This window comes from Actinoallomurus oryzae (assembly GCF_039541955.1).
GTDB lineage: Bacteria > Actinomycetota > Actinomycetes > Streptosporangiales > Streptosporangiaceae > Actinoallomurus > Actinoallomurus oryzae.
The window spans coordinates 1-112,584 of the sequence record NZ_BAABHF010000009.1 but is presented as its reverse complement, the minus strand read 5'-3'; the positions used below and the strand labels follow the sequence as shown (position 1 = coordinate 112,584).

110 protein-coding genes and 1 pseudogene (1 of these 111 only partly in view) are annotated in these 112,584 nt (G+C 71.0%); 68 read left to right on the top strand and 43 right to left on the bottom strand.

The features are described from left to right. The 5 genes from rpsK to truA all read left to right on the top strand — a co-directional run. A protein-coding gene (gene rpsK / locus ABEA10_RS02175) for a 30S ribosomal protein S11 (RefSeq protein ID WP_285582658.1) crosses the window boundary here: on the top strand, positions 1 to 375 show its 3' portion. 27 nt of this gene lie to the left of the window's left edge; only the last 375 of its 402 coding nucleotides appear in the window; its start codon lies beyond the left edge, outside the window; the stop codon is at positions 373 to 375. A gap of 15 nt (positions 376 to 390) precedes the next feature. Further along, complete coding sequence (gene rpsD, locus ABEA10_RS02170; protein WP_329250687.1) at positions 391 to 1,020, top strand: 30S ribosomal protein S4; 630 nt, start codon at positions 391 to 393, stop codon at positions 1,018 to 1,020. Positions 1,021 to 1,118: 98 nt separating this feature from the next. Next, on the top strand, positions 1,119 to 2,132 hold the full coding sequence (locus ABEA10_RS02165) for a DNA-directed RNA polymerase subunit alpha (protein ID WP_329250690.1): 1,014 nt from the start codon (positions 1,119 to 1,121) through the stop codon (positions 2,130 to 2,132). Between the two features lie 213 nt (positions 2,133 to 2,345). Then, positions 2,346 to 2,885, top strand: coding sequence for a 50S ribosomal protein L17 (gene rplQ, locus ABEA10_RS02160; RefSeq protein WP_345456626.1), 540 nt, complete (start codon positions 2,346 to 2,348; stop codon positions 2,883 to 2,885). A 172-nt stretch (positions 2,886 to 3,057) separates the two neighbouring features. After that, entirely contained in the window at positions 3,058 to 3,909 is an 852-nt protein-coding gene (gene truA / locus ABEA10_RS02155) for a tRNA pseudouridine(38-40) synthase TruA (RefSeq protein ID WP_329250696.1), read from the top strand. 78 nt (positions 3,910 to 3,987) lie between these two features. On the opposite strand, the gene ABEA10_RS02150 is transcribed toward truA, so the two are convergent. The 3 genes from ABEA10_RS02150 to ABEA10_RS02140 all read right to left on the bottom strand — a co-directional run bounded on the left by ABEA10_RS02150 (position 3,988) and on the right by ABEA10_RS02140 (position 7,585). Then, complete coding sequence (locus ABEA10_RS02150; RefSeq protein ID WP_345456619.1) at positions 3,988 to 5,517, bottom strand: hypothetical protein; 1,530 nt, start codon at positions 5,515 to 5,517, stop codon at positions 3,988 to 3,990. A 208-nt stretch (positions 5,518 to 5,725) separates the two neighbouring features. After that, positions 5,726 to 6,793, bottom strand: coding sequence for a flagellar basal body-associated FliL family protein (locus tag ABEA10_RS02145; protein WP_345456617.1), 1,068 nt, complete (start codon positions 6,791 to 6,793; stop codon positions 5,726 to 5,728). A 39-nt stretch (positions 6,794 to 6,832) separates the two neighbouring features. Then, positions 6,833 to 7,585 (bottom strand): CAP domain-containing protein, encoded by a 753-nt coding sequence (locus ABEA10_RS02140; protein WP_345456614.1) that lies wholly within the window; start codon positions 7,583 to 7,585, stop codon positions 6,833 to 6,835. Between the two features lie 255 nt (positions 7,586 to 7,840). On the opposite strand from ABEA10_RS02140, the gene rplM reads away from it, so the two are divergent. From rplM to ABEA10_RS02120, 4 genes are all read left to right on the top strand, one after another. Beyond that, positions 7,841 to 8,284: a 50S ribosomal protein L13 gene (gene rplM, locus ABEA10_RS02135; RefSeq protein ID WP_345456611.1), complete on the top strand. Its 444-nt coding sequence runs from the start codon at positions 7,841 to 7,843 to the stop codon at positions 8,282 to 8,284. A 35-nt stretch (positions 8,285 to 8,319) separates the two neighbouring features. Then, entirely contained in the window at positions 8,320 to 8,826 is a 507-nt protein-coding gene (rpsI, locus tag ABEA10_RS02130) for a 30S ribosomal protein S9 (RefSeq protein ID WP_329250713.1), read from the top strand. Positions 8,827 to 8,977: 151 nt separating this feature from the next. After that, complete coding sequence (glmM, locus tag ABEA10_RS02125) at positions 8,978 to 10,318, top strand: phosphoglucosamine mutase (RefSeq protein ID WP_345456603.1); 1,341 nt, start codon at positions 8,978 to 8,980, stop codon at positions 10,316 to 10,318. A gap of 5 nt (positions 10,319 to 10,323) precedes the next feature. Continuing rightward, positions 10,324 to 10,848: a hypothetical protein gene (locus ABEA10_RS02120; RefSeq protein ID WP_345456600.1), complete on the top strand. Its 525-nt coding sequence runs from the start codon at positions 10,324 to 10,326 to the stop codon at positions 10,846 to 10,848. Between the two features lie 26 nt (positions 10,849 to 10,874). Here the strand turns inward: ABEA10_RS02120 and ABEA10_RS02115 are convergent, their stop codons facing one another. Further along, a complete protein-coding gene (locus ABEA10_RS02115; protein ID WP_345456597.1) occupies positions 10,875 to 11,177 on the bottom strand; it encodes a hypothetical protein in 303 nt (100 codons plus the stop codon). A gap of 39 nt (positions 11,178 to 11,216) precedes the next feature. Further along, on the bottom strand, positions 11,217 to 11,930 hold the full coding sequence (locus tag ABEA10_RS02110; protein ID WP_345456594.1) for an ABC transporter permease: 714 nt from the start codon (positions 11,928 to 11,930) through the stop codon (positions 11,217 to 11,219). Between the two features lie 104 nt (positions 11,931 to 12,034). Between ABEA10_RS02110 and ABEA10_RS02105 the strand changes: the two genes are divergently transcribed. Beyond that, a complete protein-coding gene (locus ABEA10_RS02105) occupies positions 12,035 to 12,682 on the top strand; it encodes an RNA-guided endonuclease InsQ/TnpB family protein (protein WP_345456591.1) in 648 nt (215 codons plus the stop codon). 43 nt (positions 12,683 to 12,725) lie between these two features. On the opposite strand, the gene ABEA10_RS02100 is transcribed toward ABEA10_RS02105, so the two are convergent. From ABEA10_RS02100 to ABEA10_RS02090, 3 genes are read right to left on the bottom strand one after another with little or no spacing between them, the layout of a single operon-like run. Next, a complete protein-coding gene (locus ABEA10_RS02100) occupies positions 12,726 to 13,637 on the bottom strand; it encodes an ABC transporter ATP-binding protein (RefSeq protein WP_345456588.1) in 912 nt (303 codons plus the stop codon). Between the two features lie 31 nt (positions 13,638 to 13,668). Beyond that, positions 13,669 to 14,559 carry an ABC transporter permease gene (locus ABEA10_RS02095; protein WP_345456585.1) on the bottom strand — a complete coding sequence of 297 codons (891 nt, stop codon included), beginning with the start codon at positions 14,557 to 14,559 and terminating at the stop codon, positions 13,669 to 13,671. Then, a complete protein-coding gene (locus tag ABEA10_RS02090; protein ID WP_345456582.1) occupies positions 14,556 to 15,458 on the bottom strand; it encodes an ABC transporter ATP-binding protein in 903 nt (300 codons plus the stop codon). Before ABEA10_RS02090 ends, ABEA10_RS02095 begins: the two co-directional genes overlap by 4 nt. A 252-nt stretch (positions 15,459 to 15,710) precedes the next feature. On the opposite strand from ABEA10_RS02090, the gene ABEA10_RS02085 reads away from it, so the two are divergent. Continuing rightward, positions 15,711 to 16,400, top strand: coding sequence for an HNH endonuclease family protein (locus tag ABEA10_RS02085; protein ID WP_345456579.1), 690 nt, complete (start codon positions 15,711 to 15,713; stop codon positions 16,398 to 16,400). 42 nt (positions 16,401 to 16,442) lie between these two features. Beyond that, positions 16,443 to 17,264: a beta propeller repeat protein gene (locus ABEA10_RS02080; protein ID WP_345456576.1), complete on the top strand. Its 822-nt coding sequence runs from the start codon at positions 16,443 to 16,445 to the stop codon at positions 17,262 to 17,264. Positions 17,265 to 17,271: 7 nt separating this feature from the next. Here ABEA10_RS02080 and ABEA10_RS02075 read toward each other — a convergent pair whose 3' ends face one another. Continuing rightward, positions 17,272 to 17,799, bottom strand: coding sequence for a DUF1697 domain-containing protein (locus ABEA10_RS02075; RefSeq protein WP_345456573.1), 528 nt, complete (start codon positions 17,797 to 17,799; stop codon positions 17,272 to 17,274). 176 nt (positions 17,800 to 17,975) lie between these two features. Between ABEA10_RS02075 and ABEA10_RS02070 the strand changes: the two genes are divergently transcribed. Together ABEA10_RS02070 and ABEA10_RS02065 are read left to right on the top strand one after the other, a co-directional pair. Beyond that, positions 17,976 to 18,428 (top strand): AAA family ATPase, encoded by a 453-nt coding sequence (locus ABEA10_RS02070; protein ID WP_345456570.1) that lies wholly within the window; start codon positions 17,976 to 17,978, stop codon positions 18,426 to 18,428. After that, the gene (locus ABEA10_RS02065; protein ID WP_345456567.1) at positions 18,425 to 19,171 is read left to right on the top strand and encodes a tRNA(His) guanylyltransferase Thg1 family protein; all 747 of its coding nucleotides are present in this window, start codon (positions 18,425 to 18,427) and stop codon (positions 19,169 to 19,171) included. The genes ABEA10_RS02070 and ABEA10_RS02065 overlap by 4 nt, the downstream gene beginning before the upstream one ends. A gap of 113 nt (positions 19,172 to 19,284) precedes the next feature. Here ABEA10_RS02065 and glmS read toward each other — a convergent pair whose 3' ends face one another. Beyond that, a complete protein-coding gene (gene glmS, locus ABEA10_RS02060) occupies positions 19,285 to 21,192 on the bottom strand; it encodes a glutamine--fructose-6-phosphate transaminase (isomerizing) (protein WP_345456565.1) in 1,908 nt (635 codons plus the stop codon). A gap of 165 nt (positions 21,193 to 21,357) precedes the next feature. On the opposite strand from glmS, the gene coaA reads away from it, so the two are divergent. Next, positions 21,358 to 22,296 (top strand): type I pantothenate kinase, encoded by a 939-nt coding sequence (gene coaA, locus ABEA10_RS02055; RefSeq protein ID WP_345456563.1) that lies wholly within the window; start codon positions 21,358 to 21,360, stop codon positions 22,294 to 22,296. Positions 22,297 to 22,302: 6 nt separating this feature from the next. Here the strand turns inward: coaA and ABEA10_RS02050 are convergent, their stop codons facing one another. After that, a complete protein-coding gene (locus ABEA10_RS02050) occupies positions 22,303 to 23,685 on the bottom strand; it encodes an MFS transporter (RefSeq protein ID WP_345456560.1) in 1,383 nt (460 codons plus the stop codon). A 53-nt stretch (positions 23,686 to 23,738) separates the two neighbouring features. Here ABEA10_RS02050 and ABEA10_RS02045 point away from each other — a divergent pair, with 53 nt between their 5' ends. From ABEA10_RS02045 to tsaE, 6 genes are all read left to right on the top strand, one after another. Continuing rightward, positions 23,739 to 24,485: an MmyB family transcriptional regulator gene (locus ABEA10_RS02045; RefSeq protein ID WP_345456558.1), complete on the top strand. Its 747-nt coding sequence runs from the start codon at positions 23,739 to 23,741 to the stop codon at positions 24,483 to 24,485. A gap of 41 nt (positions 24,486 to 24,526) precedes the next feature. Next, a complete protein-coding gene (locus tag ABEA10_RS02040) occupies positions 24,527 to 24,898 on the top strand; it encodes a holo-ACP synthase (protein WP_345456555.1) in 372 nt (123 codons plus the stop codon). A 2-nt stretch (positions 24,899 to 24,900) separates the two neighbouring features. Beyond that, a complete protein-coding gene (locus ABEA10_RS02035; RefSeq protein ID WP_345458036.1) occupies positions 24,901 to 26,418 on the top strand; it encodes an NAD(P)H-hydrate dehydratase in 1,518 nt (505 codons plus the stop codon). Positions 26,419 to 26,481: 63 nt separating this feature from the next. Continuing rightward, on the top strand, positions 26,482 to 27,612 hold the full coding sequence (gene alr / locus ABEA10_RS02030; RefSeq protein WP_345456552.1) for an alanine racemase: 1,131 nt from the start codon (positions 26,482 to 26,484) through the stop codon (positions 27,610 to 27,612). After that, entirely contained in the window at positions 27,609 to 28,682 is a 1,074-nt protein-coding gene (locus ABEA10_RS02025) for an alpha/beta fold hydrolase (protein ID WP_345456549.1), read from the top strand. The genes alr and ABEA10_RS02025 overlap by 4 nt, the downstream gene beginning before the upstream one ends. Positions 28,683 to 28,725: 43 nt before the next feature. Next, positions 28,726 to 29,184, top strand: coding sequence for a tRNA (adenosine(37)-N6)-threonylcarbamoyltransferase complex ATPase subunit type 1 TsaE (gene tsaE / locus ABEA10_RS02020; protein ID WP_345456546.1), 459 nt, complete (start codon positions 28,726 to 28,728; stop codon positions 29,182 to 29,184). Positions 29,185 to 29,200: 16 nt separating this feature from the next. Here the strand turns inward: tsaE and ABEA10_RS02015 are convergent, their stop codons facing one another. After that, complete coding sequence (locus ABEA10_RS02015) at positions 29,201 to 29,809, bottom strand: nucleotidyltransferase domain-containing protein (protein WP_345456543.1); 609 nt, start codon at positions 29,807 to 29,809, stop codon at positions 29,201 to 29,203. Between the two features lie 186 nt (positions 29,810 to 29,995). On the opposite strand from ABEA10_RS02015, the gene ABEA10_RS02010 reads away from it, so the two are divergent. From ABEA10_RS02010 to tsaD, 4 genes are read left to right on the top strand one after another with little or no spacing between them, the layout of a single operon-like run. Further along, positions 29,996 to 30,715, top strand: a complete 720-nt coding sequence (locus tag ABEA10_RS02010) for a hypothetical protein (protein WP_345456540.1) — start codon at positions 29,996 to 29,998, stop codon at positions 30,713 to 30,715. A 35-nt stretch (positions 30,716 to 30,750) separates the two neighbouring features. Continuing rightward, the gene (tsaB, locus tag ABEA10_RS02005) at positions 30,751 to 31,416 is read left to right on the top strand and encodes a tRNA (adenosine(37)-N6)-threonylcarbamoyltransferase complex dimerization subunit type 1 TsaB (RefSeq protein ID WP_345456537.1); all 666 of its coding nucleotides are present in this window, start codon (positions 30,751 to 30,753) and stop codon (positions 31,414 to 31,416) included. Further along, complete coding sequence (gene rimI / locus ABEA10_RS02000; protein ID WP_345456534.1) at positions 31,413 to 31,895, top strand: ribosomal protein S18-alanine N-acetyltransferase; 483 nt, start codon at positions 31,413 to 31,415, stop codon at positions 31,893 to 31,895. The genes tsaB and rimI overlap by 4 nt, the downstream gene beginning before the upstream one ends. Beyond that, complete coding sequence (gene tsaD / locus ABEA10_RS01995) at positions 31,892 to 32,923, top strand: tRNA (adenosine(37)-N6)-threonylcarbamoyltransferase complex transferase subunit TsaD (protein ID WP_345456532.1); 1,032 nt, start codon at positions 31,892 to 31,894, stop codon at positions 32,921 to 32,923. The genes rimI and tsaD overlap by 4 nt, the downstream gene beginning before the upstream one ends. Before the next feature lie 16 nt (positions 32,924 to 32,939). On the opposite strand, the gene ABEA10_RS01990 is transcribed toward tsaD, so the two are convergent. The 4 genes from ABEA10_RS01990 to ABEA10_RS01975 form a co-directional block, all read right to left on the bottom strand. Next, positions 32,940 to 33,863, bottom strand: coding sequence for a phosphotransferase family protein (locus tag ABEA10_RS01990; protein ID WP_345456530.1), 924 nt, complete (start codon positions 33,861 to 33,863; stop codon positions 32,940 to 32,942). 204 nt (positions 33,864 to 34,067) lie between these two features. Then, positions 34,068 to 35,258 carry a hypothetical protein gene (locus ABEA10_RS01985; protein ID WP_425550861.1) on the bottom strand — a complete coding sequence of 397 codons (1,191 nt, stop codon included), beginning with the start codon at positions 35,256 to 35,258 and terminating at the stop codon, positions 34,068 to 34,070. A 215-nt stretch (positions 35,259 to 35,473) separates the two neighbouring features. Beyond that, positions 35,474 to 35,689: a TFIIB-type zinc ribbon-containing protein gene (locus ABEA10_RS01980; protein WP_345456526.1), complete on the bottom strand. Its 216-nt coding sequence runs from the start codon at positions 35,687 to 35,689 to the stop codon at positions 35,474 to 35,476. A gap of 122 nt (positions 35,690 to 35,811) precedes the next feature. Then, positions 35,812 to 37,050 carry a class I SAM-dependent methyltransferase gene (locus ABEA10_RS01975; RefSeq protein WP_345456523.1) on the bottom strand — a complete coding sequence of 413 codons (1,239 nt, stop codon included), beginning with the start codon at positions 37,048 to 37,050 and terminating at the stop codon, positions 35,812 to 35,814. A gap of 304 nt (positions 37,051 to 37,354) precedes the next feature. Between ABEA10_RS01975 and groES the strand changes: the two genes are divergently transcribed. From groES to glpD, 9 genes are all read left to right on the top strand, one after another. Then, a complete protein-coding gene (groES, locus tag ABEA10_RS01970) occupies positions 37,355 to 37,666 on the top strand; it encodes a co-chaperone GroES (RefSeq protein WP_425550860.1) in 312 nt (103 codons plus the stop codon). Between the two features lie 103 nt (positions 37,667 to 37,769). Then, positions 37,770 to 39,392, top strand: coding sequence for a chaperonin GroEL (groL, locus tag ABEA10_RS01965; RefSeq protein WP_329250796.1), 1,623 nt, complete (start codon positions 37,770 to 37,772; stop codon positions 39,390 to 39,392). 275 nt (positions 39,393 to 39,667) lie between these two features. Continuing rightward, the gene (locus ABEA10_RS01960) at positions 39,668 to 40,306 is read left to right on the top strand and encodes a sigma-70 family RNA polymerase sigma factor (RefSeq protein WP_425550851.1); all 639 of its coding nucleotides are present in this window, start codon (positions 39,668 to 39,670) and stop codon (positions 40,304 to 40,306) included. Beyond that, positions 40,303 to 40,986 (top strand): hypothetical protein, encoded by a 684-nt coding sequence (locus ABEA10_RS01955; protein ID WP_345456516.1) that lies wholly within the window; start codon positions 40,303 to 40,305, stop codon positions 40,984 to 40,986. Before ABEA10_RS01960 ends, ABEA10_RS01955 begins: the two co-directional genes overlap by 4 nt. 301 nt (positions 40,987 to 41,287) lie before the next feature. Then, positions 41,288 to 41,575, top strand: a complete 288-nt coding sequence (locus ABEA10_RS01950) for a hypothetical protein (protein ID WP_345456513.1) — start codon at positions 41,288 to 41,290, stop codon at positions 41,573 to 41,575. Positions 41,576 to 41,666: 91 nt separating this feature from the next. Next, the gene (locus ABEA10_RS01945; RefSeq protein ID WP_329250804.1) at positions 41,667 to 42,053 is read left to right on the top strand and encodes a DUF5319 domain-containing protein; all 387 of its coding nucleotides are present in this window, start codon (positions 41,667 to 41,669) and stop codon (positions 42,051 to 42,053) included. Positions 42,054 to 42,187: 134 nt separating this feature from the next. Then, positions 42,188 to 43,684 (top strand): IMP dehydrogenase, encoded by a 1,497-nt coding sequence (guaB, locus tag ABEA10_RS01940; protein ID WP_329250807.1) that lies wholly within the window; start codon positions 42,188 to 42,190, stop codon positions 43,682 to 43,684. A gap of 139 nt (positions 43,685 to 43,823) precedes the next feature. Continuing rightward, complete coding sequence (locus tag ABEA10_RS01935) at positions 43,824 to 44,936, top strand: GuaB3 family IMP dehydrogenase-related protein (protein ID WP_345456507.1); 1,113 nt, start codon at positions 43,824 to 43,826, stop codon at positions 44,934 to 44,936. Between the two features lie 69 nt (positions 44,937 to 45,005). Then, on the top strand, positions 45,006 to 46,748 hold the full coding sequence (glpD, locus tag ABEA10_RS01930) for a glycerol-3-phosphate dehydrogenase (protein ID WP_345456504.1): 1,743 nt from the start codon (positions 45,006 to 45,008) through the stop codon (positions 46,746 to 46,748). A gap of 81 nt (positions 46,749 to 46,829) precedes the next feature. Here the strand turns inward: glpD and ABEA10_RS01925 are convergent, their stop codons facing one another. Continuing rightward, positions 46,830 to 47,612, bottom strand: coding sequence for an SDR family NAD(P)-dependent oxidoreductase (locus tag ABEA10_RS01925; protein WP_345456501.1), 783 nt, complete (start codon positions 47,610 to 47,612; stop codon positions 46,830 to 46,832). Between the two features lie 86 nt (positions 47,613 to 47,698). Between ABEA10_RS01925 and ABEA10_RS01920 the strand changes: the two genes are divergently transcribed. Beyond that, positions 47,699 to 48,556: a helix-turn-helix transcriptional regulator gene (locus tag ABEA10_RS01920; protein WP_345456498.1), complete on the top strand. Its 858-nt coding sequence runs from the start codon at positions 47,699 to 47,701 to the stop codon at positions 48,554 to 48,556. A gap of 64 nt (positions 48,557 to 48,620) precedes the next feature. On the opposite strand, the gene ABEA10_RS01915 is transcribed toward ABEA10_RS01920, so the two are convergent. Further along, on the bottom strand, positions 48,621 to 49,460 hold the full coding sequence (locus ABEA10_RS01915; protein ID WP_345456496.1) for a serine hydrolase domain-containing protein: 840 nt from the start codon (positions 49,458 to 49,460) through the stop codon (positions 48,621 to 48,623). 278 nt (positions 49,461 to 49,738) lie between these two features. On the opposite strand from ABEA10_RS01915, the gene ABEA10_RS01910 reads away from it, so the two are divergent. After that, a complete protein-coding gene (locus ABEA10_RS01910) occupies positions 49,739 to 51,070 on the top strand; it encodes a phospholipase D-like domain-containing protein (protein ID WP_345456493.1) in 1,332 nt (443 codons plus the stop codon). A 12-nt stretch (positions 51,071 to 51,082) separates the two neighbouring features. Here the strand turns inward: ABEA10_RS01910 and ABEA10_RS01905 are convergent, their stop codons facing one another. Then, positions 51,083 to 51,679, bottom strand: a complete 597-nt coding sequence (locus ABEA10_RS01905; RefSeq protein ID WP_345456490.1) for a TetR/AcrR family transcriptional regulator — start codon at positions 51,677 to 51,679, stop codon at positions 51,083 to 51,085. A 246-nt stretch (positions 51,680 to 51,925) separates the two neighbouring features. On the opposite strand from ABEA10_RS01905, the gene ABEA10_RS01900 reads away from it, so the two are divergent. From ABEA10_RS01900 to ABEA10_RS01890, 3 genes and pseudogenes are all read left to right on the top strand, one after another. Beyond that, positions 51,926 to 53,527, top strand: a complete 1,602-nt coding sequence (locus ABEA10_RS01900) for a succinic semialdehyde dehydrogenase (RefSeq protein WP_345456487.1) — start codon at positions 51,926 to 51,928, stop codon at positions 53,525 to 53,527. Between the two features lie 8 nt (positions 53,528 to 53,535). After that, a complete protein-coding gene (locus ABEA10_RS01895; protein ID WP_345456484.1) occupies positions 53,536 to 55,257 on the top strand; it encodes a GMC oxidoreductase in 1,722 nt (573 codons plus the stop codon). Positions 55,258 to 55,351: 94 nt separating this feature from the next. After that, a pseudogene (locus tag ABEA10_RS01890) lies at positions 55,352 to 55,564 on the top strand (alkyl/aryl-sulfatase); the annotation flags it as partial. On the opposite strand, the gene ABEA10_RS01885 reads toward ABEA10_RS01890, so the two are convergent. After that, positions 55,478 to 56,014, bottom strand: a complete 537-nt coding sequence (locus tag ABEA10_RS01885; RefSeq protein WP_345456481.1) for a hypothetical protein — start codon at positions 56,012 to 56,014, stop codon at positions 55,478 to 55,480. The pseudogene ABEA10_RS01890 and the gene ABEA10_RS01885 sit on opposite strands and share 87 nt — an antisense overlap. 170 nt (positions 56,015 to 56,184) lie before the next feature. Between ABEA10_RS01885 and ABEA10_RS01880 the strand changes: the two genes are divergently transcribed. The 3 genes from ABEA10_RS01880 to ABEA10_RS01870 are packed head-to-tail and all read left to right on the top strand — an operon-like array spanning position 56,185 to position 58,909. Beyond that, entirely contained in the window at positions 56,185 to 57,450 is a 1,266-nt protein-coding gene (locus ABEA10_RS01880; protein ID WP_345456478.1) for a sensor histidine kinase, read from the top strand. Continuing rightward, positions 57,438 to 58,085: a response regulator transcription factor gene (locus tag ABEA10_RS01875; protein WP_329250842.1), complete on the top strand. Its 648-nt coding sequence runs from the start codon at positions 57,438 to 57,440 to the stop codon at positions 58,083 to 58,085. Before ABEA10_RS01880 ends, ABEA10_RS01875 begins: the two co-directional genes overlap by 13 nt. Continuing rightward, positions 58,082 to 58,909: a DUF4097 family beta strand repeat-containing protein gene (locus ABEA10_RS01870; protein ID WP_345456471.1), complete on the top strand. Its 828-nt coding sequence runs from the start codon at positions 58,082 to 58,084 to the stop codon at positions 58,907 to 58,909. Before ABEA10_RS01875 ends, ABEA10_RS01870 begins: the two co-directional genes overlap by 4 nt. 49 nt (positions 58,910 to 58,958) lie before the next feature. On the opposite strand, the gene ABEA10_RS01865 is transcribed toward ABEA10_RS01870, so the two are convergent. Next, positions 58,959 to 59,678, bottom strand: coding sequence for a DNA alkylation repair protein (locus ABEA10_RS01865; protein WP_345456469.1), 720 nt, complete (start codon positions 59,676 to 59,678; stop codon positions 58,959 to 58,961). An 87-nt stretch (positions 59,679 to 59,765) separates the two neighbouring features. Between ABEA10_RS01865 and guaA the strand changes: the two genes are divergently transcribed. The 4 genes from guaA (at position 59,766) to ABEA10_RS01845 (ending at position 66,388) form a co-directional block, all read left to right on the top strand. After that, complete coding sequence (guaA, locus tag ABEA10_RS01860) at positions 59,766 to 61,337, top strand: glutamine-hydrolyzing GMP synthase (protein ID WP_345456466.1); 1,572 nt, start codon at positions 59,766 to 59,768, stop codon at positions 61,335 to 61,337. A 450-nt stretch (positions 61,338 to 61,787) separates the two neighbouring features. Next, positions 61,788 to 63,959: a S53 family peptidase gene (locus tag ABEA10_RS01855; protein ID WP_345456463.1), complete on the top strand. Its 2,172-nt coding sequence runs from the start codon at positions 61,788 to 61,790 to the stop codon at positions 63,957 to 63,959. A 363-nt stretch (positions 63,960 to 64,322) separates the two neighbouring features. Further along, positions 64,323 to 65,051 (top strand): ABC transporter ATP-binding protein, encoded by a 729-nt coding sequence (locus ABEA10_RS01850; RefSeq protein ID WP_345456461.1) that lies wholly within the window; start codon positions 64,323 to 64,325, stop codon positions 65,049 to 65,051. Then, positions 65,048 to 66,388 carry an ABC transporter permease gene (locus ABEA10_RS01845; protein ID WP_345456459.1) on the top strand — a complete coding sequence of 447 codons (1,341 nt, stop codon included), beginning with the start codon at positions 65,048 to 65,050 and terminating at the stop codon, positions 66,386 to 66,388. Before ABEA10_RS01850 ends, ABEA10_RS01845 begins: the two co-directional genes overlap by 4 nt. 253 nt (positions 66,389 to 66,641) lie before the next feature. Here the strand turns inward: ABEA10_RS01845 and kynU are convergent, their stop codons facing one another. From kynU to ABEA10_RS01830, 3 genes are all read right to left on the bottom strand, one after another. Continuing rightward, positions 66,642 to 67,889 carry a kynureninase gene (kynU, locus tag ABEA10_RS01840; RefSeq protein ID WP_345456457.1) on the bottom strand — a complete coding sequence of 416 codons (1,248 nt, stop codon included), beginning with the start codon at positions 67,887 to 67,889 and terminating at the stop codon, positions 66,642 to 66,644. 122 nt (positions 67,890 to 68,011) lie between these two features. Then, on the bottom strand, positions 68,012 to 68,860 hold the full coding sequence (locus ABEA10_RS01835) for a haloalkane dehalogenase (RefSeq protein WP_345456454.1): 849 nt from the start codon (positions 68,858 to 68,860) through the stop codon (positions 68,012 to 68,014). Between the two features lie 77 nt (positions 68,861 to 68,937). Continuing rightward, complete coding sequence (locus tag ABEA10_RS01830) at positions 68,938 to 69,753, bottom strand: SDR family oxidoreductase (protein WP_345456451.1); 816 nt, start codon at positions 69,751 to 69,753, stop codon at positions 68,938 to 68,940. Between the two features lie 73 nt (positions 69,754 to 69,826). Between ABEA10_RS01830 and ABEA10_RS01825 the strand changes: the two genes are divergently transcribed. Both ABEA10_RS01825 and ABEA10_RS01820 read left to right on the top strand, forming a co-directional pair. Next, on the top strand, positions 69,827 to 70,402 hold the full coding sequence (locus ABEA10_RS01825; RefSeq protein ID WP_345456448.1) for a TetR/AcrR family transcriptional regulator: 576 nt from the start codon (positions 69,827 to 69,829) through the stop codon (positions 70,400 to 70,402). Between the two features lie 140 nt (positions 70,403 to 70,542). Beyond that, complete coding sequence (locus ABEA10_RS01820) at positions 70,543 to 71,286, top strand: SDR family NAD(P)-dependent oxidoreductase (protein ID WP_345456446.1); 744 nt, start codon at positions 70,543 to 70,545, stop codon at positions 71,284 to 71,286. A gap of 82 nt (positions 71,287 to 71,368) precedes the next feature. Here the strand turns inward: ABEA10_RS01820 and ABEA10_RS01815 are convergent, their stop codons facing one another. From ABEA10_RS01815 to ABEA10_RS01795, 5 genes are all read right to left on the bottom strand, one after another. Continuing rightward, positions 71,369 to 72,265 carry a LysR family transcriptional regulator gene (locus ABEA10_RS01815; protein ID WP_345456444.1) on the bottom strand — a complete coding sequence of 299 codons (897 nt, stop codon included), beginning with the start codon at positions 72,263 to 72,265 and terminating at the stop codon, positions 71,369 to 71,371. A 208-nt stretch (positions 72,266 to 72,473) separates the two neighbouring features. Then, positions 72,474 to 73,238, bottom strand: coding sequence for an SRPBCC family protein (locus ABEA10_RS01810; protein WP_345456441.1), 765 nt, complete (start codon positions 73,236 to 73,238; stop codon positions 72,474 to 72,476). 112 nt (positions 73,239 to 73,350) lie between these two features. Beyond that, a complete protein-coding gene (locus ABEA10_RS01805) occupies positions 73,351 to 74,196 on the bottom strand; it encodes an FAD binding domain-containing protein (RefSeq protein ID WP_345456438.1) in 846 nt (281 codons plus the stop codon). Beyond that, positions 74,193 to 76,595 carry a xanthine dehydrogenase family protein molybdopterin-binding subunit gene (locus tag ABEA10_RS01800; protein ID WP_345456435.1) on the bottom strand — a complete coding sequence of 801 codons (2,403 nt, stop codon included), beginning with the start codon at positions 76,593 to 76,595 and terminating at the stop codon, positions 74,193 to 74,195. The genes ABEA10_RS01805 and ABEA10_RS01800 overlap by 4 nt, the downstream gene beginning before the upstream one ends. Next, entirely contained in the window at positions 76,592 to 77,080 is a 489-nt protein-coding gene (locus ABEA10_RS01795; protein WP_345456432.1) for a (2Fe-2S)-binding protein, read from the bottom strand. Before ABEA10_RS01795 ends, ABEA10_RS01800 begins: the two co-directional genes overlap by 4 nt. A 544-nt stretch (positions 77,081 to 77,624) precedes the next feature. Here ABEA10_RS01795 and ABEA10_RS01790 point away from each other — a divergent pair. Further along, entirely contained in the window at positions 77,625 to 78,629 is a 1,005-nt protein-coding gene (locus ABEA10_RS01790) for a TetR family transcriptional regulator (protein WP_345456429.1), read from the top strand. Between the two features lie 20 nt (positions 78,630 to 78,649). Here the strand turns inward: ABEA10_RS01790 and ABEA10_RS01785 are convergent, their stop codons facing one another. Continuing rightward, positions 78,650 to 79,042 carry a cupin domain-containing protein gene (locus tag ABEA10_RS01785; RefSeq protein ID WP_345456426.1) on the bottom strand — a complete coding sequence of 131 codons (393 nt, stop codon included), beginning with the start codon at positions 79,040 to 79,042 and terminating at the stop codon, positions 78,650 to 78,652. Between the two features lie 251 nt (positions 79,043 to 79,293). Here ABEA10_RS01785 and ABEA10_RS01780 point away from each other — a divergent pair, with 251 nt between their 5' ends. Both ABEA10_RS01780 and ABEA10_RS01775 read left to right on the top strand, forming a co-directional pair. Beyond that, positions 79,294 to 79,842, top strand: coding sequence for a hypothetical protein (locus ABEA10_RS01780; protein WP_329250892.1), 549 nt, complete (start codon positions 79,294 to 79,296; stop codon positions 79,840 to 79,842). A 73-nt stretch (positions 79,843 to 79,915) separates the two neighbouring features. After that, the gene (locus ABEA10_RS01775; RefSeq protein WP_345456419.1) at positions 79,916 to 81,463 is read left to right on the top strand and encodes an alkaline phosphatase D family protein; all 1,548 of its coding nucleotides are present in this window, start codon (positions 79,916 to 79,918) and stop codon (positions 81,461 to 81,463) included. 46 nt (positions 81,464 to 81,509) lie between these two features. On the opposite strand, the gene ABEA10_RS01770 is transcribed toward ABEA10_RS01775, so the two are convergent. From ABEA10_RS01770 to ABEA10_RS01760, 3 genes are all read right to left on the bottom strand, one after another. After that, positions 81,510 to 82,565, bottom strand: coding sequence for an LLM class flavin-dependent oxidoreductase (locus tag ABEA10_RS01770; RefSeq protein ID WP_345456416.1), 1,056 nt, complete (start codon positions 82,563 to 82,565; stop codon positions 81,510 to 81,512). A 219-nt stretch (positions 82,566 to 82,784) separates the two neighbouring features. Next, a complete protein-coding gene (locus ABEA10_RS01765; RefSeq protein WP_345456413.1) occupies positions 82,785 to 82,979 on the bottom strand; it encodes a hypothetical protein in 195 nt (64 codons plus the stop codon). Then, a complete protein-coding gene (locus ABEA10_RS01760) occupies positions 82,966 to 84,267 on the bottom strand; it encodes a PspC domain-containing protein (protein WP_345456410.1) in 1,302 nt (433 codons plus the stop codon). The genes ABEA10_RS01765 and ABEA10_RS01760 overlap by 14 nt, the downstream gene beginning before the upstream one ends. A gap of 129 nt (positions 84,268 to 84,396) precedes the next feature. On the opposite strand from ABEA10_RS01760, the gene ABEA10_RS01755 reads away from it, so the two are divergent. Together ABEA10_RS01755 and ABEA10_RS01750 are read left to right on the top strand one after the other, a co-directional pair. After that, on the top strand, positions 84,397 to 85,590 hold the full coding sequence (locus ABEA10_RS01755; protein WP_345456407.1) for a PspC domain-containing protein: 1,194 nt from the start codon (positions 84,397 to 84,399) through the stop codon (positions 85,588 to 85,590). Between the two features lie 13 nt (positions 85,591 to 85,603). Next, a complete protein-coding gene (locus ABEA10_RS01750) occupies positions 85,604 to 86,230 on the top strand; it encodes a LuxR C-terminal-related transcriptional regulator (protein WP_345456404.1) in 627 nt (208 codons plus the stop codon). 6 nt (positions 86,231 to 86,236) lie between these two features. Here the strand turns inward: ABEA10_RS01750 and ABEA10_RS01745 are convergent, their stop codons facing one another. Then, positions 86,237 to 86,629 carry a hypothetical protein gene (locus ABEA10_RS01745; RefSeq protein ID WP_345456401.1) on the bottom strand — a complete coding sequence of 131 codons (393 nt, stop codon included), beginning with the start codon at positions 86,627 to 86,629 and terminating at the stop codon, positions 86,237 to 86,239. On the opposite strand from ABEA10_RS01745, the gene ABEA10_RS01740 reads away from it, so the two are divergent. Continuing rightward, positions 86,623 to 88,152: a serine/threonine-protein kinase gene (locus tag ABEA10_RS01740; protein ID WP_345456399.1), complete on the top strand. Its 1,530-nt coding sequence runs from the start codon at positions 86,623 to 86,625 to the stop codon at positions 88,150 to 88,152. The genes ABEA10_RS01745 and ABEA10_RS01740 overlap by 7 nt on opposite strands. A gap of 19 nt (positions 88,153 to 88,171) precedes the next feature. On the opposite strand, the gene ABEA10_RS01735 is transcribed toward ABEA10_RS01740, so the two are convergent. The 3 genes from ABEA10_RS01735 to ABEA10_RS01725 all read right to left on the bottom strand — a co-directional run bounded on the left by ABEA10_RS01735 (position 88,172) and on the right by ABEA10_RS01725 (position 93,387). Further along, a complete protein-coding gene (locus ABEA10_RS01735) occupies positions 88,172 to 91,363 on the bottom strand; it encodes an efflux RND transporter permease subunit (protein ID WP_345456397.1) in 3,192 nt (1,063 codons plus the stop codon). A gap of 171 nt (positions 91,364 to 91,534) precedes the next feature. Beyond that, positions 91,535 to 92,200, bottom strand: a complete 666-nt coding sequence (locus ABEA10_RS01730) for a response regulator transcription factor (protein WP_345456394.1) — start codon at positions 92,198 to 92,200, stop codon at positions 91,535 to 91,537. Continuing rightward, complete coding sequence (locus ABEA10_RS01725) at positions 92,197 to 93,387, bottom strand: sensor histidine kinase (protein ID WP_345456391.1); 1,191 nt, start codon at positions 93,385 to 93,387, stop codon at positions 92,197 to 92,199. Before ABEA10_RS01725 ends, ABEA10_RS01730 begins: the two co-directional genes overlap by 4 nt. Positions 93,388 to 93,659: 272 nt before the next feature. Here ABEA10_RS01725 and ABEA10_RS01720 point away from each other — a divergent pair, with 272 nt between their 5' ends. Next, on the top strand, positions 93,660 to 94,895 hold the full coding sequence (locus tag ABEA10_RS01720) for a sensor histidine kinase (protein WP_345456388.1): 1,236 nt from the start codon (positions 93,660 to 93,662) through the stop codon (positions 94,893 to 94,895). Between the two features lie 99 nt (positions 94,896 to 94,994). On the opposite strand, the gene ABEA10_RS01715 is transcribed toward ABEA10_RS01720, so the two are convergent. Next, positions 94,995 to 96,461 carry a right-handed parallel beta-helix repeat-containing protein gene (locus ABEA10_RS01715; protein WP_345456385.1) on the bottom strand — a complete coding sequence of 489 codons (1,467 nt, stop codon included), beginning with the start codon at positions 96,459 to 96,461 and terminating at the stop codon, positions 94,995 to 94,997. A gap of 101 nt (positions 96,462 to 96,562) precedes the next feature. After that, positions 96,563 to 98,854 carry a DNA helicase PcrA gene (gene pcrA, locus ABEA10_RS01710; RefSeq protein WP_345456383.1) on the bottom strand — a complete coding sequence of 764 codons (2,292 nt, stop codon included), beginning with the start codon at positions 98,852 to 98,854 and terminating at the stop codon, positions 96,563 to 96,565. Between the two features lie 133 nt (positions 98,855 to 98,987). Here pcrA and ABEA10_RS01705 point away from each other — a divergent pair, with 133 nt between their 5' ends. From ABEA10_RS01705 to ABEA10_RS01695, 3 genes are read left to right on the top strand one after another with little or no spacing between them, the layout of a single operon-like run. Further along, the gene (locus ABEA10_RS01705) at positions 98,988 to 99,506 is read left to right on the top strand and encodes a hypothetical protein (protein WP_345456380.1); all 519 of its coding nucleotides are present in this window, start codon (positions 98,988 to 98,990) and stop codon (positions 99,504 to 99,506) included. Between the two features lie 17 nt (positions 99,507 to 99,523). Beyond that, positions 99,524 to 99,985 carry a hypothetical protein gene (locus tag ABEA10_RS01700; RefSeq protein ID WP_345456377.1) on the top strand — a complete coding sequence of 154 codons (462 nt, stop codon included), beginning with the start codon at positions 99,524 to 99,526 and terminating at the stop codon, positions 99,983 to 99,985. Further along, on the top strand, positions 99,982 to 100,509 hold the full coding sequence (locus ABEA10_RS01695; RefSeq protein ID WP_345456374.1) for an SUKH-4 family immunity protein: 528 nt from the start codon (positions 99,982 to 99,984) through the stop codon (positions 100,507 to 100,509). The genes ABEA10_RS01700 and ABEA10_RS01695 overlap by 4 nt, the downstream gene beginning before the upstream one ends. Positions 100,510 to 100,535: 26 nt before the next feature. On the opposite strand, the gene dhaM is transcribed toward ABEA10_RS01695, so the two are convergent. Beyond that, entirely contained in the window at positions 100,536 to 100,931 is a 396-nt protein-coding gene (gene dhaM / locus ABEA10_RS01690) for a dihydroxyacetone kinase phosphoryl donor subunit DhaM (RefSeq protein ID WP_345456371.1), read from the bottom strand. Between the two features lie 303 nt (positions 100,932 to 101,234). Between dhaM and ABEA10_RS01685 the strand changes: the two genes are divergently transcribed. The 4 genes from ABEA10_RS01685 to ABEA10_RS01670 all read left to right on the top strand — a co-directional run bounded on the left by ABEA10_RS01685 (position 101,235) and on the right by ABEA10_RS01670 (position 105,294). Continuing rightward, complete coding sequence (locus ABEA10_RS01685; RefSeq protein ID WP_345456368.1) at positions 101,235 to 102,233, top strand: 2-keto-3-deoxygluconate permease; 999 nt, start codon at positions 101,235 to 101,237, stop codon at positions 102,231 to 102,233. A gap of 64 nt (positions 102,234 to 102,297) precedes the next feature. Then, the gene (locus tag ABEA10_RS01680; RefSeq protein WP_345456365.1) at positions 102,298 to 103,494 is read left to right on the top strand and encodes a four-carbon acid sugar kinase family protein; all 1,197 of its coding nucleotides are present in this window, start codon (positions 102,298 to 102,300) and stop codon (positions 103,492 to 103,494) included. Positions 103,495 to 103,513: 19 nt separating this feature from the next. Next, positions 103,514 to 104,527, top strand: a complete 1,014-nt coding sequence (pdxA, locus tag ABEA10_RS01675) for a 4-hydroxythreonine-4-phosphate dehydrogenase PdxA (protein ID WP_345456362.1) — start codon at positions 103,514 to 103,516, stop codon at positions 104,525 to 104,527. Next, a complete protein-coding gene (locus tag ABEA10_RS01670) occupies positions 104,524 to 105,294 on the top strand; it encodes a DeoR/GlpR family DNA-binding transcription regulator (protein ID WP_345456359.1) in 771 nt (256 codons plus the stop codon). Before pdxA ends, ABEA10_RS01670 begins: the two co-directional genes overlap by 4 nt. A 150-nt stretch (positions 105,295 to 105,444) precedes the next feature. On the opposite strand, the gene dhaL is transcribed toward ABEA10_RS01670, so the two are convergent. Together dhaL and dhaK are read right to left on the bottom strand one after the other, a co-directional pair. Continuing rightward, positions 105,445 to 106,032, bottom strand: coding sequence for a dihydroxyacetone kinase subunit DhaL (gene dhaL, locus ABEA10_RS01665; protein ID WP_345456356.1), 588 nt, complete (start codon positions 106,030 to 106,032; stop codon positions 105,445 to 105,447). Between the two features lie 17 nt (positions 106,033 to 106,049). Next, complete coding sequence (gene dhaK, locus ABEA10_RS01660) at positions 106,050 to 107,045, bottom strand: dihydroxyacetone kinase subunit DhaK (protein WP_329250973.1); 996 nt, start codon at positions 107,043 to 107,045, stop codon at positions 106,050 to 106,052. Positions 107,046 to 107,173: 128 nt separating this feature from the next. On the opposite strand from dhaK, the gene ABEA10_RS01655 reads away from it, so the two are divergent. From ABEA10_RS01655 to icmB, 5 genes are all read left to right on the top strand, one after another. Beyond that, positions 107,174 to 107,854 (top strand): PIG-L deacetylase family protein, encoded by a 681-nt coding sequence (locus ABEA10_RS01655; protein ID WP_345458027.1) that lies wholly within the window; start codon positions 107,174 to 107,176, stop codon positions 107,852 to 107,854. A 16-nt stretch (positions 107,855 to 107,870) separates the two neighbouring features. Continuing rightward, positions 107,871 to 108,812, top strand: a complete 942-nt coding sequence (locus ABEA10_RS01650) for a nucleoside hydrolase (RefSeq protein WP_345456345.1) — start codon at positions 107,871 to 107,873, stop codon at positions 108,810 to 108,812. A gap of 42 nt (positions 108,813 to 108,854) precedes the next feature. Next, a complete protein-coding gene (locus ABEA10_RS01645; RefSeq protein ID WP_345456343.1) occupies positions 108,855 to 109,316 on the top strand; it encodes a hypothetical protein in 462 nt (153 codons plus the stop codon). After that, positions 109,313 to 109,669, top strand: coding sequence for a hypothetical protein (locus tag ABEA10_RS01640; protein ID WP_345456341.1), 357 nt, complete (start codon positions 109,313 to 109,315; stop codon positions 109,667 to 109,669). Before ABEA10_RS01645 ends, ABEA10_RS01640 begins: the two co-directional genes overlap by 4 nt. Positions 109,670 to 109,776: 107 nt before the next feature. After that, entirely contained in the window at positions 109,777 to 110,199 is a 423-nt protein-coding gene (icmB, locus tag ABEA10_RS01635) for a coenzyme B12-dependent isobutyryl CoA mutase small subunit (RefSeq protein ID WP_345456338.1), read from the top strand. An 84-nt stretch (positions 110,200 to 110,283) separates the two neighbouring features. Here icmB and ABEA10_RS01630 read toward each other — a convergent pair whose 3' ends face one another. Further along, positions 110,284 to 111,675 (bottom strand): glycoside hydrolase family 15 protein, encoded by a 1,392-nt coding sequence (locus ABEA10_RS01630; protein ID WP_345456335.1) that lies wholly within the window; start codon positions 111,673 to 111,675, stop codon positions 110,284 to 110,286. A 274-nt stretch (positions 111,676 to 111,949) separates the two neighbouring features. Between ABEA10_RS01630 and ABEA10_RS01625 the strand changes: the two genes are divergently transcribed. Next, on the top strand, positions 111,950 to 112,584 hold a 635-nt coding region (locus ABEA10_RS01625), incomplete at its 3' end, for an ATP-grasp domain-containing protein (protein WP_345456331.1).

Sequence of the window (112,584 nt, the reverse complement as noted above, 5' to 3'; positions counted from 1 at the left end):
AAGAAGGTGCGCCGCAAGGAAAAGAAGAACGTCGCTCACGGGCACGCCCACATCAAGAGCACGTTCAACAACACCATCGTCACGATCACGGACCCGATGGGCGCCGTGATCTCCTGGGCCAGCGCCGGCCACGTGGGCTTCAAGGGCTCGCGTAAGTCGACGCCGTTCGCCGCTCAGATGGCCGCTGAGGCCGCCGCGCGCCGCGCCATGGAGCACGGCATGCGCAAGGTCGACGTCTTCGTGAAGGGCCCGGGCTCGGGCCGCGAGACCGCGATCCGGTCGCTGCAGGCGACCGGCCTCGAGGTCGGTTCCATCCAGGACGTCACCCCGGTCCCGCACAACGGCTGCCGGCCGCCCAAGCGCCGCCGCGTCTGAGTTAGGAAGAGAGAGATGGCTCGATACACCGGCGCGGACTGCAAGCTGTGCCGCCGCGAGAAGATGAAGCTGTTCCTCAAGGGCAGCAAGTGCGACGGGCCGAAGTGCCCGATCGAGATCCGGCCCTACCCGCCGGGTGAGCACGGCCGTGGCCGTCCCAAGGAGAGCGAGCACATGCTCCAGCTCCGGGAGAAGCAGAAGGCCCGTCGCATCTACGGGGTCCTCGAGGCCCAGTTCGTCAACTACTACAAAGAGGCGAACCGCCGCCAGGGCAAGACGGGTGAGAACCTCCTGTCCCTGCTCGAGCGCCGCCTCGACAACGTGATCTACCGTGCCGGCTACGCCAAGAGCCGTGACATGGCCCGCCAGCTGGTGCGCCACGGTCACTTCCTGGTCAACGGCAAGAAGGTCGACATCCCGTCGTACCGCGTCAGCGAGCGGGACATCATCGAGGTGAAGCAGAAGAGCCTCGAGCAGACCCCGTTCGTGGTCGCGCGCGCCGAGGCCGGCGAGCGTCCGGTCCCGGCATGGATCGAGGTCGCGCCCGAGAAGATGCGCATCCTCGTGCACTCGCTCCCGGTCCGCCAGCACATCGACGCGCCGGTCCAGGAGCAGCTCATCGTCGAGTGGTACGCCAAGCGCTGACGTACGGCTCGGGCGGGCGTGCGCCGCTGTGGCGTACGCCCGCCGAACGCAAGGTCGCGGCAGTCAAATAGCGGGCGCCGCGGAAAGGATGTTCTGAAATGCTCATCGCACAGCGACCGACCCTCACCGAGGAGCAGGTCGACGAGTTCCGGTCGCGGTTCACCATCGAGCCGCTGGAGCCGGGCTTCGGCTACACCATCGGCAACTCGCTCCGCCGTACGCTCCTGTCCTCGATCCCGGGTGCCGCGGTCACCAGCATCCGCATCGAGGGCGTGCTGCACGAGTTCTCCACGATCCCGGGGGTCAAGGAGGATGTCACCGACATCATCCTGAACCTCAAGGAGCTCGTCGTCTCCTCCGAGCACGACGAGCCGGTCGTGATGTACCTCCGCAAGCAGGGCCCCGGTGACGTCACCGCCGCCGACATCGCGCCGCCGGCCGGTGTCGAGGTGCACAACCCCGAGCTGCACATCGCCACGCTGAACAACAAGGCGAAGCTGGAGATGGAGCTCACCGTCGAGCGTGGCCGAGGCTACGTCTCCGCGGCGCAGAACAAGCAGCCGGGCCAGGAGATCGGCCGGGTGCCGATCGACTCGATCTACTCGCCGGTCCTGAAGGTCACCTACAAGGTCGAGGCGACGCGTGTCGAGCAGCGCACCGACTTCGACCGGCTGATCGTCGACGTCGAGACCAAGCCCGCGATGCTGCCGCGTGACGCGGTGGCGAGCGCCGGCAAGACGCTCGTCGAGCTGTTCGGGCTGGCGCGCGAGCTCAACGTCGAGGCCGAGGGCATCGACATGGGCCCGTCCCCGACGGACGCCGCGCTCGCCGCGGACCTGGCGCTGCCGATCGAGGAGCTCAACCTCACGGTCCGGTCCTACAACTGCCTCAAGCGCGAGGGCATCCACACCGTGGGTGAGCTCGTGGCGCGCAGCGAGCAGGACCTGCTCGATATAAGGAATTTCGGCGCCAAGTCGATCGAAGAGGTCAAGCAGAAGCTCAACGACATGGGCCTCACGCTGAAGGACTCCCCGCCCGGGTTCGACCCGACCGCGGCGGCCGACTCCTACGGCGACGAGGACCAGAGCTACGCCGAGACCGAGCAGTACTGAGCGTGAGGCGACGAGCGAGCGGAGTGGCCGGTGAGGTACGAGCCGGCCGCGAAGTGAGTGAGGAGCCGAGCGCGACCGAGCAGGACTGACATAGAGATGTGGGCGGTCCGTTCCGGGCCGCCCACACCGCGATACACAGCGGGAAGAACTCCCGCTGGACCGACGCCGGTACCTCGTACGGCCGGCGCGGGTTGAACAAGGAGAGAAGCACTCATGCCCCAGCCCACCAAGGGCCCTCGTCTCGGCGGCAGCCCCGCGCACCAGCGGCTGATCCTGGCGAACCTCGCCACCGCCCTGTTCGAGCACGGCCGTATCACGACGACCGAGGCCAAGGCCCGGCGGCTGCGGCCGCTGGCGGAGAAGCTCATCACCAAGGCCAAGCGCGGTGACCTCGCCGCGCGGCGCCAGGTCCTCACCGTCGTGCGGGACAAGAGCGTCGTCCACACGCTGTTCACCGAGATCGGCCCGCGCTTCGAGAACCGCCCCGGCGGTTACACGCGGATCACCAAGCTCGGCCCGCGTAAGGGCGACAGCGCTCCGATGGCCCTGATCGAGCTGGTCGACGAGCCGATGGCGGCCGTGACCACCGGGCGTCCGGCGCAGGCCGCCGCGCCCGCCGAGACCGAGGAGCCGGCCGCCGAGGCCGAGACCGCGGCCGAGGAGCCGGCCGAGGAGCCGGCCGCCGCCGAGGCCGAGGAAGCGCAGGACAGCGCTTCGGCCGAGGAAGCAGACGAGGCCGAGGACAAGAAGTAACTCACGCTTGGTCACGAGCCCGCCGTGCCCTACGGGACGGCGGGCTCGATCTTTGGGAGAGTTGTGGAATGGCCAGGACACGGAGAGCATGGACACGGGGTCGCCGCCGAACGGCGGGGCCCGGAGGGCAACCGACATGGACGAACGGCCGCCTGAGCCATCTCCCGATGCCATGACCGCTCTCGTACGACTCCGGCTCGACATCGGTTACGACGGGTCGGACTTCGCGGGCTGGGCCCGCCAGCCCAACCAGCGGACGGTTCAGGGTGTCATCGAAGAGGCTCTGGGACGCGTGCTCCGCCTGGACCCGCCGCCGGTGCTGACCGTGGCGGGCCGTACGGACGCCGGGGTGCACGCCCGCGGTCAGGTGGCGCACGTCGTCGTCCCGGTCGCGGCCTACTATCCGGTCACCGGGACCCTGCCGCGCCGCCTCGCGGGCGTGCTGCCCGCCGACATCCGGATCTGGCGCATCGGCCAGGCGCCGGAGGGCTTCGACGCGCGGTTCTCGGCGCTGTCGCGGCGCTACGCCTACCGGGTGTGCGACAACCCGATCGGCGTCGACCCGATGCGCCGGCACGAGGTGCTGTGGCACCCGCGGCCGCTCGACCTCGACCGGATGAACGCCGCGGCGGCGCTGCTGCTCGGCGAGAACGACTTCGCGGCGTACTGCCGTCGCCGTGAGGGCGCCACGACCATCCGGCGGCTGTTGCGCTGCGACTGGGCCCGCGAGGCCGGGAACATCGCCGTCGCGACCATCGAGGCGGACGCCTTCTGCCACTCGATGGTGCGGGCGCTGGTCGGCGCGCTGATCTCGGTCGGCGACAGCCGCCGTCCCATCGAGTGGCCGGCCGAGGTGCTCGCCGGCGGACGGCGCGACTCCGCCGTGCAGGTGCTCCCGCCGTACGGTCTGTCGCTGGAAGAGGTGACCTACCCGGACGCCGCGCACCTGGCCGACCGTGCCCAGGAGACGCGTCGCATCCGGGTCCTCGGCGGGAGCGCCCCCGAGGAACGCCACGCCAGCTGACCTGTCTCAGGACTCGCCGCCCGGTCGGGCGGCCGGTGGTTCCCAGGCCCGCAGCCGAGCCTGGGAGCACCCCGGCGGTCAGTGCTTGTCGTCGCGCCGTTCGATGGGACGGGCGGTCGAGTCGCGGAACGCGGTGCCGACCTTCTTCAGCGTGTCGTCGTCGGCGGCCGGCTTGTGACCGTCGGCGTACGTCGCGTACGCGTAGCTGATGTAGCGCCCGCGCACCGTGCTCGCGGCGAAGCCGCCGGCGTGGTCGATCTTCGGGGCGCCGGTGGCCTTCATGCCGCGGAACCACTCGTAGTGCGCCGGGTCCTGGACCTTCAGGACGGCCTTGGCGGCGGCGTCGGTCGGCATCACCGCGATGCCGGTCGTCACGGCCACCTTCTTGTCAGCCGAGACGAACGTCGCGCGGACGACCCGGCGGCAGTGCTGGCGGGTCAGCTCGGTGGCGAACGGCCCGTTGGCGGCCAGGGAGCAATGGTCGTTGATGACCGCCTTGGCCCGGGTGAACTTCTGTTTCGCCAGGGTCAGCGTCTTGGCCGGGAAGACCTCGTGGACGGTCAGCGGCTTGGGATCGGTCTTCTCGTCGCGGATGTCGACCGGCACGTGCTTGGGCTTGTGCTTGGCCTTGGTCTTCGACGGGGTCGGCGTGGGCGTCGGCCGCACCTGCGTCGGGGTCGGCGGCTGCGGGTCGGCGACCTTGTGCTCCTTCGCCGTACCGCCGGAGAGCTGCGTGACGGCCAGCGCACCGCCGCCCCCGAGTACGAGGGCGGCCACGAGTCCACCGGCCACGAGCAGCGCTCTACGGGCCCCTGAGACCCCTCCGGTGCCGCCGCCCTGGGGCGGGGGCCCGCCGGGACCGCCGGGGAACGAACCCCCGGGGCCGAGCCTGGGGATCGGACCGGTCGTGGTGGCGTGCGGGTCGTGCGGCGGCGGGTCGGGCGGCGCCTGCGGCGGCGTGCCGGGCGGCAGGATCGCGTCGGGTTCGAGCTCGGGACCCGGGGCGCTGGTCGTCGCCCCGTTCGTGGGGATCTTCAGGATGGCCACTGTTCGCTGTCCGGTCGCACCGGTAGCGGCCTCTGCCGAGGCCCCGGACGGCGGGACGTCGTCGGCCACGGTCCGTTCCGCCTCGGGGAGGTCGCCCGGAGCGGCCTCCTGCGCGGCGTTCGGCTCGTCGGTGACGGTGCGCTCGGCCTCCGGGACGGGTGGCTGCTGCGGAGGCGTCCGGCCGGTCTCGCCCGCGCCGCCGGCGAACCCCGGCGGCGGAGTGGTGTCGTACGGAGCGCCGCCGGTGTCGCCCGGGAAACCGGGCGGCGGCGTGGCGCCGTACGGGGTGCCTGATCCGGCGGGGCCGCTCGCGTCGCCTGGGACGCCGGGCGGCGGTGTGGTGCCGTACGGGCCGCTCGTGGGCGCCGAGCCGGGGAAGCCGTTCGGCGGTGGTGTGGAGGGGGTGGTGTGCCCGTCGTTCGATGCGGCGCCGTTCGTGGTGTTCTGCGGGGATGAGTCCTGCGCCGGGTGCGAGGTCGGGGTGGGCTGGTGGGCGTCCGGCGTGGGGGCGCCGGGGCGCGGGAAGGGCGGGGTCATGGTCTCCTCGGCGTCGGATGCCACCGACGATCCGGAGAAGCCCGGCATGCCCGGTCGTGTGTCGGCGGTCTGGAAAACGACTGACGGCCTCTTGGCGGCCGAGCCCTGTCCGAAGTGTGGCGGAGCGTCTGTCGGCGGTTGCGGCGGAAGCTTCGCTTCCTCCTCGTCGGGAGGAAGGAAAGTCTCGTCATGGCCAGACATGAGTCACCAGAGTATTAGGTGAGGGCAAACCTTATGCCGGTTTGCCCTCCATTGACCGATAGTTCAGGGCCGTGCGCAGATTGCTGCCGTACGTCGTGTACTTCACGAACGACTTCACGGCCGAGTAGTCGCTCGTGGCGATCTTCTTGCCGCTCGGGTACTGCACCCAGCTCATGATCAGGTAGTGGCCGTTCACCTCGGTGGTGGTCAGGGACAGGCCCTGGCCGATCTTCTTGGTGGTGCCGGTGCCCGGCAGCGCGAGGACGAACGCGTCCTTCGACTTCGACGCGGTCTGAGCCGACGTGGCCGCGGCCTGGGTCCTGAGGTTGATCACACCGATCGTGCCGATCAGCTTGCCGTTGCTGAAGGTCGCCCGCAGCACCTGGTTGCAGCCGCCCCTGGCGAGCGCCTTGCGGAACTTCGTGCCGTGCGTCGGCGGTGAGCACTTGCGCTCCGAGCGCCGTGCCGTCATGAGGTAGCGGCGGCCTCCGGCCTTGAACGACCGGTCCTTGAAGATCTCGTTCAGCGTGAGGAGCTTGGGGTCGGTCGCGCGGCTCTGGAGGCGGTCGCCGCGCCCGGTCTCGGTCGGAGACGGCGTGGGGGTCGGCGTCGGCGTGGCGGGAGGCGCCGAGGACGGAGCCGCCTCCGTCTTGGGCTTGTCGTCGCCTCCGGACGTGATCGCGAAGGCCGCGCCGCCGGCGACCACGATGACGCCCACCGCGATCGCCGCGCCGATGAGCAGCCGCTTGCGGCCGGAGCCCGAACCCGAGCCGAAGTCATCGCCCGGACCGTAGTCGCCCGGACCGCCGCCGTAGGGTTCGGCGCCCTTGTCGTAGGAGTCGTAGGAGGGGTTCGGCTCGAAGGCGTTGCCGTACGACGGGGGACGCTCGTCGCCGAACGAGGGGTCGTCGCCGAACGAGCCGCTGTAGCCACCCGCGCCACCGGCGCCGCCGCCCGGCCCGAAGCCTCCGTCTCGTGGGCCGCCGAAGGAGGGCGGACCGCCGTGTCCTGCCTGGTCGTCGCCCGGGCCGTACGGCGACGACGGCGGCTGGGAGGGGCCCCAGCCGCCGGGTTGCTGCTGATCACCCGGATAAGACATGAATGCGACCCTACCTGCTCGTATCAGGTGATCAGGGGTTTACCGGAAGCCGAAGTCCTGCGTCCACCACGGCCCTCCGGAGCCGTACTCGACGCCGATTCCGACCGCCTTCAGGCTGCAGTTCAGGATGTTCGCCCGGTGTCCGGGGCTCTTCATCCAGCCCGCCACGACCGCCTGGGCTGTGGCGTATCCCATGGCGATGTTCTCGGCGCCGGGCCGGCTGTAGCCGGCCGCCTTGATCCGGTCCCACGGGGTCCTGCCGTCCGGTGAGTTGTGCTCGAAGTAGCGCCGTACGCGCATGTCCTTCGAGTGGGCCCGCGCCGCGGTGCGCAGGTGCGCGTCGACGTGGAGCGCGGAGCAGCCGTGCTTGGCCCGCTGCCGGTTCGTCAGCTGTACGGCGAGGTTCTCGGCCGCGACGTTCTTGGCCGGGGCGCCCGCGGAGCCGGCGTTCACCGTGGCCGAGGGCTTCTTCTTCGGCTTGACGACCTTGGCGGCGGGACGGTGGCTGGGCGTGTGCTTACGGGAGGGGGTGTGCGAGGGGGCCGGGGTGGTCGGCCGGACGGCCGAGCCCTCCGGGCTGGGGACCACGGCCGCGTCCTGCGCGGGCTGGTCGCCGGTTACGGAGTGCGCCGTCATGTAGCGGTTCGCCGCGAAGCCTGTCGCGACGAAGAACGCGATCGCCAGGATCACGAACGCCTGGACCTTGCGCTTGATGGGGATCGAACGCTTGGCGGACAGGGGGTCCTCCAGGGGGCTGCGGAGGTGCAGCACTATAGAGGTGCTAACCACCATCGAGCGCGCCGTTCTGGAGTAATTCCTGCAGTATGCTGTAAAAAGGACGAACGCATGATCGTCCGAAGCGATGGCAGGAGGCGGCGGAAGCCGCCCGCTTTGACCCGCACGTCAGTGGGCCGGTATCCTGCCAGTTCGTTGTGTGCGTCAGCGTGCCCGTTCTTCGGGTCGCTTGACCATGCGGGCCAGTGACGGACGTCGCCCGTCCCGCCGGCCCGGTCTCTGTTGTCAGACACGAAACGAAGGCTTACGACCGTGCGCACCTACACCCCTAAGCCCGCTGACGTCGAACGTCAGTGGCACGTCATCGACGCGACCGATGTCGTGCTGGGTCGGCTGGCCAGCCAGGTCGCGACGTTGCTTCGGGGTAAGCACAAGCCGATCTACGCGCCACACCTCGACACCGGCGACTTCGTGATCATCGTCAACGCCGACAAGGTGGCGCTGTCGGGTAAGAAGCTGGAGCAGAAGAAGGCCTACCGCCACTCGGGCTACCCCGGTGGTCTCCGCTCCGTGACCTACTCCGACCTGATGGCGAAGCACCCCGAGCGCGCCGTCGAAAAGGCGATCAAGGGCATGCTGCCCAAGAACTCGCTCGGCCGGAAGATGTTCGGGAAGCTCAAGGTCTACGCCGGTCCCGAGCACCCGCACCAGGCGCAGCAGCCGGTGCCCTACGACATCAAGCAGATCGCGCAGTAGACGCGCGCCGTCGAGATCGAAATCTGAGGAGTCCCGTGGCTGAGTCCACCGGTATCGAGACGCCCCTCGAGGGCGCCGACTATGAAGAGTACGTGGGGGACTACACCTCCGAGTCCGCTGAGGTCCTCGTCGAGGAGACCCCCCGTCCGGTGCTGACCGGCCCGGCCGCGGGCACCGGCCGTCGCAAGGAGGCGATCGCGCGCGTGCGCATCGTCCCCGGCAGTGGAAAGTGGACGATCAACGGTCGTCCCCTCGACGCCTACTTCCCCAACAAGGTCCACCAGCAGGTCGTGAACGAGCCCTTCGTCACGCTCGGCCTCGAGGACCAGTTCGACGTGATCGCGCGGGTCAACGGCGGCGGCGTGACCGGCCAGGCCGGCGCCCTGCGCCTGGGAATCGCCCGCGCGCTGCAGCTCGTCGACCCCGACAACCGCCCGCCCCTCAAGAAGGCCGGCTTCCTCACCCGTGACGCGCGGGCCAAGGAGCGGAAGAAGTACGGCCTCAAGAAGGCGCGCAAGGCTCCGCAGTACAGCAAGCGTTGATCGACCCTGTGCGGCGACCCGCCGGCCCGGTACGCCCGGGTGGAGGGCGCCGCACAGGACTTCGGCGGTTCCGTGGGTTCGCGGGACCGCCGATCGCTTTGTTCGAGGGCCGGCGGGCCGGTCCGCCACGCGCGACCTTGGGGTGTTAGCAGTGTCACGTCTGTTCGGAACCGATGGCGTCCGGGGGGTCGCGAACCGTGACCTGACCGCCCGGCTCGCGCTGGACCTGTCGGTGGCCGCCGCCCGCGTCCTCGGCGAGGCCGGTGCGTTCGAGGGCCATCGGCCCGTCGCGGTCGTGGGCCGCGACCCGCGCGCCTCGGGCGAGTTCCTCGAGGCCGCCGTCGTGGCCGGGCTCGCCTCCGCCGGCGTCGACGTCCTCCGCCTGGGCGTGCTGCCGACGCCCGCCGTCGCGTACCTCACCCAGTCGCTCGGCGCCGACCTCGGCGTCATGCTGTCGGCCTCCCACAACCCCGCGCCCGACAACGGCATCAAGTTCTTCGGCCGCGGCGGGCACAAACTCGCCGACCAGATCGAGGACCAGATCGAGGCGCACCTCGGCGAGGAGTGGTGCGGCCCGACCGGCCCCGGCGTGGGCCGCGTACGCGACGCGCAGGGTGAGGTCGAGAGCTACATCGCGCACCTGCTGTCGACGCTGCCCCGCTCGCTGGACGGCCTCCGCGTCGTGGTCGACTGTGCGCACGGCGCCGCGTCCGGGGTCTCCCCCGAGGCGATGCGCCGCGCCGGCGCCAATGTGGTCGCCATCGGCGCCTCCCCGGACGGCCTGAACATCAACGACGGCTACGGCTCCACCCACCTGGACGCGCTGTGCCGCGCCGTGGTCGAGCACGGCGCCGACGTCGGCATCGCCCACGACGGCGACGCCGACCGCTGCCTCGCGGTCACCGCCACGGGCGAGCCGATCGACGGCGACCAGATCATGGCCATCCTCGCGGTCGAACTGCGGGAGGCCGGCCGGCTGCCCGGCGACACCGTCGTCGCGACGGTCATGTCCAACCTCGGCTTCAAGATTGCCATGCGCGACGAGGGCCTCAACGTCGTCGAGACGACGGTCGGCGACCGCTACGTCCTGGAGGCCATGAAGTCCGGGGGCTACGCCTTCGGCGGCGAGCAGTCCGGCCACGTGATCATGCTGGACCACGCGACCACGGGAGACGGCCTGCTGACCGGCCTGCACCTGCTCGCCACCGTCGCGGGCCGCGGCCGCCCGCTCGACGAACTCGCCAAGGTGATGACCCGCCTCCCGCAGGTGCTCATCAACGTCAAGAACGTCGACAAGTCCCGCGCCAAGACCTCGCCGGAGCTGAGGGCGGCGGTCGAGACCGCCGAGGCGGAACTCGGCGACACGGGACGCGTCCTGATCCGCCCGAGCGGCACCGAGCCGATGGTCCGCGTCATGGTCGAGGCCACCCGCGAAGATCAGGCCCGCACCCTGGCCGAACGCCTCGCCGAGGTCGTCCGCACCGCCCTGTAGCCCGGATGGGCGGCGCACTTTCCGCCGGGTGGCTCTCCCGGTGGCGATCGCAGGTCGATGCCGCGCTCAGCACGATGCTGAGCACGTTCGAGGAGAAGTACGGCTATCCGCCGGGCACCAACGAGGTCAGATCCCCGGACACCGGCGACCGGAGTGCGGCCGCGGAGCTCGCCCGCGAGCAGCTGACCCCCGCCGATCTGGTCACCTTCTACCGATCCATCGGCGAGGTCGTCCTGGCGGACGTCGGTAACGCGTGCTTCTTCCACCCGGCCGGCCTCGTACTCGATCACCTGCGCGCCGACGGCCCCGTACCGCACGGCGGTGCGGACGACGCGCGGGGCACGGTGATCGCCTCGGACGGCGGAGGCATCATGTTCGCCGTCGACGCCGAAGGAGCCGTCCACCGCTCCCGTGCGGCGTCCACCGAGAGCGGGTTCGACGAGGTGACGGACGGTGTCCAGGAGTTCCTCGACCTGATCCGTCGTTCCGTGGTGCGTTTCGCCGACACCGGTAAGCCCGGCTATCTCTAGAGCGCACCGGAGTCCGGGTGCCGTGCTCAGGGCGCGCCATCGCGGGTCGAGCGGATCCACTCCGCGATGCTCGGTGCCTCGCTCGGGTACTTCACCGCGAACTCGCTGTCGACGATCAGGCCGTCCCACCTGTCGCCCGTTATCCGGCCCTCCTCCCGCATCTCGGTGATGCGGGCGACGGCACCCTCGACGGCCGGGGCATCGGGTTCGGCGGCGTACAGCCGGTCGGTGAGACGGCCGAGGTCGGTGGACCACAACCGGTCCAGGAGCTCGGAGGCGAGCGGCTTGCGGAAGACGCTCCTCGCGACAGCGGCATCGACCGAGGTCACAGGTGCTTGTCCGCCTCCGTGCCGAGTCGGCGATGCATGCTAGTCGGCGCCGGTGATCGAGAGGGTGCGGAGCTTCCAGCCGGCGACGGTGACGCCGAGGACGGTCAGCACGATCAGCAGGGGTACGGCGGTGGAGGTGTGCACCTCGGAGGTGACCGAGGTCGCGTTCGTCGCCAGGTCGGTGATCGTGACCGACCACTGCCGGATGGACAGCGTGCGGACGCCCGAGGCGTACCGGCCAATGAGGTTCTCCCAGACCAGGGCGTAGATCAGGCCGATCGTCACGGCGAACCGGCTCATCACCGCGAGCGCCACGAACAGCGCGCAGTACGCGATGCCGCCCACCAGCGCGCCCAGGGCGAAGCCGCTCGCCAGGCCCGCCGTCAGGCCGTTCATGATGAGGCCGGAGACGAAGATCGGCACGACGCCGAAGCCGACGACCAGGATCACCGCGACCAGGTACTTGGTGGTCGAGATGACCGGCCGGGCGATCGGCTTGGTCATGATGTACATGATCTGGCCGTCGTCGATCTCCGGGCCGATCACGCCCGTGCCGGCGAGCAGTGCCAGCAGCGGCAGCAGCGCGCCCAGCCCGAACTGCGTCAGCAGGGCCGCCGCGGTGTCGAGGTCGGCGTTGCCGGTGATCCGCAGGCCGATGCTGAGCAGCAGCAGGACGGCCGGGAGAATGAACAGGAGAAGCGCGCGGCGCCGCCCGAGCATGCCGCGAAAAGTGATGTACGCGATGGTGTTCATGCATCCTCGTTCATCGGCTGGCCGGCGTGAAACCCTGGCCTTGCAGCTGGGTGGGAACGCCGCTCCCTCCTCGGAATGTCGGTGGTGGTGTTTAGCGTCGTGGCATGCGATTTCGGCTTCAGCCCACGCCCGTTCAGGAGGTGGCGTTGCTGGAGCATTGCGCGCATGCCCGGTTTGTATGGAATCTGGCGGTGAAGCAGCATCTGCATTGGCGGCCGGGGCGGGCAAGTGCGCCGGGGTATGGCGAACAGGCCCGTCAGTTGACCGAGGCCAGGAGAGAGTTCGTGTGGCTGGCGGCGGGGTCTCAGACGGTGCAGCAGCAGGCGTTGCGGGATTTCGCTCAGGCCATGGCGAATTTCTTCGCTGGGACGCATCGGCGTCCGAGGTGGCGTAAGGCGGGCGTGCCTGCGCCGGGTGTGAACGTGCGGGCCAAAGCGGGACTCAACCGTTCCATTCACGCGGCCGGATGGGGCTTTCTGGCGAGGCGTCTGGAACAGAAGGCCGCCGGTCGGGTCGAGAAGATCGATCCCGCGTTTACGTCTCAGACCTGTCATGTTTGTGGGCATCGCGCAGCGGCGAACCGTGAGAGCCAAGCGGTCTTTCGCTGTCGGGCCTGCAAGCATATCGATCACGCGGATGTGAACGCGGCCAAGAACATCGCGGCAGGACGTGCCGTGACAGCGCGGGGAGCCCTCCAGCCATGGGGCGGGGCCGTGAACCGCGAACCTCAACCTGTTCTCTCCTCTGTGTAGGGGGATCGGGTTGGAATCCCCCGCCTTCAGGCGGGGGAGGGCGTCAAGAGGAGACCAGGTAGGAGAAGACGCTTTCGAGGGACTCGTCGGCCGGGGAGACCTCCCACAGCCGGATGCCGGCGCCACGGGCCACCTGCGGCAGCAGCAGGGTGAACCGCCGGAAGTCGACGGCCTCCACCTCCAGGCCGGCCGAGGTGAGCTCGACGCCGCGGGTCGAATCGTCGGCGATCAGCGCGGCCGCCAGGCGGCGGTCGTCGCTGGAGCGGATGGCGAACATGTGCGGCCGGTCGGTCATCAGCCGCCGGATCGCGCGGAAGTCGCCGGAGGCGGCGTGCCGTCCCGCGACGATGACCTCGATGTGGTTCGCGAGCCGCTCGACCTCCTCCAGGATGTGCGAGCTGAACAGCACCGTACGGCCCTCGGCGGCCATCTTGCGGATGAGGTCCATGAGCTGGAGCCGCTGGCGCGGGTCCATGCCGTTGAACGGCTCGTCGAGCAGCAGGACCGCCGGGTCGTGTACGAGCGCCGACGCCATCTTGACGCGCTGGCGCATCCCCTTGGAGTAGGTGCCGATGGCCCGGTCGGCCGGCGGCAGCATCTCCACCATCGCGAGGGCACGGTCGGCGGCGGCGACCGGGTCGGGCAGCTTGTGCAGCTTGGCCATCGAACGGACGAACTGCCTGCCGGTGAGGAAGTCGTAGGCGGACTCGCGTTCGGGCACCAGCCCGATGTGGCGGTAGACCGAGGGGTTCTTCCAGATCCGCTGCCCGTCGATGCCGACCTGGCCGTTGGAGGGCGCGAGGAACCCGCCCATCATGTGGATGAGCGTCGACTTGCCCGCGCCGTTCGGGCCGAGCAGGCCGGTCACCCCCGGGCCGATGGTCATCGACACGCCGTTGACCGCGACCACGTTGCCGTACCACCGGGAGACGTCCCGGAGCTCCAGGACACTCACGATGCCTTCCTCTCGTCGGTGGGCCGGCCGGTCATTGCGCACCCGCCCTGCGGAACCGCTGGTACAGGATCGCGAGTCCGCCCACGACGACGGCCACGCACACGAGCGCGAACACCGGGCCGCCGAGGCCGGACGGCGGCGGCTCCGGGGAGGACGACTTGGCCCCCAGCGCCCAGACCTGCACGTCGTCCACGAGGTTGAAGGGCGTGAACATGCCCGCCCAGCGGGCGACTCCGAACTTGGTCTGGGTTTCGGCGATGCCCTGGATCGAGCCGACCGCGGCGGTGCTGATGAGGTACACCGCCATCACCGCGGTCACTCCGAAGCCGCGGCGCGGCGTGAAGGCGGCCACGACCAGGCCGATCGCGGCGAGCACCAGAGCGAACATCAGGCAGCCCACCACGGCGCCGGCCCAGTCGAGCGTGTGGGTGCCCAGGTGCTTCTGCTTGGTGGCGAGCGCGCCGATGAACAGGATCGTGACCGGCGTGCCCAGCAGGATGAACAGCGCCGTGGTCAGCGCGCCGTACTTGGCCAGCACGTAGTCCAGGCGCGACAGCGGGCGGGAGAAGTACAGCGGCGTGACATGGAACCGCAGGTCGCGCGAGGCGAGTACCGGCGCCTGCGCCGCCAGGAAGATCGCGATCAGCGGCTGGAGGTAGACGGCGTAGGCCGAGTAGCGGATCAGGTTGACGGGCTGGCCGTTGCCGAGCGAGGAGGCCAGTGCCGTGATCGCGACACTGATGGCCGCGGGCAGCAACATGATCGTGAACAGCAGGAACGGCATGATCTTGGCCTTGGCCGGCCGCCCCAGCCCGTACGCCGCGCGCAGGTTGTGCGTGAACAGGGAGCGGACGGCGTACGCGCGGCCGAGCCGCGGGCCGTCGTAGTGCCGGTAGCCGATGTCGTGGATGACGCTCGTCATGAGGAGAACACCTCTTCGATGCGGTGACGGCGGTTCTCCATGCGTACGAGGGCCAGGCCGAGGTCGGCGACGCAGTCGCGCACGAGGTCGTACGTCGTCTCGTCGGCGATGTCGATGAGCAGGCCCCGTCCGTCGGGGTGGACGCGCAGCCCGGCCTGGGCCAGGCGGTGGCCGAGCCGGTCGCGGCCGGCGGCCTCATCGTCGAGCTCGACCGCGAGAACGCCGCTGGCCTGGGTGAACGCGGTGACCGCCTGCGACCGCAGCAGCCGGCCGCCGTCGATGATGACCAGGTGCTGGGCGACGCGTTCGAGCTCGCCGAGGAGGTGGGAGGTGACCAGGACGCTGATGCCGAACTGGGTGCCGATGCGCCGGATGAGCGCGAGCATCTCGTCCCGTCCGGCCGGGTCGAGGCCGTTGGTGGGTTCGTCGAGGAAGACGAGCTTCGGGTCGTGCACGAGGGCCTGGGCGAGCTTGACCCGCTGGCGCATGCCGGTGGAGTAACCACCGATCGGCCGGTAGCGCTCCTCGTACAGGCCGACGTGGCGGAGGGTATCGGCGGCGCGTTCGCGCGCGGCGGTGGCCGGCAGCCCGGACACGCGCGCGACGTGCACGATGAACTCGGTGGCGGAGACGTCGGGCGGGAGGCAGTCGTTCTCGGGCATGTAGCCGACCAGCTCACGGATCTTCAGCGACTCGCGGACCGTGTCGAGTCCGAGCACGCTCGCCTGCCCGCGGGTCGGGGGGATGAGCCCGAGCAGGATCTTGATGAGGGTCGACTTGCCCGCGCCGTTGGCCCCGACCAGCCCGACGACGCCGGGCTCGATGTCGATGGTCAGCTCGTCCAGGGCGAGCACGCCGGGGAACTGCTTGCCGAGCCCCCGGGTGGCGATGATGGACATGCGCCGAACTTAGTGGACCGTCGTGGTCGCGTCGTCACCCTTGGGCGGTACTCGCCACCAGCCGAAGGGATGAGAACTCCCCCCTACCGAAGCCGGATGCCCGCTGAGAACGCGCTGCACGCGGGCCGGGTCATCACCGGCCCGCCCTTCCATTCCGCGGTGCTCGCGGCAGGGGACCGGCCGTCGGCGATTGGAGAATAAAGCCGTATATTCCGGGCATAGCTTCGCCAAAAAATCCTGGACGGTGGGGATATGTCAGTACGGCGACGGGTGGGCGTGCAGGTCACCTCAATGGTCGTCTCCGTGTTCGTCGCGGCCGGATGCGCCAGCAATGTCAGGCTGTCCGGGGACGGCCCGTCGAGTTCGGCCTCGGGTAAGTCATCCAAAAAGGGCGGCAAGGGCAAGGAGGGGACGGCGCGGAAGGAGCTCGCCGGGCTCAAGGAGGGCAAACCGGACTCCATGAGCGGGTACAGCCGGGATGAGTTCGGCCCCGCCTGGAAGGACGTCGACCACAACGGCTGCGACACCCGCAACGACATCCTCTCCCGCGACCTGGACGACGTGAAGAAACGCAACGAGTGCGTCGTCATCGCCGGGACGCTGGACGACCCGTACACGGGCAAGCAGATCACCTTCGCCAAGGCGCACGCCACGATGGTGCAGATCGACCACATCTTCCCGCTGGGGCTCGCCTGGCGGATGGGTGCGGACCACTGGACCGAGGAAAAGCGGACCGAACTGGCCAACGACCGCGACAACCTCCTGGCGGTCTGGGGACGGCCCAACGAGCAGAAGAGCGACAAGGGCCCGTCGGAATGGCAGCCGCAGAAGTCCTTCCAGTGCACGTACGCGGAGAAGTTCGTCGCCGTGGCCGATGAGTATCACCTGACGGTGACGCAGGCGGACCACGACGAACTGAGCGACATGCTCGACACCTGCTGAGTTCGCCCGGAAAGGCCCTGCTCGGTGCCAGTACGGTGAGACATGGCCGTGCTGAGGGTAGCGATCCTCGGCGTTTCCTTAACCCTTCTGTGCTCCTGCGCCGCCTCGCCCGACCGGCGGCGAGAAGGCGCCGCCGCCTCACCGCCGGCGGAGAAGACCGGGCCCGCCCCGGTCTCGACCGCATGGACGCCCGTCCCCGCTCCCGGAGCGCCCGCCGACGAGGCGCTGGTCGGGATCTCCGCGACCGGCGCCGAGGACGCGTGGGCCGTCGGCCACGAGAAGGCGGCCGAGGGCGACGTCGGTGAGACGGTCCTGCTGCACTGGGACGGCGGCCGATGGCGCGAGGCGCCGGGAGCCGCCGACGACCGCCTCGCCACAGCGATCGCCGCCGTGGCGCCCAAGGACGTGTGGGTGGTCGGCGCGGACGGCCCGGGCCCTGCGTTCGCCTCGCACTGGGACGGGACGCGCTGGACCGTCCGGCGTCCTTTCGGCACACGGGAGCACGCCCTCCCGACGGACGTGAGCGCGACGGGAGGCAAGGCCTGGTTCGCCGGATCCGGGCCGATTCGTGCTCCGAAACGACGATGCCTGACCGGCCTGGTCATTCCGGAGAAACGGAGAGCGCCCCCGCCAGGCGCTCTCCGTTTCTTCTCCGTGATGGGCTCTTATGCGGCCTGCCCGTGCGTCCGCCGCGCCGTCCTCGACCGTCCCTTGCTCGAAACGCCCAGCAGACGGGCGAGGACCCGGAAGGGCAGCAGAAGTACGTTGGCCACCGTCGCGAGGACGGTACGGAGTGCTGCGATGATGCGGCTCGCCATCGGTCCCTCCCTTCACTGTCCGTTGGGGGAGGTGTATACCCGGTGAACGCGTTTTATTCGGCGAGCGACAAAAGGCTGGTGACCGTGTTCCAGTTGCGCATCGTGGCGGTGACCTTCAGGCGCCGCCCGAGCGCGACCGGCAGTTTCGCGCGGCCGATGCCGTTCGGCAGCCGGAGGTAGATCTCGCGCTCGCCGGCGCGCATCTCTTCGGGGGCGAATCGCCCCAGGTCGAAGCCGGAAAGCCAATCCTGGCGCGGTGGTTCGGCCAGAAACCAGACGGTGGACTTCGCCGGGTCGTCGACCTCCAGCGGGTTGCGCTCGACCACGTCGCGCAGCTCCTCCGCGGTCCGCAGGATCACCTCGGTCGTCAGCCCCAGCTCGGCGGCGAGCCGCTCCTCGACCGACGCCGCCACCCGCTCCGGCCGCGTCTCGGCAGCGGTGAAGACCGCGTTGCCGCTCTGCAGGTACGTCCGCACGTCGGCGTACCCGAGGCCGACCAGCAGACCGCGCAGGTCGGCCATGGAGACCTTCTTGTGGCTGCCAAGGTTCACCGCGCGCAGCAGCGCCACGTATCGCGTCACAACGTCGCTTACTACTCCATCGCGGCGGAATTCGCCAGACCGCCCCCCTGGTCAACCCCGGCTCCGGCGCTGGCGAACTCGCCGGGAAGGCCCGTACGGTGAGCAGGTGTCGGGGTCTCGACCGGCCGCGATCCGGCTGACTCTGGCGGTGACTTGAGATGCCTACGCTGGCGATCTTGATCGGGTTGCAGGCGTCGGGGAAGACGACGTTCTACCGGCAGGTGCTGTCGGCCGCGTACGTGCACGTCTCCAAGGACGATTTCCCCAATGCGCGGCGGCGGCAGGCGCGGCAGATGCGCCTGGTGGAAGAGGCGCTGACGGCGGGCCGGGACGTCGCCGTCGACAACACCAACCCTTCGCCCGAGGAGTGGGCGCCGCTGATCGGCGCCGCGCGGAGACACGGCGCCACGGTCGTGGGGTACTGGTTCGGCCCTGACCTCGCCGGTTCGCTGGAGCGCAACGCGGTGCGCGCCGGGAAAACCCGGGTGCCCGAGGTCGGCATCTATGCGACCCTCAAACGCCTGCGCCACCCGCGGCGTGCGGACGGGTTCGACGAGTTGTACGCGGTCCGGTTCGACGGCGCGGGAGGTTTCGACGTCCGGCCGTTGGCCGAGGAGGCGGAGACATGAAGGGCAAGGACCTGGAGACCCGCATGCGGTCGTTGGAGTGGTTCCACTCCCTCGCGGTGCTGCCAGGTGCCTGGATCATCATTCGGGTGGACGGGCGCAGCTTCTCCCGGTTCACCGAGAGCCGCTTCGACAAGCCGTTCGACGAGAGATTCTCCGCATTCATGATCGAGACGGCGCGGACCCTGCTGACCGAGTTCGGTGGCTGCTACGCGTACACCGAGAGCGATGAGATCTCCGTGCTGCTGAAGCCGTCGTTCGACCTGTTCGACCGTGAGGTCGAGAAGCTGGTGTCGATCTCCGCGAGCGTTGCCACCGCTGCCTTCACGCACGCCGTAGGGCAACCCGCCCACTTCGACAGTCGCGTGTGGATGGGCTCCGCCGTGCAGGACGTCGTCGACTACTTCTCCTGGCGGCAGACCGACGCGGCGCGCTGCGCGCTCAACGGCTGGTGCTATTGGACGCTGCGCCGCGAGGGCCGGTCCAGGCGGGAGGCCACCCGGATGCTGAAGAACTCCGATGTCGCCGCCAAGAACGAACTTCTTTTCGCCCGCGGGGTGAACTTCAACGACGTGCCGACGTGGCAGCGCCGTGGAGTCGGGCTGTGGTGGGAGACCTTCGAGCGGCCGGGACACGACCCGGTCCGGGGCGTCGACGTGACCGCCACCCGGCGGCGGGTCCACGTCGAAAAAGATCTCCCGATGAAGGACGACTACCGGACACTCGTTCAGCGACTGACCGCCTGACTCGGCTCCAGCCGTGACGGTTCGGCCTATCTCAATGGGCTCGGAGCACGGCGGCCATCTCTTCGAGAGAGACCGAACCCGACGATGACCTCCTGCTCGTCGCATCGGAGCTGCTACTCCACGGTCACGGACTTGGCGAGGTTGCGGGGCTGGTCGACGTCGTGGCCGCGGGCGGTGGCGAGTTCGCAGGCGAACACCTGGAGCGGCACGGTCGCCACCAGCGGCTGCAGCAGGGTCGGGACGGCCGGTACGCGGATGAGCGTGTCGGCGTACGGCACGACCGCGTCGTCCCCGTCCTCGGCGATCACGATCGTACGGGCGCCGCGAGCGCGGATCTCCTGGATGTTGGAGACGATCTTGTCGTGCAGGATCGGGCGGGCGCGCGACGGCACGATGACCACGACCGGCAGGTTCTGTTCGATCAGGGCGATCGGGCCGTGCTTCAGCTCGCCTGCGGCGAAGCCCTCCGCGTGCATGTAGGCGAGCTCCTTGAGCTTGAGCGCGCCCTCCAGCGCCACCGGGAAGCCCACGTGCCGGCCCAGGAACAGCACGCAGCGCTCACCGGCCAGCGACCGGGCCAGCTCGCGTACCGGCTCGACGGTCTCCAGGACCTGCTCCACCTTCTGCGGCATCGTGCCCAGCAGCTGGATCATCGCGAACACCTCGTCGCCCCACTTGGTCCCGCGCACCTGCGCCAGGTAGAGGGCGATCAGGTAGACGGCGACGAGCTGGGTGAGGAACGCCTTGGTCGAGGCGACGGCGATCTCCGGCCCGGCGTGTGTGTACAGCACGCCGTCGCACTCGCGCGGGATGGTCGAGCCGTTGACGTTGCAGATGCCGAGGACGCTGGCGCGCTGCTCGCGGGCGTGGCGGACCGCCATGAGCGTGTCCATCGTCTCGCCGGACTGGGAGATCGCGATGACCAGCGTCGAGCGCGTCAGGATCGGGTCGCGGTAGCGGAACTCGCTGGCCAGCTCGACCTCGCACGGGAGCTGGGTCCAGTGCTCGATGGCGTACTTGGCGATCAGCCCGGCGTGGTACGCCGTGCCGCACGCGACGATGATGATCTTGTCGATGTCGCGCAGCTCGTCGTCGGTGAGGCGCATCTCGTCGAGGCTGAGCCGGCCGTCGGTGCCGATGCGGCCGAGCAGCGTTTCGGCGACCGCGCGCGGCTGCTCGGCGATCTCCTTGAGCATGAAGTAGTCGTGGCCGCCCTTCTCCGCGGCGGACACGTCCCAGTCGACGTGGTACTCCTTCACCTCGGCCGGCCTGCCGTCGAAGCCGGTGACCGTGACGCCCGACGGCCGCAGCTCGACGACCTGGTCCTGGCCCAGCTCGATCGCGTCGCGGGTGTGCGCGATGAAGGCCGCGACGTCGCTGGCCAGGAAGTTCTCTCCGGCGCCGACGCCGACGACCAGGGGAGAGTTGCGACGGGCGCCGACCACCAGGTCCGGCTCGCCGGAGTACACGGCGACGAGCGTGAACGCGCCTTCGAGGCGCAGGCAGACCCGGCGCATCGCGTCGGCCAGGCTCGCGCCCTTGGCGACCTCCTCCTCGAGCAGGTGGGCGACGGCCTCGGTGTCGGTGTCGGAGGACAACTCGTGGCCGCGGCGTTCGAGTTCGAGGCGGAGCGCGGCGAAGTTCTCGATGATGCCGTTGTGCACGACGGCGACGGCGCCGGTGCAGTCGGTGTGCGGATGGGCGTTGCGGTCGTTCGGCGGCCCGTGGGTGGCCCAGCGGGTGTGCCCGATACCCGAAACGCCGGTCTCCGTACGCTCACCTGAACCGCCCGCGTCCGTACGGCCGGCGCTCCCGGCCTCCTCGCCGCCGGGCGGGACGGTGCCCGCGAGTGCCTCACGCAGGTTGGCCAGCTTTCCGGCGCGCTTGGTCACCGTCAGCTTGCCGTCGGCGGAGATGGCCGTGCCCGCCGAGTCATACCCGCGGTACTCCAACCGGGAGAGGCCCTCGATGACGACGTCGAGCGCCGGCTGCGAGCCGACGTACCCCACGATTCCGCACATGCGGGCCACAGTAATGGCTCCAGGTGAACGGGTAGACCACCGCCGCGCCAACTCTCCGCCCGCCCCGGCCGACGCGGGCGAGACGGTCGGCCTGACCCGGGCCTGTCGCCGAGCGTAACTCTGTCGTAACACTGTAAATGGCCGCAATTCGCTAGGGTCCACGTCATGACGAGCATCGGGGGCAATTCCCCCAGCCCGTATGTCGAGCTCGACCGTGAGGCATGGCGTGCCCTACGTGCCGGTACGCCGTTGTCCCTCACTCCCGCCGATCTGGAGGAGATCCGCGGGCTCGGCGACCCCATCGACCTCGACGAGGTCGAGGACGTCTACCTGCCGTTGTCGCGGCTGCTGCGGCTGTTCGTCGCGGGCGACGGCCGGCTGCGCGACACCGTCAGCACCTTCCTCGGCGAGCCGGTCGCCCCCACCCCGTACATCATCGGCATCGCCGGCAGTGTGGCCGTGGGCAAGTCGACGGTCTCCCGCCTGCTGCGCGTGCTCCTCGCCCGTGGCCCGGGAGACCCGAGGGTGGAGCTGGTCAGCACGGACGGTTTCCTCTATCCGAACGCCGTCCTGGCCGAACGCGGCCTGATGCAGCGCAAGGGCTTCCCGGAGTCCTACGACCGGCGCGCGCTGCTGAAGTTCGTCTCGGAGGTCAAGGCCGGCGTGCCCGAGGTGTCCATGCCGGTGTACGAGGCGCTGCGGTACGACATCGTGCCGGACGCCCGGCAGGTCGTACGGCGGCCGGACATCCTCATCGTGGAGGGGCTCAACGTGCTGCAGAGCGCCCGGCCGGGCGGCCTGGCCCTGGCGGACCTGTTCGACTTCTCCATCTACGTCGACGCGCGGGTCGACGACATCCGCCAGTGGTACATCGACCGCTTCTTCGCCCTGCGCCGTACGATCTTCACCGACGAGCGCTCCTACTTCCACCCGTACGCGCAGGTCGACGGGGACGAGGCGGCGGCGCAGGCGGAGCGTTTCTGGCGCGACATCAACGAGGTCAACCTCGTGGCCAACATCCTGCCCACCCGCGCCCGCGCCACTCTCGTCCTGAACAAGGACCGCGACCACCGCGTCCGCCGCGTACGGCTGCGGCGCATCTGACGCGGCTCAGCCCCGCCGCCGGAGCGGCGGCAGGGCGCAACACGCGCCCACGGCCGCCGCGCCGGCCAGAGCCACGCACGTGACCGTCAGAGCGTGCCCGGTCGGCGGTGCGACGCTGAGGAACAGCGTGCCGAACGTCGCGACGCCCACGACCTGGCCGAGCTGGTTCGTCATCGCGAGCAGCCCGCTGGCGTCCGCCGCGTCCGTCACGGCCACGTGGGTGAGCGCGACCACCAGCAGCGGACAGAACGCCGCACCGAGGCCGAGCCCGGCCAGGCCCATCGCGACCTCCAGCCCGGCACCGCCCGACGCGAAGACCGCGAGTCCCAGGTAGCCGATCCCGGCCACGACCAGCCCGGCCGGCGTCATCGGGCGGTGCCACCGGGCGGGTACGCGCCGCCAGTTGAGGCTGGACAGCGCGAAGCCGCCCGCTCCCGGGATGAAGTACAGCCCGGCCCGCAGCGGGCTGTACCCGAGACCGCCCTGCAGGTGCAGGGCCAGGCCGAACAGGAACCCGCTGAAGGTGCACATGCACAGGAAGATCGTGACGAGTCCCGAGCGCATGCCGGGCGCGCCCGCCACCCGGCCGGGGACCAGGGGCGAGGACGCGCGTCGCTGTGCCGCCACGAACAGGGCGAACACGACGACGCCGCCGCCGAGCATCAGCCACCCCCACAGCGGCCAGTTCTCCTCGTGGCCGAGCACGAGTGGCACCACGAACAGCAGCGTCGCCGCCGAGAGGCTCACCAGCCCCGGCAGGTCCAGGCCCCGGCCCTGCTCGCCACGGTCGCCGGGCAGCGTACGGGCGCCGGCGGCCAGCAGCACGACGCCGATCGGGACGTTCACCAGGAAGACCGGGCGCCAGCCGGTGCCGAACAGGTCGGCGCTGACGACAAGCCCGCCGGCGACCTGGCCGACGACCGTGCCACCGGCCAGCACCGCCCCGTACACGCTGAGCGCGCGGGCCCGCGCCGCGCCGGCGAAGTTGCGCTGGATCAGGCTCATGACCTGCGGCACCAACAGCGCCGCGCCCGCCCCCTGGACGAAGCGGAAACCGATGAGCGCGCCGGTGCCCCCGGCCAGGCCGCAGGCCAGCGACGCGGCCGTGAAGACCGCGAGGCCCGCCTGGAAGGCGGCGCGGTGCCCCAGCCGGTCGCCGAGGCGGGCACCGGTGATGAGCAGAACGGCATAGGCGATGGTGTAGCCGGCGATGACGAGTTGCAGCCCGGCGCCGGACGCGTGGAGATCGGTACGGATGGTCGGCGCGGCGACGTTGACGACCGAGACGTCGAGGACCGCCATGAACTGGCCGACCAGAACGATCGTGAGGAGCCGGCCGAGCCGGACCGGCGGACGTGCCGCCGGTGCGCTGAGGGTGATCTGGGCCATGCGCAGCAGCCTGCGGCCGTGCTGGTGAGAGTGCTGAGAGCCCGGTGATACTGGTGTTGACAGCACCTGGCACGCGCTCGCCGCACCGGCGAGGGTGGAGTGGTGACCGTGACGACCGCCGGCCGATCAACGTGAGCGTCCAGGTGCTGGAGGCGATCGCCCGCACCCTGCGCCTCGACCAGGCCGAGCGTGAGCATCTGTTTCGGCTCGCGGACGTCCCCGTGCCGCATCCGCGGGACGGGCACGGCCGGCTGGAGCCGCAGGTGCAGGCCGTGCTCGACGGCCTGGCCGACCTGCCGGCCGCCGTGGTCAACAGCCGGTACGACGTGCTCGCGTGGAACGCCCCGTACGTCGCGATGTGGCCGGGTATCGCCGCCGGGCACAACCACCGCAACCTGCTCTGGGCGGGGTTCATGGTCCCCGCCTGCTGTAGCACGTTCGTGAACCGCGACCAAGAACTCCCCCAGATGGTCGCGACGTTCCGCGCGTCGTACGGCCGTCACCTCGGCGAACCCGCCTGGACCGAGTTCGTCGCGCGCCTGTCCGCCGCCAGCCCGGACTTCGCCGAGCTGTGGGCCGCGCACGACGTCGGCACGCCGACGACGAGGGTCAAGGTCTTCCGGCACGCCGCGGTGGGCGAGGTACGCCTGTCGGTGGTCAACTTCGCGGTCGTGGCCACGCCGGAGACACGTATGTCGGTCTACACGCCGGTCGACGACGAGAGCCGCGAGCGCGTGGACTGGCTGATCGCGCACCCGGACGCCCCGGCCGCCGACCACACGCACGCGCCCGTCCACTGACGCCGCTCTCGCGCGACGGCCACGGACGTTAATCTGAATCGGTGATCGTCGGAGTGGGGATCGACGTCGTGGACATCGCGCGGTTCGCGGGGTCCCTCGAACGCACGCCCGGCCTCGCCGTCCGGCTGTTCACCGAGTCGGAACGGGGGCTGCACCCGCGCTCCCTCGCCGCGCGTTTCGCGGCCAAGGAGGCCCTGGCCAAGGCGCTGGGCGCGCCGCGCGGACTCAAGTGGACCGACGCCGAGGTGCGCAGGGCGTCCGACGGACGTCCCAGCCTGCACGTCGAGGGCACCGTCGCCGCCGCGGCGACGCGTCTCGGCGTCGACTCCTGGCACGTCTCGCTCAGCCACGACGGCGGTGTGGCCGTCGCGGTGGTGATCGCCGAGCACACCGACCGACGAGAGGGGACGTGAGCATGCGGTACGCGCACGAGGTGGAGAAGGTTCGCGCCGCCGAACGCGCCCTGATGGCCCGGCTGCCCGAGGGCGCGCTCATGCGCCGCGCCGCGGCCGGGCTCGCCTCCGTCAGCGCCGGGCTGCTGCGCATCGGGCGGGCGGGGGTCACCGGCCCGGGTGAAGGCGTGTACGGCGCGGAGGTCGTGCTGCTCGTCGGCAGCGGTGACAACGGCGGCGACGCACTGTACGCCGGCGAGCGGCTGGCCCGCCGCGGCGCGCGGGTCACCGCGATCCTGGCCGGCTCCAAGACCCACGAGGGCGGCCTGGCGGCGCTGCGTTCGGCGGGGGGACGCGCCGTCGAGGCGGACGACGGCGACCGGCCGGTGCGCGCGATCGAGGCCGCGGACCTGATCATCGACGGAATGCTCGGCATCGGCGGCCGTGGCGGGCTCCGTGAGCCGTACGCGACCCTGGCCGGGCACGCCTCGCGCGCCATCGCCACCATCGTGGCGTGCGACCTGCCCAGCGGCGTCGACGCCGACACCGGCGTGGTGAGCGGCGCGGCCGTCCGCGCCGACGTGACGGTGACGTTCGGCACGTACAAGCCGGGCCTCTTCGTGGATCCGGGGGCCGAGCACGCCGGCGTGGTGGAGCTGGTCGACATCGGGCTCGGTCCGTACCTGAACGACCCGGACGCGTGCCTGCCGCAGGCGGCCGACGTCGACCTGTGGATCCCCCGGCCGGAGCGGGAGTCCAACAAGTACCGCCGCGGTGTCCCCGGCGTGCTCGCGGGGAGTGAGACCTTCACCGGCGCCGCGGTGCTGTCGGTCGGCGGTGCCGTACGCGGCGGCGCCGGCATGGTGCGCTTCGCCTCGGCGCGGCACTCGGTCGAGCTCGTCCGGCACCACTGGCCGGAGGCGGTGACCAGCGTGGTCGACGACTCCCTGAGCGGCGTCGGGCGGGTCAACGCCTGGGTCGCCGGGCCCGGCATGGGTACCGACGAGCGGGCCGAGGCGCTGCTGAGCGAGGTGCTCTCCACCGAGCTGCCGGTGCTGGTCGACGCCGACGGGCTCACCGTCCTGACCCGCCGCCGCGACCTGCTGTGGCGCACCGCGCCGACCGTGCTCACTCCGCACGCCGGCGAACTCGCCCGGCTGCTGGGCACCGAGGCGGACCACGTCGAGGCCCGGCGGCTGGAGCACGTGCGCCGGGCCGCCGAGGAGCTCAACGCGACCGTGCTGCTCAAGGGCTCCACCACGGTCATCGCCGAGGTCGGCCGGCCGGTACGCGTGAACCCCACCGGCACCGCGCGCCTCGCCACCGCGGGCAGCGGCGACGTGCTGTCCGGCCTGATCGGCGTGTTCCTGGCCGGCGGGGCGTCCGCGATCGACGCGGCGGCGGCCGGCGCGTACCTCCACGGCCTCGCCGGACGGCTCGCCGCCGCCGGTCCCGAGCCCGGCTCCGACGCGGAGGCGCCGATCAGCGCCCAGGACGTCGTCGAGGCGCTCCCCGCCGCCTTCCGTACGCTCGGCGGCTGAGCTTTCCCGGCGCGCCCGTCGCCGATGGCCTGGGCAAGCGTCCGGCGCTGCCACACTTGTCGCATGAGCGTTACCACCGCGGCCTACATCGATCTTGCCGCGATCAGGCGCAACGTCGAACTGCTGCGAGAGAGCGTCTCGGGTGCCGCGCTGATGGCGGTCGTCAAGGCGGACGGGTACGGCCACGGGATCATCCCGGCCGCACGCGCCGCGCTGGCGGGCGGAGCGTCCTGGCTGGGCGTCGCCACCCTGGATGAGGCGCTGACCCTGCGGCGCGCGGGCATCGACGTGCCGGCGATGTGCTGGCTGTACGCGCCCGGCGAGCGGTTCGACGACGCCGTCGCCGGAGGCGTCGACCTGTCGGCCACCTCGGTCGGGCAGGTGGAGGAGATCACCCAGGCCGCCGCCCGGGTCGGACGGCAGGTCAGGCTGCACCTGAAGGCCGACACCGGGCTGGGCCGCAGCGGCGCGACCCCGGCCGACTGGCCCGCGCTGGTCGACGCGGCGCTGCGGGCCCAGGCCGAGGGCCTCGCGGCGGTCGTCGGGCTCTGGTCCCACCTGGCCTGCGCGGACGAGCCGGGCCACCCCTCGATCGCCGCCCAGCTCCGGGAGTTCGACGACGCGGTCGAGTTCGCCGAGAAGGCCGGCGTACGGCCCGAGGTGCGCCACATCGCGAACTCCGCCGCCACGCTGACCCTCCCCGAGGCCCGCTACGACCTCGTACGGCCCGGCATCGCGGTCTACGGCCTGGACCCGATCCCCTCACTCGGGCCCGCGGCCCGCCTGGGCCTGCGTCCGGCGATGACGCTGACCGGGCGGCTGGCGCTGGTCAAGCGGGTCGGCGCCGGGCAGGGCGTGTCGTACGGTCACCGGTACACCACCCCGGCGGAGACGACGCTCGGTCTGGTGCCGCTGGGGTATGCCGACGGCATCCCGCGGCACGGCACGAACCTCCTGGAGGTATGGGCGGCGGGCCGGCGGCGGCGCATCGCCGGCACCGTGTGCATGGACCAGTTCGTCATCGACGTCGGCGACGACGAGATCCGCGCGGGCGACGAGGTGATCCTCTTCGGGCCGGGCGACCGCGGCGAGCCCACCGCGCAGGAGTGGGCGGAGATGCTCGGCACGATCTCATATGAGATCGTCACCAGAATCGGAGCCCGGGTCCCCCGTACCTACGAAGAGGCCGAATGAACAAGAAGCGAGCCGGCCTGATCGGTGCCGCGATCGGCACCGCCGGTGCCATCGGTGTCGGCGCGGTCGTCGGAGCGCGCCGCTACGCCGTCGGACGCGAGCGGCTGCGTCCCGACCCCGACCGGTACGAACGGTTCGGTGAGCTGCGCGGTCGCCCCCAGACCGTCATGGCCAGTGACGGAGTGCCTCTCCACGTCGAGGTCGACGGGCCGGACGACGCCGCCCTCACGGTGGTCTTCAGCCACGGCTACTGCCTGACCCAGGACTCCTGGCACTTCCAGCGGCGCGACCTGGCCCGCCTCGACGACGTGCGGATGGTCTTCTGGGACCAGCGCAGCCACGGCCGTTCGGGACGCAGCGACCTCACCCACGCCACCATCGACCAGTGCGGCGACGACCTGCTCGCGGTGATCGAGGCCACCACGTCACCGGGCGCGCCGGTCGTGCTGGTCGGTCACTCCATGGGCGGCATGACGATCATGGCGCTGGCCGACCGGCACCCGGAGCTGTTCGGCTCTCGCATCGTCGGGGTGGCCCTGGTCAACACCTCCTCGGGCCAGCTGGCCGAGCTGACGCTGGGCCTGCCGGAGCTGTTCGGCAAGCTGTTCCGGCGCGCCGTGCCGGGCGTCGTGCGCGGCATCGGCAAGCGCGGCGCGCTGGTCGACCGGGGCCGCCGCATCGGCGCCGACGTGGCCTTCGTGATCACCCGTCGCATCGCGTTCGCCGACCGTGAGGTGAGCCCGTCGATCGTGGAGTTCGTCGAACGCATGATCGCCTCCACGCCCACCGACGTGATCGCGGAGTTCTACCCGACGCTCGCCGAGCTCGACAAGCTGGAGGCGCTCGGGGTGCTTCGCGACCTCCCCGCCGTGATCGTGATCGGCGACGACGACCGGCTGACCCCGCCCGCCCACGGACGGGCCATCGCCGCGGCGCTGCCGGACGCCGAACTGATCGAGGTGAGTGAGGGCGGCCACGTGGTGATGCTCGAACACCCCGAGATCGTCACCGACGCCATCGCCGAGTTGGTCGGCCGCGTCCGGCCGGCGGCCGAGGAGCGTTCGGCGTGAGCGAGCGGCGTGAGCGAACCGGCCCCGTGGTCACGGAGGGCGCATGAGCACGCCCGCCTTCCACGTCCCGACCGAGAGAGAGATGCGCGACCTGGGCCGCCGGCTGGCCGGCCTGCTGCGCGCCGGCGACCTCGTCCTGCTGTCCGGCCCGCTCGGGGCGGGCAAGACGACGCTGACGCAGGGCCTGGGCGACGGCCTGAAGGTCCGCGGCCCGATCACCTCACCGACCTTCGTGATCGCGCGCGTGCATCCGTCGCTGGCGGGCGGCCCCGCGCTCGTGCACGCCGACGCGTACCGCCTCGGCGGCCTGGACGAGCTGGACGACCTCGACCTGGACCTGCAGGACGCGATCACCGTGGTCGAGTGGGGCGGCGGCATCGCCGAGGGCCTGTCCGACGACCGCCTGGAGATCGCCATCGAACGCGGCGAGACCGACGAGCGCACGGTCACGCTGGCCGGCGTCGGCCGCCGGTGGGAGAACCTCGGCGACCACCCGCTCTGACGGGCCGCGTCGCTCGCTACGTGAGCCGGTCCTGCCACGGGTGCGAGCCGAAGCAGTGCGACAGGGCTTCGCTCAGCCAGCGCCGGCGCGCCGCGTCCAGGAGGGGCAGGACCGCGAGGAGATCGATCTCGTCTTTGCGCCGCGGGTCCTTGGCCTTGTAGAACAGCTGGATCTCGGGCGCGAGACAGGGGATGCCGTCCGGCCCGGTCGTCCCGATGTCGGCCAGGGGGCGCCGGATGGCGGGATCGCGGCGAGACACCCAGTCTTCGCCGTTCGTCTCGTCCAGCATCACCTGGAGACGCCACGGTTCGCCGGGTCCCGGGCGGCACCAGATGTCGTGGACGGCGGGCGGCAGCACCTCGGTGGGCTCCCAGGGACGCAGGACGCCCGGTGGATCGGCGGCCCAGCACTCCCAGCCGCGCAGCGCGTCGTGCAGGTGGAGCTGGTCCGGGCGCAGCATCATCACGTCGATGTCCCCGTGGTCGCGGACGCGATGGCCGACGGCGAGTTCGATGGCGTACCCGCCGGCGATCCACCACCGGCACGGCATCGCGGAGAACAGCGTGGCGACCTGGGCGGGCGTCGCGGGCTTCCAGCGCCCGTACGGCACGACGATCGACTCCATCGTTCCCCCTCGGTCACCCGCGTGACTCCTTCACCACGCTGCGCTCGCGCGTGAACGCTCACGGCGAGCCTCATACCAAATTCGGGACCCTCGATCGATCAGAATTACGATCTTGTCGTACTCTCTTCCCTTAAATCTCATCTCCCGGCAAAGCACGCGAATGGGAAATGAGGGAGGGGAGACCCGGTGAGCGGTCGTCGTCGTGCCGTCCGGCCGGCCAGACGGCGTGGCCGCCTGGTCGCCGCCGCCTGTGCGGCCGTGTCCGTCGTCGGGGTTTCCGGCGCCGTCGCCTGGGTCACCGTCGGCCGGGACCACGCCCACCAGCCGCACTCGCGGGACGCGGGTGCCGCGAGCTCGCCCATGAGCACCGGCCAGGGATCCGAACGCGACGCCGTGCCCAGTGCCTGCGACACGCTCAGCAAGAGCGTCGCCGACGAACTCGCGCCCGGCGCCGACCGCAGCGCGACCGTCGCCACCCAGTCCGACGAGCACAGCGAGTGCGCCTGGAGCCGGTACGGCTCGCGCACCCGCCAGCTGAGCGTCGAACTGCGCGCCATCGCCGCGGGCGGCGGCACGTCGGCCACCGACACCGCGATCCGCACCTTCTCCGACGAGTGGCGCGCCGACCGCGACGGCAAGGATCTGGCGGACGGCGTCAAGGTACGGGACAGCCGTGGCGTGAGCGGCGTGGGAGAACAGGCCTACGTCGTGTACACGGTCGACGCCGGCGCCGCGATCGGGGAGGCCGTCGCCAACGCCCGGCTCGCCAACGTACTGATCACCGTGCACTACTCCGGCGGCGACCACCTCAACGCCGCGGGCACCCCTCTGTCGTCCAAGTCCGCGGGCGACGGCGCCCTGGAGGCCGCACGCGACATCGTCTCCAAACTCGAGTCTCACTCGTAACTCGCAGTGGCCGGAGGGCGCTACCCTCAAGGATCGTGCTGGTCCTGGCTTTCGATACCGCGACAGCCGCGGTCACCGTCGCGCTGAGCGAGTGGGCCCCGGGCGAGACGCCGCGCCTCCGGGCCGAGTCCAAGGTCGTCGACCGCCGCAGGCACGCCGAGGTTCTCGCACCCGCGATCGGCACCGTGCTCGGCGACGCGCGGGTGAGCCGCGAGGAGCTGTCCGCCATCGCCGTCGGCGTCGGCCCCGGCCCGTACACCGGCCTGCGGGTCGGCCTGGTCACCGCGCGCTCGCTCGGCGCCGTCCTGCAGATCCCGGTGCACGGCGTCTGCACGCTCGACGCGCTCGCCTGGGAGTCCAAGCGCACCGACCCGTTCGTGGTGGCCACCGACGCGCGCCGCAAAGAGGTCTACTGGGCGCGGTACGACTCGGCGACCGTCCGCACCGACGGTCCGTCGGTCGGCAAGCCCGCCGACGCCGCGGTCCCGGGGCTGCCCGCGCTGGGCGAGGGCGCGCTGCTCTACCCGGACGTGCTCAAGGGCGAGACCCCGGCGCTGCCGTCGGCCGCCGCGATCGCCGAGCTCGTCGTCTCGCGGCTGTCCGGGGGCGAAGGTCCCGATCTCCTGCCGCCCGAGCCGCTCTACCTGCGCAAGCCCGACGCGCGTGAGCCCGGGCCCCGCAAGCGGGTGACGCCGGGATGAAGGTCCGCGAGCTGACCCTCGACGATCTGCCGGCGGTGCTGGAGCTCGAACACCTGCTGTTCACCGACGAGGCCTGGTCCGAGAAGACCTACCGCGGCGAGCTGGTCGATCGCAGCGGCACCCGCCACTACGTCGCCGTGGACGACGGCGGCGTGCTCGCGGGCTGGGCCGGCCTGTCCGCCGTGGGCGGGCAGGGCGACGTGCTGACCATCGGCGTGCGCCCGGAGCTGCAGGGCCGGGGCATCGGGTCGGCGTTGCTGACCGCGCTGCTGGAGGAGGCGGCCGTACGCGGCTGCGCGGAGATCTTCCTCGACGTGCGCGCCGACAACGACCGGGCGCGCCGGCTCTACGAGCGCTTCGGCTTCACCGCCGTCGGGATCCGCAAGCGCTACTACCAGCCCTCCGGGGTGGACGCGATCGTGATGGTGAAACAGTCGCGGCCGGCCGGCGCGCCGGCGCGGCAGGGGGTGGGGACGTGAAGGACCAGCCGTTGGTGCTGGGCATCGAGACGTCGTGTGACGAGACGGGCGTGGGCGTGGTCCGGGGCCACACGCTCCTCGCCGACGCGATCGCCTCCAGCGTCGATGAGCACGCCAGGTTCGGCGGGGTGGTGCCCGAGGTGGCCTCCCGCGCCCACCTGGAGGCGATGACGCCGACCGTGGACCGCGCGCTGAGGGAGGCCGGTGTGACGCTCGCGGACGTCGACGCGATCGCGGTAACCGCCGGCCCCGGTCTCGCCGGCGCCCTGCTCGTCGGCGTCGCGGCCGCCAAGGCGTACTCCCTGGGCCTGGGCAAGCCGCTGTACGGCGTCAACCACCTCGCCGCGCACGTGGCCGTCGACCAGCTCGAACACGGCGCGCTGCCCAAGCCCTGCGTGGCCCTGCTGGTGTCCGGCGGGCACTCCTCGCTCCTGCTCGTGCCCGACGTGGCCTCCGACGTACGCCCGCTGGGCGCGACGGTCGACGACGCCGCCGGTGAGGCGTTCGACAAGGTGGCGCGGGTGCTCGACCTCGGCTTCCCCGGCGGCCCGCACATCGACCGCGCGGCGCGCGAGGGCGACCCGGGGTCGATCGCCTTTCCGCGCGGCAAGTACGAGGACGGCACCTACGACTTCTCCTTCTCGGGGCTGAAGACCGCGGTGGCCCGCTGGGTCGAGTCGCGTGAGCGGGCCGGTGACCCGGTGCCGGTGGCCGACGTCGCGGCGGCGTTCCAGGAGGCGGTGGTCGACGTGCTGACCAAGAAGGCCATCGCCGCCTGCAAGGACAACGACGTCTCCCACCTGCTCATCGGCGGGGGCGTCGCGGCCAACTCACGGCTGCGGGCGCTGGCCCAGGAGCGCTGTGAGGCGGCCGGCATCCGGCTGCGCGTGCCGCGGCCGAAGCTGTGCACCGACAACGGCGCGATGGTCGCGGCACTCGGCGCCGAGCTCGTCGGCGCGGGCCTGGCCCCGTCGTCCCTCGACCTCCCCGCCGACTCGTCCCTGCCGATCACCGACGTGCTGGTCTGAGCCGCCGGAACCGCCGTCAGAACCGCGCGGCCGGAGCGCCGAGTTCGATCAGCGCCCGTTCGAGGAACTCCTCCAGCAGCGGGATGTCGCCCGGGGAGATCGGCCGCAGCGACTGCTCGGGCAGCAGGTCGAGCACGCTGCGCAGGTCCCAGTAGGGGTTGTGCCGGTAGCCGCCGGAGACCTGGTCGAACGAGCCCAGGAACCGGTCGGCGACCTCGACCCCGTAGCGGAGCGCGAGGTTCCATCGCATGTGGGCGACGTCGACGGCGGCCGGGCCGTGGGAGGCACTGGACCAGTCGACGACGCCGGTGAGCCGCCCGTACGCCCAGAGGGTGTTGTCGGGCAGGTAGTCGCGGTGGATGAAGTGCGGTGTGGCGCCCGGGCACGGGCCGGCCGCGATGTCGAACGCCCGCTCCCACAGCGCCGGGTGCCGCGCGTTGATCGGTGCGAGGCGTACGTCGAGGTGGTTGTACGGGCGGTAGGGCGGCATCGTGGAGGCGCCCCCGACCGCGTGCACCGACAGCAGGCCGGCGGCGAGCTGGATGAGGTATTCGGGGAGTTCTTCGCGCGCCGGTCGGGGCGGATGGCCGAGCAGCCGCGTGATCAGCAGCGTCGGCGTCTCGCAGTGGGCTCCGGAGGGGTCGGCGGCCACGAGCGACGGCGTCGGGATCTCACAGCCCGCCAGGAGCGTCAGCGCGGCGATTTCGCGCTCGGGCGAGAACTCGATGTCGATGTCCGGCCAGGACGCGGAGGCCCAGCGGCGCAGCACGAGCCGGTGCACGGTGCCGGAGCGGCTCTCCGCGAGCAGCGCGTGGTTGATGTGGGACAGGCCGCCGACGAGCGGCCGGACCATCTTCACCTCGCTGCCCGGCCCCAGGCATTCCTCGACCCAGCGCAGCGTGGCAGCGCTCAGCGGCTCTGAGAATCTGGGGAAGGTCACGGGTCCCATCCAAACGGATTCCGAACCGTATCGGGAGTGATTTTATCAATCCAAGGTGAAGTAAACGGCATGTCATTGCGGCACAACGATCTTCTTGGGCCTGCTATTAACCCAGAAAGTCGCGCAAATGCCCATGGGGGTAGCGTTCCGCGCAAAGGGCGACGAAAAGGCCGCTCCGGGACAAGGCCGGAGCGGCCGTCGCCGTCACTCCTTGGTCTCCCGGCGCGGGCGGAAGAGCGCCTCGGCCAGCGCGAGCATGGTCTCCTCGAGCGTGATGAGCCGTTTCATGAGGTCCTCGTGGACGGAGATCATGCGCTGCGTCATGTCGTGCTGGACCCCGTCGACCTTCTTGCTCACGTCCTCGTGCACACCGCCGACCTGCCGCAGCAGGTCCTCCCGGAGGATCTCCATGTGCTTCGTGAGGTCGGAGCGCGACGACTCGACGATCTTCGACAGGGTCTCCTCGGCCTCGTCGCGGTCGGGCCGTGCCCGCAGCTCGTCGACGAGCGGGTCGATCGCCTCGGCGAGGCGTTTCTCCAGCGCGTCGAAGCGGTCGGTCGGGTCGATGAACGGCCGGTCGCCGATGGCGGCGAGCTTGCGGTGCAACTCGCCGATCTCCAGCGTGACCGGCAGCTGGCCGATGCGCTGGTTGACCCCGTCGACGCGGTCGTCGACCCCTTCGATCTTGGCCTCGAGCCCCTGGAAGTGGCCCTCGATGCCCTTGATCTTGCCGGACAGGCCCTCGACGCGGCCGTCGATGCCGTCGAGGCGCCCGCCGACGCCCTCGACCCTGCCGTTCACCGCGTCGAGCCCCTGCTCGACGCGCTCGGCCATGTCGCCGAGCGACTGGTCGACCTTGCCGGCCACGGCGTTGATCTGGTGCTCGAGCTTCTCGGAGCGGTGTCCGAGGTCGGCGAGGGTCTTGTCGAGCCGGTTGAAGCGTACGGACGCGGCCTCCATCGTGCCCGCCAGCCGGTCGAGGCGCTTGGTGAGGTCGTCCATCTGCTGCGCGGCCCGCAGCGTCGCGTCGGTGATGCTCTTGCTCGAGTCGAGGACGTTCTGGATGCGGGAGAGGCCCTCGTCGACGTTCTCCGCGATGACGCCGACGTCGGCCCACAGCGAGGGCAGCTCGGCGACCGGCTTGACCTTCTCGCCGACGGACTCGATGTGCTCGGCCAGCCCCTCGGCCCACTCCGGAGGCTTGCCGTACAGCTCGTCGACCTGGCCGCGGACCGAGTCGAGCTGGGTCGTCAGGCCGCTGAGCTCGCGCTCGCGCACCTCGCGGAGCAGCCACTCGATGCCTTCGAGCCGCTGATGGATCTCGTCGAGGACCTGACCTGTCGAGCGTTGCTCGTAAACATGATCTTGAGCAGCGCGGGCCAGCAATTCCCGCATTCGGTCCGAGACCGGTTGACCTCCTGTCTGCAGGAAGTTGTGATTGGTGTCCACCCGGGGAGCTCCTTCGTTTTGCCGGGTCGCCGGCCTGCGCGCGGAAATGGCAGTGGCGTGCGTCGCGAAGGGTCACTCTAATGAGCCGACCATGGTCATCGAGCGTAAGCAAAGAAATTCAGGGAAAAGAGATCATTATCCCGGAGTAGCGGAATGCCGTTTTAGTCGCGGCGGTGACGGCCTTCGTAAGGCGCGGGCATCGCGTGAGCGTTCGTCCCGGCCGCGCCCGAGGAGCCGCGTCCGAGGAGCCGGTCCAGTTCGCCACGGCCGAGGAAGACGCCGCGGCACGCGCCGCACTCCCGCAGGGAGACGCCGGCGCGGTGAAAACCGAGCATGGCGACGCCGCACTTGGGACATTGCAGCACGGCGTCGGTCATCGTCGTTCCCCATTTCCCCCGTGCGCCCGGCCGGGCGCTCCTCCTGTCGCGCCCCCGCGGCGCGGATTGCGGCCGCTGCCAAGAGTAGTCAACCCAATACGGCAATAGTCGCAGTGTTTGCCTTAGGGTGGCGTGTCTTCTGCCGTGACCTGGTGTCGGCGGGCTTCGCAGATGAGTGCCGTTGGTGTTTCGCCGACCCGGGTGAGAACCACGACCCACTCCCGCGACCCGGACGGCCGCAGGTCACGCCGGAGGCGTTCGATGTCGACGGCGAATCCGCGCTTCTTGATCGTCAGGGTGCCGGCGTCGCGTCGCCGCAGCTCCGCCCGCAGGCGTTTGACCGAGAAGGGCAGGACGTCGTGGATCTCGTACGCGCGGGCGAACGGCGTGGGGCGCAGTGTGTCGGAGGTGACGTAAGCGATGCGCGGGTCGGCGAGCGCCCCGCCGAGCGTGGCGGCGACCTCTCCGACGAGATGGGCGCGTATGACCGCTCCGTCCGGTTCGTAGAGGTAGCGCCGCCACGGTGCGACGGGCGGCGGCCCGAGGGCCGGGTCGGCCGTCATCGTGGCCGGCTCCGCGCCCTCCCTGAGCACGGTCGCCCGGCGCAGCGTCGTGCCCCGCCGGGCCCCGGACAGGCCGCCGAGCCACAGAGCCGCCTCCTTGACCTCGCCGCCGTCGGAGATCCACTCGGCCTCGGCGCCCTCCGGCACCGCGTCGTGCGGGATGCCCGGCGCCACCTTCACGCAGCCGGCCGGCGCCGTACGGGCGAGGCCGAGCACGGTGGTCAGCGGCGGTTCGTACGCCTCCGGGTCGAACACCCGCCCACGCGACGTACGCCGCCCGGGGTCGGCGAAGACGGCGGCGTGCCGCGCGGGGTCCTGGGCGACCGCGTCACCCGCGCGTACGGACGCGGAGCCCTCCAGCCCGAAGGCCGCCACGTTCGCGCGGGCGACGGCGGCGGTCAGCGGGTCCAGGTCGACGCCCAGGCCGTGGCAGCCGGCCCGTCCGCGTGCGACCAGGTCGCCGCCGATGCCGCAGCCGAGGTCGAGCACGCTGCCGGCGCCTTCCAGGTGGGCGGCGAAGCGCCGGGCCCGGTGCCGCGCGACGCTCGCCCGCGTCGCCTGCTCCAGGCCGGCCGGCGTGAAGTACATGCGGTCGGCGTCGGCGCCGAACTTGGCGCGCGCCCGCTGCCGCAGGCGTACCTGGGTCAGCGCGGCCCCGACCAGCTCAGGGGGATGGCGGGCGCGCAGCCGCGAGGCCGTCGCCAGCAGCGCCCCCTCGCTCACGTCGGCCGCGCCCGTCTCGCCGAGCAGGGCCTGGCCGCCGGGGGTCAGCAGGCCTTCGAAAGCGGCGATGTCCACCCGACGAAGGTAGCGACGCCCGGTCGCCGTACGACACCGGCCGCGGGCGCCGGAGAGTCACACGATGCGCTGGACGTGTCATCGGGGCAGGTCACGGGCGGCGGACTCCGTAGGTGCGGGCCCGTGTTGACGGGTACCCGAGCACGGCATAATCTCCATGACTGGCACTCTCATCAGTAGAGTGCCAATCAAGCGACAGGCTGGTCTGGCACCCGCGACGGCAGGCCACCGTGGTCGCGTCTCCATCATGCGGCTGGCCGCTTCGGTCGGCCGAGGATACGCAATCGAAGGGGAAGGTCAGATCGTGTCGACCGCCACCAAGGTTGTTCTCAAGCCGCTCGAGGACCGCATCGTCGTCCAGCCCCTCGAGGCCGAGCAGACAACTGCGTCAGGTCTGGTTATTCCGGACACCGCCAAGGAGAAGCCGCAGGAGGGCACCGTCCTCGCCGTGGGCCCGGGCCGCTTCGACGACAAGGGCGAGAAGCGCGTGCCGCTCGACGTCAACGTCGGGGATGTCGTGCTCTACAGCAAGTACGGCGGCACCGAGGTCAAGTACAACAACGAGGACTACCTCGTGCTGTCCGCTCGCGACGTGCTCGCCGTCGTCGAGAAGTAACAACTGAAGACAGATGCACCGCCCCGGTCGGCCCCTGCGGGCGGCCGGGGCTGTGTGCTTCTAGCGCATATCTGACGTACATCCCTTACTTGGAGCTTCTCTCATGCCGAAGATCCTGGACTTCGACGAGGACGCGCGGCGCTCGCTGGAGCGCGGTGTCAACGCCCTCGCCGACGCCGTGAAGGTGACGATCGGCCCGCGTGGCCGCAACGTCGTCATCGACAAGAAGTGGGGCGCCCCCACGATCACCAACGACGGTGTGACCATCGCACGCGAGGTCGACCTGGAGGACCCGTTCGAGAACCTCGGGGCCCAGCTCGCCAAGGAGGTCGCCACCAAGACCAACGACATCGCGGGTGACGGCACCACCACCGCGACGGTCCTGGCCCAGGCCATGGTCCACGAGGGCCTGCGCAACGTCGCCGCCGGCGCCTCGCCGATCGGCCTCAAGCGCGGCATCGACGCCGCCGCCGCGTACGTCTCCGACGAGCTGCTCAAGTCGGCCCGCGAGGTCGACGACAAGGAGTCGATCGCGCACGTCGCCACCATCTCCGCCCAGGACGCCAAGATCGGTGAGCTGATCGCCGAGGCGTTCGACAAGGTGGGCAAGGACGGCGTCATCACGGTCGAGGAGGCCCACACGATGGGCCTGGAGCTGGAGTTCACCGAGGGGCTCCAGTTCGACAAGGGGTACCTGTCGCCGTACATGGTGACCGACCCCGAGCGCATGGAGGCGGTCCTCGAGGACGCCTACATCCTCATCCACGACGGCAAGATCTCCAACGTCAACGACTTCCTGCCCCTGGCGGAGAAGGTCGCCCAGACGCGTAAGCCGCTGCTGGTCGTCGCCGAGGACGTCGAGGGCGAGGCCCTGGCGCTCCTGGTGCAGAACAAGATCCGCGGCACCTTCGTCAGCGTCGCCGTCAAGGCCCCCGGCTTCGGCGACCGCCGCAAGGCCATGCTCGAGGACATCGCCGTGCTCACCGGCGGCCAGGTCATCACCGAGGCCGTCGGCCTCAAGCTGGACGGCGTCGAGCTCGACATGCTCGGCACGGCCCGCCGCGTCACGGTGAAGAAGGACGCCACCACGATCGTCGACGGCGCGGGCGAGGCCTCCGCCATCGAGGACCGGGTCCGCCAGATCCGCCAGGAGATCGAGAACAGCGACTCCGACTGGGACCGCGAGAAGCTCCAGGAGCGGCTCGCCAAGCTCGCCGGCGGTGTGAGCGTGCTGCGCGTCGGCGCGGCCACCGAGGTGGAGCTGAAGGAGAAGAAGCACCGTCTCGAGGACGCCATCTCCGCGACCCGCGCGGCCATCGAGGAGGGCATCGTCTCCGGCGGCGGCAGCGCGCTGGTGCACGTCGCCAAGGGCGGCTTCGACGCGCTCGGCCTGTCGGGCGACGAGGCCACGGGCGCGGAGTCCGTACGCAAGGCGCTCGTCGAGCCGCTGCGCTGGATCGCCGAGAACGGCGGCAACGAGGGCTACGTCGTCGTCTCCAAGGTCCAGGCGCTGTCGGCCGGGCACGGCTTCAACGCCGCCACCGGCGAGTTCGGCGACCTGATCGCGCAGGGCGTCATCGACCCGGTGAAGGTGACCCGTTCGGCGGTCACCAACGCCGCGTCGATCGCGGGCATGCTCCTCACCACCGAGGCGCTGGTCGCGGACAAGCCGGAGGAAGAGCCCGACGCCGCGGCCGGAGGTCACGGCCACGGCCACGGTCACTGATACCGGCCGGTCTTTTCCGGGCCCTCGCCGCACCGTGCGGCGAGGGCCTTTCTTTGTCTTCGGCGGCCCCGCGTAGGCTGGACTTGCGAGGGATGCCAATAATTTCCCGAAAGCCTGCTGCTCTCGGAATGTGTGTTGCAAATGACGCACAACGCTGACAGTGAGCTTGTGTGCGGCTACAATGAGTGAGAAATGGCCGCTCGATCGTGCACTGTGACCATTCCGTTGTCATCAACGAGGCAGACAGGCGCGATCTCGATGGGCATCATGCTCTCGTGACCGAGGGAGCAATCGCCGGGGCCACGTATCGGGGTGCTGCCGACGATCTACGGTTGAGCCGTCCGGCCAAAGGGGATGAAAGCGATCTCCGCGACTTGACGAATCTCGCCGTACAGGGAGACCCGGCGGCGGTCGAGTCTCTGATCGGGCGTGTGCGCCCGATGATCGTCCGTTACTGCCGTGCGCGACTCGGCCGGGTGTCCGGGCAATACCACATCGCCGATGACGTGGCGCAGGAGGTGTGCATCGCCGTGCTCGGGGCCCTGCCCCGTTACCGTGACATGGGCCGGCCATTCGCCTCCTTCGTCTTCGGCATCGCCTCACACAAGATCGCCGACGCGTTGCGCAGCGCCATCCGTGCGGCCGTGCCGACCGAGGACCTGCCCGACGGGCCCGACGAGGGTCCGGGGCCGGAGGAGACGGTCGTGCGCTACATCGAGGCCGAGCGCGCTCGCGACCTGCTCGACCGCTTGCCGGAACACCAGCGCGAACTGGTTCTTCTGCGGGTGGTGGCCGGTCTCTCCGCGGAGGAGACCGGTAATGTACTCGGTATGTCAGCGGGGGCCGTACGCGTCGCGCAACACCGGGCCATCGCCCGGCTTCGAGCGATGGCAAGTGAGGAGTCGATCGCTTGACACGTGGTCGTGCCACCACCCCCGATCCGTTCGACATCAGTGCCGTGAGCAGCAGCGACGAGCTCTTCGACGCGCTCTCCACCCGCCGCCTCGCCGACGTCCGCCGCTCCTCCTCCGACGATCCGGCGGCCGCCCTGCTGGCGGCGCTGGTCGCCGACGTCGACGCGGGTGCTCCGCCGCTGCCCGCCCCGCCGTCCCGCGTGCCGTGCGGCCTCCAGGGGCAGTACCGCCGGGGCGTCCGCGTGTTCGTGACCTTCGGTGTGGCCGCGATGGTGCTGACGTCGGCCGGTGCCGCCGCCGCGGGCGGGGGCAAGGATCTCGGCGCGATGGGCGGCACCCACGGATCGGCCGGAGTCAACGGCGCGGAACGTTCCAACGAGAACGCCCAGCGCCACGACCCGGTGGCCGACACGAACACCATGCTGACCGGTCGCCGCATGCCGACGCGGCGCCCGCCGGACAAGCGCCCGCGCGCCGTACCGCCGGAGGACTCCGCGCCCCGCGCCGCCGATGATCCGCGGCCGCCGTGGACTCACTGGGGCCACCGGCCGTCGCGCGGCACCACGCGATCGCCGGTCGACGGCCATGGTCACCACCCGTCGAGCCATACGGACGCGCACCCCTCGAACGACGGCTGGCACAGGTCGCCGTACCGGCCGGAGCGCACCTCCACCCCCTGAGGCCTGTCCGCCTCCGGAGGCTGATTGTGGTCACCAACGGTCGTTGAGTGACCACCGAAGATATGGTGACCCCGTGACGGGCCAGAATCACGGACAAAGCGGCCCACCGCCCCCGCGGGGACGGCCGCCGCAGGGCGGGCACGGGCAGTGGCATCAGACGCCTCTCACGCCTCAGCACGCGACGCCGTCTCGGACCGGACCGTCGGCGGCTCAGCGTCCGGGGCGACCGGGCACGGCGGACCGCCCTCGGTTCCCGCTGCTGCGGCTTCGCGGACATGGCTTCTGGGGGACCGTCGGCCGGGTGCTCCTGTTGATCGTCCTGTCGCCGTTCTTCGCGTTCTACGGCGTGTACTGGCTCGTCACCTTCCTGCTGACCCCGGTGTTGTTCGCGCTGCACCTGGTGGTCTGGCCGCTGGCGTGCCTGTGGGCGGGCGTCTGTCACCTGTGCGGTGCCAGGCGGGACACGAGATCGCGGATCTTCCGCCCGACGCTGCCGGCCTTCCCCGCGATCTGGCGTCTGAGCTACTGGTTCACGCTGCGCAGAGCCATCTCGGCCTTCTTTCTGAAGATCTTGGACGGGATCGGCTGAGGATCGCCGCAACGCCGTGGCCGGCGTCGGCCTGCTCATTGGTGTGACGGACCCGGCACCCACCACTTGCGCCGCGCAGTAGCGTGGGTTTGTGCACGATGACGCCCCGCTCGATCCTTTCGCGGATGATCCGGAAGACCCGGCCGCCGCGCTCGGCGACCTGGATGACGAGGTCGAGCCGCTGAGCATGACGGAGCGTGAGGACGTGCTCGCGGATCTGTCCGACCTCGAGGTCTTCCGCGCGCTCCTGGAGCCGTTGGGCATCAAGGGCCTGACGGTCGACTGCACCGACTGCGGCAAGCCTCATCACATCGACTGGGACCTGCTGTACGGCAACCTGCGGCACCTGCTCGACCAAGGGCTGGCCCGGGTGCACGAACCGGCCATCGCCGCCGAGCCGAGCGACTACGTCAGCTGGGAGTACGCCCGTGGCTACGTCGACGGCGTGATCGACAGCGAAGAGGGCCAGTCCGGCTAGGGATCAGGGCTCACAGGGGTGCTCCCGGTTGTCCACAGCCCCACCCAACGGGCCTTGTCAGCAACCCCCTCGCTCTAGGATGTAACCAGGATCCGCTGACCTGGCCCGATATCGCACCCCATCGGATGATGCCAATGACTTCCGCGCCCGAGCCCGCAAAGTTCGCCCCGCAGGGCTTCACCTACGACGACGTGTTGCTCGTGCCCTCCTATTCCGATCTCGCGCCGGGTGAGGCCGACACGTCGACACGCCTGTCCCGCTCGGTGACCCTGCGCATCCCGCTGGTCTCCGCGGCGATGGACACCGTCACCGAGGCCCGGATGGCCGTGGCGATGGCCCGTCAGGGCGGCCTCGGCGTGCTGCACCGCAACCTGCCGATCGAAGAACAGGCGCTCCAGGTCGACCTGGTCAAGCGGTCCGAGGCGGGCATGGTCACCGACCCGGTGACGTGCTCGCCCGGTGACACGCTCGCCGACGTCGAGCGCCTGTGCGCCCACTACCGCATCTCCGGTGTGCCGGTGACCGACGAGGAAGGCGTCCTGGTCGGCATCGTGACCAACCGCGACATGCGGTTCGAGACCGACACCTCCCGTCCCGTGCGTGAGGTCATGACGCCGATGCCGCTGGTCACGGCCCCGGTCGGCGTGTCCCGTGAGGACGCGTTCGCCCTCCTGCGAAAGAACAAGGTGGAGAAGCTCCCGCTGGTCGACAAGGGCGACCGGCTGCGCGGGCTGATCACCGTCAAGGACTTCACCAAGAGCGAGCAGTACCCCGACGCCACCAAAGACTCCGCCGGCCGGCTGATCGTCGGCGCCGGGGTGGGCGTGGGCGAGGAGGCCGAGCTGCGCGCCCGCGCGCTGGTCGACGCCGGGGCCGACGTCATCGTCGTGGACACCGCCCACGGTCATTCGCGCGGCATGCTCGACATGGTCGCCAAGCTCAAGGCCAACACCCGCGCGGACATCATCGCGGGCAACATCGCGACCCGCGCGGGCGCCCAGGCGCTGGTCGACGCGGGCGCCGACGCGGTCAAGGTCGGGGTCGGCCCCGGCTCGATCTGTACGACGCGGGTGGTGGCCGGGGTCGGCGCGCCGCAGGTGACCGCGATCTACGAGGCCGCGCTGGCCTGCCGTCCCGCCGGGGTGCCGGTGATCGGCGACGGCGGCCTGCAGTACTCGGGCGACATCGCCAAGGCCATCGCGGCCGGGGCCGACTCGGTGATGCTGGGTTCGCTGCTCGCGGGCTGCGAGGAGAGCCCCGGTGAGCTGATCTTCATCAACGGCAAGCAGTACAAGACCTACCGGGGCATGGGCTCGCTCGGCGCGATGAAAAACCGCGAGCGCGGCGGCTCCTACAGCAAGGACCGCTACTCCCAGGAGACGGTCGAGGGCGAGGACAAGCTCATCCCCGAGGGCATCGAGGGCCAGGTGCCCTACCGCGGGCCGATCGCGGCCGTCGCCCACCAGCTCGTCGGTGGCCTGCGCCAGGCGATGTGGTACACCGGCTCCCGCACGATCAGGGACCTGAAGGAAAAGTCCGTACTCATGCCGATCACCGGGGCGGGTCTGCGGGAGAGCCACCCGCACGACATCCAGATGACGGTCGAGGCGCCCAACTACCAGGTCCGCTGAAGGATTAGGGCCTGTCTCAAAGTCCCCGTCCGTAGCGAGCGGCGCCTGGGCGCCGCGCAGTAGGACAGCGGGGCTTTGAGACAGGCCCTGGGCCGTGGCCACAGGGTGGTCGCGGCCGAGCCATGGAAAGGGACATCAGATGGCTGAGGTTGAGATCGGGCGGGGGAAGAGCGGCCGCAGGGCGTACGAGCTCGATGAGATCGGAATCGTCCCCTCGCGCCGCACGCGCGACCCCGAAGAGGTCAGCGTGGCCTGGCAGATCGACGCGTACCGGTTCGAGATGCCGCTGGTCGTCGCCCCGATGGACAGCGTCGTCAGCCCCGAGATCGCGATCGCGATCGGACGCCTCGGCGGGCTGGGCGTGCTCGACCTCGAAGGGCTGTGGACCCGCTATGAGAACCCCGAGTCGCTGCTCGCCGAGATCACCTCGCTGGAGGACGGCACCGCGACCAAGCGGCTTCAGGAGCTGTACGCCGAGCCGATCAAAGAAGAGCTGATCGGGCAGCGCATCAAGGAGATCCGCGACGCGGGCGTCACCGTGGCGGCCCGGCTGTCGCCGCAGCGCACCGCGCAGTACCACAAGGCGGTCATCGACGCCGGGGTCGACCTGTTCGTCATCCGCGGCACGACGGTCAGCGCGGAGCACGTCTCGGGCCGTGCGGAGCCGCTCAACCTCAAGCAGTTCATCTACGACCTCGACGTGCCGGTCATCGTCGGCGGCTGCGCCACCTACACCGCCGCGCTGCACCTGATGCGCACCGGCGCGGCGGGCGTGCTCGTCGGGTTCGGCGGAGGGTCGGGCCACACGACCCGCACGGTGCTCGGCGTCGCGGTGCCGATGGCCACGGCGATCTCCGACGTCGCCGCCGCCCGGCGCGACTACCTCGACGAGTCGGGTGGGCGCTACGTCCACGTGATCGCCGACGGCGGCATGCGGCAGTCCGGCGACATCGCCAAGGCCCTCGCGGTCGGCGCCGACGCGGTGATGATCGGCTCGCCGTTCGCGCGGGCCGCCGAGGCGCCGGGGCACGGCTACCACTGGGGCAGTGAGGCACACCACGAGGAGCTGCCGCGCGGGACCCGGCTCGACGTGGGTTCGATCGGCACGCTGCAGCAGATCCTCTACGGTCCCTCGAACGTCGCCGACGGTTCGATGAACCTCATCGGCGCGCTACGTCGTGCGATGGCCACGTCCGGGTACTCCGACCTGAAGGAGTTCCAGCGTGTGCAGGTCGTGGTCGCACCGCACTGAACGCCTGCTTTGTCGCTGAAGTGACGCCGTCATAGCGTGGTGCATGCAGACGACGCGAGGGAGTGCGCAATGGCAGATGGGCAGTCGGCGAACGGACTCGGCACCTCGCGTCTCGGCCCGGCCGAGCGCGAGACGGCGCTGAAGCGCATGGGCGCCGAGGAGTTCGACGTCGTGGTGGTCGGCGGCGGCATCGTCGGCGCCGGTTCCGCGCTCGACGCGGCCACACGCGGGCTCTCCGTGGCGCTCATCGAGGCGCGCGACTTCGCCTCGGGCACCTCCTCGCGTTCGTCCAAACTCATCCACGGCGGGCTGCGCTACCTCGAACAGCGCGACTTCGAGCTCGTGCGCGAGGCGCTCACCGAACGCGGCCTGCTGCTGAGCCGCATCGCCCCGCACCTCGTACGCCCGGTGCCGTTCCTGTTCCCGATGACGCACCGGGTGTGGGAGCGCGGCTACATCGGCGCCGGGGTCGCGCTCTACGACGGCCTGTCCCTGTCGATGGGCACGGCACGCGGTGTGCCCCATCACCGTCACCTCACCCGTACGAAGGCGCTGAAGGTCGCGCCGTCGCTCAAGCGCGACTCGTTCGTCGGCGCCATCCAATACTGGGACGCCCAGGTGGACGACGCCCGCTACGTCACGATGCTGCTGCGCACGGCGGCGGAGTACGGCGCGCAGATCGCCTCGCGCACGCAGGCCGTGGGTTTCCTGCGCGAGGGCGAGCGCGTCACCGGCGTGCGCATCCGCGACCTGGAGTCGGAGACGGAGACCGACGTCCGCGCCAAGCAGGTCGTCAACGCCACCGGCGTGTGGACCGACGACATCCAGGAGCTCGTCGGCGGTCGCGGGCAGATCCACGTACGCGCCTCCAAGGGCGTGCACCTCGTCGTGCCCAAGGACCGCATCCACTCCGCCAGCGGCATCATCCTGCGTACGGAGAAGTCCGTCCTGTTCGTCATCCCGTGGGGCCGGCACTGGATCATCGGCACCACCGACACGCCGTGGGACCTCGACAAGGTGCATCCGGCGGCGTCCAAGGCCGACATCGACTACGTGCTCGAACACGTCAACGCGGTGCTCAACGTGCCGCTGACGCACGACGACGTCGAGGGCGTGTACGCGGGGCTTCGGCCGCTGCTGTCCGGCGAGTCGGACGAGACGTCGAAGCTGTCACGCGAGCACGTCGTGGCGCACCCGGTGCCCGGCCTGGTCGTCGTCGCGGGCGGCAAGTACACCACCTACCGAGTCATGGCCAAGGACGCCGTCGACGCGGTGGCGCACGGCCTGGACGGCAAGGTGCCGGGTTCGTGCACCGACCAGGTCGCGCTGGTCGGCGGTGACGGCTTCCAGGCGCTGTGGAACTCCCGCCACCGCCTGTCGGAGTCCTCGGGCCTGCACGTGGCCCGCGTCGAGCACCTGCTCCGCCGGTACGGCACGCTGGTCGAGGACCTGCTGTCCCTCATCCGCGAACGCCCCGACCTGGGCCGCCCGATCGAGGGCGCGGACGACTACCTGCGCGCCGAGATCGTCTACGCCGCCACCCACGAGGGCGCCCGGCACGTCAACGACGTACTGTCCCGCCGCACGAGGATCTCCATCGAGACATGGGACCGCGGCGTCCGCGCGGCCCGCGAGGTGGCCGAACTCCTCGCCCCCGAACTCGGCTGGTCCGACGAACAGACCGAGCGCGAGATCGAGTACTACGAGAAGCGCGTCGAGGCCGAACGCATCTCCCAAGAACAGGAGGGCGACCTGGAGGCCGACGCCACCCGGCGCGGCGTCCCGGACATCGTCCCGACGATGACCCCGTAACCACTTCGCGCCACGGCGGCACCAGGCCCGGCCCACGTTCGCGCCAGCCCTCTCGACGACGGCTTGCCCGGGCTCTCCCCTTCAGGCGCCGGCGCCGCCGTCCACCGGCACGATGGCGCCGGTCACCATCGAGGCGCGGTCGCTGAGCAGCCACGCGGCCACCTCGGCGACCTCGGTGGGCTCGGCCATCCGGCCGAGCGGGACGCTCGCGTTGATGCCCTCGATGATGCCGGGGGTCGCCGCCTCCCACGCGTCGATCATCTCCGTGGCGGTGCCGCCGGGGGTGATGCCGTTCACCCGGATGCCATCACGGGCCCAGCTCACCGCGGCGGTCTCGGTGATGCTGTTGAGCGCGCGCTTCATCGCGCCGTACGCGGGGAGAGCGGGGTTCGCGCGGCGGCTGCCGATGCTGGAGGTGTTGACGATCGCCCCGCCGCCGTTCCGTCGCATGAGTGCGGCCTCGGCGGTCATGGCGGTCCAGTGCGAGCGGAAGTTCACCGCGAACTGCTCGTCGATGTCCTCGTCGCTCGTGGCGTCGAGCGGGCCGGGCCGCTGGATCGTCGCGCCGTTGTTGAAGGCGCCGTCGAGCCGTCCGTGCAGTTCCTCGACGCGGTCGACCGCGGCGCGGACGCTCGCACGGTCGGCGAGGTCCAGGGTGACGGCGTCGGCGACGCCGCCGTCGGCGCGGATCTCGGTGACGACGCGCTGGAGGGCGTCGGTGCTGCGGGCGGCGAGCACGACGGCGGCGCCCTCGCGTGCGCAGAGCCGGGCCGCGGCCGCCCCGATGCCGCGGCTGGCGCCGGTGATGAACACGACCTTGCCGGTGAGCAGGCCGATCGGTGTGATGTCGATGTCGTTCGTCATGGCGACAGTGTCCGGCCGGCCTCCGGGCCGGAGGCAGGCACAGGCGGTACCAGGATGCGTCGCCGCGCGGCGTGCAGACTTGGGGTATGGACAAGCAGGAGCTCGGGGCGTTCCTCCGCAGCCGTCGCGAGCGGCTCCGGCCCGAGGACGTCGGCCTTCCCTCAGGCTCGCGACGCCGGACACCGGGTCTTCGCCGCGAGGAGGTGGCGGTCCTCGCGCACATCTCCACCGAGTACTACATCCGGCTCGAGCAGGGCCGGGCGCCGCGGCCGTCGGGCGAGGTCCTCGCCGGGATCGCCGGTGCGCTGCGGCTCACGGACGCCGAGTCCGATCACCTCCACGTCCTCGCGGGCACCGCGCCGCGCCGTACCGGACTGCACCGGCGTGACGTCCGCCCGAGCATCCTCGCGCTCCTCGAGCGGCTGCCGCAGACGGCCGCCTTCGTGATCTCCGCCGCGTTCGAGGTGCTCGCGTGGAACGACCTCGCGGCCGCGCTCATGGAGGACTTCGCCGAGGTCGCCCCGCAGGACCGCAATCTCGCGCGCCGGGCATTCCTCGGGCCGGCGGACGCCGACGCGACGCTGTACGGGATCTCCGACGCCGCGGAGTTCCGGCACCACGTCGTGATGGAGCTCCGGTCCACCCTCGCCCGCTACCCCTCCGACCCCGCGGTGACCGGACTCGTCGACGAGCTCCGCCACGGCAGTTCCGAGTTCGCCCGGCTCTGGGAGCGGCACGACGTCCAGGCCGCCCCGGTGCTCACGAAGACCTTCCGTCACCCGGTCGTCGGGGAGATCACCGTCGACTGCGACTCGCTCGCGCTCACCGACCGCGACCAGCACCTCGTGCTCTACAGCGCGCCGTCGGGATCCCCCGGCGCCGAGGCTCTGGCTCTTCTGCAGGCACTCGGCGTCGAGTACGTCAATGCGAGCAGGTCGCTCTGACGGGCCGATCGAACGCCGTATCGGCGGCGGCCGATGGTGGCCGCCGCCGATGGTGAGCCGGGGGTCACCGGCAGAGGGCGGTGTCGATGCCGGCGGTCAGGTGCTGGAGCTGGGTCGGGCTGCTCGGCAGCTCGGTGACGGCGATGGTGGCGGCGCGGCCGTCCTGGGTGACGGCGTCGCTGGTGTGGTAGCCGGGGAAGTCGCCGCCGTGCCCCCAGGCGACGCCGCCGCAGCTCAGCGGGGTGCCGGTCAGGCCGAGGCCGTACCGGACGCCGTTGCCCAGCGCGGGTGCGGGCACCGTGGTCCGCATCTCCTTGAGCTGCGCCGTGGGCAGCAGCCGGCCGCCGATCAGCGCGGAGAAGAATCGGTTGACGTCGCTCGGGGTGGAGATCATCTGGCCGGCGGCCCAGCCCTGGGACGGGTCTTCGACGGTGACGTCGGTCAGGGGCGCCTTCGGGTCGTCGTGGTGGTAACCGTGGGGGTGGGGCTCGCGGATCGTCTCGTCGCCGGGCTTGGGGAAGTAGGTGTGCCGGTAGGGCAGGAGGCCCTTGGTGAAGGTGTTGGTGTAGTCGGGCAGGCCGCTGGTGTGCTGGAGGATCTGGCGGACGGTGATGTTCCGGCCGTCGATGCCGTCGCCCCGGATCAGGCCGGGCAGGTAGGTCTCGACCGGCTCGTCCAGGCCGATCCTGCCCTCGCCGACCAGTTGCAGCACGGTGACGGCGGTGAAGACCTTGGTGTTGCCGCCGATGCGCACCTGCCCGTCGACCGGCACGGCGGAGTGGGTCTTGGGGTCGCCGACACCGGCGGTGTAGTTGCGGACGCGTCCGTCCCGCGTGGTCACCGACGCCAGCGCCGCGGGGAACCCGTCGTCGCTCACCAGCGCGTCCAGACGCTTGCTGCTCATGCCGGAAACGCCAGGCCGCGCACCGATGCCTCCTCGATAGGACGAAGTCCACTTCGAGGGTGGACCCAGCACCACCAGACGCCCTCGACCGGCGTCCTCCGCCGCACGAGCCCCGGCTGACTCGGCGGAGTCGGGGAGTGTCGCCGGGCTGACCAGGAGGTTCGGGATAACTCTTGACCGTAAAGACCTGTTCTGAGCGACCGTAACTCCTGTACGCTTTCGGCACTTCAAGCGCTTTCTGAGTGCTTTGGCGCTTGGTGTCCACTTCGGGAGCTCGTGTGGTGAAGTTCGTGCCGGCCGCCAGGGCCGTGATCGCGGCCTCGGCGCTGGCCGTCGGCGCCACCACGGCCCCTGCGGCGATCCCGGCCGCGGTCGCCCACCTCTCGGCCGTCCGTACCTCGGCCGCCCCTCCCTCGGTCACCCGGGCCTCGACCACGCGCGGCTCGACCGCCCGTACCTCGGCCGTCGCAGGAGTGCCGGTCGACGCCCGGGCATCGGCCGCCGGGGACGATCCCGTTCCGCGGACCGGGCCGATCTTCAACTCCCCGGTCAGCGGTACGGCGAAGCAGGACGCCATCTCCACCCGCGTCGCCCGCCTGATCGCCGGGACGCCCAAAGGCAGCCGGATCGCCATCGCGATGTACCACTTCTCCAGCACGGACACCGCCGCGCAACTCGTCGCCGCCGCCAAGCGGCACGTGAGCGTGCAGGTCGTGCTCGACCACGAGTCCACCGCGTACGCCGCCTTCAAGCGCCTCAAGCGCGGGCTCGGCACCGACACCAAGAAGGACTCCTGGGTGGTCGTGTGCGACGAGGATCGCGGCTGCATCGGGCCGGAGTTCAACCACAACAAGTTCTTCCTGTTCTCCACCACGGGCGGCGCGCAGGACATGGTCGTGCAGACCTCCGCGAACGCCACCGACGGCGCCCGTGACACCCAGTGGAACGACGCGCTCGTCCTGCAGGATCCGGCGGTCTACGCCGCCTACCTGTCCTACTTCCAGGACCTGGTCGCCCAGCATCACAAGCTCGACTACCACCGCACCGTGCAGGCCGGGCGGTATCGCCTGGACTTCTTCCCCTGGGCCAAGGGCGATCCGATCAGCCAGGCGCTGGACCAGGTCTCGTGCACCGGCGGTACCCGGATCAGGCTGAGCCTCGGCCACTTCACCTGGGGCCCCATCGCGCGGCGGCTGTGGAAGCTGGACGACGCGGGCTGCCGGGTACAGGTCGTGTTCGACATCGTCGGCCCGAAGACCCTCCGCTCCCTCGTCAAGAAGGGCGGGCGGCACGGCGGCCCCGAGACCCGGTACCTCACCGAGGGCGGCCGGACGACGTACGCCCACTCGAAGTACCTGCTGATCGACGGCCAGTACCAGGGCCGGCCGCAGAAGGTCGTCTTCACCGGCAGCCCCAACTACACGACCGTCGGCTTCCACGGCCACGACGAGGCGATGATCACCGTGGCCGACCCGCGGCTGGAGCAGGAGTACGCCGGGAACTTCGACGCGGTGTTCAAGCACGGTCACACGGTCAGGAGCGCGGACTCCGTGCCCGACGCCGTACTGGAACCCCCGGACCCCGAGGACGCCAACCACAGCCGCGAGTGAGCGCGGCAGGCGCTACGGCATCGCGGGCCCGAGGACGAGGTTCATTCCCGGGCCGTACAGCTCCGCCGGGACGCGGTCCGGGTCGAGCAGGTGCTGGAGCGCCAGCCCGAACTCGATCGCCATCGCCAGGGACGCGCGGTCTTCCGCCGACAGGTCGTCGCCGCCCGTCCGCAGCCCGGCGGCGAGGCCCTCGCGGTGGCTCTGGTACCAGTCGGCGATGCGCCAGCCGGCCGAGAAGTCGCGCATGCCGAACAGCCACAGCTCCATCAGCAGCAGCGCCTTCATCCGCGTCTCCTCCGCGGACAGCCGGCTGGCGTAGTGGCGGCCGGCGTCGGCGCAGCGGTCGGCGCGCGGGCGGCCCTGGTCGCGCAGTGCCGAGGAGGTGCGCTGCCCGAACTCGACCTGGGTGTACCGGTCGAGCAGCGCCAGGATGAGGTCGGTCTTGCCCGCGAAGTTGGAGTAGACCGCCCCCTTGGTCATGCCCGCCGACGCCGCGATCTCATCCAGTGACGCTCCCCGGATACCGTGTTTGGCCCACAGGCGCTCCGCCGCGTCGAGCAGCGCCTCCCGGGTCTGGGCGCGCTTCTCCTGACGAGTCGTCCGTTTCATCGCTTCTGGGACGGCGCGTTCCTGCGGGTCGGAGATCATCCTTGCCCTTCCGTCGACTGCCGGTCACCCCTCCAACATTGGGATACAAGGTTTTCTCAAGGCGCACCAGTAGAAACGAAAGTTGAGTACGGCTAGGCGATGCTTGAGTCAGCCGAAATGACCTTTGAAGCTTGTCCGACATCCCAAAACGGACGTCTTGGTTACCGAGCGGTAGCCAGCGGCCGAACCACGTTCTACGCTTCATCCATGAGTGCAACCGCTGCGTCCCCCGCCGAAGCGTCTGACGCGGGGCCCGGCGAGGCCCCCACGATCACGCCACCACCCGTACCGGACGGCCTCGATCGGCTGGCCGCCCGCGTCGTCTCCGGCGGGCGGACCACCACCGTACGGACGCCGTTCACCGGAGAGCCGCTCGCCGAGCTGCCGATCTCCGGGCCGGGCGACGTCGCGACCGCGTACGAGCGCGCCCGCGCCGCGCAGCGGGAGTGGGCGCGCCGGTCGCCGGCCGAGCGCGCCGCGCCGTTCATCCGCTTCCACGACGCGGTCCTGGACCGCCGTGAGGAGATCCTCGACCTCCTCCAGCTGGAGACCGGCAAGGCACGCCGGCACGCGTTCGAGGAGGTCATGGACGCGGCCGGGTGCACGCTCTACCACGCCCGGCACGCTCCGGGACTGCTCCGGCCGCGCCATCGCCAGGGTCTGCTGCCGCTCGCGACCCGGACGATCGAGGTCCGCCACCCCAAGGGCGTCGTCGGCCTGATCTCGCCGTGGAACTACCCGCTCGCGCTCAGCGTGCCCGACGCCGTACCGGCGCTGCTCGCGGGCAACACGATCGTCCACAAGCCGGACACCCAGACCGCGCTGACCGCGCTGTGGGCGATCGACCTGCTGGTCGAGTGCGGGATGCCGCCCGAGATCTGGCAGGTCGTGGTCGGTGACCCGGCCGAGATCGGCGAGCCGCTGATCGGCGCGGCCGACTACGTCGCGTTCACCGGCTCCACCCGGGGCGGCCGGGCCATCGCCGAGCAGGCCGCAAAGAGGCTGATCGGCTACTCCCTCGAACTCGGCGGCAAGAACCCGATGATCGTGCTGGACGACGCCGACATCGAGAAGGCCGCCCAGGGCGCGGTCCGCGCGTGCTTCGCCAACGCCGGCCAGCTCTGCATCTCGATCGAGCGCCTCTACGTCCACGAGAAGATCTTCGACCGGTTCGCCGAGCGCTTCGCCCACCGCGTGCGCAACATGCGGCTCGGCGCCGGCTACGACGCCGACATGGGCTCGCTCACCTCCCAGCGCCAGCTCGACACCGTCGTCCGGCACGTCGAGGAGGCGGTCGAGAAGGGCGCCAAGGTGCTCGCGGGCGGTCGCACCCGCCCGGAGGCCGGGCCGTACTTCTTCGAGCCGACCGTGCTCACGGGCGTCGAGGACGACATGGAGCTGTGCCGGTCCGAGACGTTCGGGCCGGTGGTGTCGCTGTACCGCTTCCGCGACGAGGACGAGGCCGTCGAACTCGCCAACGACTCCGCCTACGGGCTGAACGCCAGCATCTGGAGCGGCGATGTGGGACGCGCGCGCCGCCTCGCCGTACGGATCAAGGCCGGGACGGTCAACATCAACGAGGGATACGCCTCGGCGTACGCCTCCTACGACGCGCCGATGGGCGGTATGAAGGACTCCGGAGTGGGCCGCCGGCACGGCGCTGAGGGCCTGTTGAAGTACACCGAGGTCCAGACCGTCGCCAGCCAGCACTGGCTCGGTTTCGAACCGGTCATGGGCATGCCGTACGACAAGTACGCGGCGCTGCTCAGCCGCGGCCTGAAGACGATGAAGCGTCTGCGCCTGAGGTAGGAGCCCGCATGGATTACGACGTGATCGTGGTCGGCTCGGGGTTCGGTGGCAGCGTCGCGGCGCTGCGGCTCACCGAGAAGGGGTACCGCGTCGCCGTGGTGGAGGCCGGCCGGCGGTTCGACGACCCGGACGGCGAGCCGGGGAGCCGCCACCGCGACCTGCCGAAGACCTCCTGGCGCACCCGCCGATACCTGTGGGCGCCCGGCCTCGGCATGACCGGCATCCAGCGCATCCACCTGCTGCGCGGGGAGAAGGGCTCCCGGGTGCTCATCCTCGCCGGGGCGGGCGTCGGCGGCGGGTCCCTCGTCTACGCCAACACCCTGTACGAGCCGCCGGAGCCGTTCTTCGCCGACCCGCAGTGGCGGCACATCACCGACTGGCGGGCCGAGCTGTCGCCCTTCTACGACCAGGCCCGACGCATGCTCGGGGTCCGGACGAACCCGACGATGACGCCCGCGGACAAGGCGGTCCAGCGGGTCGCCGAGCGGATGGGCCGCGGGGAGACCTTCCACCGCACCCCGGTGGGCGTCCTGTTCGGCGACAAGGCCGGTGAGCGGGTCGAGGACCCCTACTTCGGCGGCGCGGGCCCCCGCCGTACGACGTGCACCGAGTGCGGGTCGTGCATGACCGGCTGCCGCGTGGGCGCCAAGAACATGCTCACCGAGAACTACCTCTACCTGGCCGAGCACGCGGGCGCGAAGGTCCTGCCGATGACCACGGTGACGGCCGTACGCCCGCGGGCGGAGGGCGGCTACACGGTCGAGGTGACGCGCACGGGCCGGCGGGCGCGGAGGCTGCGGCGCACGCTCACCGCCGAGCACGTCGTGCTGGCCGCCGGGACGTACGGCACGCAGCGCCTGCTGCACCGGATGAAGACGACGGGCGCGCTGCCCCACCTGTCCGACCGGCTCGGCGTCCGCACCCGCACCAACTCCGAGGCGATCCTGGGCGTCGAGCGGTTCGGCCGCAAGGGCGACGACCACTCGCGCGGCGTCGCGATCACCTCCTCGTTCCACCCGGACGAACACACCCACATCGAGCCGACCCGCTACGGGCCCGGTTCGAACGCCATGGGCGCGCTGCGGTCGCTGCTGATCGACGGCGACGGCCGTACGCCCCGCTGGGCCAAGTTCCTCGGCCAGGCGGCGACCCACCCGCACCAGCTCGTCCGCCTGCCGAACCTACGCGACTGGTCGCGCCGGACGATCATCGCGCTGGTCATGCAGGTCCGGGACAACTCGATCACCGTCGTGCCGTCGCCGTCCGGCCGCGGCATGCGGGCCCGCCGCGGCCACGGCGAGCCGAGCCCGACCTGGATCCCCGAGGCGCACCGCGCCGTACGGATGCTGGCCGACGAGATGGGCGGCATGCCCGGCGGCACGTGGCTGGACCTGTTCAACATCCCGACGACCGCGCACTTCATCGGCGGCTGCACGATCGGCGCCTCGCCGGAGGAGGGCGTGATCGACCCCTACCACCGGGTGTACGGCCACCCCGGCCTGCACATCGTGGACGGCTCGGCGGTGTCGGCCAACCTCGGCGTCAACCCCTCGCTGACCATCACCGCCCAGGCCGAGCGCGCCATGGCGTTCTGGCCGAACAACGGCGAGGACGACCCGCGCCCGGAGCTCGGCGCCGCCTACGAACGCCTGGCCCCCGTCGCCCCGAAGGCCGCCGTGGTCCCCGCCGACGCCCCGGCGGCGCTGCGCCTGCCCATCTCACCCGCCTGACACAGCTTTACCTGACTTCGGTGCCTACGCCTTCCAGAGCGAGCCGTGCCCCGACACGGCGCATCCGAGTCTGCGGCGGCAGTCTCAGCTCACCGCCAGGCACGACCTGCACAACGTGCTGACCCTGCGCGGCGCGCTCGTCCGCGACCCGCGGGTCTGGTCCCGCTATCTCACCGAGGCGATCGAGATGTTCGCCGCCGGCTCCGAGGTGCTGTTCGCCTCACACCACTGGCCGACCTGGGGAACGCCGGAGCTCATCGCCTTCCTGTCCCAGCAGCGCGACCTGTACGCCTGCCTGCACGACCAGATCCCCGGTGCGCGGAAGCGTGCGGACGGCCAGGACGGCGCACAGGATCGCCAGCGGGAGCTCCAGGCCCGCGGCCATGGCGACCGCCGTCGCCCGGTCGGCGCCCGGTGCCGCGGTGGTCACGTCGAACCACGCGTCGACGGTCAGCAGGGTCGCGGTGACCGTCGCGGCCAGGCAGCGGCGGGGATCGCGCCGGTTGAGCAGCACTCCCGTCGTGATCAGGCCGAGCGCCTCCAGGCCGTCCAGTCCCACCCACGCGGTCGACCAGTGTGCGGCGGTCGTGCTGGCGGGGAGCCCGACGGCCAGCACGAACAGCCACGGGATCAGCGCGAGTCCGGAACCGATCAGGCCGAGCCCCACCCAGCGCGCCCTGCCGCGCCACCGTACGGACGACGGCGGGTCACCGGCCGTCTCGCCGGACGCGGATGCGGGCTCGATGGTGGTGATCATGGATTCGGCCTCCTCGTGAACCCAGCGGTTCGGGAACGATCACCAGCGTGCCGGTCGGCGGAATCACGGTCAGTAATGGCGCTATGCGACTTGGGGTGGTGCTAGTTTCACCATCGAAACTGCAAGAAACGGCATTGCCGCCGACAAAGTGCGAAAACTAGGGTCCTGGCATGGCGATGACGATTCCGACGCGGCGCGCGTTCCACTGGGGGAACGCACACGCTCCGTGGTCGCCCTGGGCGTGGCGGAACACGACGTTCGTCACGGCCGGGGTGCCCGTCCACCTCGTCGCGCTGATGATCTTTTCGGTGCCGTGGGTGTTCGCGGTGTCGACCACCGGGGTCCTGCTCGCGCTCGTGGTCTCGGTCGGGCTGCCGCTGGCCGCGCTCCGGCTGCTGACCGCCGTCCAGCGGCACCGGTTCTGGGCCCTTCTCGGCGTGGACGTGCCCGCCGTCCCCCATGAACGCCTCGGCCGCCGGACCGTCGTGGCGATGGTCCGCTCGCCCACGGCCTGGCGGCAGCTCGCGTACCACCTTCTGGCCGGGCCCGCCCTCGCCACCGGCGGGCTGCTGGTCGTCGCCGTGTGGGCGGCCGGGTTCACGCTGGCGCTGCTCAACACCTACTCGTGGGCGCTGCGCCCGTCCAGTCCGCTCGCGCTGACCGGGCACGCGGTGGCCGACGGCCTCCTCAACGCGGTCGGTGTCATCCTGCTGCTGGCCGCGCCGGGACTGGCCGCCTCGATCGCGCGGCTGGACACGCGGGTCGCGTTCGCCCTGCTGGGGCCCAGCCGGGCGGAGGAGCTCGAGCGCCGGGTCGAGGACCTCGCGGAGAGCCGCGCCGGCGTCGTGGACGCCGCGGACGCCGAACGCCGGCGCATCGAACGCGACCTGCACGACGGCGTACAGCAGAGGCTCGTCGCGCTCGCCATGAACCTCGGGCTGGCGCGCGAGACCCTCACCGGCGGTCCCGAGGCCATGGAGGTGATCGCCGAGGCGCACTGGGAGGCCAAGGAGGCGCTGACCGACCTGCGCAACGTCGTCCGCGGCCTGCACCCGGCCGTACTCGACGACCGCGGACTGGACGCCGCGCTGTCGGGCATCGCCGCGCGAGCGCCCCTCCCCGTACGCCTCCAGGTCGACGTGCCCGAACGCCCGTCGCCCACGGTCGAGGCGGTCGCCTACTTCGTCGCCTCCGAGGCGCTCACCAACGCGGTCCGGCACGCGCGGGCCACACAGGTACGGATCGTCGTCACCCGCTTCGGGGATCTCCTGCGGATGACCATCACCGACGACGGGGCCGGCGGCGCGGAGCCGTCGAGGGGCACGGGCCTGACCGGTCTGCGTCAGCGCGTCGGGTCGGTCGACGGTACGTTCCGGATCAGCAGCCCGGCCGGCGGGCCGACCGTCATCACCGTGGAGTTGCCGTGCGCGTCGTGATCGCCGAGGACTCGGTCCTGCTCCGGGCCGGACTGATCAAGCTTCTGGAGGTCTCGGGGTTCGAGGTGGCGGCCGCGGTCGGCGACGCCGACGCCCTGCTCGCCGCGGTCGAGGAGCACCGGCCCGACGCCGTCGTCGCGGACGTACGGATGCCTCCCGGCCACAGCGACGAGGGCGTACGGGCGGCGCTCGTGATCCGGCGGCAGTGGCCGGACGTCGCGGTGCTGCTGCTGTCGCAGTACGTCGAGGAGCGGTACGCCGCGGACCTGCTGTCGGCCAACACGAGCCGGGTCGGCTACCTGCTGAAGGACAGGGTCGCCGACGTCTCGGCGTTCATCGACGCGCTGCGCCGGGTGGCTTCCGGGGAGACCGCGCTCGACCCGGAGGTCGTGGCGCAGCTCCTCATCCGGCGGCGCAGCGACCCGCTGGACCGCCTGACACCACGGGAGCGCGACGTGCTGTCCCTCATGGCCGAAGGGCGCTCCAACAGCGGCATCGCCGAGGCGCTGGTGATCAGTGACAGCGCCGTCGCCAAGCACATCAACAACATCTTCGCCAAGCTGGACCTGCCGGCCGCCGACGCCGACCATCGCCGCGTACTCGCCGTGCTGCGCTTCCTGGGGGTGGGCTCGTGACCGAGACCGCGACCGAGCCGCCCGTGACCGGGACCGAGCGCCCCCGTCGCCGGGGCGTGTGGATCGCCGTCGCCGCGGCCACGGCGTTCACGGCGATCGTGCCCCTCGGAGAGCAGGCCTGGGGCCGCCTCTTCCGCCAGACCGAGACGGTTCCGGCCGTCTCGTACGCGCACGCGATCACCGCCCTCGAGGTCGAGGCCGGCAGCGGATCGGTGACGGTCGGCACCGGGCCGCCGGGCCGCGTCGCCGTCGGGCGGACCCTGCGATGGACGCTGGGCAAGCCGAACGTCGGCCAGTCCTGGAACGGCGACACGCTGGTCATCAAGGCGGACTGCGGCGCGCACGCGACACTGTTCTCCGGCCCCGGATGCGACGTCGACCTGAACGTGCGGGTCCCGGCGGGGATCACCGTGCGGGCCACCGTCAGCTCGGGCACCATCACGGCTCAGGGCCTCGCGGGCCCCGTCCGTCTCCAGGCGCGGTCGGGCTCGGTGAACATCGCCAGGACGCACGGCCCCGTCTGGGCGAGGGCGAACTCCGGCTCGGTCAACGGCACCGACCTGTCCTCGCCGCAGGTGGACGTCGGGACCTCCTCCGGAGCCGTCGGGCTCGGCTTCGCCGACGCGCCACAGCAGGTCACGGCCAAGGCCACCTCCGGATCCGTCACGGTCGCCCTGCCCCGCGGCTTCCGCTACCGGGTGAACGGCACGTCGTCATCCGGCGACCTGAGGGTCGACGACGGGCTCCGTGACGACGGTTCGAGCCACCGGATCGAGGTGAGTACCAGGTCCGGCGCGGCCAGGGTCCGGTACGGGCCCTCATGAGCGAACGCGGTGGCTGAGGGAGCACGGCGCCTCTGGTCGCTCCTGCGCCTCATGAGGCGCGGCGGGCGCTCCGGTGGGCGGCGAGCAGGTACTCGCGATCGTCCTCCGGGAGGCGGCGCACGGCCTCCCGGATGGTCACGCCCGACACCACGGCGACGTGGTCGCGGACCCAGGTGCGCACCCAGGCCGGGTCGGACTTGCTCAGCTCGCGCAGCACCCAGCCGAGGGCCTTCCGGATGAAGAACTCGCGCTCCGTGACGAGCGCGTCGCCGTACCGGGCGAGGCGTTCCCGATCGGCGGAGCCGGAGCGGATGCCCGGGAGCAGCGCGAGCAGGGCGCTGCGCCGGATCCAGAAGTTCTCATCGGCCGCCCACCGGTCGAGCGTGCCGGCCAGCCGCGGATGCCGGGCGACCAGGCCGCCCACGATCTTGTCGGCGAGCGTGTCCACGTAGACCCAGCTGAGCGAGTCGCGGATCAGCCGCTCGGCGACGGAGAGATCGTCGGCGGTGAGCAGCGGGACGCCCCGCCTCAGCACCTCGATCGCGACCATCCGGCGTTCGTGCAGCGAGGTGCTCCAGAGCTCCTCGGTCAGGGCGAGGATCTCCTCGCGGGTCAGGCCGGTGGCGGCGGCGACCGCGATCTTCCGCAGGTCGGGAACCCGCACTCCCAGGTGGCACAGATCGCTCTTGAGATAGCGTTTTTCCTGTACGGCGCGGGTCGGATCGGCGAGTTCGCCCAGCTTCGCCTCGATGTCGTCGGCCGTGATCATCCGATCAGTATGGGCTCCCACGAGGGAAAACGTTCATCGTTTCGCCACTAGACTGTGGCTATCCCGCGACTCCGAAAGGCGTTCTTGGTGTCCGTCGAGTCAGTCGAGCAGTCCTTCGACACGGTCCTCGTTGTCGACTTCGGGGCGCAGTACGCGCAGCTCATCGCCAGGCGCGTGCGCGAGTGCCACGTGTTCAGCGAGATCGTGCCCTCGACCATGCCGGTCGCCGAGATGCTGGCCAAGCGGCCCAAGGCGATCATCCTGTCCGGCGGTCCCGCGTCGGTGTACGAGCCCGGCGCGCCGCCGGTTCCCGACGGCCTGTTCAAGGCCGGGGTGCCGACGCTGGGCATCTGCTACGGCTTCCAGGCGATGGCGCGGGAGCTGGGCGGCATGGTGGCCAACTCCGACATCGCCGAGTACGGCCGTACGGACCTGACCGTGCTCGACGAGGGCACGCTCCTCGCCGGCCTGCCCGCCGAGCAGTCGGTGTGGATGTCGCACCGGGTGACCTGCAGCGCGCCGCCCGCCGGGTTCACGGTGACCGCACGCACCGCCAGCGCCCCGGTCGCCGCGATGGAGGACCCGGCGCGCCGTCTCTACGGGGTGCAGTTCCACCCCGAGGTCATGCACACCGAGCACGGCCTGACCGTGCTGCGGCACTTCCTCGCCGCGGCCGGCTGCCGTCCGTCGTGGACCATGGTCAACATCGTCGAGGAGTCGGTCGAGGCCGTCCGCGCCCAGGTCGGCGACAAGCGGGCGATCTGCGCGCTGTCCGGCGGCGTCGACTCCGCGGTGGCCGCCGCGCTCGTCCAGCGGGCCATCGGGTCCCAGCTGACCTGCGTCTTCGTCGACCACGGGCTGCTGCGCAAGGGCGAGGCCCTCCAGGTCGAAAAGGACTTCGTGGCCGCGACCGGCGTCGACCTCAAGGTCGTCGACGCCTCCGGCCAGTTCCTGTCCGCGCTCGACGGCGTCACCGACCCCGAGGAGAAGCGCAAGATCATCGGCCGGGAGTTCATCCGGGTCTTCGAGGAGGCCGCCCGCGAGATCGTCGACACTCACGGCGAGGCGGTGGAGTTCCTCGTGCAGGGCACGCTCTACCCCGACGTCGTCGAGTCCGGCGGCGGCACCGGCGCGGCCAACATCAAGTCGCACCACAACGTCGGCGGGTTGCCCGAAGACCTGAAGTTCTCCCTGGTCGAGCCGTTGCGCACGCTGTTCAAGGACGAGGTGCGCCGGCTGGGCGAGGAGCTCGGCCTGCCGCCGGAGATCGTCTGGCGGCAGCCGTTCCCCGGCCCCGGCCTCGGCATCCGGATCATCGGCGCCGTCACGCGCGAGCGGCTCGACCTGCTCCGCGAGGCCGACGCGATCGCCCGGGAGGAGCTCACCCGGGCCGGTCTCGACCGCGACATCTGGCAGTTCCCGGTCGTGCTGCTCGCGGACGTACGCTCCGTGGGCGTGCAGGGCGACGGCCGCACCTACGGCCACCCGGTCGTGCTGCGCCCGGTGACCAGCGAAGACGCGATGACCGCCGACTGGGCGCGGCTGCCGTACGAGGTCCTGCAGCGCATCTCCACGCGCATCACCAACGAGGTCGCCGAGGTCAACCGGGTCGTCGTCGACATCACGAGCAAGCCGCCCGGCACGATCGAGTGGGAGTAACCGCTCGGTTAACCGTCAGATGTTGCATCAGACGGCGGTGCTTCGTTGGCAACCTCCTGGGCAGACAGGTTCAACGGCTCGAGCGTGTCCTCGCCGATCGAGCTGAAGAGCAGGGAGTGGCACAGCTACAGGTGGCAGCCAAGTAAGCCCGATAAGGGGGCAGCGCCCTGGTCAGCGTCGTCGGTGGGTGCCGCATTGGTGCTGCCAGCGGGGGTGGCCGCGTTTCCCCGCCCCCGGAAAGCGGTGACTTCAGCACGCCGCGTCTCCGCGTGCTCCGCCGCGGCTCGGTGGCGCTCGGGTGCGGCGTACGGGGCGGCGCCCGGCCGGCTGACGGCCTGGGGGAAATCCCCCAACCGAAGACGGAGGTCAGCCACGTTCCGGGGCGGCAGGTCGCGCGAATAGCTTCGAGATCATGACTCGAGACGCCCTTCCCCTATCGAGGTGAGATCAATGCGCGTTCCGCTGCCGATCGGCCGCCGTCCGCGGGGCGGTGGCATCCTGGGCGTCGCGGCGGCCGGCGTCGCGATTGCGTGCGCCGGAGTGCCGTCCTCCGCCGCCGCGTTCGCGGCCGGGCACGGCCCCGTTGGTGGACGGCACGGGCTGCCGGGCTACGTGCCGCTGTGGACGCTGCCGTCGAAAGCCGGGGGCACCGACTCCGCGGATCTAGGGCCGGCTCCGGCCGGTGCGCCGATCGCCGCCCGGGTGTACCTGGCCGGGCGCGACCCGCGTGGGCTCGCGGCCTACGGGGCGGCAGTCGCCGACCCACACAGCGCGCTGTTCCATCGCTACCTGACGCCCGCCGAGGTGCGGAAACGGTTCGATCCGGCGCCCGGCCAGGTCACGGCGGTGCGGTCCTGGCTGGCCGCCGCCGGGCTGGACGTCACCGCGGCGAACCCGCATTACCTGTCGGTGCAGGGGAGTGCGGCCGAGGCCGCGCGCGCCTTCGGTGCCGCCTGGCACAGCTACCGGGTCGGTGCGCTCACCCAACAGGCGCCCCCGCCAGGCGCGGGGCTCAGCGTCCCGGCGCAGGTCGCCGGGGCCGTGCTGACCATGGCACCAACCGAGATCGGCCTGCCCGGCTCCGACGGCGAACCCGCGGCGGGCGGCACGCCCGCCGCGCCGGGCCGTGCCGAGACCGCCCCCGTTTCACCAGGCCGCGCAGGCACCACCACCCCGGCCCCGCACGCGGCCGGATCGGCACCGGCCGGGTCTGTTGGGGCCGCGACGTTGCCCTGCTCGGAGTATTACGGGCAACGGCGGGCGTCGAATCTGCCGCCCGCTTACGGCCGGACGGCGCCCTACGCGGGGTGCGGTTACACCTCGCAGCAACTCCGCAGTGCCTACGGGGTTCCGGCCGGTCTGACCGGCAAGGGCGTGCGAGTCGCCGTGGTCGGCCCCGGGCACAACGCCGCGACTCCGGGCGATGTGGCGCGATTCGCGAGCGACCACGGCGTGCCGCTGCGGCCCGGCCAGTTCACCGAAATCATCCCGCCCGGGCTGGACGCCTCGTGCGGCGGCCGGGAGTTCCCGTTCGCCGAGGACTACATGGCCATCGAGGCCGTGCACGGAATGGCGCCCGACGCGGACATCGTCTACCTCGGCGCGAAATGCGACAACGACGATCAGGCCCTGTCGATGCTCGACGAGCTTGGCACCGTCACCGACCGGCACCTGGCCGAGATCGTTAGCGGACGGACGATCAGGCACTACGATCCCGACCCCTCGCCCGGGCTGATCGCCGCCTACGAGCAGATCTTCCAGCGGGGCGCGGCCGAGGGGATCGGCTTCTACAACGGCACCGCGGACCACGGTGACGGATCGAACTGCCAGATCAGCGGGGAGTGCGATCCCACCCCCTCCAAGCCGGCGATCAGCTACCCCGCCGGCGACCCGTGGGTGACGGCGGTGGGCGGCACCAGCCTGGCGATCGGGGCGCGCGGCCAGTACCTGTGGGAGACCGGCTGGGGCGACCACGTCGCCGGGCTGACCCCGGACGGGAAGAGTTGGGCGCAGCTGCCGGGCGCGTTCGCCTTCGGCGGGGGCGGCGGCCCCAGCGACATGCTCGAGCAGCCGTCCTACCAGCGTGAGACGGTGCCCGAGGCGCTCAGCCAGGCACACGGATCCGGTGTGCCGATGCGCGTCGTGCCCGATGTCGCGGCCGACGCCGGCTTCGGCACCGGCGTCCGCGCCGGCATCACGGTGCCCCCGGGCCAGGGGCTGCCGCCCGGCTACCGGGAGATCGCCGTCGGCGGGACCAGCGTCGCGACGCCGGAGTTCGCGGGCATGCAGGCCGACGCCCAACAGGCCGCAGGCGAGCCAATCGGGTTCGCCAACCCGGTCATCTACGCGCGCCACGGCGCCTCGGCCTACCACGACGTCACCGACCACCCGCTCGGCCAGGGCGTTCCCCTATTCGCCGCGGGACCGGTCGCCAACCAGATCCCGGGATCCCCCACCGAGCCCTACGTCGACACCTTCGGCCTCGACCAGAGCCTGGCCGCAACCCCAGGCTACGACGACGTGACCGGCCTCGGCACGCTCACCACCAGCTACTTCGACTCCTTCCGACCATGTCACCAGCGCGGCATCGGGAGCGGGCAGGCCGGGTGCCGCACTCCGTAGCCGAGCAGGCCACGGGCAGGAAGCGCTGAAAGCCCAGATACGGGAGTTCGGCGACGACCGTTCGGATTGTGGCGCGGCCGAATCCGGCCGCGGAGCAGTCCCCGGCTGACGTCGACCACTATCAGCGACCTGATCAAGCAGTGCCCACACCAACACGATGGGCGACGACATCCCAGCAGCGATCGACTCTCCCGGCAAACCAGCGGGGGCACTGTCTTTCATCAGGACTCGAAGTCCAGGGAGACAAAGTCCTCACCCGCCAGCCCGACTACCGACCACCGAGTCTGCCGAAAGCAGACCCGCTAACCCTGATTAGGGGGATGGGTAAACAGGCCCACACGGGCACTGCACCCCTGACTACCAATGAACAACGTGCTTGAGCTGGAGCGAGTCAGCCGGTCCTATGGCCGCGGCGGGCGTGCGGTGCACGCCTTGTGCGAGGTGGACGTCCAGGTGCCGGAACACTCGTTCACGGCTGTGATGGGCCCGTCTGGCTCGGGCAAGTCGACGTTTCTGCAGTGCGCCGCTGGGCTGGACCGGCCCACCTCCGGAGTGGTGCGTCTCGGCGGTCGAGTGATCAGCGGGATGAGGGAGCGCAGCCTGTCCCGGCTGCGGCGTGCGCACATCGGGTTCGTCTTCCAGTCCTTCAATCTGCTTCCCGCGCTCACTGTGCAGCAGAACGTGCTGCTGCCGCTCCGGCTGGACGGGCGGCGCCGCGATCCGGCGCGCGTACGGGAGCTGCTGGCCCGGGTCGGCCTGGACGGACGCGAGGATGCCCGTCCGGGCCAGCTCTCGGGCGGGCAGCAGCAGCGGGTGGCCATCGCCCGGGCCTTGATCACCGAGCCCGAGGTGGTCTTCGCCGACGAGCCGACCGGGTCCCTGGACCAGGAGACCGGCGCGGAGATCTTGAACCTTCTCCGTGAGGCGGTTTACCAGCAGGGGGCGACCGTCGTGCTGGTCACGCACGACCCTTCGGTGACTGCCCGGGCGGACCGAGTGCTGCGGCTTGCTCACGGGCGGCTGGTTCAGGACAGCGGGGGCAAAACCGTCGCCCTGAGCGGCGCCGCGGCAGCAGAGGGGCAGGTCGGATGAGCGTCCGGCGTCCCACCGGTCTGGCCACCGCGGCCGTCCGCTCCCGCCCGTCCGCTCTGGCGGGTACCTTCGCGGCGCTTGTGCTCACCGCGACAGTGGTCATCGCGAGCGTCGCGATGACGGTCTCGGCGTCGTCCGTGCCGCTGGGGGCCGATCCGGCCGCCCGCGCGCAGCTCGCCGATCTCTCCGACATGGGCATCGCCTTCAGCCAGATGATGGCGTATCTGTCCATCTTCGTAATCGGCCAGGTGATGGCGCTGGCGGTGGCCCAACGCCGGCGGGAGAGCGCGCTGTTGCGCGCGATCGGCGCCGAGCCCCGGCAGATCCGCCGGATGGTCGCCGTCGAGGCGCTCGGTACTGCACTCGCCGCGCTGCCCGTCGGATACGGACTGGGGGCGCTGCTCGGCCGCTTCTGGCTGCACGGCCTGGCCGCGCACGGCATGGCGCCGGCCGGTGTCTCCTTCCACGTCGGGTGGCAGTCGCTGGTCACCGAGGGCGGGGTGCTGCTGGTCTGCTCACAGCTCGGCGGTCTGATCGCGGGCTGGCGGGCGTCCCGTACCCGGCCATCGGCGGCGCTCGCCGAGTCCTTGGTCCAGGGCGGTGAACGAGCGGGCACAGTAAGGGGGATGGCGTCCCTGGTCGCCCTGGCCGGTGCGGTCGCGCTGACCGTGGTCGCAAGCCTGGGGTCGGCCGAGAACGCGGCCGAGGTGATCCCGCTGGTGCTGCTCGCCTACCTGGTCGCGATCGGCTTCGCCGGGCCGTGGATCGGGCGGTGCACGATCGGGCTGTGCGCCCCCGTGCTACGGGCGTTCGGCGGGGCGCCCGGGGAGCTGGCAGTGGCCGGTACCCGGGCGAGGGCGCGCCGGCTGTCCGCGGCGATCACCCCGGTCGCGCTGGTCACGGCGTTCGTGGTGGCCAAGTTGTCCTCGTTCACCGGATCCGGGGAAGATTGGGGTGAGGTCTTCGGCACACTGCTGTACGTCGGCTTCGCCGGACTGGTTGCCGCCAACACCCTGGTAATGCTGGCCCTGGAACGGCTGCGTGAGTTCTCGCTGCTGCGCGCGGTCGGCGCGGAGCGGCGGCAGATCGTCAGGACGGTCGCGATCGAATGCGCGATCATCACGGTGGCCGGAGTCGGCGCGGGTGCGGCCGCGGGCTGCGCGGTGATGCTGCCGCTCGGCGCCCGTACCGGAACGCCGCTGAGCGGGGTGCCGGGGTGGGCTTGGCTCGCTGTCGCGCTGTGCGGGGCGGTACTGGTCGGGGTCTCCTCGGGTGCGCCACTGCTGCGGATGCTGCGGGTGCGGCCGATTGACGGCCTGACGCGCCACAGCAATTGACGGCCCGTGAGGGGAGCGGTCGGTGATGATGGGAACCGCTCCGAAGCGGCGGAGGGGGCAGGTCCAACGCGGCCATCGCGCAGACCCTGGTGGTGTCCGTGGGTACGGTGGAAAAAGCATGTGGCGGCGGTCTCGAGCAAGCTGGGCCTGGCCTCCTCGGAGGATGCCAACCGGCCGGTACTGGCGGTACTGCGCTGCCTGGAAGCGTGAAGGGGCCGCCGCGCGGTGAGACGCGGGGCCTGCGAGCAAGATCCTAGGTCACCCGCGCCGGCTCGCTGGAGAAGCGTTCGTACGCCCGCTCGTCCACGATCGTGCGCAGGCGGTGGAGGCCGTCCCACACGTCGGTGAAGCTCGTGCTGATCGGTGCGGGGCCGAGCCGCAGCCGGTCGGGGGTCCGGTAGTCGGGGATCACCTTGTCCGCGATCATGGCCTGCGCCATGCGCCAGGCCTCGGGGTGGCGCAGCGCGACGTGTGAGCCGCGCCGCTTCGGGTCGGCGGGGGTGGCCAGGGCGAGGTCCGGCAGCCACGCCTCGGCCAGGTCGATCAGGTAGCCGGTGAGGGCCTGGCCCTTGGCCCGCAGCCGGTCGATCCCGGCCTCGGCGAGCAGCCGTACCCCCTCCTCGACCGCGGCGATCGCCATGATCGACGGCGTGCCGACGAGGAACCGGCCGATCCCGGGTACCGGGTCGTACGCCGGGCCCATCGCGAACTGGTCTCGCTGCCCGAACCAGCCCCAGATCGGCTGCCGCAGGTCCTGAACCTCCTTGCGGACGTACAGGAAGGCGGGAGATCCGGGCCCGGCGTTCAGGTACTTGTAGGTGCAGCCGACCGCGAGGTCCGCGCCGCTCGCGTCGAGCCGTACGGGCACCGACCCCGCGGAGTGACACAGGTCCCACAGCACGAGCGCGCCGGCCTCGTGGACGATCTCGGTCACGGCGGCCATGTCGAGCAGCGCGCCGGACCGGTACGCGACGTGCGACAGGCTGACCAGCGCGGTGTCCGCGCCCACGGCCTCCTGAAGGACGTTCAGGTCCAGGCCGTGGTCGATATCGGTGTGCACGACGCGCAGTTCGAGGCCCCGCTGGGCGGCCAGCCCCTCCAGGACGTACCGGTCGGTGGGGAAGTTGTCGTCGTCGGTGACGATCACTTTCCGGCCCGGTCGCGCGTCGAGCGCGGCGACGGCGAGCTTGTAGAGGTTGATCGTGGTGGAGTCCGAGACGACGACCTGACCCCCGGCCGCGCCGAGGAGCGTCTCGCCGATCAGGTCACCCGCCTGGAAGGGCAGGTCGGCCCAGTGACTCCACGAACGGATCAGGCCGGAGCCCCACTCGTCCCGTACGACCCGCGCGATCCGCTCGGCGGTCCGCTTCGGCAGCCGCCCGAGCGAGTTGCCGTCGAGGTAGATCAGCTCGGGATCGTCGCGTACGAAGGCGTCCCGCAGCGGGGCGAGCGGGTCGTCGGCGTCCAGCGCGGCCGCGTACTCCCGGGACGTGTCGGTCATGCCGCTCACTCTAGAGCGGGCGTCCGCCCTCCCGGCACGTGCCTGAAGTGGCCGGTCCGGCTCCTTCGCCGGTCCCGAGGTGGTGAACGCTTCCGGGCGTTCGCCCAGGAGGCGGGCCGGGCTTAGATCCGGTTTCGTCGCAGCCAGTTCCCGACGGTCGTGGCGATCAGCTCGGGCCGGTCCTCGGGCGTGTGGTGGCCGGCGACCGCGTCGTAGCGCTCGATCTCCAGCCCGGCCATGTGCGTCGAGCACCAGTCGATCATCTCCGGGGTCATCATCACGCCGGGCCCGGGCGCGAACGTCACCAGCAGCTTGGGGACGTCCGGGCTCGCCGCGAGCCACGCGCCGTACGCCTCGATCCGGGAAACGACGTCGGCGGGTGCACCGCCCAGCGGCATGGACCGCGCCCAGCGCAGGATCGGCCGGCGGCTCTGACGCGTGGGGTACGGCGCGCGGTAGGCGGCGATGTCCTCCTCGCCGATCGAGGTGGCGACGCTGCCGGGCAGCATCTCGATGAAGGCGTTGTCGTCGAGGATCATGGCCTCGCCCCTGTCGCTCTTGATCGCCTCGAACAGCGCCCGGCCGGCCTCGGGGAACTCCTCCCAGGTCATGGGCTTGACGATGGTCTCGGTGAACGCGATGCCGCGCACCCGCTCCGGATGCCGGGCGGCCCAGTCGAACGCGAGCGCGCCGCCCCAGTCGTGCCCGACCAGGACCACGCCGTCGAGGTCGAGCGCGTCGAACCAGGCGTCCAGGTATCGCGCGTGGTCGGCGAAGGAGTAGTCGATGGCGGGCTTGCCGGACCCGCCCATCCCGATCAGGTCGGGTGCCAGCCGCCGCCCCGGCACGGCCGGAACGACGTCGCGCCACAGGTGAGAGGAGGTGGGGTTGCCGTGCAGGAAGACGACAGGCGTGCCGCCGCCCACCTCCTGGTAGCGGATCGTTGAGTCGAGCACTCGCTGGACGGGCATGAGGGGCCTTTCAGAGGGTGAGCTTCATCGGGTGGTCGACCGTGATCTCCGGCCGGGCGCATCGGGCGGGGAGGCGGTCACCGGAAGGCCGCGAGGTTCCGCCGCGCCCAGTCGGCGAAGGCGCGCGGCGGGCGGCCGAGGATCTGCGCGACGGCCGGGCCGACCTTCTGCTCGGCGGCGGTCGGGTCGCCGGTGATGGCGAGCGTGCCCTCGACGACCGGCTCGGGCATGAAGCGGAGCATCTCCTCGCGGGCCTCCTCCCGGGTCTGTTCGACGAACCGCACCGGCTCGCCCAGCGCCTCGGCGATCGCCGCGGCCCGCTCGCGCGGAGTGATCGCCGCCGGGCCGGTGAGCTCGTAGGTCCGGCCCGCGTGGCCCGGCTCCCGTAGGACGGCGGCGGCCACCTCGGCGATGTCGGCCGGGTCGATGGTCGGCAGGCCGACGTCCGCGAACGGCGCGGCGGCCGTCCGGTTCGCGCGGATCGACGCGGCCCAGGCGTAGGAGTTGGAGTGGAAGCCGCCCGGGCGCAGGATCGTCCATTCGAGGCCCGATGCGCGTACGGCCGCTTCGAAGGTCACCGGATGCCGGTAGGCGTCCGGCCGGAAGCCCGCGCCCTGCGAGGACAACAGCACCACCCGCCGTACGCCGCCCGCCTCGGCGAGGTCGAGGACCTCTCGCGGTTCCTCCCCGGCGACGAGGAGGAACAGCGCGTCGGCCCCCTCCAGAGCGGTCTTCAGGCCGGCAGGTTCGGCGAGGTCGGCGGGCCAGTGCCGGGCGCCGGCGGGTACCTCCGCCGGGCGGCGAGAGACGGCTCTCACCCGTTCGCCGGCGGCGGTCAGGATCCGTACGAGCTCTCCGCCGACGTTTCCGGTCGCTCCTGTCACCACGATCATTGAATCGCTCCTAAGTCAGTCAACTAACTAAGACGGTAGCCGACGGCGATCGGTCGCGTCTACAGTTAGTCGGGTGACTGACTCAAAAGTCGGGCGGCGGCCCGGCAAGCGCGAGCGGCTGGCCGGCGCCGCGGCTCGGGTGCTGCACGAGCAGGGCGTCGAACGGACCACGCTCGCGGACATCGCGCGAGCGGCCGACGTGCCGGTCGGCAACGTCTACTACTACTTCAAGACCAAGGATCAGCTCGTCGAGGCCGCGATCGACACGCAGGCGGACCACCTGCGGGAGACGATCGCGGCGCTCGACCGGCTCCCCACCCCCCGGGAGCGGCTGAAGGCGCTCGTGCACGGCTGGGTCGACGGCCGCGACCTCGCCGCCCGGTTCGGCTGCCCGACCGGCACCCTCGCCGCCGAGCTGGACAAGCGCGCCGACGGCCTCGACCGCGCGGTCGCCGACGTCATGCGGCGGCTCGTCGACTGGATCGAGGGGCAGTTCGCGGCGATGGGCCGCGACGACGCGCGTGAGCTCGCCGTCGCCCTCCTGGCCGCTTACCAGGGGATCTCCCTGCTCACCAACACCTTCCGCGACCCCGAGCTGATGGCCACCGAAGGCCGCCGGCTGGAGCGCTGGATCGACTCCCTCGCCTGATCGCTCGGCCGCTTATCCCGGCGATAACCGGCCCGAATAGATCAACGGGATGTCCGGCGGCTCTCCGGGACTTGCACCCGGCGCGGCCGGGATGGACCTGGCCGAGCCGCTGATCGCGGCATAGGGACACAGGTGAGCAAATGTCAGAGTTGCAGGGAAAGTCGGCGCTGGTGACGGGCGGTAACAGCGGCATCGGCCGTGCCTCGGCCATCGCACTCGCGGGCCTCGGTGCGCACGTCGTCATCTCCGGCCGGGACGAGGCGCGGGGCGACGAGGCGGTCCAGAAGATCCGCGCGAACGGTGGCAAGGCCGACTTCGTACGCAGCGACCTGCGCGACCTGGCGTCCGTACGGGCGCTGGCGGCGCAGGCGCGTGCGCTGGCCGGTCACGTGGACATCCTGATCAACAACGCAGGAATCTATCCGTTCGTCTCCACCGACGAAACGAGCGAGCAGGACTTCGACTCGGTGTACACGCTGAACGTGAAGGTGCCCTACTTCCTGGTCGCCGAACTCGCTCCGGAGATGGCCGAGCGCGGTCATGGCGCGATCATCAATCTGACCACGATGGTCTCGGAGTTCGGAGTCGCGGGTTACGCCCTCTACGGGAGCAGCAAGGCCGCGGTCGTGCTGCTCACCAAGGCCTGGGCGGCCGAGTACGGGCCCAAGGGGGTCCGGGTCAACGCGGTCAGCCCCGGCCCGACGCGCACCGAGGGAACCAGCGGATTCGCCGAGGACATCGAGGCGCTGGCCGGCGCGGCGCCGGCCGGACGCCCCGGCTCGGCGGAGGAGATCGCCGAGGCGGTCGCCTTCCTGGCCACCGACCGTGCGGCGTTCGTGCACGGCGCGCTCCTGCCGGTCGACGGCGGGCGTATCGCCGTCTGAAGCCCCCGCCGCGGTCCGCTTCGCGTTCGCCGCGCGCAGCGGACCGCGGAAGCGGGCGCCCGTGGAGGCGCGTGCGGTCCGCCTACCGCGTCGAGCGGTCGAGAGCCACGATCAGGTGCCCGAGGTCGCGGCGGTGGGAGTCGGCCTTCCACGCCGCCCAGGTGCGCCGGACGAGCGGATGGCCGGCCAGCGGAGACCAGACGACGGTGTCCGGGAGCGGATGACGCCAGTGCGGCGGTGCCAGGGCGAAGGCGTGGCCGGCGGTGACGGCGGCGAGCTTCACCTCCGGGATGAGTTCCTGGCCCTCGGGAGCGGGAGGTCCCAGCTCGAGACCGTGGCTGCGCAGGATGGCGGTCAGCTCGTCGTACCAGGCGGGGCTGCCGGAGCGCGGGAAGCCGACCCAGTCGAGCCCGGCGAGCGCGTCCAGGCGGATGCCCTCCGGCTCGGAGATCTTCTCGGCGTCCTCGACGGTCAGCAGCACCCCGAGCCGTTCCTCGGCCACTTGGACGGCGTCCAGGTCCGGGCCGATGGGATGTTCGCGTACCAGGCCGACGTCGAGTTCGCCGGCGCGCAGCGCGGCCATCTGCGCGGCGGTGGAAAGGTGATGGGCCAGCACCCGGGTGCCAGGGTAGGCGGCAGCGAGGTCGGCCAGCGGGCCGGTGAGCAGGTCCGGCGGCAGTTCGAGCGGAATGCCGATCTTCAGAATGCCGCCGCAGGCTCCGGCGTGCCTGGCGACGGCGGCGGCGGCCTGGTCATGGCGGGCCAGAACCGCACGGGCCTCGGTGAGAAGGGTCAGGCCGGCCTCCGTGGCCGCCACGCCGGTGGAACTCCGGACGAGCAGCTCCACACCGAGCTCCCGCTCCAGCGCACCGATCGTCTGGGACAGGGCCGGTTGGCTCAGATGCAGCCGCCGTGCGGCCGCGGACATGCCGCCCTCTTCGACGACGGCGACGAACGCCCGCATCTCCCGCAGTTCCATACGACGATGCCATCACTCCCGGTTCGCCGGACGCCAGCGGCGGCCATAAGTCCTGCTGATCGACGCTATTGGCCGCCGCTCGGCCGTACGGGCCCGGCCGTCGCCGGAGCGCGGACGCGTGGCCGGGCGGGGCGCGAAATCCTCGTTCCCGCGGCCGCCGATCTCCCATGGCGCCGCCCCGCCCGGCACGGGCGACCGGCTCAGCCGGTCACTTGCGCCGGGCGCGCCGGACGATCCGCCACAACCCGAACAGGCCCAGCAGGCCCACCACCACCGGCGCCAGCCGCTTGGCGATCGAGGGGCCCGCGAACTCGAGCAGGTTGATCGCCTCATCGTTCGACGAGCGCGCGGCGACGGGCCGCTGTGCCGCCGGCCGCGGTGTGGCCTCGGACGCCTTGGGCTCGGCGGGGGCGGTCTGCGGCTCCGCGGCCTCGGTGGGCTGGGGGGTGCCGTCGCCGCTCGGCGCCGGCTCCGCGGGCGCCGCCTGCGGCTCCGCGGCCGGAGCCGCCGCGGCCTCGGGCTCTTCCGCGGGCCGAGCGATCTCCTCGGCGAGGTTGTCCGCGAACCGGCCGATCAGCTTGCCGCCGACCTCGGACATGATGTTGCGGCCGAACTGCGCCGGGCGCCCGGTGATGTTGAGCTTGGTGTGCACGGTGACCCGGGTGCTGTCGCCCTGGTCGTGCAGCTGTGCCTGGACGTTCGCGCTGGCCGTCCCCGCGCCGCGCGCCTCCTTGCCGGTGCCCTCGATGGACACCGTGTGGGTGTCCTCGTCGCGAGCGGCGATGCGTGCCGAGCCCTTGTAGGTGATCGTCATCGCCCCGAGCTTCACCTTGAGCCGGCCCGTGAAGTCGTCGCCGTCGACCGAGTCCAGCGTCGCGCCGGGCATGCACGGAGCGATTCGCTCGACGTCGAGCAGGACCGGCCACGCTTGATCCACGGGCACGGGAACGGTGAATTCGTGATCAAGTTCCATGGACATCCTCCCAGATGAACCCTACGAGGGCCCCAAAGCTCCGCTGACGCGGGGTATGCGCGACATGCACGACTGCATACCCCGCGCCAGGGGAGCGAACGCGCGACGCGCGCTAAACGTCGGCCGCTCTGGACAGCGCACGCGCCGTCAGGACCGTCGCGAGATGGCGCCGGTAGTCGGAGGACCCGTGCAGATCGCTGGGCGGGCTGGTGCCCTCGGCGGCGCTTCCGGCCGCCGCGCGGAAGGCATCGCGGTCGGCCGCGCCGCCGCTGACCGCCGACTCCACCGCCGACGCGCGCACCGGCGTCGAGCCCATGTTGGTCAGGGCGACCCGGGCCGCGGCGACCTCGCCGCCCGAGCGGTTGACGAGGCAGGCGACGCCGACGATGGCCCAGGCCTGCGCCGTACGGTGGAACTTCTCGTAGTGGAAGCCCCACCCGGCGAAGGACTTCGGCAGGCGGACGCCGACCAGGACCTCGTCGGGTTCGAGCGTCGAGGTGAGGTAGTCGGCGAAGAACTCGGCCGCCGGAATCTCCCGCGACGACGTGACGAACACCCCGTCCATCGCGAGCACGACCGCCGGCAGGTCGCCCGCCGGGTCCGCGTGCGCGAGCGAGCCGCCGAAGGTGCCCCGGTGGCGTACGGCGGGGTCGGCGACGGTAGAGGTGGCCGCCGCGACCAGGGGCGCGTGCTGCCGGATCAGCGGATCGCGCAGCACCTCGTAGTGCGTCGTCATGGCGCCCACCAGCAGCGAGGAGCCCTCGTCGCGTACGCCGCGCAGCTCCGGCACCGAGGCGACGTCGATCAGCACCTCGGGGAACGCCAGCCGCAAGCGCAGCAGCGGCAGCAGGCTCTGCCCGCCCGCGATCACCTTGCCCTCGTCGCCGGCGTCGCGCAGCGCCGCGACCGCCTCGTCCAGCGTCGCCGGGCGTACATAGTCGAACGATCCGGGAATCATGCCTCACCTCCGGCCGATCCGAGCCCGCCGCCCGCACCGGGTTGCGCCGAGTGTTCCGGTCCGCCCCCTTGCAGGGTTCGCCACACGCGTTCGGGCGTGCACGGCATCGGCACGTCGTTCACGCCGTACGGGCGGAGCGCGTCGACGATCGCGTTCACCACGGCCGGCGTGGAGGCGATCGTGCCGGCCTCGCCGACGCCCTTGACGCCCAGCGGGTTCGTGGTCGCCGGGGTCTCGGTGCGGTCGGTGGTGAACGTCGGCAGGTCCGAGGCCGCCGGGAGCAGGTAGTCGGCCATCGTCGTGGTCGTCAGGTTGCCGTCGGCGTCGTAGACCGCCTCCTCGTACAGTGCCTGGGCGATGCCCTGCGCCAGGCCGCCGTGCACCTGACCCTCGACGATCAGCGGGTTCACCACCTTTCCGACGTCGTCCACCGCGACGTACGAGCGGATCTTGACGTATCCGGTCTCGGTGTCCACCTCGGCGGCGCACAGGTGCGTGCCGTGGGGGAAGGAGAAGTTGTCCGGGTCGTGCGTGGCGTCGGAGTCGAGCGACGGCTCGAAGCCCTCGGGCAGGTCGTGCGCCGCGAAGGCGGCCAGCGACACCTCCTGGAGCGTCCGCGACTGGTCGGGCACGCCGCGTACGGAGAACGCCCCGTTCGCGAACTCGACGTCGTGCTCGTCGGCCTCCAGCAGGTGCGCGGCCATCCGGCGAGCCTTGTCGATCACCTTGTCGCAGGCGTTGTACAGCGCCACGCCGCCGACGGCGAGGGACCGCGAGCCGTAGGTGTCCATGCCCTTGGGCGAGATCGCGGTGTCGCCGTGCAGCACGCGCACGTCCTCGAACGGCACGCCCAGCCGGTCGGCGGTGATCTGCGCCCACGCCGTCTCGTGTCCCTGCCCGTGCGCCGACGAGCCGGTCACCACCTCGACCTTGCCGGACGGCAGCACCCGTACGGACGCGTGCTCCCAGCCGCCCGCGCCGTACGACAGCGAGCCGAGCACCCGCGACGGCGCGAGACCGCACATCTCGGTGAACGTCGAGACGCCGATGCCGAGCTGGACGGGGTCGCCGCGGTCGCGCCGGTCGGCCTGTTCGGCGCGCAGCTTGTCGTACTCGAAGAGCTGCCGCGCCTTGTCGGTCGCGGCCTCGTAGTTGCCGGAGTCGTAGGTGAGCCCGGCGATCGTCTCGTACGGGAACTCCTCGTGCTTGATCCAGTTGCGGCGGCGCACCTCCAGCGGGTCGAGGGACAGCTCGCTCGCCAGTTCGTCCATCAGCCGCTCGATCGCGTACGTGGCCTCGGGGCGGCCGGCGCCCCGGTACGCGTCGGTCGGGGTCTTGGTGGTGAAGATCCCGGCGCACTTGAAGTGGTAGGCGTCCATCTTGTAGATGCCGTTGAACATGAACGCGCCCAGCAGCGGAATGCCCGGCGTGACCAGCATCAGGTAGGCGCCCATGTCGGCGAGGAGGTCGACCTTCAGCCCGCGGATCCGCCCGTCGGAGTCGGCGGCCAGCGACAGGCGCTGGATCTGGTCGCGGCCGTGGTGGACGGTCGCGTTGCCCTCGCTGCGCGACTCGGTCCACTTGATCGGGCGGCCGAGCCGTTTCGTCAGCAGCAGGCAGGCCACCTCCTCGCCGTACACCTGGAGCTTGGAGCCGAAACCGCCGCCGACGTCCGGCGCGACGACCCGGAGACGGTGTTCGGGGATGCCGGTCACGGTGGCCAGCATGAGTCGCAGGATGTGCGGGATCTGCGTCGCCGACCACAGGGTGTACTCGTCGCCGACGGCCGAGCAGACCACCGCGCGCGGCTCCATCGCCGACGGGATCAGCCGCTGCTGGACGTACCGGCGCTCGATGACGACCGGCGCGTCGCGGAAGGCCGCGTCGATGTCGCCCGCCGCGAAGACCCACTCGTAGGACTTGTTCGTGCCCTTGTCGGCGTGGACGAGGTCGGCGCCCTCCTTGATCGCCTCCTCCATGTCGAGCACGGCGGGCAGCGACTCGTAGTCGACGTCGATCGCCTCGAGCGCGTCCGCGGCGGCGTACCGGTCGCGGGCCACCACGACGGCCACCGGCTCGCCGACGTACCGCACCTCGCTCACCGCGATCGGCGGGTGGTCCGGCAGCACCATGTCCTCGGTGACCGGCCACGCGCACGGCAGGCTGCCCTGTTCGTCGGCCAGGTCGGCGCCGGTGAAGACCGCGACCACGCCGGGCCGCTCGCGCGCCTGGCTCACGTCGATCGCGGTGATGCGCGCGTGTGCGACCGGGCTGCGCAGGAACGCCGCGTGCAGCAGGCCCGGGAGCTGGATGTTGTCGGTCCAGTTGGTCCGTCCGGTGATCAGCCGGGCGTCCTCGGAGCGCGGGCGCGCGCTGCCGATCTCGGGGGCGGCCGTCATCGGGTGGCCTCCTGTTCGCTCGGGCGCAGGTCGGTGGCGGCCCGTTTCACCGCCCGTACGATGTTCTGGTAGCCGGTACAGCGGCACAGGTTGCCTTCCAGCCCCTCCCGTACCTCCTCGTCGGAGGGGTCGGGGTTCTCCCGCAGCAGGTCGAGCGAGGCCATGATCATGCCGGGGGTGCAGTAGCCGCACTGGAGGGCGTGCTCCTCGTGGAACGCGCGCTGGAGCGGGTGGAGCCCCTGGCCGTCGCCGAGACCCTCGATGGTGGTGACGTCCTGCCCGTCGGCCTGGATGGCGAGGACGGAGCAGCTCTTGACGCTGATGCCGTCGAGGAGGACGGTGCAGGCGCCGCAGTTGGATGTGTCGCAGCCGATGGGTGTCCCCACCTTGCCGAGGCGGTCACGGAGATAGTGGGCGAGTAGAAGACGCGGCTCGACGTCATCGTCGTACTTGACTCCGTCGACCTCGATGGACACGCGCGGCATTCGTCCTCCCTGGATGATCTGCTTCCGAACCTGGGCGTGCCGGGTCCGGGGGAGGTCCGCGGGCTCGTCTGTGCGCCGGCCACATCACGTTGCCTTCTTCGTCGAAGGAAAGTGGCGGATGGGAACGGCGGCGCTCCTCCACAGGGAAGTGCGTCGCGGTGGCGCCCTCCCGTACGGAAGAGCGCTCGATGGCGGCGGGCGACCGCGCGCTCGATGGCGGCGGGTGACCCGCGCGGTCAGTCCTTCGCCGGCTTTTCGGGCAGGACCGCCTTGTGGGTGCGGCGTGCGCCGGAACGGTGCTTGCGGCGGATACGCGCGGAGGCTCTACGGATGCGTCTGGTGCGGCTACGCGGCATCACGAACTCCTGTGGAAGGAGGCTGGTGGTGCCAACGTAAGCCTCAACACCCCCGGTAGACCAGAGGCGGCGCAGAGTCGCCACCGGATCATCATTGACCACTCTCGTTCACTTGACCGTCGCAGGGCCGTCCCATGCCGTTCCCCGGACCGGCTCGCCGGTGTTCCGGCTGTGGTAGCACTGCACGCATGGACGACAAGCTCGGTCAGCGCGCCGGTTACCACCACGGCTCCCTGCCCGCGGCTCTCGTCGCGGCGGCACTCGACCTCCTGGACGAGCGCGGGCCCGACAAGGTGAGCGTGCGCGAGGTCGCGCGCCGCGCCGGGGTGTCGCCGGGGGCCCCGTTCCGGCACTTCAACGATCGGCAGGCGCTGCTGACGGCGGTCGCCGACCGGATCCTGGCCGACTTCGAGGAATGGCAGCTCGCCGCGCTCGCGGATGCCCAGTGCGGGGCGATGCGCGCCTACGGCCTGGGGTTCGTGCGGTACGCGATCCGGCATCCGCACCGTTTCGAGCTGATCAAGTCGCGGGTGTTCGGCGCCGAACACCCGGACGAGCTCCGGAGCCGGCTGGAACGCATGGAGCGGACCCTGAGCGACATCATCGTGGCGGGCCAGCAGGCGGGCGAACTCCCGGAGGGCGACCCCCACGTGATGGGCCTCGCGGGTCAGGCGATCGTCTACGGGTTGTCTCAGATGATCATCGATGGCTACCTGCCGCGGGATCACGCGGACGAGCTGGCCGAGCGGGTGCTGGACGCGTTCGGTCCGAAACCGCCGAGCTCCTCGCAAATCGACGCCTGCTGGCTGGACGGCGCGACCGTCCCGGCCGTCGGCGCACGGTTCCGCGGCTACAACCGCAACGGACCGCGTCGCTGGGCCACCACCTGCAGCATCACGGACGCCGAACCGGGCCGGCGCTTCGGCTACGAGGTGACGGCGCCGTTCAACCTCCCCTTCTCGCGTTGGCAGTACGACATCGAGCCCACGGCGGACGGCTGCGTCGTCACCGAGACCAACTGGCTGCGCGCGCCGTCCTGGTTCATCCCGTTCGGCATCGCGATCACGGGCGTCGCCAACCGCACCGGAGCCAACGACGCCACCATCGCCACCACCCTGCGCCGCCTCAAGGCGTACCTGGAGAAGAGGCCCAGCCTCCGCACCGAGGGCCGGCTGACCGACGCCGGTTCCTGATCAGTCCGCCGCTGGAACGCTCATCCGTGGTTCGCGTGCAGGCTGAGGGCGTACCCCGGGCCGAGGTTGACCAGCTCACGGGGATTGCCGGCGCCGTACACGCGGATCCGGTTGGCCCGCAGCGTGCGCTCGGCGACGCCCTCATCGGTGATCGTCCGCTCGGACAGCTCGCCGGCGAGGACGGTGAGCACGGCGGCGCCCGGGTCGGCGCGGTGGCCCGGAGGCCAGACCGACAGCCACAGGTCGTTCGCGGCGGCGAGCCGTACGGGCGTGCCGTCGAAGCGGGCGAGGTGCCACCAGTACGCGGGCCGGGCCGCGACCTCGCGGACGACGCCGGCCAGGCGGCCGACGGTGAGGCCGTCGACGGCCTCGTGGCTCTGCATGGTGAGATCGGGAATGGCCGAGAAGTTCATCAAGGGTCCTTCGGAGTGCGGCCGAGCGCCGCGGGCTGACGTCTACGACGAAGATCGGGTCAGCGACAACACGAAGGACGCAGCGCGATGACCGCGTGGCGGGACACCACGTCGGCGGTCGAGAAGGTACGCGCTGGCATGAAGGAAAGTCTGGGTGCCGCCGCGCCGCTCTGTCAAGCCGGACGACCGCCGCTACCAGGCACGAAACAGACTTGCCGGGAATTTCGGGGCCCTCGCATTAGACTCCCCCGATGTCGCTGATCGTGGGCTGTGTGCTGTGTTTCGTGGCCGGCGCCGGGGCAGGAGTCGCCGGGGCTCTGAGCGGCCGCCGGCTGTTCCGGGTCCGGCGCTCCCTGCGCACCTACCGCAAGCGGCTCGAAGGGCCCCGTCCGGGGCTGGCCTTCTACGTCATCCCCGCCGAACTCGGTGACCCGAACGAGGTCGTCGCGGACCTGACCGGCAACCGGCGGCCCCGGCTGTGCCTCATCGGACGCCTGTGCGGGCCCCTCGCATCGGACGATCGGCCGGGCGGCGGCATCGTTCCGGAGGCCGGGTTGGAGCGCGGTGCTCTCTGGGTGGCTCAGGGGCTGCTGATCTTCGATCCGGTGCGGGAAGGCGCGGAGATGAGCGTCCTGGAGGCGCCGTACGGGGTGGAGGTGCGTGAGCCCATGGTGACCGAGGCCGGTATCCCGACCGTGACGTTCGACCTCGGTGACAGCGTGCTGGTCTTCGAACCCACGCCCGACAACGACGCGTCGAACGCCTGGAGCCGCATCCAGAGCGTGCTGGAGTTCACCTGACGGCAACCTTCGGTCCTGGTCCCGTACGTCGTCGCGCGCCACGATCGGTGCGGTTTCGAGACGGGAGTGGGAGATGAAATTCGACCGGCGTTCCTTCCTGCGCAACGGCCTCATCGCGACCGGAGGTGCCGCCCTGCTGGGGACGGGTCCACACGCGGCCGCCCTCGTACGGTCCGGGCGTCCCCGGCTCACGCACGGTGTGCAGAGCGGTGACCCGTCGGCGGACGGAGCCGTCGTCTGGACCCGCGCCGACCGGCCCTCCCGCATGCTCGTCGACGTCAGCACCCGGCCGGACTTCCGGCACTTCTCGACGGTGCGCGGCCCGCTGCTCACCCCGGACACCGACCTGACCGGCAAGGTACGGCTGGACGGCCTGCCCGCCGGGCGCCGGATCCACTACCGCGTACGGGCCGCCGACCTGGACGACGCGTCGCTGGTCTCGGCCCCGGTCTCCGGCACGTTCGGCACGGTCCCGCGGGCCCGGCGCGACGTCGGCTTCGTGTGGTCCGGCGACCTCGCCGGCCAGGGCTTCGGGATCAACCCCGACATCGGCGGATACCGGATCTTCAAGGCGATCCAGGCCGCCGACCCCGACTTCTTCCTGTGCAACGGGGACCACTGGTACGCCGACGACCCGATCGAGCCGAGCGTGACGCTGCCGGACGGGCGGATCTACCGCAACCTGACCTCGCCGGAGAAGGCGAAGGTCGCCGAGACCCTGGCGGAGTACCGCGGGCAGCACAAGTACAACCTGATGGACGACAACCTGCGCGCCTTCGCCGCGGCCGTGCCGCAGGTCAACCAGTGGGACGACCACGAGACCCACAACAACTGGTACCCGGGCGAGACCCTCGACGACGCCGCCTACACCGAGAAGCGCACGGACGTGCTGTCGGCGCGGGCCCGGCAGGCGTTCTTCGAGTACGTCCCGATCGGCGGGCGGCCGCACGACGACGGGCGCATCTACCGCAAAATCCCCTACGGCCCGCTGCTCGACGTCTTCGTGCTCGACATGCGCACCTACCGCGACGCGAACGGCCCGGACGACCAGACCACCGACGCGCAGGGCATCATGGGCGCGCGGCAGGCCGAGTGGCTCAAGCGCTCGCTCGCGGAGTCGCGGGCCACCTGGAAGGTCATCGCCGCGGACATGCCGCTCGCGCTCGTCGTGCCGGACGCCGACCGCATCGAGGCGGTCGCACAGGGGAACAACGGCGCGCCGCTGGGCCGTGAACTGCAGCTCGCGGACGTCCTGTCCTCGATCAAGAAGAACCGCGTGCGGAACGTCGTATGGATCACCACGGACGTGCACTACACGGCGGCGCACTACTACGACCCGGCGAAGGCGGCGTTCCAGGACTTCGAGCCGTTCTGGGAGTTCGTGTCCGGGCCGCTGAACGCGGGCGCCTTCGGGCCCAACGCTCTGGACGAGACCTTCGGCCCGACGGTGAGGTTCCAGTCGGCGCCGCCGCAGGCCAACACCTCGCCGCTGGAGGGCTACCAGTTCTTCGGCGAGATCGCCATCAGCGGGGAGTCGGGAGACCTGACCGTCCACCTGCGCGACTACACGGGCAAGGCGCTGTGGAGCGTTTCACTTTCCCCGAAACGGTCGTCACATTAGGTGGTCAAACCTAACGTCCTGTGACGTGCCGCCGTCGCGGAATCTCTCATGGATCTGTGCGGCTGAGCAGTGGCTGGTCCTGGGTTCGGAAGGCGGGGATGACCTCGCTGCCGAAGCGGCGGATGCACTCCAGTTCCCGCTGGTGGTCCGGTCCCGCCGCCATGCGGAAGGTCAAGATGAGGTAGTCGGGGTCGATCGCCTCCTGGAAGGCGCGGATCGAGGCGATGCAGTCGTCCGGGCTGCCGACGATCAGGCGGTCGATCCGGTGGCGGTCGAACTTGAAGTCATCCTCTTCGGTGACGTCCTGGAGGAACGGCTCGCGGTCGGCCACCCAGCGCGGGACCTCCTTGAAGTAGAACCAGTGGTCGGCGCGGACGTGCGGCCACCAGGTGCGTTCGACGTCGGCCAGGGAGTCGGCGACCCAGCCGTCACGGAGCAGGTTGACGCCGAGTTTCTGTGACGTGCCGTACTCCTCGCCGGCGCTGCGGTACACCTCGGCCCAGTGCTTCATGACGTCGATGTTGTGCAGCGGATCGGTCGGCCACGGGCAGCCGAACCGCGCCGCGCGGCGCACGCCGGGCTCGGACATCGCGCCCAGCCACAGCTCCGCGCCGACGGGCCGGGGGGTGATCCGTCCCTTGATGTCGAAGTGCCGGCCGTGGAAGTCGAGTTCCTCGCCGGCCCACGCGCGCTGCACGACCTCGATGCACTCTTCGAAGCGCGACACCTGGGTGGCGGGGTCGATTCCGTAGAGCTCGAACTCGGTCGGGAAGTTGCCCAGCCCGCACCCCAGACGGAGCCGCCCGCCCGAGATGACGTCGACCATCGCCGCGTGCTCGGCGACATGGATCGGGTGCTCGAACGGCAGCAGGTGGATCGTCGTGCCGATCTCCACGCGCTCGGTGATCGCGGCCAGCGCGCCGAGTGCCGCCCAGGGAGAGGGCGGATAACCGTCGGGCATCATGTGGTGTTCGGGTACGAAGAGGCCGTCGAAGCCCGCCTGTTCGGCAACTTTGGCGGCGGCCAGGATCTCCTGCCATCGCTCGACGATGTTCGCCGCGTCGGGCGGGTCCTGCGGACGGAACAGGATGCCGAACTTCATCTGCGACCCTTTCTCCGTGGCGTCTCCCTGATGTGCCCGCTCACCAACGTATCTGCCGAACCGGCGACTGAACATACCGAAAAGTATCGTTGATAATTCCTTAGCGGCCGACGCGAAAACGCCGCCGATAATGCTCATTCCCGCCGTTTAAACGTCCGTGCCGGTGAAAATTAGAGAGCCTGAACAATGAATCCGACAAAAATGAAATGCGGAATGCGGTCACTGTTCGCGGCGGCGGGAGCGGAAGATCACGCGCAGGATGACGATCAGGACGACGGCCGCGAGCACGAACGGCGCCGCCCAGGGGAACGACACGGGGTCGCCGCCGAAACCCTCGACCAGGTAGCGGCCCGCGATGGCCAGGAACAGGACGCCCGCGACCAGCGAGGCCGGGTCGAACCTATGCCGGAACACGCGTGACCTCCATGTCGCCGACCTTGCTGCGGATGCGCAGCGCGATCGTCGCCGTCGCGGAAGTGCCGCCCTCCGGGGTCAGCACGCGGCGGACGCGGGCACCCGGGCCGCTGGTCACCTGGTGGTCGATCGTGATGTCGCCCAGGTAGGCGTGGCCGTCGATCTCCACGCGGGCGGTGCTCGGCACCTTGACCGCCAGCACGCCGAGCGTCACCTCGGCGTTGACCTGGAGCCGTTGGCCCGGCGCGAGGGGCACGTCGGTCAGGTCGACCACACCCTGGCCGACGAAGACCTTGTGGGTCTGCTCGGCCTGGGCCGTGGCGGCCGGGCGCCACATCGTGTGGTGGGTCCGGCGCGCGACCGCCGGGTTGCCGGCGATAGAGGTTGATGCGAGGGCGAAAGACATGATCGCTCCAACGAGGACGAGCTTGCGGACCCGGCCGAACCAGGCACCGAGGAGGAGGCCGACGGCGACGACGACGAGCGCCCCGGCTATGACGATCTGAAGGCCGCTGAAGTTCGCGCGGTGGCCGAATTCGGCGTAGAGCGCCGCGCCGACCAGTGCGGCGGTCAGCAGGGTGAGCCCCGTCAGGTACGACGGCCGGTGCGGGGGCCGCGGGGCGGGAGGAGGCAGGGGGCTGCCCGGGGCGTACGGGCCGGCCGGGTGGGGACCCGGGTCGGTGCCGAGCGGCTGGGTGGTGTTCTCCGGGGCTGGCGGAGCGTACGGGCCGGCCGCGTAACCGTCGGTGCGGCGGCCGAGGCGGGCGAGATCGACCATGCCGTCCGACAGCGGGTACGTGGGCGGCGGCGGAGGGGGCGGCGTCCACGAGTCCAGCGGGTGGCCCTTGATCCGGTCCGGCAGGCTCCGCGCGGTCTGGGCGAGATCGACGCCGCGCGACCGGGCCACGAGCAGCGTCAGGCCGAACACCACGACGACGCACAGCGCCTCGCCCGACCCCCAGTTGTTGGCGACGCCGAGCAGCATCCCGGCGCCCAGCGCCGCGCCGAGCAGCGCCAGCGCGGTGTCGCCGTCGAACAGGCGCTTACCGGTGCGCTCGACCCACGAGGGCCCGCCGTCGGGCGCGCCCATGAGCAGGAAGGCCGCGATGTAGAGCAGGATGCCGACGCCGGTGGTGATGACCAGCAGGGCGAACCCGACCCGGAACACGATGGCGTCGATGTTCGTATAACGAGCGAGGCCCGCGCACACTCCCGTGATCAGACGGCCCTCCTGGGAGCGGAGGAGCCGCCGCGGGGAGCCGGGCGTGTCGGCGCTGTCCTCGTTCATGCGTTATATCGTCTCGCGACGCTGTCACGGTCACCATCCGGGAGGACCCTGAGTCATCCCTGAGGACCTCCGGGATCTCCCAGGGCCCTCCCCGATGCGGGAAGGACCGGAACGTGTGACCATCTCTTTGTGCCCGAAACACCCGGCGGGGAGACCGCGCAGCCGGCCCCCGCCCGCCTCGAACGACGAGCCGGCCGACGGCTCGTCGGCGGCGTGTGTTCCGGGCTGGCCGAGCATCTCGGCCTGGAGGTGATCGTCGTACGCGTGGCGTTCGCCGTGCTGCTGGCCGCCGGCGTGGGCGTCGTCGCGTACGTCGCGCTCTGGCTGCTGGTCCCGCAGCGCGCCGAGCCGGCGGGTCCCCGCAACATCGGGCAGCTCTTCGCGTACGCGGCCCTGGTCGGGGGGCTGTGCCTGTTCACCTGGGGCGCGGGCGCGCTGAACTGGGCCATGTGGCCGATCGTCGCGGGCGGCATCGGCGTCGGGGTCATCTGGCAGCAGGCCGATCCGGAACGCCGGCGCCGCTGGGTCCGCAGTTCGCAGGCGATGTGGCTGCGCAGCATCATCGGCACGCTGCTCGTCGTCGCCGGGCTCGTCGCGTTCCTCGCCCAGCAGATTCATCCCGGCCAGGCCGGCCAGGTGCTGCTCGGCTCCACCGTCGTCCTGGCCGGCGTCGCGGTCGTCGTCGCGCCGTGGCTGCTGCGGATGTGGCGTGACCTGGACGCCGAGCGCCGCGAACGGATCCGTTCGCAGGAGCGCGCCGAGGTCGCCGCGCACGTACACGACTCCGTCCTGCACACCCTCACGCTGATCCAGCGCAGCGCGTACGACCCGCGGGAGGTGCAGCGGCTGGCGCGGGCGCAGGAACGCGACCTGCGAGCCTGGCTGTACGAGCCGAAGGCGGACGCCGAACAGGACCTGGCCGCCGCCGTGCGCAAGGCCGCCGCCGAGGTCGAGGACCACCACGGCATGCCGATCGAGGTGGTCTGCGTGGGCGACTGCCCGCTGGACGAACGCCTCGGCGCGATGCTCCAGGCCGCGCGAGAGGCCATGGTCAACGCCGCCAAGTACGCCGACGGAGAGCCGGGCGACCAGGCCCGTACGTCGTCGGTGTCGGTCTACGCCGAGGTGGTCGGCGACGATGTGTCGATCTTCGTACGGGACCGGGGCCGCGGCTTCGACCTCGACGCCATCCCGCACGACCGCATGGGCCTGAGGGAGTCCATCATCGGGCGGATGGAACGCAACGGCGGCAAGGCCGAGATCCGTACGGCCCCGGGCGAGGGCACGGAGGTACGACTGGAAATGCGGCGTGATTCCAAGTGAAGCGAGAGACCCGATGACGCGCGTGGTACTGGTCGATGACCATCAGATGTTCCGCAGTGGCGTGAAGGCCGAGCTGGGCGACTCCGTGGAGATCGTCGGCGAGGCCGGTGACGTCGACGAGGCGGTCGAAGTGATCAAGACGGCGGAGCCGGACGTGGTCCTGCTGGACGTTCACCTGCCCGGCGGCGGTGGCGTCGAGGTGCTGCGGCGCGTGCTGCCGTCGGAGACGCGGTTCCTGGCCCTGTCGGTGTCCGACGCCGCCGAGGACGTCATCGGCGTCGTACGCGGCGGCGCCCGCGGCTATGTCACCAAGACGATCTCCGGGGGAGAGCTGACCCAGGCGATCGAGCGGGTGGCCGAGGGCGACGCGGTGTTCTCCCCGAGGCTGGCGGGCTTCGTACTGGACGCCTTCGCCGCCGCCGACGTGCCGGCCATCGACCCCGAACTCGACCAGCTCACCCAGCGCGAACGCGAGGTCCTGCGCCTGATCGCCCGCGGCTACGCGTACAAGGAGATCGCCAAGGAGCTGTTCATCTCGGTCAAGACCGTCGAGACCCACGTGAGCAGCGTGCTGCGCAAACTCCAGCTCTCCAACCGCCACGAGCTCTCTCGCTGGGCCGCCGCCCGCCGCCTCGTCTGAGCGCGCTCAGCAGTAGACGCCCAGGGCCTTCTTGATCTCGGCGGGCGCCTTCTTCATCTTCGGGCTCTCGCACAGGCCGTCGGTGCCGTAGGTCACGAGGCGCACGTCGCCGCCCTGTACGCGGACCACGGCGCGCGAGGGGTCGGACCCCGGATACCGCATGGGAGCGGTCGCCCAGCCGTCCTGGCACACGATCTTCGTGGAGACGATGACCCCGGTGGAATGGTCCGCCGCCGAGACGGCGTCGGCGATCTGGGCGCGCGACGGGCAGGCGGGCGATGCCGCGGCGGCCGGGGAGGAGGCGGCGGACGCGGCGGTCGACCGCGCCGAGGCGGAAGGAACCGGCTTTTCGCTCTCGTCGTCGGATCCACAGGCGGCCAGCAGGCAGGCGCATGTCATCACGGTGGCCGCGACGGCCGGTCGGAACGGGGACACTCGGCCTCCACCACAGGCGTTACCGGGAAGATCGCGTTGCGCCCGGTCCGGTCGGCGATCAATATAGTCGCGGCGTCCAGTCGGGGAGCGGTGAATTGGCAGGCGAAGAGTGGCCGGAGACCATCGGCAAGTACCGTCCGCAGTCCTATCTGGCGGCCGGGGGGATGGGCCTGGTCTTTCTCGCTCTCGACCCCGAAGGACGTACTGTCGCGCTCAAGCAACTGCACCCTTCCATCTCCTATGACGCCGCCATGCGAGAACGGCTTCGGCGCGAAGTGGCGGCGATGCGGCGCATTAGCAGTCCTCGGGTGGCGCGACTCATCGACGCGGATCTGGACGCCGTTCCGCCCTACCTGGTCACCGGCTATGTTCAGGGCCGGACCCTGTACGACGTCGTCAAGGCCGACGGCCCGTTGCGGGGGGACAGGCTGTGGCGAACGGCGCGCGGCGTCGCCGAGGCACTGGTCGCCATCCATGCCGCCGGTCACGTCCATCGTGACCTCAAGCCGTCCAACGTGATGGTGGTCGGCGACGACCCCGTGGTGATCGATTTCGGCATCGCCCAGGAGTACGACGCGACCCGCATCACGCGAGAAGGCGGCGCCATCGGGACACTCGGCTACATGGCGCCGGAGGTACTCGACGGCGCGTCGGCGGGTCCGGCCGCCGACGTCTTCGCCTGGGGCGCGACCATCGCCTACGCGGCGACCGGAAGACCGACCTTCGGCGGGGGCGGTATGCAGGCGGTCGCCCTGCGGACCTACCGGGGAGCGGCCGACCTCGACGGCGTGCCGGACGAGCTGCGCCGCATCCTGTCGGCCGCGCTCGCACCGGCCGCCGAAGCCCGGCCCGACGCGAGCGCGCTCCTCGGCGCGATGACGACGCCGGCCGGGGCGGCTTCGTTCCTCCCGGCCCAGGCCGCACGGAAGCCGGCTCCCCGGACCGGCCGAAGGCCGGCGATGCTCGTCCCGATTTCCGTGGTGGCGGCGGTCGCCGTCGTCATCGTGGCCCTATTCGCACTGCGGCCGACCGGCAAGGGATCGCCGGAGCCGTCCGCCACGAAGACGGTGGTGACGGCTCCGGCGAGACCCTCCTACCGAGAGCCGATCGCGAACTTCGGACCCGGCACGAAGTTTCAGAAGTTCCTCGAAGAAAACAATGGCAAAAAGGTGTACATCCTGGCGACCCTGGACGAGGCCATCGTTCCCCAGGACGGGGAAGGGCAGCCGTACGACCCGTCCCACGCGGACAACGGTGCGCTGTTCACGGTCTGGACGAGTTGCTTCGAAAAGCTCGAACAGGGCGAGGAGCCGAACGGCCGGAAATGCGGCGGCCTCTCGGTCGGAATCTCGGCGGGCGACCCCGCGTGGAGCGGCTTTTACTGGGTCCACGGCGCCTACAAGATTCAGGGCAACTTCGAGATCGAGGGAGGGGCCGTGCACCAGGGGGTGGCGGGCTTCGTCCTGAAGCCCGCCCCCGCGGCCTGAAGCCCCCTGTGAGTGCGCGTCACGGCAGGGCCGGCTCCTTCGCCCGGTGCCGGGGCGCCTGGTCGAGACGGTTCTTCCTGGCGTGGCGGCGCTCCCGGCGGGTCTCGACCATGGTGTAGAGAGTCGGGATGAGGATGAGGCTGAGCACGGTCGAACTCACCAGCCCGCCGATGACGACGACCGCGAGCGGCTGGGAGATGAAGCCGCCGGAGTCGGTGACGCCGAGGGCCATGGGGAGCAGCGCGAAGACGGTGGCCAGGGCGGTCATCAGGATGGGCCGCAGCCGGCGGCGCCCGCCTTCGGTGACGGCCTCGGTGATCGACATCCCGGTCTTGCGGTACTGGTTGATGAGGTCGACCAGGACGATGGCGTTGGTGACGACGATGCCGATGAGCATCAGCAGGCCGACCATGGCGGCGACACCCAGGGGGACACCGGTGACGCGCAGCAGCAGGAGCGCGCCGGTCGCCGCGAAGGGGATCGAGACCAGCAGCACCAGGGTCTGCCGGATGCTGCCGAAGGTGGCCACCAGCAGCAGAAAGACGATCACGATGGCGGCGACGATGGCGAGTCCGAGCTGTTTGAAGGCCTCGTTCTGGTCGCTGGTGATGCCGCCGAGGGAGTAGTCGGCGCCCGCGGGCAGCCGGAGCTTGTCCAGGGCGGTGGTGACGGCCCGGTTGGCCGCACCCGTGTCGTCGCCGACGGGCGTCGCGGTGACGGTGATGGTCCGGTCACCGTCGACGCGGGCACGCTCGACCGGGCCGTTCTGCTGGGTGACGTTGGCGACGTCGCCGAGCCTGACCGTCCGGCCGGTTGCGGTGCCGATCTTGAGGTTCTTCAGGTCGGCGGCGTTGTGCGGGGCGTCGCCGGTGCTGCGCAGGACGACGTCGGTGTCCTCGCCGTCCAGGCTCACGGTGGTGACGGTCTGCCCCTGGGTGGCCTCGGTCACCGCCGCGGCCAGTGTCGTGTCGGTCAGGCCCGCGGCGACGGCCTTCTTCCCGTCGGCGTGGACGACGAGTTGCGGCGCGCTCTCGCTGAGGTCGCTGGTGACGTCGGTGACCTGGGACACGCCCTTGAGGGCCTGCTCGATCTGCCTGGTCGCGGCGGTGAGGGCGGTGTCGTCGGTGCCGTGCACCTGCACCCGGATGTCGTTGGAGCCCCCGAAGCCGCTGTCGGCGGCGACGGTCAGCTCGCCCGTGCCGGCGAGGCCGTCCAGCCTGCCGCTGAGGGTGTTCTTGACCGTGTCGGCGTCGGCGCCGTCCTTGAGGGAGACGGTGTACGAGGCGCTGTTCGCGCCCCGGCCGGCGCCCATGAGGCCGCCGGGAGAGCCGATGGTGACCTGGTAGGACGCCACGCCGCCGGTGGCGGCCAGCACGCCCTCGACCTTCTTGGCCGCCGCGTCGGTGGCGGCCAGGCTGCTGCCGGCGGGCAGCTTCTGGGTGATGCTGAGCGCCTGGGTGCCCGAGTCGCCCAGGAAGCTGGTCTTCAGGCCGCCGGCCAGGGCGAAGGTGCCGATGAGGATGACCACGGCCCCGGCCAGCACGCTCTTGCGGTGCCGGGTGGCGAAGGAGATGACCGGCACGTACGCGCGCTGCAGCGGCCCGTGGCGTTCCTCCTCCTCGACCCGGCGGCGGAACTCCTCCGGGTCGGCGCCGGTGGCGGGCGTCTTGAGGAACCAGTACGCCAGAATCGGGATCACGGTGAGCGCGACGACCAGGGAGGCCAGCATCGCGACCGTCACGGTGATGGAGAACGGGCCGAACAGCTGCCCGACCATCCCGGTGACCAGGGCGATCGGCAGGAACACCGCGACGGTGGTGAGGGTGGAGGCGGTGACCGCCCCGGCGACCTCGCGCACGGCCGTACGGACGGCGGTCGCCTTGTCCTCGCCGTACCCGAGGTGGCGTTTGATGTTCTCCAGCACGACGATGGAGTCGTCGACCACCCGCCCGACCGCGATGGTGAGCGCGCCGAGCGTGAGCATGTTGAGCGAGTAGCCGCCGGCCTTGAGGGCGATCAGCGCGATCACCACGGACAGCGGGATCGAGATCGCGGTGACCAGCGTCGACCGGGCCGACCGCAGGAACAGCACGATCACCACGATCGCCATCACCAGGCCGAGCAGCCCCTCTTCCAGCAGGCCCGAGACCGCCTCGCTGACGGCGGGGCCGCTGTCGGACACGACGGTGAGCCTGGCGCCGTCGCTGAGTTCGCGCTGCAGGCCGGGCAGCAGCCCGCGGACGTCGTCCGAGACCGAGGAGGCGCTGCCCTCGGGGTCGAGGGTGATCGCGACGCCCAGGCTCTCCCTACCGTCCGTACGGGTCAGCGACGTCGCCGCCGCGTCGGTGACCTGGACCGACGCGACCTGACCAAGCTGCACCGCGGTTCCGGTCGCGCCCGCCGCAGCGGCGCCGGGGACGCCACCGCGAGCGGCGCTCGACCGGGAGCCGCCGGACGGGGACGCAGCGGCGGAAGGCGTCAGCCACAGCTGCTCGAGCTGGGTGACCGAGGTGATCGGGCCGCCGATCTGGACGCTGACGCTCTTGCCGTCCGCATCCACCGATCCGCCCGGCGCGGTGGTCCCGGCCGTCTGCAGCGCGGTGGTGACCGCCGCCATGGTCAGGCCGTGACGCTTCAGCTTCGCCTGGTCGGGGACGACCCGTACGACACGGGCGCGTTTCCCCGACACCGCGGCCTCGTTGACGCCGTCGACGGCCTCCAGCTCGGGCACCACCTGATCGGTGAGCTTGTCGGCCAGCACACGCGGGTCATCGCGCGACGTGGCGGCCAGCGTCAGCGTCGGCAGGTCGTCGGTCGAGCCGGTCATCACCTGCGGATCGACGTCGTCGGGCAGCCGCTGGGAGATCTTGTTCAGGTCCTGCTGGATCCGTGTGGACCGGTCCTGGGTGTCGGTCCCGAAGGCGAACCGCAACTGCACGGTCGCGCTGCCCTGGCGGGAGGTCGAGGTCATCGTCTCCAGGCCGTCGGTCCCCTTGACCGCGTCCTCGATCGGCTTCACGACCTGGTCCTCGACCACCTGGGGGGACGCGCCCGGATAGGTCGCGGTCACCGCGACCGCCGGGAAGGACAGGCTCGGCAGCAGCTGCTGCTTGAGCATCGGGATCAGGTAGGCGCCGAGCGCGATGACCCCGATGGTGATCAGAAGAACCAGCTTGCGGTGCGCCAAGCTGATCTTGGAAAGCCAGGACATGGACTCGATTCACCAGGGAGACGACAGGTTCCTCCAACCCTGGTCCGCGACCGGGCCCGGCCGCATCGGAGCGGCGCGGCATTCGCGCGTACCGCACCTGCGGTAGGCGCCGGCCGCCTCTCGACGTCCACACGCGTAGCGGGCTGCTCGAAGCCGACTTGGGGACCGGCCCTACCGGGGACGCGGGCCGCCCGGCCTGACCAGGCCGCTCTCGTACGCGATGATCACCAGCTGGGCGCGGTCGCTGACGCCGAGCTTCGCCATGGTCCGGTTGATGTGGGTCTTGACGGTGTGCGGGCTCAGGTGCAGGCGCGCGGAGATCTCGTCGTTGGACAGCCCACCGGCCACGAGGGTGAGCACCTCCCGCTCGCGTGGCGTCAGCGCCTCCAGCCGCTCGGGGTCGGACGGCCACTCCGCCTGGTCCCGGAACCGGGTGATCAGCGCCTTGGTCGCCGCCGGCGACAGCAGCGCCTCGCCGGCCGCCACGGTCTTGATGGCCGCCAGCAACTCGGCCGGATCGGCGCCCTTGCCCAGGAACCCGGCCGCGCCGACGCGCAGCGCCTCGAACACGTACTCGTCGACCTCGAACGTGGTCAGGATCAAGATCTTGACCTCGGGCCGGTCCCGCTTGATCCGCTTGGTGGCCTCCAGCCCGTCCAGGCGGGGCATCCGGATGTCCATCAGCACCAGATCGGGCCGCTGCTCGGCCGCCAGGGCCACGGCCTCCACGCCGTCGGAGGCCTCGCCGGTCACCTCCAGGTCCGGGTCGGCGTCCAGCAGCATTCGCAGCGTCTTGCGGAGCAGTGCCTGGTCGTCGGCCAGCAGCATGCTGATCATTGGTCTCCCAGCGGAAGAGCCGCCTCCACCAGGAACCCGCCGCCCGGCCGGTGCCCGGCGGTGACCTCGCCACCCACCGCTGCGGCGCGTTCCCGCATCCCGATCAGCCCCCGGCCCGAGCCGCCACCGGAGCCCTGCCCGGCCCCGTCGTCCGCGATGACGATCTTCAAGGTGTCAGGGGCGTAGTCGAGGCTCACCCGGGCGGTCGCGGTCGCGGCGTGCTTGCTGACGTTGGTCAGCGCCTCCTGGACGATCCGGTACCCCGACACGTCCACCGCCGAGGGCACCGCCCGTGTCTCCCCCTGCCGCCGGACCTCCACCGTCAGGCCGGCGCGGGCGAACGAGGCGGCGAGGTCGTCCAACCGGTCCAGGCCCGGTACGGGCTCGCGGGGGACCTCCGGAGCCCCCAGCAGGCCCACGATGGATCGCAGCTCCGCCAGCGCCTGCTTGGAGTCGTCCTTCACATGGGACAGTGTCTCGGCCAGCCGGGCCGGCTCGCTCTGCCCGCCCTCGTGCAGGTAGAGCGCCACGCCCGCCTGCGCGTTGATCAGCGTCAGCTGGTGGGCGACCACGTCGTGCAGCTCACGGGCGATCCGCACCCGCTCCTCGCCGACCAGCCGGGCGGCCTCCTCCCGCCGGGCCCGCTCCGCCCGTACGGCCCGCTCCTCCAGCGTCGCCACGTACGCCCGCTGGGTCCGTACGCCCGCCCCCGCGGCCACCGCCAGGCCGGTCGAGGTGACCAGAGCGACCACTCCCAGCGAGAGCTCTCCGGGAGCCACGACCATCTGCGTGGTTCCGGCCGCCGCCAGCAGCGCGGCGCCCGCCACCAGGCCCGCCCGGCCGCCCCGCGCCGCCGCGACCCCGTACAGGGCGACCTGCCCGGGCAGGAACTGCGGCCCGTGCTCCCGCATCGCGCCGTGCTCCACCGCGAGCAGTATCACGCCGTGCCCCATCGCCAGCAGGACGGTGACGACCAGCACGCCCACCGGCCACCGCCGCCGCATGAGCAGGACGGCACAGGCCGCCGCCGCGTACCCGTAGTCCACCGGATTCAGCACCCGCCTGGTCGGCGGACGGCCGGCGAAACGCATCATGCCCAGCGTCAGAAACAGCGCCACGAGCACCACCGCCGCGTCGACGACCCGGGGATACCGCCGCCACCACGCCTGGTTGCCTCCCACGCTCACCACCTCACCGTACGCACCCCAGCCGGGCTCCGAGCACACCGTAAACGCCGGTCCCCGGCGGCACGTCAGCCGACCGCGTCACCTCGGGTACCGCGTCCGCGGTACACCGACGTTCCCGCCGGGACGAGGTGGCGGCCGGGGCGCGATACCGATCACGGGCACCATCACCTGGGGTGATCACCCACGGTGTCCGACTTGTCGACACAGCGACATCGTTCCTAGAGTGAGGCCAATCGCGGGTCCGAACCAGCACGGACGGCAGAGGGACGGCTATGGATACCCAGGCCGGGGCCCCGACGGGGGCGACCAGGGCGCACGGGCCGCTGACCCGTCGCCTGCGAGCCCTGCGAAACCGCCTCAACGTCACCGATCACTCCGACTGCGGCGAGATACGACGGCTCGCCGAAGAACGCGGCGCGCTCCAGCAGGTCGCGACGCTGGTGGCGCGGGGGTCCTCACCATCGGTGATCTTCAACGCGGCCGCGTGCGCGCTCGGCGGCCTGATCAAGGCCGACTACACCGCGATCAACCGGTACGAGGGCGACCGGACGATGTCGATCATGGCGTTCTGGCGGGCTCCGGGCACGCCGGACATCGGACCGCCCTTCGGCGGGCGCTGGACGCTCGGTGACGACACCCCGTCGGCGGCCGTGCTGCGAGGACACAAGCCGAGCAGCCGCGCGAGCGCGACGATCCGCAGCGACATCGGCGGCTGGCACAGAGCACACCGGATCGGTCATGCCGTGGCCTGCCCCGTCATCGTCGACGACGATCTCTGGGGCACGATGACGGCCCTGTACCTCGGCACGGATCCGCCCGAGTGCGACGTCGAGGAGCGCATGGGCAAGTTCGTCGAGCTCCTGAACTGCGCGATCATCCAGGCCAAGACCCGCTGCGAGCTCATCACCTCCCGTGCCCGCCTCGTCACCGGCGCCGACGCCACACGACGCCGCATCGAGCGTGACCTGCACGACGGAGCACAACAGCGACTGATCTCCCTCGCACTCCGGCTCCGCGAGGCCGAGGAGACCGTGCCGCCCGAACACCGCGAACTCCGGCAGCGGCTGTCCGAGGCCGTCCAGGACCTGACGGGCACCGTCGACGAACTCCGCGAACTGTCCGCGGGGCTGCGGCCACCGGCGCTGGCGGTACGGGGCCTGGACGCGGCGCTCGCGCAGCTCGTGGCCCGGTGCCCGGTGCCCGTCGAGCTCAACATCGACGCCGGCCGGCGGCTCGACGAGGAGATCGAGGTGAGCCTGTACTACGTCGTGTCCGAGGCACTGACGAACGTGCTGAAACACGCGAACGCGTCGACGGCGAGCATCGACCTCGAGAAAGAGAACACGCGGGTCTGCCTGACGGTCCGCGACGACGGGGTCGGAGGAGCCGACCCGGCCCGGGGCTCCGGCCTCACCGGGCTCCGGGACCGTGTCGAGGCACTCGGCGGCACCATCAAGATCACCAGCCCGCCGGGCCACGGCACGTCAGTGGTCGTGGCGATCGGCTGAGAGCCGCCGGTGACTTCATGGATCACCCACGTCTGACCCTGAAGCATCGGACCCGCGGCACCCTGGTCGTCCAGATCACGCCGTGACCGGCCGTACGGCTCAGGCGACGGGGCGGCCAGGGGTCGCCAGCCAGTCGCAGCCCTTCGGGGTCGGCCGGCCCGGCCTGTACGCCGCGCAGGCCGTCACGACGGCGGTCTTGGCCGGATTGCCCTGCTGGGCGTACGGGCCGCTCGCCGACGGGTGGTCGCAGGAGGGCAGGACGGCCGGGTCGCTGCGCGGGTAGCCCTGTGACGAGGCATTGCTCTGCCAGCAGTTGCGGTCGCCCTCCTCGTCCCACCAGAAGTCGACGCCGTTCGGGGCCGCGGTGCCCTCCGGGGTGACGCCCATGAGGTTGCCGACGTAGCGGTTGCCGTGGGACGTGTCGCGCGCCTTGGCGGGGTCGGTCTCGCCCCGGCGGCTCGCCGGGATCCAGTACTGGGCGAAGCCGTATCGCCAGTTGCCGTAGACCATGTTGCTCGCGTAGGTGTTCTCGTCACCGCCCGCGAGCAGCATGCCCGTGCCCACCGGCACCGCGCGGCGCGGGCACAGCTTGTCGCAGTCGTGGTAGAAGTCCGCGTTGTTGTCGAAGACCCGGTTGGCCACGAACATCGCGTGATTCTGCGGCATGCCGGCCGCCTGCACGCTGCTGTCCAGCATCGCGCCGGTGGAGTTGCCGTTGAAGACGTTGTCGTGGACGTACACCGAGTCGCCGGCCGTGCCGGAGTAGCCGATCAGGTTGCCGTACGACGTGCAGCGCCGGATCTCGATGGACAGCCGGCCGCCCCGTTGGTCGGAGGCCGAGGCCGTGGCGATGCCGGCGTCGCCGTTGCCCGAGGCCGAGCAGTCGGTGATCAGGCCGTGGTCGGAGGTGTAGGCCGCGAGCCCGTGCCCGCCGTTGGCCAGACCGGTGACGTGGTCGAGGGTGAACCCGTCGGTCTCGCCGACGCTCACCCCGTCTTCGGTGAAGCCGCGGACGGTCACGCCGCGCAGGTAGAAGCCGTTCGCCCGGTCGGCACGGATGCCGACCTGTTTCTTGCCCTCGATGATCACCGGGCCGCCGACGCCCTCGATCTGCAGGCCGGTCTGGCCGGTGACGCTGATCAGGCTCTGCAGGTGGGGGCAGGCCCGCTGGTCGTCGTACGACAGGGGCGTGGCGTCGTCCAGCGACGCGCACCGGCCCTTCGGCTTACCGAGCGCGGACGGCTCGTGGTAGGTGCCGGGCAGCACGTAGATCGTCGTGCCGGGCGCGCGTACGGCGTCGACGGCGGCCTGAATCTCGTGGTAGCGGCACTCGGACGCGAGTTCGCGGGCCAGGCCGGTCAGCGAGCCGCCCGGACGGCAGACGACCAGGCGCGGCGAGGCTGCCGCCGCGCGGTAGGCGGGAACGGTGCCGGGAGACGACGTGGTCGTCCAGGCGGTCAGAGGCGTGACCGTACGCGCTTCAGCGGCCCAAGCCGATGAGGCGAACCAGACGGTGGTCACGGTGAAGACGATCGCGGCGAGAAAACGCCGCACGAACCGCCCCATTTTCCTCCCATACAGAGCCGCAGGATGCTCCCACGTGCATCATGCAGGGCCACCGGGAACATGTCGACGCCCGCTTTCGGCCACCCGAACCATGCAACCTTTCAGAGCTTCTGGATCGGCGCGTAACGAAGAACGAAGCGCTTGACACCATAGTCACCGCCGAAGTCAACCGTGGCGGCGGCCTTCTCGCCCGCTCCGTCCACGGTCACGACGGTGCCGAGGCCGAATGCGTCGTGGACGACGCGGTCGCCGGTCGCCAGGGCGGGCACCGCGCGGTTGCCGGGCGAGCGCACGCCGGGCCGCTGGGCGACCGACGCCATCGCCGGGGCGCCCGAACTCTCCGAGCGCTCCCACTCGACCAGCGTCTCGGGGATCTCGGTGAGGAAACGTGACGCGGGGTTGTAGGACGGCGCGCCCCACGAGCTGCGCATCGTCGCACGGGAGACATAGAGCCGGCGGCGGGCGCGGGTGATGCCGACGTACGCGAGCCGCCGCTCCTCCTCCAGCTGCTTGGGATCGCCGAGCGAGCGCAGGTGCGGGAAGACGCCGTCCTCCATGCCGGTGAGGAACACCACGGGGAACTCAAGACCCTTCGCGGTGTGCAGGGTCATCAGCGTCACGACGCCCTCGTTCGCCCGCTCGCCGGGGGGCACGACGCCGTTGTTGCCGCCGGGGATCTGGTCGGCGTCCGCGACGAGCGCGACCTGCTCCAGGAACTCCACCAGCCGCCCCTCGGCGGGACGCTCGGCGGCCTGCGCCTCGTCGTCGCCGAGCACGCCCGTCGCCAGGCGCTCCTCGAACTCGGCCGCCACCGACTCGAGCTCGCGGAGGTTCTCGATGCGGGTCTCGTCCTGCGGATCGCGCGAAGCCTCCAGCTCGGCGAGGTAACCGCTCTTGGTCAGGATGGCCTCGACCATCTCGGTCGGCGTGGAGGTCTCCACCATCTCGCCCAGCTCGTCGAGCAGCGCGACGAAGTCCTTGATCTGGTTGAGCGAGCGGGTGGCGATGGCGGGCGCCTCGTCGGCACGCCGCAGCGCCTGCCAGAACGAGATGCGCTCGCGGCCGGCCAGCGCCTCGACGCAGGCCTCGGCCCGGTCGCCGATGCCGCGCTTGGGGACGTTGAGGATGCGCCGCAGGCTCACGGTGTCTTCGGGGTTGGCGAGGACCCGCAGGTAGGCCAGCAGGTCGCGGATCTCCTTGCGCTCGTAGAAGCGGACGCCTCCGACGACCTTGTACGGCAGGCCGACGCGGATGAAGACCTCTTCGAAGACACGCGACTGAGCGTTGGTGCGGTAGAAGACCGCGACGTCCCCGGGCTTGACCTCCTCGTCGTCGCTGAGCCGGTCGATCTCCTGCGCGACGAACGCCGCCTCGTCGTGCTCGTTGTCGGCGACGTACCCGGAGACCTTGGGCCCGTCGCCCTGGTCGGACCACAGCCGCTTGGGCTTGCGGTCGGCGTTGCGCTCGATGACGGCGTTGGCCGCGGACAGGATCGTCTGCGTCGAGCGGTAGTTCTGCTCCAGGAGGATGACGTTCGCGTCCGGGTAGTCGCGCTCGAACTCCAGGATGTTGCGGATCGTCGCGCCGCGGAAGGCGTAGATCGACTGGTCGGCGTCACCGACCACGCACAGCTCGGCCGGGGCGAGCCCATCGTCGTCGCCCTGCTGCCCGACCAGCTCGCGGACCAGGACGTACTGGGCGTGGTTGGTGTCCTGGTACTCGTCCACGAGCACGTGCCGGAACCGCCGCCGGTAGTGCTCGGCGACGTCGGGGAACGCCTGCAGCAGGTTGACGGTCGTCATGATCAGATCGTCGAAGTCGAGCGCCCCGGCCTGCTGGAGCCGCGCCTGGTAGGTCTCGTACGCCTCCGCGAGCGTCTTTTCCAGATGGGTCGACGCCTGGGACTTGAAGGTCTCGTAGTCGATCAGCTCGTTCTTGAGGTTGGAGACCTGGGCGGAGAAGCCGCGGGGCGGGTAGCGCTTGGGGTCCAGGTCCAGCTCGCGGCAGACCAGGGCCATCAGGCGCTGGGAGTCGGCCTGGTCGTAGATGGAGAACCCGCTCGGGAAGCCCAGCCGCTTCGCCTCGCGGCGCAGGATGCGCACGCAGGCGGAGTGGAACGTCATCACCCACATGGCGCGGGCGCGGTTGCCGACGAGGGCCTGGACGCGCTCGCGCATCTCACCGGCGGCCTTGTTGGTGAAGGTGATCGCGAGGATCTCACCGGGCTGCGCGCCGCGCTCGCCGAGGAGGTAGGCGATGCGGTGGGTGAGCACACGAGTCTTGCCCGAACCGGCCCCGGCCACGATCAGCAGGGGGCCGCCTCGGTGCACGACCGCCGCGCGCTGGGCGTCGTTGAGACCGTCGAGCAGGGGATGGCTTACGAGCGTGGACACTCAAATCAGCCTAGGGCCTGGGGCCGACATCCGCCCAACGGAGCGTCCAGGTCCGCGCGCACCTCTACACCGACCGCGCCTGGGCGATGTACCATAAAATTTCATATTTTCACCATTTCCCCAGGAGGGGCCCGTGGCCATAATCGGGCAACGAGTGGAGGCGGGCATCCTCGAGGCGGCAACGAAATTCTTTAACGGCCCCGTGGGGCATGGGGTCGAGGATGAAGCGGAGAAGCTCGGCCCAAAGCATTTCGTTGTCAAGCTATCACGCGAACCCGACATGCCGAAAACGGAGTTTCGCCGCAAGGCCCTTGCACTGCAGAAGCTCGGTGACGAAGGTAAGCTGGTGAAGACCAAGGTCGTCCGCGACCGCGCTGTCACCAAGCGCTATCGGCAGGATGTAATCGATCGGATTTATCGGCAGTTCAACTCGAGGAACCCCGAGTTCTCCAGGCGGCTGATCAACAGGGTCACCAAGCGGATGCAGCCGGATCACGTCCACGAGCTGCAGCTCGGGGGCGGGGATGTGGCGGACAACCTGCAGTTCCTTGATGCGTATACCAACTGGCACATCGGCACCCAGCAAATACGGAAGCAGATCCGGCATCTCCCGGACGGAACTCCGATCAAGATAGAAGTGATCAAATGGTAGCAGATATTCGCGATGCCGTGGACCGCATTCGCGGCGCCCTCGAAACGATCGACGACGCGATCACCTTTGCGGACCTGCCACCGGGCCTGGGCCGGGCGGCTCCGACCGGGATCCCGGATTCTCTGACGGCGGTACTCGACATTACGAATGGCCCACGATGCGGATCCATCGTTTTGTTCGACGGGGACTCGATCGATGAGAATCAGTTCTTCGCGCAGGACCTCGAAGGAGGCCCCGAGCGCTGGATCTGCTACGGCACGTGCGACTACGTACCGCTCTTCGCCGATCGCCGATCCGAGGAGGTGTACTGGTCTCCGGAGGAGGACGACACGCTCCACCGGCTCGCCGACGACGTTCCCTCGTTCTTCCGCGCGTACGCCATCGGTCCCCGCTACGGCGAGCTCACGCCGGCGGACGACGACCGTTGGTATGAGTTTCTGACAAGCCGGGGGCTGGTGTTCCAGGGGGGAGAAGAATGATCGAATACGGCGAGCTCATCGGAGAGTGGGGGGCCGACGGCGTCATCGGCATCCCGGTCGACCACCTCCGCCCGCTCTTCACCTTCGACGTGGCGTCACTTCCTCCCGGAGGAGTCCTCCCGATGGAGGTCTCGGTCGTCTTCACCACGTTCGTGAAGGGAGAGATCGAACTCTTCGACGTCGTGAAGATGCAGGTCGGCAACGCCGAACCGGTGAACATGGTCATTATCGGCGCGGTCCCCGAGGACGACGACCTGCTCTTCGCCTTGAACCTGGCCTCCGGCGCCGTGCTCCTGGTCGACCTGAATCAGGGAGCAGTAGAGACGGTCAACTCCACGGCACGCGACTTCGTGGAGTTCCTCTACCGGCTGAGCATGTTCATGGACGCCGACCAGGGCCGGGCGAGCCGTGCCGAGCCGGCGGCACGGCTCCGGCAGGAGCTGACACGCCTGGACCGGATGGCGTTCGAGGATCCCGAGTCATGGTGGTCCGCGGCCTTCGCGCAGCTCGAAGGCCGCATCTGATCCATCTTCCGCGGCGCGGCCGACGCTCAGGTCTTCCGGAACTCGTACGCTTCCGCCGCCGCCTTGGTCACGGCGGCCACATCTGCCCCGCCGGCCGCGGCTGAGGCCGCCGCGACGGCTCCTTCGACGAACGGCGCGTCGGCCAGCGCGACCTCGGTCCCGGTGTCCTCGCGATCCTCCAGGAAGGTCTTCGCGATCAGCACCGAGCTGCCGAGATCGGCGATCAGCACCACCCCGGCGCCCTCTTCGGCCTCGTGCACCGCCGCCTCCACCAGATCCAGGCTCGTGCCCAGCCCGCCGTCCTCGGTGCCTCCGGCGGCACGTACGGCGACCTGGCCGACGCCCATCTGCCGGGCGAGTTCGGCGGCGCCCTCGGCCAGTGTCCGGCTGTGCGAGATAAGGACGATTCCCACGTTGCTCACCTCACGATGATCCCTCATCACGGACGACAGGGCGCCCCTCGCACCCGCCGACGCACGGTGTCGGCGGGCCCGACCGGCCGGAGCCGTTGAGCGTCCGTACCGCCCGCCCGTGGTCCCGACCGGTTCCGCCAAGGCGACGGCGTCCCGCCTGGTAGAGCCGCCGAAGATCCAACTTGCGTGAAACGCGCAGACTATTGACACTTTGCGTACATCGCGCACTAAGCTGCCCAGCACCTCTGAGCCGGAATGCCTGTTGACCGGGCATGAGGACCGCCGTAGTGGCCGTGGCAGACAGGAGACGTCGTGGCAGTACCGATCAAAAAGACGCTGGACCGCATCCCCGGCGGGATGATGATCGTGCCGCTACTGGTGGGAGCGATCATCCACACCGTCTCGCCGACCGCCGGCACGTTCTTCGGTTCGTTCACCGGCGCGCTGTTCAGCGGTTCGTTGAGCATCCTCGCCGTCTTCTACGTGTGCGTCGGCGCGACCATCGAAGTGCGCAACACGCCGTACATCCTGAAAAAGGGCGGGGTGCTGCTCGGTTCGAAGATCGCCGCGTCCGTGATCATCGGCGTGGTCCTGGGCCGTTTCCTCGGTGAGGCCCCGGTCGGCTCCGGGATGTTCGCGGGGCTGTCGACGCTCGCCGTCGTCGCGGCCATCAACGACACGAACGGCGGCCTCTACATGGCGCTCATGGGGCAGTTCGGCAACTCCCGCGACGCCGCCGCGTACTCTCTGATGTCGATCGAGAGCGGGCCGTTCCTGACGATGGTGACCCTCGGCGTCGCGGGCCTGTCGGCCTTCCCCTGGCAGACGCTGCTCGGCGCCCTGTTGCCGCTGCTGGTCGGTGCGCTGCTGGGCAACCTCGACCGCGACATGCGCGAGTTCCTGAGCCGGGCGACTCCCGTGATGATCCCGTTCTTCTCGTTCGCGCTCGGCGCCGGCATCAGCCTGTCCAGCGTGTGGAACGCGGGGCTGCTCGGCCTCGGCCTCGGCGTGGCCGTGATGATCGTCAGCGGCACGATCCTCTTCATCGCCGACAAGGTCACCGGTGGAAACGGCGTGGCGGGTCTCGCCGCGGCGTCCACCGCGGGGAACGCCGCGGCGGTCCCGGCGATCGTGGCGACCGCGAACCCCGCGTACAAGGCGTCGGCCGCGCCCGCGACGGTGCTGGTCGCCGCGTCCGTGGTGGTGACCGCCATCCTGGTCCCGATCGTCACCGCCTGGCGGGCCCGGCGGGTCGCCGGCCCGGCGGCGGAAGCTGAGATCACGGAGGAGAAGGCCGAGGCGCGCTCATGACCGGGCGGAGCGAGGGAATCGAAGGCACGGCCCCGTGGTCACGCCCTCCGGCGAAGGAGGGCTCATGACCCGATTGGTCATCGTCGCGGACGACCTGACCGGTGCGGGGGACAGCGCGGCCCCGTTCACCGCGCACTCCAGCGTGGCGATAACGGTCGCGGCGGAGGCGGACTGGCCCGCGGCCGACGTCGTCGCGGTCGACACCGACAGCCGGTACGCCACCGCCGAGGTCGCCGCCGCGCGCGTCACCGCGGCCCTGCGGCGGGCCTCCGACAGCGGCGCCCGTGTCTTCAAGAAGATCGACTCGTTGCTCCGCGGCAATGTCGGGGCCGAGGTACGGGCGGCGGTGACCGCTCTCGCCGGGTCGCGCCGTCCCGCACTGGCCGTGGTGTCGGCAGCCTTCCCGGCGACCGGCCGGGCCACCCGGAACGGCGTCGTTCATGTCGACGGCCGGCCGCTGACGGGCCGCCGCGACGGTGACCTCGCCAGGGTGCTGGCCACCGCCGGTCTGACGGTACGACGGGCCGGGACGGCGCAGGTGCACGACCCGGACCTGGCTGCGCGGTTCGCGCAGTACTGGAGGGAGGGCGTCGGCGCGGTGGTGTGCGACGGTGAGACCGACGCCGATCTGGCCGCCGTGGCCTCGGCGGCCGAGGCCGCCGAGCGGGCCGGAACCCCGATACTTCTCGTGGGCACCGGCGGTCTGGCCACCGCGCTGAGCGCGAGGGCGGCCGGCCGGGCCACGACCTCACCGCCGGCCGATCCGGCGGGCGATTCGGCAAGCGAGACCGGGCGGTGGCCTGGGAACGGCGCGGCCCTGACCGTCATCGGGAGCCACGCGAAGGAGGCACGCGCCCAACGTCTGGCTCTCATCGACGACGGCTGGATCCCCGTCGTGCTGCCCGCGGACGGCGCGGACGTTCAGGAGGCGCTGGGCCGCGGCAGGGTCGTCCTGTCACCCGACCCGGAGGCCCCGGTGGACCGCGCCGACGCCCCCCGCGTCGCGCGCGAACTGGCCGCGGCGACCGCCACGGTCGCCGGAGACCTCTCCGTCCTGGCGGTGACGGGCGGCGAGACGGCCCATGCCGTACTCGACGCGCTGGGCACCACCGAGATCCGCGTCAACGGCGAACTGGAGCCTGGCGTCGTCGCCGGGCGCCTGCCCGGATATCCGGCCCTGTTCGTCACCAAGGCGGGAGCGTTCGGTGACCCGGGAACGCTCGTCCGCGTTCTCACGCACGCAGCCGTCGCGGTGCGATAGACGGCAGAAAGGAAAGACCATGGGACGCCCGATCATCGGGATCACGATGGGCGACGCCGCCGGCGTCGGACCGGAGATCATCGTCAAGGCCCTGTCCGTACCGACGGTCTACGCGACGAGCCGGCCGCTGGTCATCGGCGACGCGGCCCGGCTGCGCAAGGCGGCCGGCATCGTGGGCGCCGATGTGGAGGTGCGCGTGACGGATGCCCCGGAGAAGGCCGCGTTCACCCACGGTGTCATCGACTGCGTCGACCTGGACTGCATCCCCGACGACCTGCCGTTCGGGCGGCTGAGCCCGGTGGCGGGCGAGGGCGCCTACCGGTTCATCGAGCGGGCCGTGAGCCTCGCGGTGGACAACCGGATCGACGCGATCTGCACGGCGCCGCTCAACAAGGAGGCGCTGCACGCGGCCGGCCATCGGTACCCCGGCCACACCGAACTGCTCGCCACGCTCACCGGCACCGAAGAAGTGTCGATGATGCTCAGCGCGCCGAAGCTGCGGGTGATCCACGTGACGACCCATATCGGCCTGGTCGACGCCGTCGAGCGCATCGACGACGGGCTGGTCGAGCGTACGGTCCGCCGTGGGCACGCCACGCTGGTCAAGGCGGGCATCGCCGAGCCGGTCATCGCGGTCTGCGGGATCAACCCGCACGCGGGTGAGAACGGCCTGTTCGGCCGGGGCGAGGAAGAAGACAAGATCGTCCCGGCGATCGAGCGGCTGCGTGCCGAGGGGATCGACGCCCATGGCCCGCTGCCGGCCGACACGGTGTTCTTCCGCGCCGTCCGGGGTGATTTCGACCTGGTCGTGGCGATGTATCACGATCAGGGCCACGGGCCGGTGAAGGTCCTCGGCCTGGAGGCGGGAGTCAACATCACCGTCGGCCTCCCGGTGATCCGCACCAGCGTGGACCACGGGACCGCCTTCGACATCGCCGGGACCGGCCGCGCCGACCACGCCAGCATGCTGGAGGCCATCCGGCAGGCGGTGGAGCTGGCACCCGATCGAGAGCGGGACAATCAACGGTCGTGAAGACCTCCGAGCGCCGTACCCGCATCCGCGACCTGCTCAGGACCCGGCCGACCAGCGTCGACGAACTGGCCGCGCTGTTCGAGGTATCGCTGTCGACGATCCGCCGCGACCTGGCGGTGCTCAGCGACCAGGGCGAGATCGTCCGCACCTACGGTGGCGCACTGTCGGCCACGCCGGGCGAGCCGACCCTGCATGAGCGGGAGACGCTCGCGCAGGCGCAGAAGGCGGCGATCGCCCGGGAGGCCGAACGCTTCGTACGGCCTGGGCACATGCTGCTGCTCGACGCCGGCACCACGGTCGGTGCCCTGGCCGGACGGCTGTCGACCTGGAGCGGGATAACCGTCATCACCAGCGGCCTGACGAGCTTGAACGCGCTCGCCGACAGCGACGGCGTCGAACTGATCGTGCTGGGCGGCACGGTCCGCCACGTCAGTCTCGGACTGATCGGCCCGATCGCCGAGAGCACGCTGCGAGGCGTCACCGCGGACGCGGTCTTCCTCGGCGCCGACGGTGTCGCCGCGGATCGGGGCCTCTGCGAGACGACCGCCGAGCAGGCGGCGCTGAAGCGTCTGATGGTCGAACAGGCCGATGAGATCTACGTCCTGGCCGACGCGTCCAAGATCGGCCGGACCAGCGGTCACTGGTGGACGGCACTGGACCGCCCATGGACCCTCGTCACCGACGCCGGTGCCGCCGAAGAGGCGCTCGCCCCCTTCTACGCCCGGCCGGAGATCACCGTACGGATCGCCCCCCTTCCCCGGCGCTGACATGGGCGCGCGGACGGCCGAGCGTCGCCGTCGGCCCGTCGTCTGGGAGACCGGTCGAACCGGGTGTCGATCGGGCCGGGAAGCGGCCCGGCCCGATCGATGCCTCGCCGGTGCGGGCCGGCCGCCGCGGTCGGTGACGTGGAGTGCGCCTCACCCGTCGGTGACGTCGGCGAGGGCGCGGAACAGCAGCACCGTGGAGGCGGCGCCCGGATCCAGGTGGCCGACGCTGCGTGGCCCGAGATAGCTGGCCCGGCCCTTGCGCGCCTGGAGCGGCACGGTCGCCTCGGCACCCTTCTCGGCCGCGTCGAGGGCGGCCCGCGCCGCCGCCGGGAGGCCTTCGCCCGCCGACGCCTCGAACGCCGCCACCGCAGGGGCCAAGGCGTCGACCATGGTCTTGTCGCCTTCCGAAGCCTTACCCAGCTCCTGGACGCCCTCCAGCGCCGCGCGCAGGGCCGCGCCCAGCTCGGCGGCCCCGACCTCGGCGGCGTCTCCCAGACTCTTACCGGCGCGCCGGAGCGCGGTGCCGTACAGCGGGCCGGAAGCCCCACCGGTCTTGGAGACGAGCGTCCGCCCGGCGGTGATCAGTACCTTCCCCGGCGGCAGGTCCTTGCTCAGGGCTTCGGCGGCGGCGCGCAGGCCGCGGTCGAGGTTCGAGCCGTGGTCGCCGTCGCCGATCGCCGAGTCGAGCCGGGTCAGCCGCTCGGCGTCGGCGGTCACCAGCTCCGAGAAACGGATCATCCACGCGTACGCGTCCATCAGCGCCCCCACCGCAGGCCCGGGGTCTCGACCGGCGCGTCCCACAGCTCGGTCAGCCGGGGCGTGAGCCGGCACACCGAGATCATGCAGCCCGCCATCTCCAGGCTCGTCACATAGTTGCCCACCAGCCGGCGGGAGACGGTCGCGCCGTGCCCGGCCAGCCACTTCTCCGCCGCGGCGTACGCGCCGTACAGCTCCATCAGCGGGGTCCCGCCCATGCCGTTGACCATGACGAGCACCTCGGACCCGGACAGCGGCATGTCCGCCTCGATCGCCGACAGTGCGGCGTCGACGATCTCGGTGGCGGTCCGCAGCTTCGTCCGCTCGCGGCCGGGTTCGCCGTGGATGCCGATGCCCAGCTCGATCTCGTCCTCGCCCAGCTCGAACGTCGGCCGCCCGGCGGCCGGGACCGTGCAGGCCGTCAGCGCGACGCCGAACGACCGGCTCCGCTCGTTGACCTCCTTGGCCACGCCGGCGACGTCGGCCAGCGCGCCACCGGACTCGGCCAGCGCACCCGCGATCTTCTCGGCGAAGACGGTGGCGCCGGTGCCGCGGCGGCCGGCCGTGTACGTGCTGTCCTGTACGGCGACGTCATCGTCGATCACCACCGGGACGACCTCGATGTCCTCGTCCTCGGCCAGTTCGGCGGCCATCTGGAAGTTGAGCACGTCGCCGGTGTAGTTCTTCACGATGTGCACGACGCCCGCACCGCCGGAGACGGCGGTCGTCGCGGCGAGGATCTGGTCGGGCACCGGTGAGGTGAACACCTCGCCCGGACACGCGGCGTCGAGCATCCCGTACCCCACGAACCCTCCGTGCAGCGGCTCGTGCCCCGAACCCCCGCCCGAGACCAGCCCGACCTTGCCCGTACGCGGGGCGTCGGCCCGTACGATCACGCGCTGCTCCAGGTCCACGCGCAAGGAGGGGTGGGCCGCGGCCATGCCGCGCATCGCGTCGACGACGACGTCGTCAACGGCATCGATCAGTTTCTTCATCTGTCCGGGATACCCCGTGGCCACGCAAAACGCCAGAGCTGTACGGGCAGAGCGCGCAAAGGGCGAAATGTCGTTGATCGTCCTAGGATGTGACGGTGATCGAAGATGTGACGTGCGCGCTCGTGGTGATGGCCCATCCCGACGACGTCGACTTCGCCGCGGCGGGCACCGTCGCGACGTGGACCGACGCCGGCATCGAGGTCACCTACCTGCTCATCACCGACGGTGACGCGGGCGGCTTCGACGACGACCTGCCGCGCGAGGAGATGGCGCCGTTGCGGCGCGCGGAACAACTGGCCGCCGCCAAGTGCGTGGGCGTCACCGACGTCCGCTTCCTCGGGTACCCGGACGGCCGCGTGGAGGCCACCCTCGACCTGCGGCGCGACATCGCCCGGGTCGTCCGGCAGGTACGGCCCGACCGCGTGATCGTGCCGAGCCCGGAGCGCAACTACCGGCGCATGGCCCCGAGCCACCCGGACCACCGGGCGGTCGGCTCGGCGGCGCTCGACGCGATCTATCCGGACGCGCGCAACCCGTACGCCTTCCCCGAGCTGCGCGCCGAGGGCCTGGAGGCCTGGACCGCACGCGAGGTGTGGATCTCCGGCGGCGGCCTGGCGGAGGACCATCTCGTCGACGTCACCGACGTGTTCGACCGCAAGCTGGCCGCACTGCGCTCGCACGTCAGCCAGGTCGCCGGCAACGACGACCTCGAAGGCATGCTGCGCGGCTTCCTGTCCGCCAACGCCACGCGGGGCGGCCTGCCCTCGGGCCGCCTGGCCGAGGTCTTCACGATCATCCCGGCCGAGTGAACCCCCAGGAGACTTGGTGAAACCGCGGATCCTGCTCGACTGCGACACGGGCATCGACGACGCACTCGCCCTGCTGTACCTCGCCCCGCTGATCAAGACCGGTGAGGTCGACCTCGTCGCCGCCGGTACGGTGCACGGCAACGTCGCCCCGGAGGTCGGAGCGCTCAACACCCTGCGCGTGCTCGAAGACGCGGGCGTGCGCGACGTGCCGGTCGCGGTCGGCGCGGCCCGGCCGATGGCCCAGGCGGTGAGCCTGGCCGCCGAAGTGCACGGGTCCGACGGGCTCGGCGAGATCGGCCTGGGCGATCCGGAGGGCCGGCCGATCGGGATCTCCGCGCCCGAGCAGATCGTCCGGCTGGCGCGCGAGAACCCCGGCGAGCTGACCCTCCTGGCGATCGGACCGCTGACCAACCTGGCCATCGCGCTCCTGCTCGAGCCCGCGCTGCCCCGGATGTTCCGCGAGGTCGTGATCATGGGCGGGGCGTTCGCCCACCAGGGCAACGTCACCGGCCACGCCGAGGCGAACATCTGGCACGACCCGGAGGCGGCCGAACTGGTCTTCGCGGCCGGCTGGCCGATCACCCTCGTGCCCCTCGACGTCACCCACGCGACCGTGGTCGACGGTGAGTGGCTCGACCGGCTGGCCGCGGGCGAGACCGACCGGGCGCGCCTGGCCACCCGGATCCTGGTCTTCTACGCCGAGGCCTACCGTCGGCAGCTGGGCACGCGCGGCGTCGTCATCCACGACGCCCTCGCCGCCATGCTCGCCCTGGACCCGGCGCTCGGGGAGTACGCCACCCGTCCGGTCCGCGTCGAACTGCGCGGCGAACACACCCGCGGGACGACCCTGTGGGACCGCCGCCTGCACGCCGACGAGGGCGACCGGCCTCCCGTGAAGGTCGCCGTGAACGTCGACGTCGAGACCTTCCGCGAACGGCTGCTCGCGAGCCTGCTCTGACGCCCTTTGACTTCGGAACGTATTCCGAACTAGTGTGAGGTCGTGTCCACTCCTGTCGTCTCGTTCTCCGAACTCTCGAAGAACTCCAAGCGGGTCGCCGAGACCGTCGAGCGTGCTCAGCGCGTGCATGTCACGCGACGTGACGGCGAGGATCTCTATCTCACCACCGAGCACCACGACCGGCAGCGGGAAGAGACCGCCGACGTCACCACCCGGTTGTTCACCGCGCTGATCAGCAGCGACGAAGGTGCTCGCGCGGTCCTGGTCGCGCTTCCTCAGGTGTTCCCCTGGGTAAGGCACCTTTCGGCTGCGGAGGTGCGCGAGTTCGTCGTCGATCTCGTGGACGCCATCCGCGACGCGGCCGACCTGGATGTCCACTCCAACGTGCATCGCGTGATCGTGGAGTGGCGGGCCACCGCCAGGATCCTGGCCGATCCCGAGCTCACGGCCCGGCTCACCACACCGCTGGCCGATGAGGATCACGGCGAGGTGCCCGCCCCGTGAGCCCGAAACGCGGTGACGACGTCCCGCCGCCACCGGTCGGTGACGAATGGCGTCTCCGTTTCGCCACGAACGATGCGGCGAAAGGCTGGGCGGAGTTGTGTCACGATGCCGCGGGCAACACCCGGCGTTGCTACGAGGCGCTGCGTGGCGACCCGACCTCGATGCGCGACCCCGATCGGCAGCACCGGCTGCGCGGCCGCCTCGCCACCGCCACGCTGGGCGGCATCGAGTACCCGCAGTGGGAGTACGAAGTGACCGCCGGCGGGCGCGTACGCTACCTCGTCGACCAGGCGAGACGCACGGTCTACTTCGTCTACGCCTCACCACGGCATCCGAAGGACACGGACACGTGAGTGGATCCGGCCGCTTGCCGGGCGTTCCGAGCGAGGGCCGCCCGCTCGCGCTCTTGCTGGGTACGGCTACCCTGCGAAGAGGCTGAGCACCCCGGTAGGAGGCAGGAATGGCTGGTCCGATCCGCGTCGTCGTCGCCAAGCCCGGTCTGGACGGTCATGACCGAGGCGCGAAGGTGGTCGCCAGGGCACTGCGCGACGCCGGCATGGAGGTCATCTACACCGGGCTGCACCAGACGCCCGAGCAGATCGTCGAGGCGGCTCTGCAGGAGGACGCCGACGGCATCGGCCTGTCCATCCTGTCCGGCGCCCACATGACCCTGTGCGCCAGCCTCCTCAACCTGCTGAAAGAACGCGATGCGCTCGACATCCCGGTCTTCGTGGGCGGCATCATCCCGGACGCCGACATTCCCGAACTCGAGAAGCTCGGCGTGGCCCGTGTCTTCACCCCGGGCGCCACGACCCAGGAGATCGTCGAGTGGGTCCGCGCCAACGTGGGCGAGGACGCCCGCGAGTCCGTCGTGGAGAGTTAGGGCGTGTCTCAAAGTCCCCGTCCGTAGCGAGCGGCGTCTGGGCGCCGCGCAGTAGGACAGCGGGGCTTTGAGACACGCCCTAGGCTAGGCCGGAGGGGTCGGCAGTACGGTCTGGTTCGCGGTCAGGGCGAGGACGACCAGGGCGGAGGTCCAGCCCAGCGGGGCGACGCCGGCCTGGTTTCCGTGGGCGTCGACCTTCTCCGGGAACGACCCCAGCGTCGACCGGTTGTCGATCAGCCAGTCCAGCCAGCCCTTCGCCGCGGTGAGGTCGCCCGACGCCGCGGCCGCCAGGGCGAACAGGCCGGTCTCGGGAGTCCACGCGACACTCGCGCCGTAACCCTCGCCCGGCACCACGCCGCCGGTCGGCAGCCGCAGGCGGTCGCCCGTCCTCGTCACCGCGGCCAGCACGGACGGGGACGCCGGGGCGAACGGTGGCGCCAGGAACGTCACCGACGAGTCCAGCAGGCCGCCGGCGATCGGCGAACGCGGATAGCCGTACGGGCCGAAGCGGCGTTCGATGCCCTGCGCCAGACGGTCGGCGTCGTGGCTCCAGCGCTGCGCCGCGTCGTTGTCGCCCCGTACGGCCGCGAGCGACGCGGCGGCGCGCAGTCCGGCCAGCAGCGGCGCGCACACGCCGAGAGTGGCCACGTGCGGCGCCTGCTCGCGCGACGTGCCGCGCTCCCAGTAGTCCGGCGACGGTGGGGGCAGGCCGTCGGAGCGCAGGGAGTCGGCCGCCCGGTCGGCGGCGCGGCGCACCATCGGCCACAGCGTGTCCAGGTTGGCCGCCTGCGGCGCCGTCTGGTGCAGGAACCAGGTCGCCCACAGCACCCAGCCGAGGCTGTCGAGCTGCACCTGCCGCCCGTCCGCCACCGCCGTACCGTCCGGCTGGTAGCGCGCCGCCCACAGGCCGCCGTGGTCCTGGGCGCGGGCCAGGAAGTACAGGACGCGCTGGGCGTCGTCGCCGTGCCCGGTGACCGCGAACGCCGCTGCGGCGAACGCGCCGTCACGCGGCCACATGTAGTTCCACGCGCCGTACCAGGAGGCCGTCGACGCGCCGTTCGGCAGCGTCAGCATGCGCAGGTCGAGCAGGGCGCGCCCGGCGGCGTCGCGCTCGGCCGGCGTCATGCCGGGGACGATGCCGTCCGCGAGCCACGCCTGGTCGGCCCGTACGGCCTCGGTCACGCGCGGGTCATCGCGCGGCAGCGTCACCGGATCGTTCAGCCCGAACGGGATCAGCCGCGCCTTACCGTCGGGAAGGGCGAGAACGGAGCTGCCCGGGATGTACGAGGCGCCTTCGGCCTCTTCCTGCGGAACCGCGGAGCGGGAGAACGGCCAGCCGCCGCTGCCGATGAGACCCGGACTGCGCCAGTCGGGCCGCCCGTCATCCGGGATGGAGGCGGCGCACGTCGCGGTGAGTGCGGCGACGAGCAGGAGAGAAGCGACACGGCGAACATCCCGTGCCCTGTTCCCGCTCACCGGCGACTCCCGAAAATCATGGCACCCAGTACACCAAAGACCGGCAAACACCTGTAGTTCATGTAGTCATTACCCGAGCGTCACCGTGACGCGTCCGGGGAAGTCCGGTCCGAGCTGGAATCCTTGTCCCTCAGGGCGTGAAGCGGTCGATGATGCGAAACGCTCCTTGGGACCCGGCGGTCAGCCGTGTAAGCCGTAGCGACTAGGCTGCCTGGTCGGAGCGGACCGCTGGACGCGGTCGCAACCCTGTCGATCCCGTTAAGGACGGACCCCCGTGGACCTGTTCGAACATCAGGCGAAGGAGCTCTTCGCGGAGTACGGCGTCCCGGTCCCTGCCGGCAAGATCGCTACGACGCCGGAGGAGGCTCGGGCGATCGCTGAGGAGTTCGCCGCCGCCGGCACCTCGCGCGTCGTCGTCAAGGCGCAGGTGAAGACCGGCGGCCGTGGTAAGGCCGGAGGCGTGAAGCTGGCCGACTCGCCCGCCGACGCCGAGGAGAAGGCGCGGCAGATTCTCGGCATGGACATCAAGGGCCACACGGTCCACAAGGTGTTGGTCGAAGAGGCGAGCGCCATCGCCCAGGAGTTCTACTTCTCCTTCCTGCTCGACCGCGCCAACCGCACGTTCTTGTCGATCTGCTCGGTCGAGGGCGGGATGGAGATCGAGGAGGTCGCCGCGACCAAGCCCGATGCGGTCGCGCAGATCCCGATCAACGCGCTGAGTGGTGTCGACCGGGCCAAGGCCCGGGAGATCGCGGTCGCTGGGCGGCTGCCGGCCGAGGCGCTGGAGGGTGCCGCGGAGCTCATCGAGCGGCTGTGGGCGGCGTTCGTGGATGAGGACGCCACGCTGGTGGAGGTGAACCCGCTGATCCTGACCGCCGATGGTCAGGTCAAGGCGCTGGATGGCAAGGT

Coding starts and splice junctions, on each gene's coding strand:
- rpsD (WP_329250687.1), top strand. CDS start 391: ATGGCTCGATACACCGGCGCGGACTGCAAGCTGTGCCGCCGCGAGAAG.
- ABEA10_RS02165 (WP_329250690.1), top strand. CDS start 1,119: ATGCTCATCGCACAGCGACCGACCCTCACCGAGGAGCAGGTCGACGAG.
- rplQ (WP_345456626.1), top strand. CDS start 2,346: ATGCCCCAGCCCACCAAGGGCCCTCGTCTCGGCGGCAGCCCCGCGCAC.
- truA (WP_329250696.1), top strand. CDS start 3,058: ATGACCGCTCTCGTACGACTCCGGCTCGACATCGGTTACGACGGGTCG.
- ABEA10_RS02145 (WP_345456617.1), bottom strand. CDS start 6,793: ATGTCTTATCCGGGTGATCAGCAGCAACCCGGCGGCTGGGGCCCCTCC.
- ABEA10_RS02140 (WP_345456614.1), bottom strand. CDS start 7,585: ATGGTGGTTAGCACCTCTATAGTGCTGCACCTCCGCAGCCCCCTGGAG.
- ABEA10_RS02120 (WP_345456600.1), top strand. CDS start 10,324: ATGGGCGGCGCACTTTCCGCCGGGTGGCTCTCCCGGTGGCGATCGCAG.
- ABEA10_RS02110 (WP_345456594.1), bottom strand. CDS start 11,930: ATGAACACCATCGCGTACATCACTTTTCGCGGCATGCTCGGGCGGCGC.
- ABEA10_RS02105 (WP_345456591.1), top strand. CDS start 12,035: ATGCGATTTCGGCTTCAGCCCACGCCCGTTCAGGAGGTGGCGTTGCTG.
- ABEA10_RS02095 (WP_345456585.1), bottom strand. CDS start 14,559: ATGACGAGCGTCATCCACGACATCGGCTACCGGCACTACGACGGCCCG.
- ABEA10_RS02090 (WP_345456582.1), bottom strand. CDS start 15,458: ATGTCCATCATCGCCACCCGGGGGCTCGGCAAGCAGTTCCCCGGCGTG.
- ABEA10_RS02085 (WP_345456579.1), top strand. CDS start 15,711: ATGTCAGTACGGCGACGGGTGGGCGTGCAGGTCACCTCAATGGTCGTC.
- ABEA10_RS02080 (WP_345456576.1), top strand. CDS start 16,443: ATGGCCGTGCTGAGGGTAGCGATCCTCGGCGTTTCCTTAACCCTTCTG.
- ABEA10_RS02065 (WP_345456567.1), top strand. CDS start 18,425: ATGAAGGGCAAGGACCTGGAGACCCGCATGCGGTCGTTGGAGTGGTTC.
- glmS (WP_345456565.1), bottom strand. CDS start 21,192: ATGTGCGGAATCGTGGGGTACGTCGGCTCGCAGCCGGCGCTCGACGTC.
- coaA (WP_345456563.1), top strand. CDS start 21,358: ATGACGAGCATCGGGGGCAATTCCCCCAGCCCGTATGTCGAGCTCGAC.
- ABEA10_RS02050 (WP_345456560.1), bottom strand. CDS start 23,685: ATGGCCCAGATCACCCTCAGCGCACCGGCGGCACGTCCGCCGGTCCGG.
- ABEA10_RS02035 (WP_345458036.1), top strand. CDS start 24,901: ATGCGGTACGCGCACGAGGTGGAGAAGGTTCGCGCCGCCGAACGCGCC.
- alr (WP_345456552.1), top strand. CDS start 26,482: ATGAGCGTTACCACCGCGGCCTACATCGATCTTGCCGCGATCAGGCGC.
- ABEA10_RS02025 (WP_345456549.1), top strand. CDS start 27,609: ATGAACAAGAAGCGAGCCGGCCTGATCGGTGCCGCGATCGGCACCGCC.
- tsaE (WP_345456546.1), top strand. CDS start 28,726: ATGAGCACGCCCGCCTTCCACGTCCCGACCGAGAGAGAGATGCGCGAC.
- ABEA10_RS02015 (WP_345456543.1), bottom strand. CDS start 29,809: ATGGAGTCGATCGTCGTGCCGTACGGGCGCTGGAAGCCCGCGACGCCC.
- rimI (WP_345456534.1), top strand. CDS start 31,413: ATGAAGGTCCGCGAGCTGACCCTCGACGATCTGCCGGCGGTGCTGGAG.
- ABEA10_RS01985 (WP_425550861.1), bottom strand. CDS start 35,258: ATGCGGGAATTGCTGGCCCGCGCTGCTCAAGATCATGTTTACGAGCAA.
- ABEA10_RS01980 (WP_345456526.1), bottom strand. CDS start 35,689: ATGACCGACGCCGTGCTGCAATGTCCCAAGTGCGGCGTCGCCATGCTC.
- groL (WP_329250796.1), top strand. CDS start 37,770: ATGCCGAAGATCCTGGACTTCGACGAGGACGCGCGGCGCTCGCTGGAG.
- guaB (WP_329250807.1), top strand. CDS start 42,188: ATGACTTCCGCGCCCGAGCCCGCAAAGTTCGCCCCGCAGGGCTTCACC.
- ABEA10_RS01935 (WP_345456507.1), top strand. CDS start 43,824: ATGGCTGAGGTTGAGATCGGGCGGGGGAAGAGCGGCCGCAGGGCGTAC.
- glpD (WP_345456504.1), top strand. CDS start 45,006: ATGGCAGATGGGCAGTCGGCGAACGGACTCGGCACCTCGCGTCTCGGC.
- ABEA10_RS01925 (WP_345456501.1), bottom strand. CDS start 47,612: ATGACGAACGACATCGACATCACACCGATCGGCCTGCTCACCGGCAAG.
- ABEA10_RS01920 (WP_345456498.1), top strand. CDS start 47,699: ATGGACAAGCAGGAGCTCGGGGCGTTCCTCCGCAGCCGTCGCGAGCGG.
- ABEA10_RS01915 (WP_345456496.1), bottom strand. CDS start 49,460: ATGAGCAGCAAGCGTCTGGACGCGCTGGTGAGCGACGACGGGTTCCCC.
- ABEA10_RS01905 (WP_345456490.1), bottom strand. CDS start 51,679: ATGAAACGGACGACTCGTCAGGAGAAGCGCGCCCAGACCCGGGAGGCG.
- ABEA10_RS01900 (WP_345456487.1), top strand. CDS start 51,926: ATGAGTGCAACCGCTGCGTCCCCCGCCGAAGCGTCTGACGCGGGGCCC.
- ABEA10_RS01895 (WP_345456484.1), top strand. CDS start 53,536: ATGGATTACGACGTGATCGTGGTCGGCTCGGGGTTCGGTGGCAGCGTC.
- ABEA10_RS01885 (WP_345456481.1), bottom strand. CDS start 56,014: ATGATCACCACCATCGAGCCCGCATCCGCGTCCGGCGAGACGGCCGGT.
- ABEA10_RS01880 (WP_345456478.1), top strand. CDS start 56,185: ATGGCGATGACGATTCCGACGCGGCGCGCGTTCCACTGGGGGAACGCA.
- ABEA10_RS01865 (WP_345456469.1), bottom strand. CDS start 59,678: ATGATCACGGCCGACGACATCGAGGCGAAGCTGGGCGAACTCGCCGAT.
- ABEA10_RS01855 (WP_345456463.1), top strand. CDS start 61,788: ATGCGCGTTCCGCTGCCGATCGGCCGCCGTCCGCGGGGCGGTGGCATC.
- ABEA10_RS01850 (WP_345456461.1), top strand. CDS start 64,323: ATGAACAACGTGCTTGAGCTGGAGCGAGTCAGCCGGTCCTATGGCCGC.
- ABEA10_RS01845 (WP_345456459.1), top strand. CDS start 65,048: ATGAGCGTCCGGCGTCCCACCGGTCTGGCCACCGCGGCCGTCCGCTCC.
- kynU (WP_345456457.1), bottom strand. CDS start 67,889: ATGACCGACACGTCCCGGGAGTACGCGGCCGCGCTGGACGCCGACGAC.
- ABEA10_RS01835 (WP_345456454.1), bottom strand. CDS start 68,860: ATGCCCGTCCAGCGAGTGCTCGACTCAACGATCCGCTACCAGGAGGTG.
- ABEA10_RS01830 (WP_345456451.1), bottom strand. CDS start 69,753: ATGATCGTGGTGACAGGAGCGACCGGAAACGTCGGCGGAGAGCTCGTA.
- ABEA10_RS01820 (WP_345456446.1), top strand. CDS start 70,543: ATGTCAGAGTTGCAGGGAAAGTCGGCGCTGGTGACGGGCGGTAACAGC.
- ABEA10_RS01815 (WP_345456444.1), bottom strand. CDS start 72,265: ATGGAACTGCGGGAGATGCGGGCGTTCGTCGCCGTCGTCGAAGAGGGC.
- ABEA10_RS01810 (WP_345456441.1), bottom strand. CDS start 73,238: ATGGAACTTGATCACGAATTCACCGTTCCCGTGCCCGTGGATCAAGCG.
- ABEA10_RS01805 (WP_345456438.1), bottom strand. CDS start 74,196: ATGATTCCCGGATCGTTCGACTATGTACGCCCGGCGACGCTGGACGAG.
- ABEA10_RS01800 (WP_345456435.1), bottom strand. CDS start 76,595: ATGACGGCCGCCCCCGAGATCGGCAGCGCGCGCCCGCGCTCCGAGGAC.
- ABEA10_RS01795 (WP_345456432.1), bottom strand. CDS start 77,080: ATGCCGCGCGTGTCCATCGAGGTCGACGGAGTCAAGTACGACGATGAC.
- ABEA10_RS01790 (WP_345456429.1), top strand. CDS start 77,625: ATGGACGACAAGCTCGGTCAGCGCGCCGGTTACCACCACGGCTCCCTG.
- ABEA10_RS01785 (WP_345456426.1), bottom strand. CDS start 79,042: ATGAACTTCTCGGCCATTCCCGATCTCACCATGCAGAGCCACGAGGCC.
- ABEA10_RS01780 (WP_329250892.1), top strand. CDS start 79,294: ATGTCGCTGATCGTGGGCTGTGTGCTGTGTTTCGTGGCCGGCGCCGGG.
- ABEA10_RS01775 (WP_345456419.1), top strand. CDS start 79,916: ATGAAATTCGACCGGCGTTCCTTCCTGCGCAACGGCCTCATCGCGACC.
- ABEA10_RS01770 (WP_345456416.1), bottom strand. CDS start 82,565: ATGAAGTTCGGCATCCTGTTCCGTCCGCAGGACCCGCCCGACGCGGCG.
- ABEA10_RS01760 (WP_345456410.1), bottom strand. CDS start 84,267: ATGAACGAGGACAGCGCCGACACGCCCGGCTCCCCGCGGCGGCTCCTC.
- ABEA10_RS01750 (WP_345456404.1), top strand. CDS start 85,604: ATGACGCGCGTGGTACTGGTCGATGACCATCAGATGTTCCGCAGTGGC.
- ABEA10_RS01740 (WP_345456399.1), top strand. CDS start 86,623: ATGTCATCACGGTGGCCGCGACGGCCGGTCGGAACGGGGACACTCGGC.
- ABEA10_RS01745 (WP_345456401.1), bottom strand. CDS start 86,629: ATGACATGCGCCTGCCTGCTGGCCGCCTGTGGATCCGACGACGAGAGC.
- ABEA10_RS01735 (WP_345456397.1), bottom strand. CDS start 91,363: ATGTCCTGGCTTTCCAAGATCAGCTTGGCGCACCGCAAGCTGGTTCTT.
- ABEA10_RS01730 (WP_345456394.1), bottom strand. CDS start 92,200: ATGATCAGCATGCTGCTGGCCGACGACCAGGCACTGCTCCGCAAGACG.
- ABEA10_RS01720 (WP_345456388.1), top strand. CDS start 93,660: ATGGATACCCAGGCCGGGGCCCCGACGGGGGCGACCAGGGCGCACGGG.
- ABEA10_RS01715 (WP_345456385.1), bottom strand. CDS start 96,461: ATGGGGCGGTTCGTGCGGCGTTTTCTCGCCGCGATCGTCTTCACCGTG.
- ABEA10_RS01695 (WP_345456374.1), top strand. CDS start 99,982: ATGATCGAATACGGCGAGCTCATCGGAGAGTGGGGGGCCGACGGCGTC.
- ABEA10_RS01680 (WP_345456365.1), top strand. CDS start 102,298: ATGACCCGATTGGTCATCGTCGCGGACGACCTGACCGGTGCGGGGGAC.
- pdxA (WP_345456362.1), top strand. CDS start 103,514: ATGGGACGCCCGATCATCGGGATCACGATGGGCGACGCCGCCGGCGTC.
- dhaL (WP_345456356.1), bottom strand. CDS start 106,032: ATGATCCGTTTCTCGGAGCTGGTGACCGCCGACGCCGAGCGGCTGACC.
- dhaK (WP_329250973.1), bottom strand. CDS start 107,045: ATGAAGAAACTGATCGATGCCGTTGACGACGTCGTCGTCGACGCGATG.
- ABEA10_RS01655 (WP_345458027.1), top strand. CDS start 107,174: ATGGCCCATCCCGACGACGTCGACTTCGCCGCGGCGGGCACCGTCGCG.
- icmB (WP_345456338.1), top strand. CDS start 109,777: ATGGCTGGTCCGATCCGCGTCGTCGTCGCCAAGCCCGGTCTGGACGGT.